This is a genomic window from Chitinophaga vietnamensis (genome assembly GCF_902167635.1).
Taxonomy (GTDB): domain Bacteria; phylum Bacteroidota; class Bacteroidia; order Chitinophagales; family Chitinophagaceae; genus Chitinophaga; species Chitinophaga vietnamensis.
Genome location: NZ_CABHMS010000003.1, coordinates 1 through 115,343, shown reverse-complemented (window position 1 = coordinate 115,343; position 115,343 = coordinate 1). Strand labels below are relative to the sequence as shown.

Below are 115,343 nucleotides of genomic sequence, written 5' to 3'. Positions count from 1 at the left end.
AACAATGGTCAGCTCTTTTTTATGGTTTCTCAGCAATCAGCTTCAACACATACTCCATCTGTGTATCACGTTGCTGCATAAAATCGGTGAAGGATGGCCATACCGTATAGTCCGGAATAATGCCCCTTCCTTGCGGCTGATCAGGCTTCAGCGGCGCATCCTGCGTTACGTTCACAATGGAGAACTTCGTTTTTATCCTTGAATGCGGCAGTTCATATACCAATGGCATATGCCCGTTGTGGCGATAGTACCCTCCTGTCGTTTCCACGCCCACAATAGTCACATTGCGTGCATAGGCCTTCACTAATGAAGCCAGGTGCGATGCCGCAGAAGCTACGTCTTCATCGATCAGCAGGTACAGCTTTCCTTTGAAGCCCGGGCGTTTGGGCTGATACACCGGGTTGTGTTTAATATCCTGTATGCTCCGGCCATCGTGGAATGCGGGAAAATAATCTTTCAAAGTCCGCTTCCCCTCTGCCTTGGCAGCAGAATCCATCTTTGTAGCAGTAGCAGTGCCCCAGAAATATGTTTCATAAGGAATATCATTACCAAAAATCGTATAGGCCATCACGTTCTCTTTGAAACTGGTATCTGTGAGGTACATCATTGGTTGCTCAAAATTGGGATCACTGCCACCGGGATTACCGCGGATATCCAGTACCAGGTGAGGAACATGGTTAGTATCCAGCAGTTTGAATACGCTGTCGATAAACGATACGTATACCGGGAAAGCAGGATCATTAGCATCATCGGCCATGGTAAATATCCGCAGGCTCAACAAGCCCGTGGAAGGGTTCACCATTTTGAAACTATATTTAGGCTGCACCTTGTAATCGATCAGACTGTCCACCGGTGCACTGTAACGCGCTAGCAGGTTCTTGTTCCGCTGGTCCAGCGACACCGCTGGCACGGTTACCGTTTGCACCTTCGTAGCCCCCGGCGCCGTGAAACGGATTGCAAAACTATCCTGCAAACCATACTCATAAAGGTAACGCAGGCCATAGCTCCGGTTTACACTGGCAGACCATTTCTGCGTCTGGTTATAACCGTCTGTGGTGTTGTATTTATAAAAAGATGACATCAGTTCCTTATCGGTTACTCCATTGATGCTCAGCACCCGTGATCCTGCCGGTATCTGGTCAGTTTTGCTGTTGAAGATCATCTGCCCTTCGATATACTTCATCGCAAAAGGAAAGAAAGCACGCTGGCGGTTGAGATACGCCACCAGCTCGGCCGATGGCTCCGTGTAGTTATGGCAGCTGCCCTCAAAATCTGTCAACTGCAAAATGATCTTAAAAAAGTCGATGGTCCCCATCGGCCGCCGTACCTGCCCGAAAGCCCATTTGTAAATACTATCGATCTCCTTTTTACTCCGGTAGGTATACAAACCGGAATTGGCCTGTTTACGAATATCAAGGAGTACTTGCAGGTCCTGCTTCATTTCGTTGGGCTGAAGCTGCCGGTTAAAAGTAACAAGACTGTCGCCAGCGGGTTTCATCATGGGTTGTGCCCAGCCCTGGTGTGCTAACAGTAACAAAAAAAATATTTTTCTCATGGCGCGAATCTACTAAAATACACCAAAGACACCCACCATAGAAAATGGTTGCATCTTTAAAATAACAAAGGAGGCACGTGACCAGCACATGCCTCCCCGGGGTTATTCTGCTAGCCTATGTTATGATAATCGTTTTTTATCAGTATTGCGGTAAGCATAATAGAAGATCACCGGCAACGCAAAGAGGTCGAAGATGATATCCGTTATCAAACCTGCGATCACCACGGTAGCCAGCGGCCGGGAGGTTTCGGAACCAATGCCGGTCGATAAAGCCGCTGGTATCAAACCAATGGCGCCCATCATTGCCGTCATGATAACAGGCCTGATCCTCGACTGCACACCGTTTCGTATCGCCTCCGGGAACGACATCCCCTTGATCTGCATATTACTCTTGAACTTCGTGATCAGTATCACCCCGTTCTGCACACTGATACCGAACAAGGCCACAAAACCAATACCGGCAGAGATACTGAAGTTCATATCGCGCATCAGCAACAGCAGGATACCGCCAATGGTAGCGAAAGGCACATTCAGCAATACCAGGCTGCAATCCTTGATATTACCGAAGAGAATGAACAGCAACACAAAGATGATGACCAGCGTAATCGGCACCACCACCTGCAATCGGGCCGTGGCGCGTTGCTGGTTCTCGAAATCGCCCGCCCATTTGTATTGATAGCCTGGCGGCAGTTTCACATGACTATTCACTTTCTCCTGCGCCTCCGCAATGGCGCCACCCATATCCCTGCCGCGCACAGAGAATTTCACAGCGGCATAACGTCTGTTCTTTTCGCGGAAGATGAGGATAGGACCTGTTTTCATCGTGATGCGCGAGATCTCTTTCAACTGCACCTGTGTGCCGCGCAAGGTAGGCACCATCAACTTGCCGATCTCCACTTCCGTTTTGCGGTATTCCGGCATGTAGCGCACCCGCAGGTCGAACTTACGGTTGCCTTCATATATCTGCGTAGCCGCTTTACCACCGATCGCCATCTCGATCACGGCCTGCGCATCGGCAGTGGCAACGCCGTAAGTAGCCATCTTGTTCTCGTCCAGCTCCACCCTGAGTTCCGGCTGACCGATATTCTGTATCACGCCAAGATCTTCGATACCTTTTACTGTCTTCAACTGGTTGTAAACCTGCGTAGCACGGTTGGCGATGGTATCGATATTCTCACCAAACACCTTCACTGCGATGGAACCTTTCACACCCGACGCCGCTTCCTCTACGTTATCCATGATAGGCTGCGAGAAGTTCAGCACTACGCCGGGATAGATCGCGAGGCGTTGCTGCATCCGTGCAATGATGTCTTCTTTCGTTTCTTTCCGCTTCCACTCATCTTTCGGATAAAGATCCACCGCAAACTCTATGTTATAAAAACCGGTAGCATCTGTACCATCATCCGGTCGCCCTGTTTGTGATACCACCTGTTTCACTTCATCGAACTCCCTGAGAATGCCGCGCATCCGGTTGGCTGCCTGTACCGACTCGTCCAGCGAAACGCTCATGGGCAGCGTAGCGCGCACCCAGAGAGCGCCTTCATTGAGTTGCGGCAGGAACTCCGTGCCCAGGAAACGGAAGGCGAAGAGGCCGCCCAACAATGCAAATCCCGAGATCAGCAAAGAGAGCCGCTTATGCCGCTGCGCCCAGTCGAACATCGACAAACGCCCCTTCACCACATACTCCACAAAAGGATTGTGTTTCTCTTTTACATTTTTGTTCAACAGAATGCTGGTCATCACCGGCACAAATGTGAGCGTGAGCAAAAGCGCGCCCAGCAAGGCAAAGCCCAGCGTATAAGCCAAAGGAGAGAATACTTTTCCTTCTACTTTCTGGAAAGAAAAGATGGGGATCAGGCCAGTGATGATGATCAGTTTGGCGAAGAAGATAGATTTACCGGAATCGGCAGCCGTTTTCTTGATGAGGCCCAGTTTCGATAATTTATTGAAACGCTCCATGCCCACGCGATGCGCCAGTTCGTCCAGGGCTACGAATATCCCTTCTACCATCACCACCGCTCCATCTATGATGATACCAAAATCTACCGCCCCCATCGATAGCAGGTTAGCGTTCATTCCTTTCAAACGCAGGCAGATAAAGGCAAACAAGAGCGACAAAGGAATGATGAGGCCCACGATCAGCGTGGTGCGCCAGTCGGCCATGAAGAGGAACACCACTACCGTTACCAGGATAATACCTTCGATCATGTTATGCAACACCGTGTGTGTGGCATAATCGATCAGGTTCTGACGATTGTAGTAAGTATCAAGCCGCACATCTTTCGGAAGGATGCTTTCATTCAGCTCTTTCACTTTCTCTACCACATTCTTCACTACTTCGCTGGGGTTCTCTCCTTTTCTTTGCAGGATGATACCTTCCACCACATTATCCGCGGTATCGCGGCCCACCTGCCCAAGCCGCGGCAGGTGCGATTCCGACACCTCTGCCACGTTCTTCACCAGGATAGGAATACCGTTCTGGTTATCGACGATCACATTTTCGATCTCCTGTATATTGTTCAGCAGACCGATACCACGTACCACATACGCCTGCGAATTTTTTTCGATGATATCCCCGCCCACATTGAGGTTCGTGCGCGACAATGCTGCATACACCTGCAAGGGCGTGATATTGAGGTCCGCGAGCTTCTTGGGGTTTACGCTTACTTCATAAGTTTTTGCCTCGCCGCCGAAGCTCACGATATCGGCTACGCCAGGCACGGAAAGCACCTGCCGTTCCACGACCCAGTCTTCCAATGTTTTCAGCTCGCGCACCGAATGTGTTTTACTGCGCAGCGTGAAGCGATAGATCTCGCCCGTAGGGCCGGTAGGCGGCTGTACCTGCGGGTTGATATTATCCGGCAAGCTTACGCTCTGCAATGCGTTCACCACCTGTTGCCGTGCGAAGAAATCCTGTACATCATCTTCAAAGATCAGCTTCACTACCGACAAGCCAAAGAGCGTGGTAGAACGTACATCTGTTTTCTTCTGCACGGTATTCATCGCCACCTCGATAGGGACGGTCACGAAGCGCTCTACTTCTTCCGCGCTCTTGCCCGGCCATTGGGTGATGATGGTGATCTCCGTATTGGTCACATCCGGGAATGCCTCTATGGGCGTGCTTTTGAAGCTGTAGATGCCAGCCGCCACGAGCACCGCCACACAGAAGAAAATGAAGACCTTATTTTTTAGCGACAGCGCTATCAGCCGTCCAACAATCTTTTTCATAAAGAGCCATTAATAGTTTCAGGTAATTCGCAGCCATTAACGACCGTTTATATTCAATGCCTGGTAGATATAGAGTTGATTATTGGTGATCACTTTTTCTCCGTCGGCCACGCCGCTGACGATCACGGTGCTGCCATCGATCGTCTGCCCGGTTCTCACTTCCCTGATCTGTATATTGCTCTTGTCTTTTATCACCAATACATAGTTCCTGCTGTTATCGAAGATGATGGCTTTAGATGGAACAGCGGGCAGTTTCACCCTGCTCACGGAGCTGGCCAGCATGATGTTGGTGTACATCTCCGGTTTAAGCAGGTATCCTGGATTATCCAGTTGCATTCTCACTTTCATCACTTTATTCACCGGGTCCAATGCGTTGAAGATCTTGTCTACCGTGCCTGGAAATGTTTTATCAGGATAAGTGAGCGTGGTGATGTTGGCCTTATCTCCCATCTTCACCTTTGCGATATCGGATTCGTAAGCATTAGCGATGATCCACACTTTTTTAAGGTCGGAGATGGTGAAGAGATTATTACCGTTGTCGGGCCTGATCTTCATATTATCTGTCACGAATTTTTCAACAATGAAGCCATCGCAGGGAGCTTTCACTTCAAACTGTGAAGTATTGCCGTTGGTGCCATTCACCTGTAATACTCTTTCCACGCGTTGCAGTTCTGATTGCGCTTTGGCATAGGCGTTCTGCGCAGCGAGGAGGTCTTTGGCGGATTCGATACCGCTTTTATACAGATCTTCTGTTGCGTCCAGGTTTTTCTTGGCGTCGCTCAGGGAGGTTCTGGCATTCACGAGATCGTTGCTGAAGCCCGCCAGCTCTGTACTTTGCATCACGGCGAGCACCTGTCCTTTGTGAACGATATCGCCTAGTTGCACTTTCACTGACTCCACGGTGCCACTGATGAGCGGGTACACGCGGATCACCTTATCGTCGTTAAAAGTGACCTTTCCATTCAGTTGCAAGAGGTTCTCTGTTTCCACTGATTGCGCCGTGTAGATGTTGAGCGTTTTGTAAAGGGAGTCTGACAGCGTAAATCCTGCGTTGCTGTTGTTATCCGCTTTTTCACCGGATCTGCAGCTGGCCATTCCTGCGAGCGTGCAAACAATAACGGCTGCCTGGTATAACGTTTTCATATGTTCCGTCTTTTGAAGTAGCTATTTGTTATAGAAATTAGTGCCGGTGAGAAAGTTGAGATTCTCCAGGGCATTGACCTTGTTAAATGATATATAATTCAGTTGAACGATGTTCTGTTTGTATGAATCATAGAAGTTGAGGAAGTCGATCAGCTGCACATTGCGTTTCACATAGTTCTCATAAACGGCTTTCGACAAGCGGGAGAAATCTTTCTGGAAAGAGGCGTCCATGCCGGTGTACAGCTTGTCTGAAGCGATGGCTTTCTGCATGGCCCGGAATATCTGTTCATCCAGCGTTTTCTCGGTATTCTCCAACAGTGTTTTACTATTTTCGATGGTAGCTTTTGCAGCACGGATATTCCCCTGGTTACGGTTGAAGATGGGGATATTGAATCCTACGCCCACTGAGTTGAAGTTATGGATATAGCTGCCGTTCTTGTCATAAGCCAGTCCCAGCGTGAGGTCCGGAACAGCCAGCGCTTTTTGATAGGCGTACTGTTGTTCGCTGAGCGTAAGGGTGGTGCGGGCGATCATCAGGTCGGTACGGTTCTGACGTGCAGAATCGAGCAGGGTGGCCAGCGGATATCCCATCGGGTTCTGGCGGATCACGGTTTCCGAATCCAGCGTGGGCACGATGTGCGCAGTAGGCGGCAGCAGCAGCATCACGCGCATCTCGCTCTGTTTATCTTCTATCTGGTTCACCAGATCATTCTTCTCGCTTTGCAGGCTGTAGAGTTGCGCGCGGATGCGTATCACTTCTGTTTCCGCGATATAACCTTTGCTCTTCTGTTGTAAGAAGGCGGTATCTACTCTCATCAATCCATTGATCTCTTCATCATATACTTTGAGCGATTGCTGTAAATAATAGATGTTGAAGAAATCGCTGCGGAGCACATATTTCAAAGTACGAAGGAGATCGAAGAGATTGTACTGAGCCAGCTCATAATTGGTTTTGGCGATCTTCACCTGTTTGTTGATCTTACGGGCCAGCAGTATCTGTTGTTGCAGCTGGATGGCCGTTTCGCCATTGGCGCTATCGGTCTCGAACCACTTTTTAGTGTTGGTGTTGTAGGCGCCCTGTGCGATGTTGAAGTTCGGGTTGGGCCACAGGCGTGCCTGTAAAATGAGTGCCTTGGCGGCATCTACATTATATTTCTGGGCGAGCAGCAGCAGGTTCTTTTGCAGGAACATGCTTTCTGCCTGGGAGAGCGTCAGTGTCAGGTCTTGTTGCTTTAAATCCTGTGCAGTGGCCCTTTTCACAGGTAATAGCATGATCATTATCAGGCAGCCCACTGACAAGAGGTTACCGCCCGACATCATTCTCTTAGATATCAGCATAAAAAATAAATAATGAAACGAAGTATCAATCGTCTTTCAAGATGTATCCCATTCCTACAACGGTATGGATAAAGTGCTGCGGAAATCCGCGATCTATCTTATCCCGCAGGTATTTTATATATACGCCCACCCGGTTGGTACGGTTATCGAAGTCTGCCCCCCAAACATTCCGTGCTATCTCTTCGCGGGAAAGCACTTTGTTTCTATTGGCCAGGAAACATTTCAATAAAGCCAGTTCGGTATTGGTCAGGAATATTTCAACGCCGGATCTTATCACGGAGCGGCTTTGCCGGTTGATTTCCAGGTGTGCGCTCTTGTCTGCATCTTCCGGTGGCTGCGTTTTACAGGCGATGCTCACCCGCATCAGCAGGTCGTCCAGGTGAAACGGTCTGACGAGGTAGTTATCCGGTTCGCTGATATGTTGCAACATGCTGAGATGTTCTTTTTGTCTGTCGGAAAGCACGAGCACAGGGCTTTCAATTTTCAGTCTGCGAATGCTCTTATACACTTCAAGCCCGCTGATGCCGGGCAGTTCGGCATTTAAAATGATCAGGTTGTATTTATTGGTTAAAGCCATCTTCTTGCCGTTGATGCCATCACGGGCAAAATCAACGCTGTAGCCTTGCGCCTCCAATTTTTTGATAATAGACTCGGCGAGATTGAGCTTTCCCTCCAGCAATAAAATATTCATATCAGTAATGAATTCGACACAAAACTAGAAGGATTGAATAATGCTTAATAAACATTAAAAGAATTATAACCGTTTTCTAACTGCTTATTAATTTCGTCATTATCCCGTTTTAATCTTTCTTTAAAAACAGGCCAAATACGGGTGAAATGAGCTATCTTCTACGTGTAATAATTCCATGAAATATGATCACGTTCCTCAAAGAAACCCTCTGGAAACAATTTGGCGCCAGCATAGATATGCTTGGCAACGCCATCGCCATGTACCCCGATGAACATTGGGATACCCGCAGGAGATTTTTTTATATCGCCTATCATACCCTTATATTCCTGGATTACTACCTTAGCTATCCTGCGCAAGCACTTTCCTCTCCCCTGTCTTTCACGCTCTGCGCTGAAAGCGCGATCCCGGCAGAAGCCGTCGACGATATTGTGCCGAACCGTATCTACACCAAAAAGGAGCTGCTCGCTTACCTGCAATCCAGCCGTGAGAAATGCCATCAGCTGATCATGAGCCTCAACCCCGAAATCCTTGCCGACAAATGGATAGAGATCGATGGCGACAAAACTTTCGCCATGCTGGAATTGCTGTTATATAATATGCGGCATGTGCAGCATCATGCAGGGCAGTTGAATATGATGCTGCGGCAGGCGATCGGCGCAGCGCCGGATTGGGTGCCGGCGGCGAAGGAGTAGTGAGGGGATGCTGCCTGTTTGCTTCCTGTTTGCTTCCTGTTTACTTCCTGTTTGCTTCCTGTTTGCTCCCTGTTTGCTCCCTGTATAGAGCATGGATAGCGTATTGATGGTATCCTTCCCCTTTTCGGTGGAGGCTTATTAAAAATTTCTTTATATTAGTATGAACCGGGATGCTGAAGGGAGGGATAATTACTGAGAATATGCCTTTCTGGCATGCGCAAAACCTTTTTTAGCTAGTTTTTCAGGAGGGGTTGAGATGAATCTGTAGCTTTATTTTGTAAATAAAATTATCATTTTTAACCCTCAATTCTGAACCATATGAAAGCCAGAAATCAATATTCCAAGTTAAAGCTATGAAACTCTATGTCCCCAAATTATTCTACCACCTAATTTTCTGGATTGTATTCGTTGCAATAAACTATTCGATCTTCTATATTCAAAACGAAGGAGAAAATGTATATCTGGCGGATACATTCGGAAAATATTCTGTCGCAGCAGCAATTTTCTATAGCACTGCCTACTTCATTCTCCCTAAATTCTATTCGCCCAAAAAATATATTGTATTTGCAACACTGCTAATACTGGTACTTATTTTATCCTTTGCAATTAAGGTAGTATTTTACACTCAGATATCTCCTCATTTTGGTCTTCCTCCGCTCTACTACGGATACCCGGCATTTTTTGCCATGAATTTTTGGTGGTGGCTTCACTACACATTTTATGCTTTTGGATTCTGGTATACGAAAGAAGCAGTTCGAATTGAAAACAGGCGAGTTAGTTTAGAAAACGAACAGCTAAAAACTGAATATGCTTACCTCAAAGCCAAAGTGGATCCGCACTTTCTGCATAATGTTCTCAACATATTCTATTCAAGGGCTTTATCGGTATCAGAAGATTTGGCGGATAACATAATAATACTTGCAGATGTAATGAGATATTCTGTTGCCGAACCTGATTCAGATGGCAAGGTGCTGGTAAGGAAAGAAATTGAACAAATAAACAATTTAATTGCTATCAACAAATTGAGATTCCGGCATGATATAGACGTAGACTTTCAATCAGCGCCTGATTGTCATGATAAAAGGATCATCCCATTCATCCTTATAACATTGGTGGAAAATGCTTTCAAACACGGTGAAATCAGGAGACACAGCCCACTCGTCATTAACTTGTCTCTTTCAGAAGGGAGCAAAGTGAGGATGCAGGTCTCCAACAAAAAAGCCCCCAAACCCAACTGGCGCTCACAAGGCATCGGTCTCGCCGATGTCCGGAAACGGTTATCCATCGAATACGGCAGCAATTACAACCTGTACGTACGTGATGAGGCCGACAATTTCAGCATCGATGTTTCAATCCCCTGTTAAGTTAAAACCAAAAACCATACAACATGATCAAGAGCCTAATTATTGATGATGAAATATCAGCTATTGAAGTACTGCAGCACCATGTGAAAAAAGTGGATTATATATCCCTGATAGCTGCCACGCAAAACTCTATCGAAGGGCTGGACATCATCCGGCGGGAGCAGATCGACCTGGTATTCCTCGATATCCAGATGCCGGACATTACCGGGCTGGAAATGGCCCGTCTTATCAATAACAAATGTAAGATCATATTCACGACTGCCCACATGGAATACGCCTTCGACGGTTACGAATTTGGCGTACTTGATTTCCTGCTGAAGCCCATTTCGCTGCCGAGGTTCCTGAAGGCGATGGAGCGGATACGGGATCTGTTAAATACGCCGCGGAGCGGAGAAGGAAAGTTCTTCCTGGTAAAGAGTGGCGCCAAAGGCCGGATGATAAAGGTTTTCCTGCATGAGATATTTTACCTGGAGAACGTCAAGAACTATGTGATAATCCATCATGGTACACAAAAGACACTGGTAGCCGGAAGCATTGCGGATTTCGAACCTAAATTGCCGCAGCCGGCCTTCCTGCGCATTCACCGGTCTTTTATCATCGCTACAGAAAAGATCATATCAATCGATGCAGAAACGGCAAATCTGGGTGAAGGGATGTCGCAGATACCGATCGGTTATCACTACAGAGAACACTTCCTTTCACAAATGAAACACAAGATGTTTTAGCACAAATTTACCGAGCAAAAGCCTGTTTGTACCGAGCATTTCCCTTTCTGGCTACTTTCTCCCGAAAACATTAATAACACCCGTAGCTTTGTTACATGATCAATTAATTAACCTGTATATCATGGAACTAGCAATGGTGACAATGTATCTCTTAAACCTGGTTGGAGTATTGATCTTCCTCGGCCTCCACGTCTGGAAGTATATAAATAATGATGACATTAATAACCCTTAACAATTATTGTCAAACCAACCATAAAACTCCAAGTGAAATAGACGAGGCACGGCAGCGCCGTGTAGAGAAACAATGGCGCTTGTTCAACATAACGTCGCTTGTATGTGTGGACGCTGCTTTGCAACAGTTTTACTCGTTACAAAAAAACAGCGGGCAGCTGTTGGCGTTGCCAAACGCCTCGTCTTCTATGTATCATTTTTTCTGTATGCCATGTTATCCCCTTATATTTGAAGATAATGGAAGATTATTTACAGGACCTTATCGATCGCATGAATGGTAGCCGCGACCTCCCCCTGGCGCCCGGGCATAGCAGCTCGGAGAGCGCCTCCTGGGCAGCATTCCGGGAAGCAGAGCAAATAAGCGATACTAACTTTATCCCGCTGCTGACACATTTCATCGGGTCAGAGAAAACAGCACAAAAGAGGGACCGGGCCTATTTCATACTCGGGCATATCGCCAGGAATACCGGCAATACTGATATCACTACCTTTCTGATCAGCCGCATAGTGAAGGAAGATAACAGATATGTCTGCGCCACCCTGCTGGATATGATCGCGCCACTGGAAAAGCCCGCCGGCACTGATCTCTCACCGCTGATCAATGCCACCCAAAGTAGCACCTGGCAAGTACGGCAGAGCGCCATCAAAGCATTGGGCAACTGTAACAGCGATGAAGCTACACAAGCGCTACTGGAAATTATCGAAAACAGTCACGACGAATACGACCTGATATACGCCAATGCCGCCATCGCCACCAGCGGTAACAAAGCGTGTATCCCCGCTCTGATGAAATTAGTAGACCATAAAAAGCAAGCAGTGTCCGGCACAGCGCTCCATGCCATCCTCGCCTTGTCAGACGACTCACTGCTGCCCTTCTTCACCAGTCAACTGGAACAAGGCAAAAATAAATTCACCGCACTAACCGGCGTTGTCAGATACGGCAATGAAAGCGCCATCGCTCCCATCATCAAACGGGTGAAACAATTGCTGGCAAAGCAACGCGCAGTAGAAGCCATCGACAGCAGCGGTAAAACGGAGATCATCATCGCACTGGAATTTCTGGTACGATACGCTCCTGAACACCCTCCCATCAAAAAACTGTACGAACTGTTGCGCCATCAGAAATATGACCTGCTATGGGATAACGAGAAAAAATGGCTGCATACCTACCGGCATCATTTCGAAACGATCAAACATTACAATACATGACAACACCGCTGGCACCGGAAATAGAACAAAGGGTAAGAGACAGCTTCGGGCGACAAAAACTAATGGCCATGTATGGCGCCACCATCACCGGCATAGGGAAAGGATATTTCGAAATCAGTATGCCACCCAGTGATATCACCTTGCGGCCATCCGGCATCTTCCACGGCAGCGCCATCGCCGGCGTCACCGATGTAGTGGCCGGATACAGCGCCACCACCATCCCCGCAGAAGATCCATACTTCGTTACGGTAGAATTTAAGATCAACTTCCTCAACCAGGCCAAAGGCGAGCTCCTCATCGGAAAAGGAAAAGTGATCAAAGCCGGCGCCACGCTCACTATCGTGCAGGCCGACATCTTCACCCGCAACGGTGAACAGGAAACGCATGCCGCCACCGCATTGGTGACAATGATGAGAATAAATAAAAGATAAACATGGAAATCACAAATATAGACAGCTTCCTCTCCTACTATCACAATATCAGGGAACGTACCAAACGGCTGCTTGCCGTTATACCCAAAGAGCAACTCGATTGGGCCTACATGCCGGGTAAATTCACCATCGCAGATCAGATACGGCATATCGCCGCCATCGAACGATATATGTTTGCAGAAACTATCGCCGGAAAGCCCAGCTGCTACCGCGGCTGCGGCAAAGACCTCGCCGATGGATACGATGCCGTCATGACCTGGTTCGATCTCAAACACGAAGAATCACTGGCCATTTTCCACGCGCTCTCCAACAACGACCTCCAACGTAAATGCCTCACACCCGGCAACGCACTCATTCCCACCTGGAAATGGCTGCGCGCTATGGTAGAACATGAAATACATCATCGCGCGCAAATCTATCTTTACCTTAACATGATCGGCGTTACCACACCACCCATCTTCGGTCTCACCTCCGAAGAAGTGGCCGCCTACAGCAAGCCGGAATAACCAGTTCCGGCTGCCGCCCTACCACAGCAGGTCTCTTGTACAAAAAATATATTTGCAACATTGTTGCAAATTGAATATATTTACTAATAACGCTTTTATGATCGCTAGAAAAGGGGTTTTAAATTAAAAATGACTGAGAATAACAAAGGCTGCATTCCTGCAGCCTTTTTCATACTATTTCCATTTATAATCGATACAACGAACCCGCTGCTTCAACATCTCAATAAATGCTGCATAGTCATCCCTATAGCCTATCAAATCTACATGAAGCAGCTTCAAATGCTCACCAGCCACCGACCATATTTTCAGAAACTTGTTACCGCGCCCGTCACTACTACTACTGAACTGCTTGATGTCTGTCCATTTGAAATAGAACTCCCTTTTACGGGAATGAAAAGGAAACCGCCTCGCCCAATACAAGCGCAAACCCTCGTCATCAGCCGTCCAGACAGTTTTTCCAACGGATAGTACGATGAATATATAATAGCACAACGCCGCCCAGACCAGGAAAATCCCGGTAAATAAAATAGCAGAATCCGGAAGATGTATATGAAAAACCATGATTAATAATATAATTTGCGGCACCACTAGTATCGCCAATGCAGAGTTCCACGTTGATATAAAAGGAATATGATAGGTTTGCATAAGGTATAAGGGATATACCAACTAATATATTCTCTTCCCCTGCAATGCTCCCGCACTACGTCATCATCTGTAATATCTCACCCAATTCAGGCGCAGCGCCCTTCTTCTTCACTCCTTCGATATAATTACCTGTATATTCGAATGCTGCTTCATCGTCGTCCACATCGCTGAAAATGTGTATCTCCCCTTGCTTGTATAAAAATTTCGTATAGTCGTGCACGCATCGGCGGCTACGGTATTTGCATGCTCTATTCCTTCGTTTTTTGGGCGATACAGTCGGGCTGTAAAATAATCCATTTGAAAAATATACAGTAAATTGAAAGATGGAAATCACTACGCATATTGGATTGATACGGGAAGAAAAACATCCCCACGACAACCGCGTGGCCTTTACCCCCAAACAATGCCTGTGGATCATGCATCATTTCCCGCAGGTGCGCATACACGTACAACCCTCGCCCCACCGGTGTTTCAAGGATGAAGAATATGTAAAAGCCGGTGTTACACTGGAAGAAGATCTCGGACATTGCAGCATCCTGCTGGGCATCAAGGAAGTGCCGGCGGATCAGCTGCTGCCGGGCAAAACCTATCTCTTTTTCAGTCATACGAAAAAGAAGCAGCCGCATAACCGCCATATGTTGCAGACTATCCTCGAAAAACAAATCACCCTCGTGGATTACGAATGCCTCGTGCATCCCGACGGGCAACGCATCCTCGGCTTTGGCTTCTTTGCCGGTGTAGTGGGCGCCCACAACGGATTACAGGCCTATGGCCGCAAAACAGGAGAGTTTTCTTTCAAGCCCGTTCATACCTGTCACGATTTCCAGGAACTCATCACGCATTACTTCGGCGTAAAACTGCCGCCGCTCAAGATCGTGATCACCGGCTCCGGCCGCGTGGCCGCAGGCGTGCTCGAAATCATGGGATTGCTCGGCATCAAATACATGCCCCCGGAAGAATATCTCATGAACCAATACGGCTACCCTGTTTACACACAGCTCAAAGCGGGTGAACTTTATCTCCGGAAAAACGATAAAACCTACAGCCGTACTGATTTTCACGCACATCCCGAAAATTACGAATGCCGCTTCCTGCCCTATGTGGCCGTCAGCGATATCCTCATGAACGGCATCTACTGGGATCATAATATCCCGCCGCTGTTCACGCCGAAAGACCTGCAAAAAGACAATTTCCGTATACAGGTGATCGCCGATATCACCGACGATACACACGGCTCTGTGCCCTGCAACCTGGGCGACAGCACCATCGAAGACCCGGTCTATGGGGTGATAAAATCAGATATGACGCGCACCGAACCCTATCTCCCCGGTACCGTAGATATGATGTGCGTCAGCAACCTCCCGAATGAGCTGCCCCGCGACGCTTCCCAGTATTTCGGCGATCAGTTGATGAAATATGTTTTCGAAGAATTATTAAAGGGAGATAGCGAGATGATCATCAACGCCACCATCGCCAGCAATGGCAAGCTCACAGAGAAATTCAGCTATCTGCAAGATTATGTAGATTCAGAGGTATAAATAATAAGGTTGTAAGAGATGTACGAACGGTAACGTATACACGTTATTTTCATCATAAACAGACAACTCCGAGCGATCCGTTTCCCCGCCTGTTTTTGAGAAGATGCCTACCGCCCGGAAATAGCCATGCTTTACGCTTTGCCGCAGCTCCAGCAAGCGGCGCAGGTGAAATCCTGCGGCCTCCGCCAGCTGGCGGAACTCCCCGAACTGCACATAGGGTAACAACACCGAGAAAACCCCTTCCGGCTTCAGATGCGCCGCTATCGCGGTGATCAGCTCCCGGTAGCTGAGGGTGGTCGCATGCATGGCCTGGTCTTTCTGTGTATCACCGCTCTTCAGGGCCGCTTCGTAGAACGGCGGGTTGGTAATAATAACATCATATTGCTCGCTGGCCGCCATGCTGCGTATATCCTGCTCGCGCAGCGTCAGCCGCGCCGCCCAGGGCGACGCAGCAAAATTCTCCCGTGCCTGCAAGGCGGCTCCGGCATCCAGCTCCACGGCCGTGATGGCCGCGGCTACCTGCTGCGCCAGCATCAGGCTCAACAGCCCCGTACCGGCGCCTATATCCAGTATAGCCCTTACCGTTAGATCGCCAGACGCCAGGTATTGCGCCGTGAAGGCACCCTGGATGCATGCGTCCGTGCACACCTTCATAGCGCAATGTTCCTGGTGAACGGTAAACTCCTTAAACCTGAAATAGGAATTAGCCATGACTTATTTTGATATTTGCACAGAGAGGTTAGGCATCCTGAGATTGCGATGCTCCGATACCGGGTTCGCTTCTCTCACCACCAGCGTATGTACCTTGGCGTTAGTGAGGGCAACAGGTACCGTTTGCGTGTACATCGTTTGCTCCACATCCTTGTTGATGGCCCATTGCAGCTGTTTGCCAAAACGGTTGTACAGTTTCACTACCAATTGGTTCTTACCTTGCTTCAGCGGCAGCAACAATACTTCCGATTGTGTAGCGCCTCTTTCCGGGTTATTATGCAACAACTGCTGTTCGCCATTTAAATATACGGCAGTACCATCTCCGCTGGTCAGGCCAATGAGGTAATCGCCTGCCTGCGCAGCCGTGATCTCCTGGTAGAGATAGGTAATGTTCTTGTTCTTGTCGAGCGTATATACCTGCCCGTTATGCCACTCCGGATGTGCGGTCCATCCGCTGGAAAGATCGATACGGGCGGCATCCAGCGGCTCATCGGCCAGGGCGGCACGATAAGGGCCTGCACTGTAAATGGCGCCCCATTGCAATGCGCCAGGCTGACGACTAAGCGCCTGTGCCGCGCCATCCAGCTTGATCTCCTTACTAACGCCATCCAGCGCAAACGTAATGCTGCGGCCTTTTTCAGCGGCGCTATATACCAATTGCAGTTTTGCGTCAGCAGGCGCAGTGAAGGCCCATTTCTCGCCTACATTACTGCGATAATAGCTTTCATAATCTACCCCGGAGAAACTATACAAACTGGTGGCATTGTCCCGGTTGAGCACCGTGGCTCGTTGCAGCAGGTGCAGCGGCGTGATGTCCAGCTCTTTTTTACATATCACTTCCAGCACAGGGATATGCTCATCTACCTGGAAACCGCCAGGGAGCTGTATTACAGCCGCACCGTCCCGGTAACTTACTTTGCAGGCCAGTTTCTTTTTATCTCCTAACAGATTGATCTGCGCTATCTGGCTGTTCAATCCCGGCAGCACGATGGTATTTTGCGCGGGCGCTTTCAGCAGATGCAGGTACAGTTTACCGGGCTTGGAAGTTACTTCTCCCCAGGCGAAGGTGGTATCAAATGGATTGGCATGGGCGCTGTAAATGGCGTCGCCATTGCGTTGCAGCCATTGGCCATTGAGCAGCAGCACTTCTTTTTCAAAATCTACTACGGAGCCATCGCCACGCGGACCGATATTAAGCAGATAGTTACCGCCGCGGCTCACCACTTTGATGAGGCCTTCCAGTTTTTCATGGGCTTTATCTTCGGCCTTGCCGTGTTTTTGCCAGGAGCGGTAGCCCCAGGTTTCATCGTATACGGAGGCTGGCGTTTGCCAGGGCGAAGCTATTTTGTAATCAGGGTATTGGTTATCCCCCATCACGCAGAAATCGCCGGCATCGTTACCGAGGCGGCCGCTCACCATACAACCGGGTTGCAGGCGATGCACCACATCGGCCAGCTCGCGGCTCTGTTGCGCCGTGAGGGAGCCCATATCAAACCATATCTCCGACACCGGGCCGTAGTTGGTCATCAGCTCGGCCACCTGCTTCTTGTTAAACTCATGATGCTCCGGCGTAATAGGATCGCTATTGGTACTGGATATCGGGTAGGCCTGCGGAAAGTGCCAGTCGATCAGCGAAAAATACATCCCGAACTTGAGGCCATGCCGCTGGCAGGCATCAGACAATTCCTTGAGCACATCTCTTTTAAACGGCGTGGCATCTACTACATTATAATCAGTATAAGCGGTATGGAACATGCAAAAGCCATCATGATGCTTGGAAGTCATCACCACAGACTTCATGCCTGCGGCCTTTGCCAGCAATACGATGGAATCTGCGTTCCAGTGAGCAGGATTGAATTGTGCTGCTACTTCTCCATACACATCACTGTAAATGCCGGCATGCGCCTGTATCTGCTCACTATAACCCACCGTCACCGGTTTGCCTTTCCATACGCCTCCCAGCGTGGAATAGATCGCGCCCCAATGTATGAACATGGAATATTTCTGGTTCTTCCAGGCGCTAAGGGAAGCCGTCTCTTGTGCGCTGGCGCCGGATATCAAGCCTGCGGCCAGTATAGCCATCAATATCTTCTTCATAAAATAAAAAATGCCATTACGTGAATGGCATAAAACTAAATCGTTTTATTTATTTATTTTATTATTTTGTTATTTATGATTGATCGATCATGCCGGGTAATTTCCATCCGCACAAATCTCAAACACTCAAATTCCAAAATCGAAAATCCGAAAATCCCCAAATCTAAAACGCTGCTCTTGCCGTAGGCACTGCATCCAGTCCTGCGAAATCGCCATGAAGGTATTTATAATACGCCGTGATCGCGATCATGGCGGCATTGTCTGTGCAATATTCAAATTTAGGGATGAAGGTGCGCCAGTGATATTTTGCGCCATATTCTTCCAGCATCTTACGCAGTCCGCTGTTGGCGCTCACGCCGCCAGCGATGGCAATATCCCGGATACCCGTTTCCTGCGCGGCTTTCAGCACTTTATTCAGCAGGATACTGATAATACGGTATTGTATAGAAGCGCAGATATCGGCGAGATTATTTTTGATGAAATCAGGATCTTGTTGCTGATGCTCCTGCAGAAAATACAGGATGGCTGTTTTCAGGCCACTGAAGCTGAAGTTCAGCTCGGGGATACGCGGCTCCGGGAATTTAAAACGATGCGGATCGCCTTCTTTCGCGTATTTGTCGATCAGAGGACCGCCAGGATAAGGCAATCCAAGCAATTTGGCGCTTTTGTCAAAAGCCTCGCCAGCGGCGTCGTCCAGCGTTTCGCCGATCACGCGCATCTGCAAGGGGCTTTCGCACAGCACGATCTGCGTATGGCCGCCGGAAACGGTCAAACAAAGAAAAGGAAAATCAGGTTTGGGATCGTCGATGAAGTTGGCCAGCACGTGCGCCTGCATGTGATGCACGCCTATCAGCGGGATATTCAGTGCCATCGCCATCGATTTGGCGAAGCAGCTGCCCACCAGCAGAGAACCGATCAGCCCCGGAGATTGCGTGAAGGCAATAGCACTCAGCTCCTCCTTCCGGATGCCCGCCTGCCTGAGGGCAATATCTACTACCGGTACAATGTTCTCCTGATGCGCGCGGGAAGCCAGTTCCGGCACTACGCCGCCATATTGCTCGTGCACCTTCTGCCCGGCGATCTGGTTTGATAATATCTTTCCATCTACCAATACTGCCGCACCTGTATCATCACACGACGACTCTATCGCTAATATTTTTACTGCCATAACCTGCGAAATTACGAATTAAAGTGGAGAAGCCCTTGAAGCGCTTTGAGCGCTTCAAGGGCTTCCTTCCTTAATATCTTTCTTTGCTTCTTTTAATTACTCCTGATCGCCACCACGGGGTCCAGCTTACTTGCGGAATACGCCGGGATGAAACCCGCCAATATCCCTACCACGGCGGATATGCTTAGTCCCATGACAATATTGTTCAAAGAAAGCAATATCTGAAAACCGGAGGAGCTGATCACGATCGTCACCAGGTATACCAGCAACAAACCCAAAGAGCCGCCGATAAGGCAAAGCAGTATCGCCTCTATCAGAAATTCCATGAGGATAATGCCGCGGCGCGCGCCGATGGCCTTTTTCAGCCCGATTATCGCTGTTCTTTCCTTTACGGTCACAAACATAATATTGGCAATGCCGAAGGCCCCGATGATCAGCGCAAATACCCCGATGAAGCCGCCACCCACGTTGATGGCGCCGAACATAGCGTTCAGGTTCTCATTGGCCGAGCTGATCTCGTTGAGCGCGAAATCGTCTTCCTCGCGGGGCTTCAGCCGGTGCGCCGCGCGCATCACGCCACGCAGCTCATCTTTCAGCTGCTCGAGCGATACGTTGGGCTTGGCTTTGATGAGCATATACGGATCGGCGAAACGGCGCTCGTCGATCAAAGTACGTGCATATTTATAAGGCAGGATGATGGCATTGTCGTAGCTGCTGGCGCCGATCATGCTCTCCCCTTTCTTTTTCAGCACGCCGATCACTTTGGTATCGCGGCCCGCTACCTTCACAATCTTGCCTATAGCGGCTTCCGGGCTGGCGAACAAGCCATCCCATACGGTAGCTCCCAGGATACATACATTCGTACCGGCATTGCTTTCTGTATTGGCAAAGAAACGGCCGTCCAGTATCTGCAAGGCCTGTATCTGGTCAAAATCATTGGTCACCGCCATCATCGTCACCCCTTCCATATAATCATCCCGGTATTCCACTTTTCTGCCGCCCGATTCAAAGTTGAATGAAGCATAGCTGGCGCTCTGCACCTTCTCCTGGATGATCTTCAGCTCCTTGTATTCCGGCTCGGGACGGTTCATATATTTCCACCACGCATATTCGCCATTGCCACCCCAGGGCCATTTTTGAAGATAGATCACGTCTTCGCCGAGGTCGGCCAAACTATTACGCACGTTACGTTCCAGGCTATTCGTAAGGGTAAACACCGCGATCACGCAGAAGATACCGATGGTGACGCCAAGCAGCGACAAAAAAGTACGCAGCTTGTTCACTCGCAGCTCTTGCAGCGCCATCTTCAGACTATTCCATAAAATTTTCAGGGTAGCTATCATATTCCAAATTTAGCGTATTTAAGCCCATCTCCTGCACCAATAAACACGAAATATAGCCGGATAAAAAATTTAGTTACCTTTGCTGCCATTTTTCGGACATTACAATTATGAAGTACGCTAACGAAATCAATAAAAGAAAATCCTTCGCCATCATCGCGCACCCGGATGCCGGTAAAACCACGCTCACGGAGAAATTCCTCCTGTTCGGCGGCGCCATCCAGACTGCCGGTGCGGTGAAATCCAATAAGATCAAGAAACATACGACTTCCGACTTCATGGAGATCGAGAGGCAGAGAGGTATCTCCGTAGCCACTTCGGTAATGACCTTCGAATACCGCGATACCCTCGTGAACCTCCTCGATACCCCCGGCCACAAAGACTTTGCTGAAGATACCTACCGCACCCTCACCGCGGTAGACAGCGTTGTACTGGTGATCGACTGTGTAAAAGGGGTGGAAACACAAACCGAAAAGCTCATGGAAGTATGCCGCATGCGCGACACTCCCGTGATCATCTTCGTCAATAAAATGGACCGCGACGGTAAAAACCCCTTCGACCTCCTCGATGAACTGGAAGAAAAACTCAGCATCCGCGTAAGGCCCCTCAGCTGGCCGATCAATATGGGTAAGGATTTCAAAGGCGTTTATAATCTCTACGATAAAAGCCTGGTTAACTTCCTCCCCAATAAAAAAGCAACCGACGAAGATGTAGTGCCGCTCGCAGATCTCAGCAGCAGCTATATTGATGAGCACTTCAACGCACAGGATGCCGCACAGCTGCGCAACGACGTAGAACTGATCGAAGGCGTATACGATACCTTCGATAATGAAGCCTACCTGAAAGGCCAGCTGGCGCCCGTTTTCTTCGGCTCCGCAGTGAACAACTTCGGCGTGAAAGACCTGCTCGATACTTTCGTAGATATTGCGCCAACTCCTCGCAACCGCGAAAGCAGCACCCGCGAGATCGATGTGCAGGAAGATAAATTCAGCGGCTTCATCTTCAAGATACACGCCAACCTCGATCCGCGCCACCGCGACCGTATCGCCTTCCTGCGCGTATGCTCCGGCAAATTTGAACGCAACAAGTTCTATCATCATGTTCGTTTAGACAAGGACGTTAGGTTCAGCAACCCTTACAGCTTCCTCGCCCGCGAAAAGAACGTGGTAGACGATGCCTTCCCCGGCGACGTAGTAGGCCTCTTCGATACCGGCAACTTCAAGATCGGCGATACCCTCACCGAAGGCGAGAACTTCTATTTCACCGGCATCCCCAGCTTCTCTCCCGAACTCTTCAAGGAGCTGGTGAACAAAGACCCGATGAAAACAAAACAACTGGAAAAAGGTATCCGCCAGCTCACTGATGAAGGCGTAGCGCAGCTCTTCACGCAGCATGGCGGTAACCGCAAGATCATCGGTTGCGTGGGCGACCTCCAGTTTGAAGTAATCCAGTACCGCCTCCTGCAAGAGTATGGCGCCGCCTGCGCGTTCAATACCTTGCCCTTCTACAAAGCCTGCTGGATCACCGGACCAAAAAATAAAGTGGAAGACTTCATCCGCTTCAAATCCGCCAACATCGTGGAAGATAAAGACGGCCACCTCGTATATCTCGCGCAATCAGAATGGTACCTCAATACCGAACGTACCAACAATCCGGATATACAATTCAACTTCACATCAGAGATACACAAACAATAAAAACATAGGCGCTTTAAACTCAAAAGCCCTTGAAGCGCTATGAGCGCTTCAAGGGCTTCTTCGCTTAAATCCGCTACCGCTGATCTTCGCGTTAAATAACCTTCGCTTAAATCCGCTACTGCTGCTGATCTTCGCGTTAAATAATCTTCGCTTAAATAACCTCCGCGTTAAATCAGGCTAATCCTTTTAATCCGTTAAATCCTGGTCTATTTTTTATCCGCCGTATAATGGAAGATATATTCTTCAATAGTACCATCGCGCTTGCCCTGTACGCGCGCATCGAGCTGACTGCCCGAAACAAAGCGGTACGTGATCTTCTGCGGGAAATCATTTTGCAGGTCTTCCGCCACAAAGCCAACGGGCTTGAGTACGCGCAGTTTTAATCGTATAGGTGCAAACGTTTCCCTGCCGGTATAAGCAGGAATAAAGTAGATGCCATCGTAATGACGCACCAGCTGTATTGATTGCTGCAAGGCGCTGTCGGCGCCCACTACGCGCCAGGTGCGACCATGCCAGGTGGAGTCGTTCACGCGTGTCCAGGTTTCAACTACGGTGCTGCGTTTGGTCTCCATCTTCCAGGTGCCCTCCAGCCGGTCGAGATAGTTGAAATCCGCTGTCCTGGCCTGCGCCGCAGCCTGGAGGCTACTGCACGCTATCAGCAGGAAAAATAAGATGCTACTGTTCCACCACTGCTTCTTCGCCATAGATCTGTTGTTTATATTTCAATGAAGGAGATGCCAGGAAGGGCCCCAGGCCCAGGTCCTGCCACTTGGCGTCGATCTTGCGGATGGTGTCGTCGTCTGCTACGATGATGTTGGGCCAGTCGCGCTCGAAATTGTCCAGCAGCCTGGTTTTGAGCGTACCGTCCATACCGATGCCGCCGATATACTTGCCGCTGGCGGCATCCGGCTTGTTGATCACAAAGCTGTCGCGTTTGGGATCGAGGTTATTGCAGAAGCGCCAGAGAGCAGACGCAAGGTCTGTTACATCCACCGTATGTTCTACGAAGAGGATCATCTTCACCCCTGCCAGCACGGGCAAGGTGTAGAGTTGTTCGGTAAGTTCTTTCACATGGAAGGGCCGGTTCTTCTCTACCGCCACCAGTATGCAGGAAATATCCATGGCGAGCAAACTGGCATTGATATCTTTGATCTCGGGAAACTGTTGCCGGATGGCGGCGGTATCCAATGTTTTCGGCGCGGGCGTTTGCAGGTAATGGTTATCAGTTTCTTCATCGTGCTTGCGGGTACCGTCGATGCACATTTTGCCGCCGAAGCCCATTTTGGAGCAGGAGTGGTCCAATACATCCATCGGCCCCTGGCTGAGATAGATATCTGTGGCGGGGTTCAGGTTGCGGAAAACATACTGCGCCAGCTTGCGGTAGTCGTTGATGTTTTCGCCTTCGTCGCTCACCACCAGTATTTTATTGAACATCATCTGTCCGGCGCCCCACATGGCGTTCATCACTTTCTGTGCCTGGCCGGGGTAATCTTTTTTGATCTGCGCGATCACGAGGTTGTGGAATACGCCTTCCACGGGCATTTCCATATCAATGATCTCCGGCACCAGCGTCATTTTGATGGGCGCCAGGAAAATGCGTTCGGTAGCCTTTCCTATCCAGGCATCCTCCTGCGGAGGGATGCCTACTATCGTTGACGGATATACGGCATCTTTACGGTGTGTGATGGCAGTAACATGAAATTTCGGGTACCAGTCGGCCAGGGAATAATAGCCGGTATGATCGCCGAAGGGTCCTTCCCAGATAAGGTCTTCCGAAGGATCAACATATCCCTCTATTACGAAGTCCGCATCTGCGGGCACTTCTATCTCGGGCTGGGTGATACATTTCACCAATTCTACTTTCTTCTTGCGGAGGAAGCCGGCGAGCATGTATTCATCTACGTTTTCAGGCAAGGGCGCGGTAGCGGAATAAGTATATACCGGATCGCCGCCGAGTATAACGGCAACGGGCATACGTTTATTCAGCTTCTTGTATTCCATGAAGTGTTTGGCGGATACTTTATGTTTATGCCAATGCATGCCGGTGAGGTCTTTTTCAAATACCTGCATGCGGTACATGCCTACGTTGCGGGTGCCGGCCAGCGGGTCTTTGGTGTGGATTACCGGCAGCGTGATGAAGGGGCCGCCATCTTTAGGCCAGCATTGCATGACCGGCAGTTTGCCGAGGTCGGGATGGCTCATCACTACTTCCTGGCAGGCGCCTCTTCCGCTGATCACTTTGGGCATCCAGGAGGCGAACTGTCCCAGTTTGGGCAGCATGGCCAGTTTGTCGAGGATGCTTTCTTTCGGCTTTGAGAGCAGCTTGAACAAGGCTTCAATGTCACGGGCTACATCGTCCAGTTCCTGTACGCCGAGTGCCATGCACATGCGGCGATAGCTGCCCATGGAGTTGATGAGCACGGGAAAGTCGTAGCCCGTATTCTCAAACAGCAGGGCCTTTCCGCCGCCGGGTGATTTGCTGATCCTGTCGGTGATCTCGGCGATCTCCAGTTTCGGATCTACGTAGGTTTTGATGCGCACCAGTTCTCCGGCCTGTTCCAGTGTATCTATAAAATGCCTCAGATTTTTATAAGCCATTGTTCGTTGAGTTGTTAACCAATCAACAAAAGTACAATAAATAATTTGGGGATTTTTTGATTGACGGATTTTCGAATTTGGACTACCAAGTCCGCTATTAAATTCAAAAATCCGTCAATCAAAAAATCCCCAAATTATTTATTGTGTCCTTCTTTATTAGTTCACGATGCTAACACCTGCATGGAAGGCTACTCTTGGCCTGGACGGGTAATATACCGGGCCAGGAACGGGAACCGGTACGGGCACTACAGGCGCGTAGTAGGGCCTTCTGTAATACACTACTCTTCTCGGGCGCTCGCAATCATCCCAGTCGCGATAACGTTCCCGTTCGCAGCGGCGTCTTTCCCATCTGTCGTCATCATCATAATCCCCGTGTTTATAATGGCCCCATCCGTTGCCACGGCCATGCCAGCCACGGTCATATCCTCTTTGCGCATAGGTGGTGAGTACGGCTCCACCCATCAGCAACATCATCAGCAGTACTTTTTTCATGTTGTGTGGTTTTTAGTTCAAGATTGGTTGGTTAAAAAATCAAATCGTGTTTATTTTATCAAGACAGTACAAACAGCTGATGTGCGGCTGCTGTGGTCATTTCTGCTCCCGGGAATGGTACCATGCTATTGTTGATGGCATATCGATGGTGCCTCCTGTAGTGTTGATGATGTCTTGGGTGATAAGGCCTGTAATGTCTTCCATGGTGATGCCAGGGACGTGGCGGCCTTGGAGGTCTTGGAGGAAACGGTGGATGAGGTGGTAACGGCGGATGTGGTAAATGCGCCGGATGTGGTGGCGCCGGCGGTAATGGCGGTGCTGGCGGTCTATGTTGTGCGTTCACTGCAAGGGTTCCAGCTATCAGAATAACAGCGGCCAAAGCTAGTATCTTCTTCATGGCACTATATTTTTCGTGAAACCTACAGGTTGTTGCACACCAACTTAATGTGCTGGTTTGTTGCTCCTTCACTCCTCTCCGCGATTCGTAAAATCCGCGCCAGTATTAAGCTGGTGGCTGCATCAATACCTGTTTAAACAGTCAATTTCAACAACTGTGCCAATAAAAATCCCCCCGCATGCGCGGAGGGATACAATTTATAAATGGACTTTATCGGGGGCTTGAATTTGGGCCCATTGGCCCAAACACTATGCCAATTCGTTAATTTCTATTTAGATATTTCAAATTAATTATTTGAAAAAAGCCGTATCGGTTATCTCAGCACCGGGCAGCGCAGGGATTTCTGTTTACCCCACCTGTTGCCGCCATCGCCGCCAAAGCGATAGGTGATCGTAAAGCCCGAGAAAGAGTACCAGTCCTTATGTTTGGAGGAACCGCGTATCGTTCCATCAGGCGGATAGGTGCCGGGCGGAATGTCTTTGCTGTTCACTTGGTCGCCACGATAGGCCATATCTACCGACTCCTGGCCGCGATAAGCCAGCAAGGTATTTTTATCTACGTAAGTGGTGCTCACATCATCGAGGTAATCGGTGAGCGTAGGCCGCAGGCCTATCTCGAAGCCGAGGGTCCAGCGGTCGTTGAGCTTGGCCTTTACACCGGCGCCGAAAGGAAAGGAAAAAGTAAAGAGATCATAAGGCTGCCGGCTGGGATACTGCGGGAGGCCTTGTCCTTCCGTACCCAGCGGGCGTAAACGCACCCAGTTGCCGGAGCGGTCTTTCCCCATCGGATCAAAGCCGAAACCGCCTACGCCGAGAAATACGTAGGGAGTATATCCTCTTTCATCCATGTCAAAAAAGTTCAGTTCTGCAATGAGGCTGCCTTCCAGTACATTGGTGCGGAAGCTGAGGTTGCGGGCTCTCAGCGATTTGTCGGTCGCGGTGCTGTCTGCGCCGGTCAATATGCCCCAGGTCAATGCGGCGCGTATAGTCAGATAACGGTTAACATCCTTTCTCACCAACAGTCCCAGCGCGGGACGGGTGTACCTGAGGTCTACTCTTTTTTCGGTAAGATCTCCGCTGTAGTTACTGATACCAAGGAAAGCGCCCACGTGCCAATCCTGGGCAAGGCTGATAAAAGGAACTGCCATGAATAACAACAGTATTCCGGTAGATTTTCTGATTTTCAAGGTTTCTGTTTTTTAAGAGGTTAGTCCTGTATTAAACGTTTATACTCCCGTTTTTATTTGGTAACGATGCCCGGTAACGCGCATCCATATACGTTTCCCGTATAAATTTTTATTATTAAAATGTAAAAATAAAATAATAAATGGATTCTGTATCAACAATTCATCAACAGCGGATATAGGCCCATCCTTCGTGCTGGCGTGTGACCAGGTGCGCAATGGCAGCAGGCACCACTTCCACAAAAGGAAACAGCTGCGACGCCTTGATGTCATGACTATCCATGGTATTGCGGCAGATCAGCCACCGGACGGCCTGCTGCTGCAAAGCAACAACCTTCTCCGCAAAAGGATGAGGGGCGTGATATAACAAGGGAAAAGCCAGGCCATGTACTACCACTTCCACGGCTATACGTTGTTGGCGGCTGTTGAAATCTGCAAGGAGGTTAAACAATTGTCCCAGCATGGCTTTATGTGCATCCGCTTCTGCAGATGTGATCTGAAAAACAACTTGCATGCTGTAAATATAGGGGAAACAACGGTATCAACAGGCAGGCAATAGGGATAAAATGGGCTGTTATGCCTGCTCCTGGCGGCGGCGCAGCTCTCCCTGCGCTTCCCGCAACTTATCTTCCAGCTTGCGGTACCGCTCATTCACATCGTGCAGGCGTTGTAGTAAGGTCATCTCTTTCATCTCCTGTTGCAACAGGCTCACATGCGCTATCTGCAACTGTTTGCGGAGCCGCATCAATACCTGCCAACCCAGGTAAAACAGGCTCGCGAAAGCCGCAATGATCATCAATCCAATCAAATAATAAATCGTATCTGACATAATTTTCCAATTGTGGTGTTTTCTGGCAAAAATGGTGTTGCGGCCACCGCAACACCACAAATAGGATTTGATAGGACTAAATCTCTTTAAATAAAATGGCTGATCACTCACATTAACAGGATCACATAACAATCAGGTAAATCCGTTGATTACATCTGGAAAGGTTGTTGACTAAAGTTATTCAATCGGCTTGAAACGAATTTGTCCATTTCAGCTTTTTTTCATTTTTCCTGAAAAAAAGCGCTCGCTCCCCCAGTCTTATATTTAAATTATAATTATATATCTATGATTATCAATATGAAAAAATGATTATTAAAAATTTATTGTTATGAAGATGAAAAAATCTATATTGTAAGTAGTAGAGATGTTCAGGGAAAGCCCCTTGGAAAGCAATTTATCGTACCTGATCCCCGTGAAATAACCAAAAAAGGAATTATGTTCAAGTCAGCCAGTCTAACTAAAGAGCAGCTGGAGAATCTTGCCTTGCAGGGTCTCAGCTTTGCTGACGACCACGTCGGCGACCAATTCAGCATCAAAGAAGTAGCAGAGCGGCTGGGTATCTCCTACTCTTACTTTTACCACAATTTTTCTGATTTCATGGGCGAGCCGTTCTGGCACTATGTGAAGCGGCACCGGCTGGAACTTGCAGCAGGCCTGCTACGGCACAGCGGTTACAATATCGGCGAGATCAGCGAAATGTGCGGATACGCCACCACCGCCGCTTTGAGCAAAGCTTTCAAACAGCATTTCGGCGAAAGCCCGCTCAGCTTCCGCCGCATACTGGAACTACCCAACGAAAAGCGCACCTTACAGATCACACAAACGATCACCGCCGGCGCCGGCGCTGACCTTATCAGCAGCTTCTTCAGCTATGAACGCTGCGAAAGGGTAACCGTAGGAGATAGCATATTGTATTATTCCCTCATCTCCCGCGGACAGAATCCTATCGGTGAAATGATCGCGAAGATGACGCATTTCTTTGGCATCTTTCAGAAGATGCGCACGCTCTTTGACCTGCCGCAAAGCCGCATCATTACCGGCACGCTGGACTCTGTACCGGTTACCGACTACGAAAAACTGTCGATGTATGCCGGCATCTGTATTCCCAATACGGCCGTCCATGCGCATGAGCAGCTGCGCAACAATTTCTCCTATCTCATGAGCAAACGTATGCCCGGAGGCAGCTACCTGAAACTGCCCGTGCCTATGGACTTTGCCACAGCCGGCATCCCCATGTACGATTTCATTTCGCGCAATTGTAAAGAAGGCATCTTCAAGATGAGCGGCAATCATTTCTTTATTTCGCTGGCACAACCGCGGTATTGCGAGATATTTATTCCCCTGCTAAGGAAACATTATTAACGCTCAAACACAGCACGGAAGCAGTTGGCGCTGGTATTCACTGTATCTTTTTGCGGTTTGCCGCGGCCATAAAATTCGTCGAGGAAATATTCGGCACCAGACCAAACGGTTTGCATCATGCCCTGGTAGCGGGGCTTCATTTCTGCGGTGGCAGAGCGGCGGTATTCATACATATCCTTCAGCTGAGACACAGCATTGGCGGGCATCCGCCAGGGGCAGGTGATCACACGGAGGCCTTTGATCGCAAAGTAGGCCGGCGTTTTATCCGGGCGTTCGTAGTGCCAGTCGCAGATCATAATATCTTTCGGCACCAGGTCAATAGCACGATGCGTATTGTTGAAGCTGGCCTCCCACATACCGAGTCCGGTAGTTTTGCCATCCAGCAGGCGATCTCCCCAGATCCAGAGCTCACGGCCTTTTTGCGCGAGGTGATTGCGGATCGTCCACACTTCGCCGGCATACAGTTCGGCCTTGTCGCGGCCGCCACAGCGCGGGCATTTATCTTCACCGATATAAAATACCTCATCCATCCCGGCATGGAAGGCATCCGTTTCAAATACATCACAGATCTCATCTACCAAATCAAACACCACTTTATGTACACCCGGATGCAAGGGGCAATAGCTTTTGCAATAGAGGCCATCGGCATTGGGCCATACATATTTCGCCGGCATCTTCACCCAGGGCGTTTCGTCAAAGTCGGGGTACACGCGCAGCAGGGCCGTTGTGAAACCGGCCCAGGACTGATGCCCCAGTAGATTGATCTGCGGGATCAAACGGATATGATGTTCCTTACATACTCTTACGATCTCCTTTACCTGCTGCTGCGATAAAGCGCCCGAATCCCGCAGCTCAGGGTGCGATTGATACTGGTAATTGAAATCGACGCGCAGCACCAGCGTATTGATATGACGGGGCGCCAGCTCCTCTTTGATGAACCGGATGAAAGGCGCCAGGTGCGAGGCTTGCGGCGCCGCAATGCAAAATCCTCTCACCGGCAGGGAATCCAGTGGTAATGCGGCTTTACCAGTAATGGAGATGAATAGCAGTATGAAACACAGCGGAAATATTTTTTTCATAATTGCGGGTTTTAAATCAGGAGACAAACAAAATAATAAATGTTGGCAACAACCACCATCATTTCTTTTTATAAATTTGATTAAAACATCATATCCATGAGTGAGATCAAACTTCCGTTCAATGCAAGGCTAACGTATACGCTGTTCTCGATTGTATTGATCGTGTATATCGCGCGCATTGGCAGCGAGATACTTATCCCGCTGATCTTCGCGTTCCTGATCGCGATCATGCTGTTGCCGGTAGCGCATTTGCTGGAACGCTGGCGCTTTCCCCGCGGACTTGCAGCATTCGTGTCCGTGCTGGTATTTATTATCCTGCTGCTATCCTTGCTATTGCTGCTGACGAAGCAAATGGAATCGTTTATCTCCGATTTTCCGCAGCTGCAAAAGAAACTGCTGCTAACAATCGACTCCTTACAGGCATGGATATACGAAAAGTTCCACATCAACAGCAGCATGCAGCTGAACTATGTGGAAAAGGCTGCCATGGGCACTTTGGGCACTGCCACCACCTTCATCAGCCAAACTTTCCTCTCCCTCTCCTCTCTCCTGATCTTCATTGTTTTTGTGTTGTTGTATTCTTTCTTCATCTTACTGTACCGCCGTTTGCTCATCAGCTTCCTGGTGCGGGTGTTCCAGGAAAAGCACCGGGAGAAGTTACTGGGCGTGATCTCAAGCACCCGTTACATTATCAAAAGCTATGTAGGCGGACTGATGATAGAAATGCTGGTAGTGGCCGTCCTCAACTGCAGCGTGTTCTGGATACTGGGTATCAAATACGCCACCCTGCTGGGTATCATGGCCGCGATCTTCAATATCATTCCTTATATCGGCATCTTCACGGCGCTGATATTAAGCATGCTGGTAACGCTCACAACGGGCACGCCCATTGCCGCTTTGCAGGTGGGCATTGCGTTGTTCCTCGTGCACCTGCTGGACAGCAACGTGCTGCTGCCGCGCATTGTAGGCTCCAAAGTAAAGATCAATGCACTGGTAACTATTATCGGCGTAGTACTGGGTAATATGTTATGGGGTATCCCGGGCATGTTCCTCGCCATCCCGATCATCGCCATCCTGAAGATCATGTTCGAGAATATAGACGTGATGCAGCCCTGGGCGATATTGTTGGGAGAAGAAGCTAAAACGAAGAAAGAGAAAAAAGTACCGGCGCCCAAAGAATAATTACGGATTACGAATTAATAATTACGGATTTGTGGGGAGATGAAATGATCTCCCCACAAATCCGTAATTATTAATTCGTAATCCGTAATTATTAATCAGGATGTTTTGTATCAAACTTCCGGTATGCCCATCCGAAGATCAGCGGGAAGATCAACAGGGAGAACACCATCGCGCAGAGGATACCGCCGATCACGACCCTGGCCAGCGGCCTGGAACTTTCGGAACCGATACCATGTGAGATAGCTGCCGGGAAAAGGCCGATCGCCGCCATCAGCGCGGTCATCATCACCGGGCGGATACGGGAGTTCACCCCTAAGCGGATCGCGGTATACAGGGAAGCATTCTGCCCCCGCATCTTTTCCAGGTTTTGTTTGAACACCGTGATCAGCAGCACCCCGTCCTGTATACAGATACCGAACAAGGCGATGAAGCCGATACCTGCGGAGATACTGAAGTTAGTGCCCGTAAGATGCAGCGCCAGCAAGCCGCCAATGATGGCAAATGGCACGTTGAGGAACACCAGCCCCGCATCCATCAGGTTACCAAACATCACGAAGAGCAGTAAAAATATGAGGAGCAAACTGATAGGCACTACCTGTTGCAAACGTTTGGTAGCGCGCTGCTCGTTCTCGAAATCGCCCTGCCATACCATCGTGTAGCCGTTTTTCAGCTTCACCACTTTATTTACTTTCTCCTGCGCTTCTGCAATGGTGCTACCCATATCCCTGCCGCGCACGGAAAACTTCACAGCGGAATAACGTTCGTTCGCATCGCGGAAGATCAGGCAGGGACCTGTTTTCATCACGATCTTCGCGATCTCTTTCACCGGTACTTTGGAGCCGCTTTGCGTAGGCACCATCAGGTTGCCGATATCATCAGCCGTTTTACGGTACTCTTCCGGGAAGCGCAAACGGATATCAAATTTGCGGATACCTTCATAGAGCGTGGTAGCTGCTTTACCACCAATGGCCATTTCAATAACAGCATTGGCATCGGCAGTGGCTACACCGTAAAGCGCCATCTTCTGCTGATCCAGGTCTATATTGAGTTCCGGCTGGCCCGTATTTTTGATCACGCCCAGATCTTCAATACCTCTTACCGTCCGCAGGATATCGTGCACACGGGCTACCTGGCTTTCCATATAATTGAGCGAGTCGCCAAATATTTTCACGCAAATCGAGCCCTTCACACCGGAAACAGCTTCCTCGATGTTATCCATGATCGGCTGTGAAAAGTTGAGCGAGGCGCCGGGTATCACAGATAGTTTAGCATTCATCTGCTCTATCAGCTCTTCCTTGGTGATATGCGGTTTCCAGGATTTCTCCGGGTACAGCATTACGTCAAACTCGTTATTATAGAAACCGGCAACGTCGGTACCATCGTCCGGGCGGCCGGTTTGAGATACGATATTCTTCACCTGCGGGAAGGACATGAGCGAGGCACGCACCAGCTTTGATGTTTCCACCGATTTGTCCAGCGATACGCTGTACGGCAACTGCACCCTCAGCCAGATAGAGCCTTCATTCAGCTCCGGCAGGAACTCCGTGCCCAGGAACTTGAAGGAATAGAGGCCGATACCAATGATGATGAAAGACGTAAATACCGCTGTTTTCTTGTGCTTGTAAGTGAACGCGAAAGCGCCCAACATCACGGCGGTGAGGAAATGCAGGATCGGGTTATGTTTTTCATGCACGTTCTTTCTCAGCAGGAGGTTGATCAGCACCGGCACCAGCGTGAGCGTGATGATCAAAGCGCCAAGCAATGCAAAGCCCAGTGTATAAGCCAGCGGCGAGAACATTTTACCTTCTACTTTCTGGAAGGCGAAGATGGGCATCAGACCAGTGATGATGATCACTTTGGCGAAGAAGATCGCTTTGGCCAGCTGGGCGCCGTTCTTGCGGATCAGTCCCATCTTGGCCATCTTGTTGAAACGCTCCATCCCTACATCCCGCGCCTGGTGGTCAAGGACGACGAATAGCCCTTCCACCATCACCACTGCGCCATCGATGATGATACCAAAATCCACCGCACCCAATGAGAGCAGGTTAGCGGACATTCCCATCAAACGCAGGCAGATAAAGGCAAACAGGAGCGACAAAGGAATCACGATAGATACGATCAGCGTGGTGCGCCAGTTGAACATGAATATCGATACCAGCAATGTTACCAGCAGAATACCTTCTATCAGGTTGTGCATCACCGTTTCGGTAGCATAATGTATCAGGTCTTCACGGTCATAGAACGGAATGATCTTCGTATCAGCCGGCAGTACGGTGCTGTTGAGCTTCTTGATCTTCTCCTTCACTGCCTGCACTACTTCGGAAGGGTTTTCTCCTTTACGCATGATGATGATGGCCTGCACCACATCATCTTCATCGGTGATGGTACGGCGGCCGTTCGCATCCACGATCGCGTCGGAGCGGCCTACATGGCCCAGCCTGGGCAGGTTGGAAATCTCCACCTGCGCCACATCTTTCACCAATACAGGAATGCCGTTTACATTCTGAATGATAATATTTTTGATCTCGTTGATATCATTCAACAAACCAATACCACGTACTACATAGGCCTGGTCATTTTTGATAACCACATCGCCACCGATATTGATATTGCTTTTGCCAACGGCATTATAAACATCCAGCGGCGTAATGCCCAGTGTGGTAAGCTTTCCGGGATCTACGCGGATCTCATAAGTTTTTACCATACCGCCGAAGCTCACCACATCCGCTACGCCGGGCACTGACCTGATCTGGCGGTCGATCACCCAATCCTGCGTGGTTTTCAGTTCTCTCACATCCCGGAAAGAACTCTTTAATGTATAACGGTAGATCTCCCCTGTAGGCCCCGTTGGTGGCTGCACAGAGGGATTTACCCCATCGGGGAGATTGGCATTGGCCAGCAGGTTATTGACTTGTATCCTGGCTTCATTATCTGTTATCTTATCTTCAAAGATCAGTTTGATGAACGACAGCCCGAAGATACTGGTAGAACGCAGGCTCGTTTTTTTCTGCACCGGGTTCATCGCAATCTCGATCGGGATCGTCACGAATTTCTCTACCTCTTCTGCACTTCGGCCCGGCCATTGGGTAATGATACTGATCTCTGTATTGGTGACATCGGGGAATGCTTCAATGGGCATATTCTTGAAACATATGATACCCGACACCAGCAAAATAAATGTGGCGAAGAAGATGAAATATCTATTCTTCAGCGAAAAGCCTATGATCTTTCTGAGAAACTTATTCATCTACGCTAGTTGTTTAATGCATCATAAATCAGGATCGCCTGGGAAGCGATCACTTTATCGCCGGCTTTCACGCCTGAAGAAATATATGTTTTGTCGCCAATAGCGCTCTGCACCTGAACAGGCGTGATCTTCACATCAGACTTGCTGTTGTACACCAGCACATAGTTCTGGCTGTGATCGAAGATGAGCGCCTTGGAAGGAATGCACAGTGCCTGTCCGCCATCTTTGTACACTACCTGCACGCTGGTGAACATTTCCGGCTTCAGTGCGTAATCATCGTTCGGTAAAACGATCCTTACCTTCATCACTTTATTCGTAGGGTCCAGCACATTCAGTATCTTGTCTACTTTACCATGGAACACTTTTCCGGGATAGGATAAAGTGGTCACATCTACATTATCGCCTAGGTGCACTTGTCCGATGTTGGATTCGTATACATTGGCCATTACCCATACATTTTTAAGATCGGAGATGGTGAAGAGGCTGGAAGAATTATCTGCCCTCACCATGGTATTGTTGGTCACCTGTTTTTCCACCACAAAGCCACTGATCGGTGTTTTCACGAGGTAAGCGCCTTGTGTGTTACCGCCGTTGATGTTGAGCACTTTATTGACGCGGCTCAATTCTGCGGTCGCTTTTTGGTAGTCGGCCTGTGCAGACAGCAGGTCTTTCTGCGACGCGATGCCGCTGTTGTACATATCCTGCGTAGCGTCCATATTTTTCTTGGCTACTTTCAGGCCTTCCTGTGCGTTCACGAGGTCGGAGCTGAAACCCGCCATCTCAGAGCTTTTCATCACGGCGAGGGTTTGGCCTTTCTCTACATAATCACCCAGCATCACTTTTATATCTTCGATCTTGCCACTCACCATCGGGAATATCTTGGAAACGTTGTCGTCGTTGAAAGTCACCTTACCGGTAAGCGTGAGTGCATTCACTAACTGACAGTTTTGTACGGTGTCAATTTCAAGGGTACGTAGCACGGAGTCGGGAATCACATATTTCTGCTTTTCATTGGCGGCTGATTGTGATGGAGCATCGCAGCTCTGGATAAAAAAAGCGCCGGCTAATAAAAAGATGAAACTGCTGGTGCAACTTATCTTCACGAAGTTTTGCATACAATCTGTAGATTTATTCTTAATTAAAAAAGTTGGTTCCCGTAACAAAGTTGAGTTCCTCAAGTGCGTTGATGCGGTTGTATTGAATCGAGTTTAATTGCAGGGTATTCTGCTTGTATGAGTCGTAGAAATCCAGGAAATCGAGCATGCTGATATTCCTTCGCTGGTAGTTGATCAATACTTCATGCGCCAGGCGTTGAAAATCTTTTGAGAACGAGAGATCGATGCCTTTATAGAGTTTATCGGCTGCTATGGCGCGTTGTACGCCGCGATACACCTGTTCTTCCACGGTGGCTTCGGTACTTTTCTGTGTAGCGGCGTTCAGCGCGATCATCGCTTTGGCAGATTTGATATTACCCTGGTTGCGGTTAAAAACCGGCAGGTCGATGCCTACGCCAAGCGAGTTGAAATTTTTCACATAGCTGCCTTGTTGGTCGTATGCGAGGCCCAGCGTGATATCCGGCACGGCCAGCGCTTTCTGATAATTATAGTTCAATTTGCTGATGTCGGTATTTGCTTTGGCGATCATCAGGTCGCTGCGCCTGTTGTAAGCAGAGTCCAGCAGCGTAGGCAGCGGGTATTGCGAAGGGTTGAGCGCCGCGATGGTGGCTTCATTCACGATGGGATCAATGTACACGGGCTTCACCTGCAATACGAGGCGCATTTCGCTCTGCTGGTCGTTGATCTGTTCCAGCAGGCCCTGGTATTCGCTGCGCAGGCTGTATAGCTGCGCTTTGATTCTCACTAATTCTTTCTCTGAAATATAGCCTTTGCCTTTTTGTTCGTCATACGCTTTTACTACTGTTTCCAGCGATGTGATCTCATCGTTGTAGGTTTTGGCAGATTGTTGCAGGAAATAGATATTATAAAAATCAGAGCGGAGGGTATATTTCAAGGTACGCAACAGGTCGTAGAACTGGTATTCAGAGAGCCTGGCGTTGGCCTGGGCCATCTTGATCTGTTTGTTCCTTTTGCCTGCCAGGTAGATCAGCTGTGATAATTGCGCGGAGGTTTCTCCTTTGTCGCCGAACGCAAAGAATGTTTTGGCTTCCTGGTTATAGATGCCGTGCGCCACGTTCAGGTTAGGGTTGGCATAAAGCCTGGCTTGTATGATCAGTGCCTTCTGTGCTTCTATATTATAGCGCTGGGCGAGCAGCAGGAGATTCTGCCGCAGGAATATATTTTCCGCGCTGTCGAGCGTAAGATGCAAGGTATCGTTCTGAATGCCGGGCACTGATTGAGCCGTGGCAGAAAGCCTGAAAACGGCCGCAAACAGTACAAGAAATAAGCTGGTAGCTAGTCTATTGATCATACAACTAAATTTTCGCTGCAAAGATGACAATAGGCTATTAGTGAAATATTAGAATGAAATTAAAATGAGATTAAAATTAGAGAAATATTAGCAGGAAATTAGAATTTATGTGTGGTCGGGAAGAAAATATTGAAAGTAGTGCCTTCGCCCAACACGCTGCTAACAGTAATGCCTGCATGATGCAGTTGTATGATCTTCTTGCTCATGGCCAGTCCTATGCCATAGCCACCGAATGAATGGGCATTGTTGCCACGGTATAAGGGCAGGAATATTTTTTCCAGGTCGGCCGGCGCAATGCCCACGCCCGTATCGCTTATAGACAAGGTGACACCATCGGGCGAGTAGTTCAGGCGGCAACTAACGGGGCGGTTATACGAAAATTTGAAGGCGTTGCGGACGATGTTATCCAGCGCGAGGTGCAGCATGGGTTTGTTCCCCGGGATGCCGAGGCGGGTCGCATCTTCGGGCATATTGAGCAGCTGCACATCCAATGTAAGGGGCGGTTGTTTCTGCTGCCAGTGTTCCTGTATCTCCCACAACAGTTCATCCAGGCGGATCTCGTCGGTATTGCCGGTAGTGAGGATGTCTACACGGGTGAGCTGTAACAGGCCGTCGGTAATGATCTTGAGCTTTTCCGATTCATCCAGCACGGTGCTGAGAGTGGTCATATATTCCTGGGAGGAGCGTTCTTTGTGGAGGGTCACTTCTATTTCGCCGATGATGGTGGTGAGCGGCGTGCGCAGTTCGTGCGAAGCGTTGGAAACAAAGGAGCGTTGCATTTCGAAGGCATGCTCCATGCGTTCGAGCAGCTCGTTGAAGTTGGTGGCCAGTTCGTCGATCTCGTCGTTGTTCTTGCCGCGGCGCACGCGCATATGCAGGTTGCTGAAGCGGATGCGCTTCACCTGCCTGTTGATACTCTTGATCGGCTGTAAAGCCCTGCGGGCGTACCATTGGCCTACCAGGTAGGTGACCAGCAACGCTACGCACAACACGATCACCAGTATCCAGAGCAGGTATTGCAATTGCTGTGCGCCGGCTGTATTGCGGGCGGTTACTATCACAACAAAATCGCCCTGGTTGTCCGGGTAAAAGATGCCGATACCATACTTATCCTGGAAACGGAAGCGGTACTCTTTATGCACGCGGATGGCGTCCAGCAGGGTTCCCGGCCAGTTGTATTTTACTTTTTCGATAAAGGCGGGCTTGTTGTCTTTATCATAAATATTGCTGGCTTCATCCGGGATGCTCTGGCGGTAGCTCTTTTCGAGTTCCAGGAATTTCTTTTTGGTCACCTCATCTTTTTCCAGGTATACCTGCGCCGTGGCCATGGCGCGCACCTGCAGCAGCTTGTAGAAGCTGTTGCGGATGTACTGGGCAGACAACGCATATATCAGCGCAAATACGGCGATGAGGATGATACCTGATATCAACGTGAACTGCAATGATAAACGGTGCCGGATCTTCATGGCTTACGATTTCACCTTCATCACATAGCCCATGCCCACTACCGTGTGGATCAGTTTTTCGCCGGAGAAGCCCTTTTCGATTTTGTTACGGAGATAGTTCACATACACGTCGATGGTGTTGGTGCCGGTGTCGAACTCCAGGCCCCATACGGCTTCCGAGATGAGTGCGCGCGACAATACCTTGCCGGTATTTTTCAAAAAGAGTTCCAGCAGCGCGTATTCTTTTGCGGTGAGGATGATCTCCTGCCCTTCACGGTTGGCAGTTTTGGTGTTCGTGTCCAGTTGCAGGTCGGCCAGGGAAAGGATCGCTTTCTCCTGCCTGAAATGATGTTTGCGGCGCGAGAGTGCATTCACGCGCGCTACCAGTTCAGAAAAATGGAAGGGTTTCGCCAGATAATCGTCAGCGCCTGAATTGAGGCCGTCAACAATATCATGGATGCCGTTCAGTGCAGTGAGCATCAGGATGGGGGTTTGCACATCCTGCGCCCGCAGGTTTTTACAGATGGTCAATCCATTGACCCCAGGTAGCATAACGTCGAGGATAATCAGCTCGTAATCCTCTTCCATGGCTGCTTTCTGGCCGGAAAGACCGTCTGTCACGATCTCTACCTGGTGATGATGCTCTTCCAGACCCCTTTTAATAAAAGCGCCTACTTTGGCTTCATCTTCAATAACCAGTATCTTCATAAGGAATAAATATAATAAGCTGTTTTACTCACCCGCAAAATTAAGTATTGTTTACAGAGATGATGATTAAAGGTAGATTAAAATCAAATACCTTGCTTCGTAGAGGCGTGCGGGTTGTATTTCTACCTAACAATTTCGCAAGAACAATTAGCTTTGCACATCTACTTAAAAGGGCTATCCATCATGTACTTACCCGTTATCAGCACTGATTTATTAACGTTGCGGCCTGTCGAAGACAGCGACGCAGCGGCCCTGTTCAGGCATTTTTCCGATCAGGCAGTGACACGGTTTATGGACATCGATGCCTTCACACATATCAGTGAAGCCACGCAGATCATTGCTTTCTTTCGCGAGAGCCTGGAGAAACAGGACGGCATGCGCTGGGCCATCACCTTCCGTGGAGAACGGGAGCTGATCGGCACTTGCGGGTTTCACAACTGGAAGAAAAATCATTTCAAAGCCGAAATCGGCTATGACCTGCAACCTTCATTGTGGGGCAAAGGTATTATGACAGAAGCCATTACCGCCTTGCTGTCGTACGGCTTCAACGAGATGCAACTTAACCGCGTGGAAGCATTTGTAGATCCTTTGAATGTGGCTTCAGCAAGGCTCCTGGGCAAACTGGGCTTCAGCCTGGAAGGCCTGCTGCGGGATGCTTTTTTTGAGAAAGGTAAATTTGTGGATGCGGAAATCTATAGCCTGTTGAAGCAGGAACATGCCAGGGAAGCGATCTGGCAATAAATTAAAATATCAAACGTAAAAATTATGCTGGCATTCAGGCTCGCAAGGATACAGGATCTTCCAAGGATCGTCGACATTTATAACACCACTATTGCCGGCCGCATGGTAACGGCCGATACCAGCCCCGTCAGCGTTGAAAGCCGGGAGGCCTGGTTCCATGCGCATGATCCGCAACGCAGGCCCCTGTGGATGATCGACGAGGAAGGCGTTAATATCGGCTGGATGAGCTTTCAGTCTTTTTACGGCCGTCCGGCCTATAATGGTACGGTGGAACTGAGCATCTATCTCGATGAAAATGTCCGTGGCAAAGGCTTTGGCAGGCAGGTGTTGCAATATGCGATCGACGTGGCGCCGCAATATCATGTCGATACTTTACTCGGTTTTATTTTCGCACACAACATTCCCAGCCTGAAACTGTTTACTGCTATGGGTTTCAGCGAATGGGCACATTTACCTGATATTGCTGTGCTGGATGGTGTGAAAAGGAGCCTGAAGATATTGGGATATCAAATCAAGCGTTAGGGATTAAAGCGGAGAAGCCCTTGAAGCGCTTTGAGCACTTCAAGGGCTTTCTACCTTAATATCTACTTAAAACAAAACAACACAACACTATGTGGTGGATCTATGCTTTGCTATCTGCGGGTTTTGCCGCGCTCACGGCCATCTTCGCCAAGATCGGCGTAACGGATATTCCTTCCAACCTGGCTACAGCCATCCGCACTGTGGTAATATTGGTGGTGGCCTGGGGCATTGTGCTGGCAAGGGGAGAATATAAAGGATGGACGGGCATTTCCCGGCATGGCCTCACTTTCCTGGTGCTCTCCGGCCTGGCAACGGGCTTGTCGTGGATATTTTATTTCAAGGCCATCCAGGTGGGCAAGGTATCGCAGGTGGCGCCGGTAGACAAGCTCAGTGTGGCGCTTACCATTATCCTGGCGGCGGTGTTCCTCCATGAAGCCATTACCTGGAAAACAGCCATAGGCGCGCTGCTGATCATCTCAGGCGCACTGGTACTGATCCTGAAATAAAATAAATAAATAAACAAATAGATAAATAACCAATCACGCCGTTACCGCAGCGGGAACGATCTTGTACACGCAACGGCGGGCGCCGTTGATGATGTGATCGAGGCGGGTTACCTGTACTTCGTTGCCTACGATGCTCACGAAGGTGTTCATTTCAGACGTGCAGATATTGTCGCAGGAGGCGGCAGCACAGCAGATGGGGCAATGGTTCTCAATAAAATAATAGATATCCCCTTCTTTTTTCCATTCGGCGAGATAGCCTTCCGTGGTGCGGATGGCGGCGAAGGCGGCGAGGCGCTCTTCCAGTCCGTTTACGCCGGCGAGGGCGCTATGGTATTTGTCCTGCTGGTTCTTTTCGCGGGCGCTGACTACATTGGCCAGTGCTTCCGGGCCCAGTACCGTTTTGATGGTCTGGATGAGCTGCAGGGTGAGTTCTGTATGTGTGTCGGGGAAGCGGGCGTTACCCATCTGGGTAAGGCTCCATATTTGTACGGGGCGGCCTACGCCTTTGGAGGCGCTTTCTGCCTGTATCAGGCCTTCTTCCTGTAATCGTACCAGGTGCAGGCGTGCGCCCTCGCTGGTAATACCCAACTCAAGCGCCAGATCAGCAGCGGACAGCGGGCCCCGGGTCTTGAGCAATGTCAACAACCTGTCTGCGGCATTCCTGGTTCGTGATGGATAATTTTCCAAGTTATTACTTGTTTTATTATCAAATGTACGTACTTTTGTAAGAGCGAAAAAAAAGATTTTTGAAGGTGCTGACATGCAGAGGAGGCGTCCATATTATTTAAGTAGAAAGGTTGTAGCTTTGCTCTCCCGGATAAACGGCAACGCCGTGAATGTCGCAACTAAAGCATTGAGCACGTGGGTATTATCTTACCCTTTGCTATTAACAAGGATGGATACAATATTTCTGCCGGGCAACCGGCTACAGTTATTTAAAAAGTACTGACCATGATAACCGTTTCAGAGAAAGCAAGCGAATATATCAAGGACTTGATGGTGAAAGAACACCATACACCAGGCACTTTTGTACGCGTAGGCGTGAAAGGCGGCGGATGCTCCGGCCTGGAGTATGTGTTGAAATTTGAATCAACAGAAGAAGAAGGCGATCAGATATTTGAAGATAAGGGTGTGAAGATAGTAGTACAGATGAAGAGTTTGCTGTACCTGTACGGTACGCAGCTGGACTATTCCGATGGCCTGAACGGCAAGGGGCTTTTCTTCAACAACCCGAATGCCACCCGGACCTGTAGCTGCGGCGAGAGTTTCGCAGTATAACTGCCTTCCACCACTCAAAAATTTCTACTAGCGATGATGAACAGTAACGAAATAATAGATGATATAGCCAATAAGGAGTATGAGTTTGGCTTTACCACCGATATTGAAATGGATATAGCGCCTCCCGGGCTGAATGAAGATATCATCCGTTTTATTTCGGCGAAGAAGAATGAACCGGAATGGCTGCTGGAATGGCGCCTGAAAGGTTACCAGGCCTTCAAGAAACAGCAGTTCCCTCAATGGCAGCATTTCGAGATGCCGGATATCGACTTCCAGGTACTCTCCTACTATGCCGCGCCTAAAAAGAAGAAACAGCTGAACAGTTTAGATGAAGTAGACCCTGAACTGCTGGCCACCTTCGAAAAGCTGGGCATCCCGCTGAACGAACAGAAAGCCCTCACAGGCGTAGCCGTAGACGCCGTATTCGACAGCGTTTCCGTAGCTACTACCTTCAAAGGCAAATTGAAAGAAATGGGCGTGATCTTCTGCTCCTTCGGTGAAGCAGTACAGGAACATCCCGAACTCGTTAAGAAATACCTGGGTAGCGTAGTACCCCACTCCGATAATATTTTCGCGGCGCTCAACGCTGCCGTGTTCTCCGACGGCTCTTTCGTGTACATTCCCAAAGGCGTTCGCTGCCCGATGGAACTGAGCACCTACTTCCGCATCAACGCGCAGAACACCGGCCAGTTTGAACGCACGCTCATCATCGCGGATGATAACAGTTATGTGAGCTACCTCGAAGGATGTACCGCTCCCATGCGCGATGAGAACCAGCTCCACGCAGCGGTGGTGGAAATCGTAGCACTGGATCATGCAGAAGTGAAATACTCCACCGTACAAAACTGGTACCCCGGCGATAAAGACGGTAAAGGCGGTATCTATAACTTCGTGACCAAGCGCGGTATCTGTAAAGGCAATGCCAGCAAGATCTCCTGGACGCAGGTAGAAACCGGATCTGCCATCACCTGGAAATACCCCAGCGTGATCTTACAAGGCGATTACGCTGAAGGAGAATTCTATTCTGTAGCAGTAGTGCGCAACAAACAGATCGCCGATACCGGTACCAAGATCCACCACATCGGTAAAGGCACCAAAAGCCGCATCATCTCCAAAGGTATCTCTGCCGGCCATGGCGACAACAGCTACCGCGGACTCGTATCCGTTGGCCCCCGCGCAGAGAATGCCCGTAACTTCACCCAGTGCGACTCCCTGCTGATCGGCAACCAATGCGGATCACACACGTTCCCGTATATCGAATCCCGGAACAAATCCGCCATGATCGAACACGAAGCCACCACTTCCAAGATCGGGGAAGACCAGATATTTTATCTGAACGCCCGCGGTATCGACACCGAAAAGGCAGTAGCCCTGATCGTGAACGGTTACGTAAAAGAAGTACTGAACCAGTTACCCATGGAGTTTGCCGTGGAAGCACAGAAATTATTATCTATCACACTTGAAGGAAGCGTAGGATAATTCATTTATCCAGTTTACTCATACAGAACGAAATAAATCAATCATGCTGACGATTAAAAATCTGCACGCAGAAGTAGAAGGGAAGAAAATTCTGAAAGGCATCAACCTCGAAATAAACAAAGGAGAAATGCATGCCATCATGGGGCCCAACGGTTCCGGTAAAAGCTCTCTGGCATCCGTGCTGGCGGGCCGCGACAACTATACCGTTACTGAAGGGGAAGTATGGTTCAATGGTAAAAACCTGCTGGATCTCTCTCCTGAAGACCGTGCTCGTGAAGGTGTATTCCTCGCTTTCCAATACCCGGTAGAAATACCTGGCGTATCCAATATCAACTTCCTGAAAACAGCCGTGAACGAGATCAGGGCCTACAAAGGCCAGCCCGCGCTGGAAGCCAGGGAGTTCCTGAAACTGACCAAAGAAAAACAACAACTCGTAGATTTCAACGCCAACCTGATGAACCGCTCACTCAATGAAGGTTTCAGCGGCGGCGAAAAGAAACGTAACGAAATATTCCAGCTGGCCATGCTCGACCCGCAGCTGGCGATCCTGGATGAAACGGATTCCGGCCTCGATATCGATGCGCTGCGCATCGTTTCCAACGGCGTCAACAAACTCCGTGATACCGAAAAATCTTTCGTGGTGATCACCCACTACCAACGCCTGCTTGAATACATCATCCCTGATTTCGTGCATGTACTGTACAATGGCCGTATCATCAAAACCGGCACCAAAGAGCTCGCACTGGAACTGGAAGAAAGAGGCTACGACTGGCTGAAAGAAGCCGAGCACCTGAAAGAGTCGGTGTAAGGTTTTTGTGGAATTACGAATTAAGCATTTAGAATTACGGCAATAATTATGACAAGCGATATCATGATACCTTTTTACCAGGCAATAACGGAAGACGTAAATGCCTTATCGGCGCAGGTTTCGGCACCCGCACAGGACTGCCTGCATGCCATCCGCCGCGAGGCACTGGAACGTTTTTCAGCATTGGGCCTCCCCACGCTGAAAACGGAAGCATGGCGTTATACCAACATTCAACGTTTCCTGAAAGAGTATCCATATGAACTGCTGAACGGCGCTACCACCGTAGATGCCGCCATCGTGGACAAGGCCGCCATTCCCGGGCTGGACTGCTACCGCGTAGTACTGGTGAACGGTCACCTCCAGGCAGACCTCTCTACCCTGCCTTCCGGCAAAGGTATCAATACCGGCGCACTGAGCGCCAACACAGAAGCCCCCGGCTTCCAAACATGGTTCAACAAACAGCAGCACCTGGCCGGCGAATCGCTCGCGACCCTCAACACCGCCCTGTTTGCAGATGGCCTCTATATTGAATTGCAGGCCAATGCCGTGATCGACAAACCGGTTCATATCGTACACGTATATACGACAGACCGCCACGCTTTTATCCAACCCCGCCACCTGTGGGTATTGCATAAAAATGCAGCGGCCACCATCATTGAAACTACGGTACATCCAGCCACAGAGGCCGTTGCTTTTGCCAACAGCGTTACCGAAACCGTGATCGAAGAGAATGCGGAACTGTGGCATTATAACCTGCAACAGGGAGCAGACAACTTCCGCCAGGTGAACACCACCGCTGCACAACAGCAATCCAACAGCCGCTACCACCATTTCAATATCACCCTGCCGCAAACGCCGCTCACCCGTAACAACCTGAGCGTAGCGCTGCAAGGCAGTTATACGGAAACCAATCTGAATGGCCTGTACATTGCCACCGGCAACCAGCATGTAGATAACCATACTTTCATGGATCACCTCATGCCGAACTGCAACAGCAACGAACTGTACAAAGGCGTGCTGCTGGACAATGCCAATGGCGTGTTCACCGGCCGTATCCATGTGCACCAGGAAGCACAGAAAACAAACGCTTTCCAGCAGAACAACAACCTGCTGCTCGGCGCCAAAGCAGATATCAACTCGCAGCCACAGCTCGAGATCTATGCAGATGATGTGAAATGCAGCCACGGCTTCACCGCCGGCCAGTTCAGCGAAGAATCCTTGTTCTACCTGCGTTCGCGCGGTATCGGCGAGGAAGCTGCCAAAGCGCTGATGGTAAACGCCTTCTCACATGATATCACAGACGAGATTAAAATACCTGCCCTCCAACATTATGTGCAGGAAACGATCGCGGAGATCATGAACAACTAATTTTTGACGATGGAACATATTGCTAACATAGTACCCGCTACCCTGGATGTGGCCAGGATCCGGAAAGATTTCCCGATCCTGCAACAACAGGTGCATGGCAAGCCACTGGTGTATTTCGACAACGGAGCCACCACGCAGAAGCCACAGGTAGTGATAGACGCAGAGGCCCGCTATTACGAAACTTACAACAGCAATGTGCACCGGGGCGTACATCACCTCAGCCAGGTAGCAACCGATGCATATGAGCAGGCCCGTCATATTGTGGCCGGCTTCATCCACGCAGCGCATTCCCATGAAGTGATCTTCACAAAAGGCACCACCGATGGCATCAACCTCGTGGCCAACGCCATGAGCCGCCGCTTCCTGAAAGCGGGCGACAGCGTGATCATCTCCGCCATGGAACATCACTCCAACATTGTACCCTGGCAGATCGCCTGCGAAGATAATGGCGCCACCCTCAAGGTGATTCCCATCAACGACCGTGGCGAACTGCTGATGGATGCCTACGAAGCCATGCTGGACGATACTGTGAAGATCGTAGCCGTTACTTATGTTTCCAATACCATGGGCACCATCAACCCGGTGGAAGACATCATCACGTTAGCGCATGCACGAAATATCCCCGTGCTGCTGGACGCCGCACAGGCCATCCAGCACATCCCGATAAACGTGCAAGAGCTGAAACCCGATTTCCTCGTCTTCTCCGGTCATAAAATATACGCTCCTACCGGCACCGGTGTACTGTACGGCACCACCGAGTGGCTGAATAAACTGCCTCCCTACCAGGGCGGCGGCGACATGATCAAAACCGTGACCTTCGAAAAAACGGAATACAATGTGTTGCCTTATAAATTTGAGGCCGGCACACCGAATATCGCAGGCGCCATCGGTTTGGGAGCCGCCATCCAATACCTGCAACAGACAGGCATTCCGGCCATCCAGCAATGGGAAGAGGAACTCAATGCCTATGCATTGGAACAACTGCGACAGATAGACGGTATCCGCTTTATCGGTGATGCAGCGGAAAGATGCGGCGCCATCTCTTTCCTGGTACACAACATCCATCCTTTTGATATGGGTGAACTGCTGGACCAGCAAGGGATCGCTGTGAGAACAGGACATCATTGCACCGAGCCGCTGATGGACCGGTTCAAGATACCAGGCACCGTAAGGGCCTCGCTTACATTTTACAATACGAAAGAAGAAGTAGACAAACTGGTAGCCGGCATCAAAAGGGCCGCTGCCATGCTGCTGTAAACAGGCGATAATGACGATCAGGGAAATACAGGAAGAGATCATATCAGATTTTGCCGTGATGGGCAACTGGGAAGATAAATACGAGTATATCATCCAGCTGGGAAAAGAATTGCCACTCATCTCCGAAGCATATAAAACAGACGACAACCTGATCAAAGGCTGTCAGTCGCGCGTGTGGCTGCACACCGAGCTGAAAGACGGCAAACTGTTCTTCAGCGGCGACAGCGACGCAGTGATCACTAAAGGACTGGTAAGCCTGATGATCCATGTGCTTTCCGGTCATACGCCACAAGACATCGCATCAGCAGACATTTATTTCATCGATGCCATCGGTTTGCGCAGTCATCTCTCTCCTACCCGTTCCAACGGGTTATTGAGCATGCTCAAACAAATGAAACTGTATGCCGTCGCCTACCAGGCTAAAATCAATCAGTCATGAGTGAAGCAACATTAAGAGAACAGATAGAAGCACAGCTCCGTACCGTATACGATCCGGAAATTCCGGTGAATATCCTCGAACTCGGGCTGGTATACGCCATCAAGATCAAAGAGAACAACCGCATCGGCATAGACATGACGCTGACTGCACCAGGATGCCCGGTAGCCGGAGATATCATCCGGGAGGTAGATGAAAAGGTGAGAAACATAGAAGGCGTATCCGATGTAGACGTACACCTCACTTTCGATCCACCCTGGAACAAAGATATGATGAGTGAGGAAGCTAAATTAGAACTAGGCTTTTTGTGATTTAGGGATTTTTTGATTTACGGATTTACGAATTTGTTTCAAATCCATAAATCCCAAAATCCGTAAATCCGTAAATTATTTAATATGGCCCTTCAGGCGTTTGGTGCGCCTGAAGGGTTTTTTCATTCCGCAAATACAGTGCGTGATCATGGAAGAATTTGCGGAGATGAGTATTTATTTATTTGAAACAAATTCGTAAATCCGAAAATTCAAAAATTCAAAAATCTTTATTTTGTGCTCTAAAACGTTAATCCATTGAATCTATCCGAAGAACAGGTGCTGGCGATGGCGCCGGATGATTCTTCCCGCAAATCGGGTAAGGATCTCGCGAATCCGGGCAAGTGGGTAAGCATGGGTATCAGCGAAAATGCCCTGTGGGGCGAATGCCAGGGCAGCGGCAGCAAACCTTATCAGACACAGATCGATACCAGCAACCTTGCATTCAAATGCAGTTGTCCCAGCCGTAAATTCCCTTGTAAACATGGTTTAGGCCTGTTACTGCTGCACGCCAGGCAGGCGGCGCTCTTTACCCTGCAGGAGCCTCCCGCCTGGGTAAGCGAGTGGCTGACGAAACGCGCCGACAATGAACAAAAGAAAACAGAGAAGGCCACACAAGCCGCCAAACCTATAGATGAAGCCGCTCAGGCCAAGCGTCAGCAGGCAAGGCAGCAGAAAGTAAGTGAAGGCGCCGCAGAGCTGTTGCTGTGGATCAAAGATATTATCCGTAACGGCCTGCTGGGCATCCCCGAAAAAGATGGCGCCTTCTGGGAAAACATGGCCCGCAGGATGGTGGATGCACAGGCTGCCGGTCTTGCCAACATGGTACGCGAGCTGGGCAATATCCCCTTCTACCGCGAAGGCTGGCAAAGCCTTTTCCTCGATCAGCTGCTGCGCATCTATCTCACCATACAAGGCTACCAACATATCGATCAGCTCCCGGAAGCGCTACAGCAGGACATCCGCAGCCTCATCGGCTTTACGCAGCAGCAGGACGAGCTGAGAGACCAGGCCGGTATCAGCGATACCTGGCAGGTACTGGGCAAACAGGTAACGGAAGAAGATCGTCTCATCACCGAACGGTATTGGCTATACGGCGTTCATACCCGCCGCGCCGCATTGATACTGCAATTTTATGTACGTAATCAGCCGGCTACCATGCTGCCGCTCACGCCTGGCAGCAGCATCCGGGGCGAACTGGTGTTCTTCCCCTCCGCCGTACCACTGCGCGCTATCATCAGACAATTACACAGCACTACCAACGAAACGGCCTTCCATGGCTATAGTAACTGGCAGGAAGTGACGGCGGCACAAACACAGATACAGGCTACCTTACCGATGTATAACGGTCAGGTATATACGATAAAAGACCTGAAGCCGGTACAGTACCAGGGGCAGTGGTGGCTGCAAGACAGTGAACAGCAGCTGATGCGCATCGCGGATGGTTTCCGCAGCATCTGGAAACTGCTGGCCCTCAGCGGCGGGCGCCCGCTGCCAATGGCCGTCACCGGGAAAGAAACGCAATACGAGCCGATAGGCGTATGGCATCAACAGGAATATAAGTTATTATAATGCAGTTCTGGCAATCCATCATCAATACCGCCCTGATGGGCACCGGCCGCAAACCCGCTGACACTACGGGTTTCAGCGGACCATTGCAGGATGCGGCAGACAAGATACTCGGCGATACCTCGCTCGACAAAGAAGAGCAGTTCCTGCGGCTTTCCTCCCTTGCCTGGAACTATCGCCAGGCAGGCGTTAGCGCCGCTGCCGTGAAAGGCGCCATCATCACCGTATGCGAAGCAGACGACAAACCTTATACCCCTCCCGCATTTGTAAACGCACTGAAACAAGTGCTCGACACACAAAACCAGACGCTGCTGGTGATGTGGCTGGAACGCTGTGTGGAAGCAGGTTACGTGCTGTTGCCCGAATACCTGCCTCTCTTATTGGAGAAAGGCGTAAAAAATAAATCGCTGCGCACCTTGCTGGCAGCGGCTTGTGGCAAACGTGGCGAATGGCTCGGGCAATATAACAACGACTGGAATTTTTCGGTGGTGGTAGCATCACCGGAAGATCAATGGGAGAACGGTACCACTACGCAACGTACGGAACTGCTCCGCAGCGTTCGCGAAACAGATCCCGCGAAGGCGCTCTCCTGGCTGCAAGCCACCTGGCCCAAAGAAAATGCCGCTGCCAAAACAGAGCTGCTCTCCGCACTCCATACCGGCCTCAATGCCGGCGATGCGCCCTGGCTGGAGTCACTGCTCAACGAAAAAAGCAAGCAGGTGAAAGAAGCCGCTACCTCGCTGCTGACGCACATTCCCGGCACCACGCTCCATGAAAAATATTGGGCCGTGCTGGCCGCCACTTTCCAGCTGAAGAAAAAATTCCTGGGCAGCACTACCATCACCGTAGAACTGCCGAAAGAAATAGATGAAACCATATTCGCTTCCGGCATCGAGAAACTAAGCAGCAGCAAAGAGATCAGCGATGAGCAGGTCATCATCCTGCAACTGATAGAACGGGTGCATCCCTCGAAATGGATGCAGCATTTCAACGTCGATGCAACAGGCGTGATCAATACTTTCCAACAGGAAACGTTTAAAATGTACCTGCCCGCGCTGGTGCGCGCCGTTACCAGGTTCAAGGACCGCGAGTGGGCCATCACGCTGATGAACACCAGCCACATCTTCTACATCGATACCTTGCCCTTGTTACCGGCCGATCAACAGGCTTTTTACAGCAACAAGTTCTTTGATGACCTGCCGGAAAAGATGATCAAATACATCCCGCAATTCAAGCAGGAATGGAGCCTGGAGCTTACGCAGAAAGTGATGAAGTTCTGCGCCGCGCATCCTTATCAATATAACCAGCAATATCTGGCGGAATGGATCCGGCTGATACCCGCCGCCATTGAGCCTGAGCTGGCGAAGATCGAAGCGCCCAATGATATGTATAAAAGCTACTGGCAGTCTACCTGCAACTCTTTATCGCGTTTGTTGCATGCGAAGCAGCTGGTGAATCAACTGCAACTTTCCAATCACTAAAAGTAAAAATCATCCGATATGTCAGACATCTTACGCCAACATGCTGAACAGCTCTTTGCACAGGAGCTGGAAGAACTGAAAAAGCAAGATAGCGGCGCACGCCCGCACAACTGGCTCTTAACCCCGCAGGCGGTAGTCACCTACCTGATTGGTGGCAAACTGAAAAATGGATTTGAAGTAACGCCCAAATATATCGGCAACAAGCGCCTGATGGAGATCGCGGTAGCCACGCTGGCCACCGACCGCGCACTGCTCCTGTACGGCCTGCCCGGTACCGCCAAAAGCTGGGTGAGCGAGCATCTTGCGGCAGCGATCAGCGGCGACTCTACGCTCATCGTGCAGGGTACTGCCGGCACCAGCGAAGAGAGCATCCGCTATGGCTGGAACTATGCCCGCCTGCTGGCGGAAGGCCCTTCTAAAAATGCGTTGGTGGAAACGCCGGTGATGCGCGCCATGAAAGATGGCAAGATCGCCCGCATCGAAGAGCTGACGCGCATTGGCGCCGATGTGCAGGATACCCTGATCACCATCCTCTCGGAAAAAACATTGCCGGTCCCTGAGCTCAACACAGAAGTGCAGGCTGCCAAAGGTTTCAACGTGATCGCTACGGCCAACAACCGCGACAAAGGCGTGAACGAATTATCCAGCGCGCTGAAACGCAGGTTCAACACCGTGATCCTGCCGGTACCGGATTCCATGGAAGAAGAGATCGATATTGTGAGAAGAAGAGTAGAGAGCTTCGAGAAGGTGATGGAGCTCCCGGCGGAAAAGCCCGCCCTGGAAGAGATCCGCAGGATCGTAACCATTTTCCGCGAGCTGCGCAGCGGCGTAACGCTGGATGGCAAAACAAAAATCAAATCACCCGGCGGCACGCTAAGCACCGCAGAAGCCATCTCCGTGGTGAACAACGGCCTGGCACTGGCCGCCTACTTCGGCGACGGACAACTGAAAGCCGCCGACCTCGCCGCCGGCATCATCGGCGCAGTAGTAAAGGATCCCGTGCAGGACAAACTCGTATGGCAGGAATATCTTGAAACAGTAGTGAAACCGCGTGAAGACTGGAAAGATGTGTACCGCGCTTGTAGAGATTTGTGAATTTATTGATTTACGAATGGGAGAATTTAGTTACGCACTGAGTTAGCATAAATTCTCACATTCCCAAATCCTCACATTCCCAAATTCTTACATTCTCACATTCTTACATTCCCAAATTTTTATGTCTGTACATATATTAGGCATCCGGCACCATGGCCCGGGCTCTGCGAGGAATGTGAAAGCATTCCTGGAGGAGCTGCAACCGGATATTGTGCTGGTAGAAGGGCCGCCGGAAGCGGATCCGCTGACGCAATGGGTAGGCCATGAAGGCCTGCAGCCTCCTGTGGCGATCCTGACTTACCAGCCGGATCAGCCGCAGCGCGCCTCCTTCTACCCTTTCGCCACTTTTTCCCCGGAGTGGCAAGCCATGCTGTATGCCCGCCAACATAATATCCACCTGCGTTTCATGGACCTGCCCCTGACGCATGTGTTCGGGATCGACAATGAACGTGCCGCCGCCCTGGAGCAGCTGGCTAACGATAACGCACCTACGGAAGAAGCGCCTAACGTGGACGTACCTACGGAGATGGAAGCAGAAGCAGTGCAGGTAGCAACGCAGCAAGAAGATACGCTTACACCGGTGAAGATCTACCACGACCCGATGTTGTACCTCGCCGAAGCTGCCGGTTATGCCGACGGCGAAAAATGGTGGGAACATATGTTCGAATACCGCCAGCAGCAGGAGCAGGTATTCGATGCCGTACACGACGCCATGGCGGCCCTCCGCCAAGAGCTGCCCTCCCGCGAGAGCCATATGGAGCAGCTCCGCGAAGCCTGGATGCGCAAGATGATCCGGCAGGCAGAGAAAGAAATGTTCCAGCGCATTGCCGTGATATGCGGCGCCTGGCATGCGCCGGCCCTCACCGCCATGCCCAAAGCCAAAGACGATAACGAACTGCTCAAAGGCCTGCCGAAAGCGAAAGTAGATTGCACCTGGATACCCTGGACGTATAGCCGTCTCAGTTATGAAAGCGGCTATGGCGCCGGCATCCCCTCACCGGGATGGTATGACCACAACTGGCACTATCCCGGCGATGATGGCACCCGCTGGATGGCCCTGGTAGCAAAGCTTTTCAGGGAACAGCAAAAAGATACGTCCGTAGCGCATGTGATGGAGGCCGTACGCCTCGCCAACGCGCTCGCCTCGCTGCGGCACTACTCCCGCCCCGGACTGGAGGAACTGAACGAGGCCACCCTCAGCATACTTTGCAATGGCGAGCCCCTGCTGATGCAGCTCATCCGCGATGAGCTGATCGTAAGTAACCGTATCGGAGAAGTGCCTGATACCGTGCCCAAACCGCCGCTGCAAGCTGATATCGAGAAGCTACAGAAAAAGCTGCGGATGCCGCAAACGGCCGACTATAAAGACCTTCAGCTGGACCTCCGTAAAGATACCGACCTGGAACGCAGTATCTTCCTGCATCGCCTGGCATTGCTGGGCGTTCACTGGGGCAAGAAACTCGCCGCCAGCGGGAAAGGTACTTTCAAGGAACAATGGCGCCTGCAATGGGACCCTTCATTTTCTGTAGATATCATCGAGAAAGGCAGCTGGGGCAACACCGTTGAAGAAGCAGCCGTCAAATATGTAAGCCATACTGCACAGGAAGCCACCTCGCTGCCGCAGGTATGCCGTATGCTGGAAGAGGCCATCCCGGCGGAATTGCCCGCAGCGGTGGATGCGCTCATTCACCGCATCAACAACCTCGCCGCCGCCTCGGGCGACGTACTACAGCTGATGGAGGTGATACCGCCCATGGTCAACATCACACGTTATGGCAACGTACGTAAAACCGATGCCGACCTGGTGATGGGCATACTCGAGAGCATGATCACCCGCATCTGTGTGAGCCTGCCCGCCGCCTGCACCGCCCTGGCCGATGATGCCGCACAAGCGCTGCTGGACCTCTTCTTTTCCATGAATGAGGCCATTCTCTTGCTGCAACATGAAAGCCTGAGCAGTAGCTGGCAGCAGACCTTGCAGGCCATCTCCCGCAATGAACAATCAGCGCCGGTGATCGCCGGATACGCCACCCGCCTGCTGCTGGACCATAAAGTGCTCGGCGGCGAAATGCTCGTCAACATTTTCAGTGTAGCCATGTCCGTAGTCAACCCGCCGGCCCGGGCCGCCGCATGGCTGGAAGGCTTCCTGAAAGGCAGCGGCACCCTGCTGCTCGTAGATGAAGAGCTGTGGCAGATCGTAGACAACTGGGTGCAGCAGCTCGACAATGACATTTTCGTACAGGTATTGCCGTTATTACGCCGTACCTTTTCTAACTTCGCCCCTGCGGAACGCCGCAAGCTGGGAGAAAAAGTGAAAGCGGGCGGCTGCCAGTTGGCAGCGGCTGCCACCGCCATCTCAGGAATCGATGAAAGCCGCGCCGCCAGCGGGATACCGGTGGTGATGCAGCTGTTGGGGTATTGATGATTGATGATGATTGTATAGCCCCTACGGGGCTGAATATTGGCGGGTCGCATTCCGTTCCCCGGGTTTCACCCGGGTATGCGATTAAAAAATAATAACATGGACAAGGAGCAACATTTACGCAAATGGCGGTTAATACTGGGGGGAGAAAAAAATGATGGCACCGCCATCATGCTCAACAAGGAAGACCTCCAGATAGATAAAACACTGGAAGCGCTGTACGACAGCACCCGCCAGGGCGGACTGGGGCCTTCATCGCCCAATGTAAGCCGCTGGCTCGGTGATATCCGTCAGTACTTTCCGTCATCCGTAGTACAGGTGATGCAGCAGGATGCATTGAAAAGGCTCAACCTCACACAGATGCTGTTTGAAAAAGAGATGCTGGAAAACGTAGAGGCAGATGTACACCTGGTAGCTACCTTGATGTCGCTCAGCCGCGTGATACCGGAAAAGACAAAAGATACCGCCAGGCAGGTAGTGAAAAAAGTAGTGGATGAACTGATCAAAAAACTGGCGCAGCCCACACAGCAGGCTATCACAGGGAGTTTGAACCGCAGCATCCGTAACCGGAGGCCGCGGCATAATGAGATCAACTGGCATCTCACCATCAAAAAAAACCTGCAACATTACCAGCCGGACTATAAAACGGTGATACCCGAAACATTGATCGGCTATGGCCGCAAGCGCTCCTCGCTGAAAGATGTAGTGCTTTGTATCGACCAGAGTGGGTCTATGGGCACTTCTGTTGTATATTCGGGTATCTTTGGCGCAGTGATGGCCTCTATCCCTGCCGTACAAACGAAAATGGTCGTATTCGACACCGCGGTAGCCGATCTTACCGAAGAGCTGCAAGACCCGGTGGAACTGCTTTTCGGCGTACAGCTGGGTGGCGGCACGGATATCAATGCCGCCCTGACCTATTGCCAGCAGATCATCAGTCGCCCGACAGACACCGTGCTGGTGCTGATCACCGACCTGTTTGAAGGCGGCGACGAAGCTGGCATGCGCAAACGCGCTACAGAACTGGCGATGGCCGGCGTACAAGTGGTGGTGCTCCTTGCACTCAACGATGAAGGCGCCCCTTCTTACGACCACCACAACGCACAGTTCCTGTCGGAGCTAGGCATACCAGTGTTTGCCTGCACGCCCGACAAATTCCCGGACATGATGGCCATGGCACTCAGCAAGCAGGATATCGCGCAGTGGGCCGCCAAAGAAGACATCGTGCTGAAAAAATAATGAATCTATTTTTATAAACCTTATGCCATACTCAGAGGAAGCGATACTACCTGTTGTTGAAGAACTGAAACAGCATTACTACTATGAAAACTCTCAGCAAGCCATTACAGCCACCGCAGACTATCTTACCGGGAAAATATTTCCTGCGCCTATATACGATGACAAATCAATAGCGGCTCACCTGGGCTCTTTTGTGAAGTTGCTGAAGATACCCGAACTGTGGGGCGACAACGACCGGCTGCTCCTGCAACTCATCGGCCAGCCGGCAGCATGGGAAAGTGTAAAAGAAACCTTCTATGCACATATCATCCGCATGCTCGACGCCCCGGCCACTTCCGCCTCCATCGTACTGCGCTTCAGCTATTTCACCAGCTATCTGCAACAACGCGGCCTCACACCGGAAGAAATCGGCTCTATATTGATCATGCATGCCACCGATGGATTCGGTAATTACGATCTTTCTCCATTAAAATTCTCCCCTACCCGTAAATTCCTGCAAGACCTGCTCCGCAATGCCGAACCTTATGCCATCAACGCCTACCTGGCCCGCTGGCAGCAGCTTCCATGGAATTCCTTGTTTTTTCGTTTGCTGATCAAAGCAGCGCCGGAACTGGAAAATAATTATCTCGAAAAAATAATTTTACAGGCAGAACAGGCGCGCTGCTTCCACTACGCTGTAGCCACCGCCCTGCTCAAATCCAATACAGGCAAGTATGAGCCATTCATCCGGCAAATGACGGAGCAAGGCGCTACAGCCGTACAACTCAGCGGATACCAGGTATTGCACGCCTTCACGCCCGACGCCTATCAGCCTTTACTGCTGGCCAGCGCACAACGCTACATCGATGAAAACACCAGCGCCATCGATACCTTCCAGGGATACCGGACCATCCTTCCGGAACCCGCTATGCCGCTGCCTTTGAGCGTGATCGCTATCAGCGCCTTGCTGACATATGATCAAAGCAAGGCAGTGCGGCATGTACAGGAATGCATCGGGGAAAAACGTTATCTGCATAAAGAAGTATTCCGTGAGCTGACAGATGCCCTGCACGAAAAAGCCCTGCCCATGCTGCTCTCCGCGCTGGCACAAGATTACGATGCCAAAGTGCTGCTGCCGCTGATAGACCGTTTCGATCCTTCTCTGTTCATCGAACAGCTCTGGCCTTATACCTTGCACAAGCTGAAATCTGTTCGTATGCTCGTAGCCGTTATACTCGCCAAAGACCCGCAGGCGCTTGCCAGGGCGGGCGAGCTGCTGCTGCACAAAAAAGCGGAACAACGCACCACCGCCGTACAGATACTCTGTTCTATCAATAGCAACGAAGCACATGAGCTGCTGCATACTACATTGCAACAGGAAGTGAACGACGATGCCCGCGACCTCATGATGGAAACGCTGGGCTACCCCGTTACCGACACGCCGGAAGCGCTGGTGGTCGCCGCCAAAAAGCGGGGCAAGCTCTCGCGCCCTATCGAGAAATGGCTGGATGATACCAGTCTGCCCCCACTCTATCACCACGACGGCAGCACCTTTACGCTGGAAATGGTGCGCTTCCTGATATACCGTATGTCGCGCGTGAAAGCGCTGCGCTCCGATCCCGAAGCCAAAGCCTTATTGCAGCTGGTAGACCGCTCCCGCAGTGGCGACTTTGCCGCACATCTCTTTAAAATATTCCTCGACAACGGCGGCGACGCCAAATTGAAATACCTGCTGGCACTGGCGGCGCTTACCGGCGATGAGGCCTTTGCCATACATCTGCACCTGTCTATCAACCAATGGATAGAAGACAAACGCCTGAAGCTCGCCGAACTGGGCGTAGGCGCGCTCGCCATCCATGGCAGCAATGAAGCCTTGCGCGCGGTAGACTGGTACGCTCGCCGCTACCGTACCCGCAAAGTAAACGTAGGCGCGGCAGCGTTAGTGGCGCTGCAACAGGCCGCCACCGAGCTGGGCATCAGCGCCCATGAGCTGGGCGACCGCATTGTGCCGGATTTCGGGTTCAAAGGATTATACAGGAATTTTGAAGTAAAGGGAGATATTTACCGGGCATCGGTAGACCGCAATTTCCGGCTCATCTTCTTCAACGACCGTGGCCGCCAGCTGAAAGCCATGCCGGCAGCCACTTCCGACGCCACGAAACGTTTCTTCAAATCTGTACAAAAAGAGATCGCTGAAGTAGTACGCACACAATCCGCCCGCCTGGAACATTTCCTTGTAATACAGCGCTCCTGGCGCACCGCACAGTGGGAACAGTTTTTTCTGCGCAACCCCGTAATGTTTGCCTTTGCCAACCGGCTCCTGTGGGCCCTCTACGACGAAGAAGGACAACTCATGAACAGTTTCCGCTGCCTCGCCAACGGACAACTGCTCAACCTGCAAGGCAATGCGATCGTATTACCTGAATACGCCACCGTGCGCCTGCTACATCCTTTATGCCTGGATGCCGAAACCCTGTTGCAATGGCAACAACAATGCAGCACGCTCGACCTCCTACCCGTATTCCCGCAGCTGGAGCGGCCTGTAGCCGTCATCTCTCCGGCAGATGCACTCGCCACCGCCATTTCCGACTTTGAAGATACTGTGATGGAGCAGCAACATCTCAGCATCCACCTGGAACAAAGAGGCTGGAAACTCAGCACCGAAGGCCATTACACCTATGCATGGCACAAACCCGATGATGAACAGCATCTCGATGCGGTGATAGAGATGAGCAGCATCTACCGCGAGGCCGGCATACATTATAAACTGGGCAAACTGTACTTTGCAGACCGTAACAAGCCCGGCCAGCGGCTACCTTTACACCAGGTGCCGCGGGTGTTCTATTCAGAAGCGGTTAACGACATCGCCGTGCTGCGTGGCAAAATGGAACTGGCGCAGGACTATTAATAACCGGATTTTATTTGTATTTTATCTCTCTTATACAAAACTGATAAAATCCACATATGTTAAAACTATCCACTGTCGTAGCAGGCGGATTACTGCTATGGGCATCCGCTACCACGCGGCTATATGCAGTGAACATCATTCCGCAGCCTGCTGAAGTAAAAGAGCTGCCAGGCGCCTTTAATTTGTCGGGCGGCACCGCCATCATCAAAGGCGCCAGCGCTGAAGAAGCTAATTTCCTGCAGGCGGCGTTCCGCAAGGACTTCGGCCTGGAGCTGCCCCTGAAAGCATCGGCCGCCAAAGATTATATCAAACTGGAACTACGCAAGGACCTCCTTGCGCAACTGGGAGAAGAAGGCTATACCTTGCAGGTAAAACCCGGCGTTATCACCATCGCGGCGCCTACCAGCACCGGCGTGTTTTACGGGATACAATCATTGCGCCAGCTCGTCGCCGCTAACGGCAACGCCTACACGATAGCAGCCATTGAAGTGAAAGACAAGCCCCGCTTCGCGTGGCGCGCCTTCATGCTGGACGAAGGCCGCTACTTCAAAGGCGGCGAAGTAGTAAAACGCCTGCTCGATGAAATGGCCTTGCTTAAAATGAACACCTTCCACTGGCATCTCACCGACGACCAGGGCTGGCGTATCGAGATACGCAAATATCCGCTGCTCACCAAAGTGGGCGGCCGTCGCGACTCTTCACAGATCGGTACCTGGAACAGCCGCACCTGGGACCACCAGGTACACCAGGGCTTCTACACACAGGAACAGATCAGAGAGATCGTTCAATATGCTGCCGCGCGGCATATCAAAGTGATCCCTGAAATAGAGATGCCCGGCCATTCCAGCGCCGCCATCGCGGCCTATCCCTGGCTGGGCACCACTCACCAGGAAATAGCCGTGCCCGGCTCTTTCGGCGTACATTATGATGTGTTCAATGTCACCGATCCCAAGGTGATCAGCTTCCTGCAGGATGTACTGCAGGAAGTGCTGACGCTCTTCCCCTCCAAAGTGATACACATCGGCGGCGATGAAGTGAAGTACGATCAATGGAAAGCGTCGCCCGATGTAAAGGCTTACATGGAGCAACATCACATCAGCTCTCCCGCTGATCTGCAGATAGCGTTTACCAACAACATCTCTCACTACCTCTCGGAACAAGGCCGCCGCATGATGGGCTGGAACGAGATCATGGGCGTGAAACTGCATGACTACAACGATGCCAACGATGTTCCCGCGAAGGAGAAACTGGCGCCCGGCACCATCGTCCACTTCTGGAAGGGCGACCTCAAACTCATCACCGACGCGGTTTCCAAAGGATACGATGTAGTGAATTCCTATCATGCCTTCACTTATCTCGACTACGATTACAAATCCATCTCTCTGGAAAAAGCCTACAGCTTTGATCCCATCCCCGATGGCCTCGAAAAAAAATATCATCAACAAATCCTTGGCAGCGGCTGCCAGATGTGGGGCGAATGGATCCCTAATGAAGAAACCATGAACCACCAGGTCTTTCCCCGCCTTGCCGCCTACGCCGAAGACGGCTGGACACCGCCCGCAAAGAAGAACTTCGCGCAGTTTAAAAATGCCTTGCAGTATTTTTACACACGCTGGGGCTCAGGATTAAAGGATTGAAAGGATTAGCAGGATTTTTTTTACAGGATTAAAAAGATTCTCTTGATTTAATGCGAAGATCATTTAAGCGAAGAAGCCCTTGAAGCGCTCAAAGCGCTTCAAGGGCTACTACCCTCGAATTGATCTTCGCATTAAATCAAGAGAATCTTTTTAATCCTGTAAAAAAATCCTGCTAATCCTTTCAATCCTTTAATCCTGAGCTAAGACGACCTCCGCGCAAGCCATACTCTATCGTCTCGTGTTTCTCCGCTTTAACGGCCGTGCTGCGGCCTTCGGGCGTTACGGGGAAGGTGCGGACGAGTTTATTGCCACGGATGTAAAAGGAATCTTTGCCGTTGTATTCGGGGCGTTCCATGGAATCGAGGGCGGTGGTGTTGATGCGGAAAATGTGGTTATCGATATAGGTGAAAGCGTAGATGCTGCCATAGCTGCCGGTGCCGGCAGAGAGCGTATAGCAATATATTTCAGGTATGCCATCGTTGTCGAGATCCGCTGCCATCAGGCGTTGCGGCGCCCCTTTGATATCGCGCTCAATGATGCTGTCGGCATGCGTAGTGTCTTTGGCGCTGCCAAATGAGACGATCATATTGCGCATACCGGCGTTGCCGCGGGAAGATACGCTGATGCGATAGCCGGCGATGGTCGTATCTTTCTTGAAAGGCGCTTCCTCGCGTGGTTTAGGTGTTGCCACCTGCGAGCTGTCTTTCTTGTTACTATCCGGCTTACTTTTACAAGCCATCAGGCCAAGCAGCAGACAGATGAGACAAAGGCGTGTGATCATTTCCTTTTAGGTTTTCTTTGATAGTTTTAGCCACAAAAGCGATGCCCTGTCATGAGGGACTGCTGCGGCGCTGCTGCTGTATCCAAACTTCCCCCAATTGGCGGCGCCATTCCACAATGCACAGGGATGCATGCCGCATAATCAATCGCTTTCAGTTCTGCACGATTATTGGCCCTTGTGCTTTGTACCATAAAACTTTATTGTATGAAAAACCTGTCAGCCACCCTGGGAGTTTTGATGATCATCATCGCATTCATGTTCTTCCAGGGCAAACCCATGCATGACGTGCAGGCTGCGCCATTGGACGATCAAACTTTGGTAGCGCCTGACACTTTCCCGCCACCAAGTGCCGGTGATACTTCTACACCCAAGCACATGAAGAAAAAAGAATGGAAGAAGAGAGATACAACTCGCAGACACGATACGTTGATTTAGAGATTTTCGGATTTTCGGATTTGTGAATTTAAGAATTTACGGATTTATGGATTTGTGGATTTGTGGCGATACTGAGGTTCACCACAAATTCGTAAATCTGTAAATCCGTAAATTCTTAAATCCATAAATCCGAAAATCATTTTTCAAGTGTGCCGAATTTCCCTGCTTTGTAGTCTGCGAAGGCTTGTTCTATTTCTTCTGCAGTGTTCATTACAAAATTATCTTTTGCCGCTACCGGCTCGTTGATCGGTTCGGCGCAAAGATAGAGCACACGGGTGTTTTCAAGCGCCTGGATATGAATGTCTGTAGCCGGATCATCTTTATCGAAGACGATGAGATGGTACCCTTCCGTTTCCACGCCATTCACTTGCACTTTTCCATCGATGATATAGAGCAAAGTCCAGTAATTACGTGTAGCCGTGAGCGTTACCTGGCTGCCGCTATCCAGTTTTCCCCAGATGGCGGTAATAGGCGTGAAATTCTTGAGCGGGCCTGTTTTGCCTTCGTAGTCACCACTGATCAGTGTGAGGCGCACACCGGGCTCCTGCGCCACTGACGGCATGTCTGCAGCCTTTACATATTGATAATAGGGATCTTCTCCTTTGTGTGCCGCCGGTACATTAAACCAGAGTTGCAGCAGTTCGTAGTCGCCGCCTTTCTCCAGAAATTCAGCGCTGGGACCTTCGCTGTGCAAGATGCCTTTACCGGCAAACATCCATTGTACATCGCCGGCGCTAACGGTCATGGCATTACCGGCACTATCACGGTGATAGCCTTGGCCCTGCAACATAAAGGTCACCGGCGCAAAGCCGCGGTGCGGGTGCGGATGCAGCCTTTCTTCCGGCGCGCCGGGCGCATAATATTTGGGTACCATATGATGCACCACAATGAAAGGGCTGGCGAAACGGAAGGCCATAGTAGGCAATGACTGCCTTACGGTCTCTGTTTCGGTGATCTTCTTTTCACGGCCTTCCAATACATGCAAAATCTTCTTCTCCATATAAAACTGGTTTCATTCGCGACAAGATACTCAGCGGGTCAGCTTCAGACGGGCTTTTTCTACCGAGCTACGGAACATTTTCAGGATCAGCACATCGTAATCATCAAGTTTTACGATCTCGCCTTCTCTGGGTATGTTACCGTGAATGTAGTTGATCAAACCGGAAAGCGTTTCGTAATGTTCGCTCTCCGGCAATGGTACAGGAAGTAGTTCGTTGATATCTGCCAACTGCTCGTGGGCATTAACGATAAAGGTACGTTCATCCTGCTGCTCCACAATGGGCGCTTCGTGATCATGTTCGTCCTGAATATCGCCTACCAGCTCTTCGAGAATATCTTCCATGGTAACGATACCTTCGGTGTCGCCAAATTCGTTGGTAACAACGGCCATCTGCAGGCGCTGCCCCTGGAAGGTGCGGAGCAGGTCTTTGATCTTCATACTATCCGGTACATAAAATACCGGTTTCAGAATTTCGCGGATATCCTTGAGTTTATTTTCGTGGACTCCTTTCACGAGGTCTTTGGTGTAGATCACTCCTTTGAGTTCATCGAGCGAATTGTTATACACCGGGTAGCGGGAATAGCCATCTGTGATCACCTGGTTTACCAGTTGATCGAATGGCAGGGAGATATCGAGTGCAGAGATATCCTTGCGGTGGGTGAGTATTTCTTTCACGCGGCTGTCGTCGAACTCGAATACGTTCTGAATGAGTTCCCGTTCTGTTTCCGCGATGGCGCCACCTTCCTGGCTTTCGGAGATGATGAGCTTCAGTTCTTCTTCCGAGTGAATTTCCGATTCGCCTGCCGGCGTGATGCCTACGAAACGCAGGATACTGTTGGCCAGGCCGTTAAGCATCCATATAAAAGGACGGAATATGACGAAGATCACGCGCAGCGGCGCTGCCACGATGAGCGTGGTGGGCAGCGGTTTGCGGATGGCCACGGATTTGGGGGCCAGCTCGCCAAATACGATGTGGAGCACGGTGATCACGAAAAAGGCCACCGGCAGGGCGATGGCATGTGCCGTGGCAGCATTGATGGGCAGGTTGAGCGCGCCCATCACGTTGAGCATGAGAGTAGACACCACTGCCTCTCCCACCCAACCAAGACCGAGCGAGGCCAGCGTGATGCCCAGCTGTGTGGCAGCGAGGTAACCATCGAGGTTACCCAGTACGTGTTTGGCCGCTTTGGTGGCCCTTTTGGAAGCAGCGCCTCCCTTGCTGTTTATTTGAGAAGAGCGGACTTTAACGATGGCAAATTCCGCCGCTACAAAAAATCCATTTAATAATACGAGAATAATAGTTCCAAGAACTTGCAAAAACATGAATAAGACAAATTGGTTCGCAAGCTCAAATATAGGTAAATCAATTTTGATGCGTTGTTATTTCTCTGTTGCCCACCCCGTCTCTTTTTCTTATTTTTTTATTCAATAGTCTACTATTTTCATAGAGTTTATGTATTTTGTGGAGAAATTAGGCTGGCAACGATCAACATGGAGAAAGTTATTACACCCGTAGCTGCACCAGCAGCGGTAACTACAGCATCTACAGGATATGGCGGCAAAGCGCCTGCCAACGGCAGCGTAGCTGCAGCCAACACCAGGAAGTGGCTATATTGGACAGCAGGCATTGTGGCACTGACGGCCATCTTCTCGGCATTATGGTGGTGGGTGCCTTCGTTCAGTACTTATGTAGAAATCATTCCTCCTACTTTCTACTATTTCCTGGTAGCGGGATTTATATTCGCCATGATAGATGGCGCCATTGGTATGTCGTATGGCATCACCTCTACTACCTTTTCCCTGTCGATGGGCGTCCCTCCTGCCTCTGCCAGCGCCGCCGTGCACATCTCCGAGATCCTCAGCAACGGCATCGCCGGGTGGATGCACTTCCGCATGGGTAACATCAACAAACGTCTCTTCAAGATACTGATCATCCCCGGCATCGCCGGCGCTGTGATCGGTGCATACCTTCTTTCCTCACTGGAACATTATGCGCAATACACGAAACCGGTGGTATCGCTGTATACGCTGATCCTGGGTACCATCATCCTGATGCGCGCCATCAACGTAAGGCGTAAGCACAGGCAACCTAAAAAGATCAAACGTATCGGGCTACTGGGCTTCGGCGGCGGTTTCATCGATGCCATTGGCGGTGGTGGATGGGGCTCTATCGTGCTGTCGGCGCTGATTGCGGGCGGGCGCCATCCGCGTTTCTCCCTTGGCACCGTAAAGCTCTGCCGCTTCTTCATCGCGATGCTCAGTTCCCTCACCTTCGTAACGGTGCTCGCTCACGTACACTGGGACGCCGTTGCCGGCCTGGTGATCGGCAGCGCCATCGCCTCACCGATCGCGGCAAGGGTATCCAACCGCATCTCGGCCAAAACCATTATGGTTGCCGTAGCGGTGATCGTCATACTCGTGAGCCTGAAAAGCATTTACGGTTTCGTCGTGAAAGTGCTCTAGTCTTGTCTTTATTCGCTGGTAATTGTCTTATTCGCCCGCAGGGTGATGGGCTTGTTGTATTCATACTGTACGAGCGCCTGCACTACCAGCGCCACTCTTTCATCGAAAGGTTTTTCAGGGAGATATTTATCTTCTGCATACAGGTATATTTCAGCAGTACGATCTTCAAAGAGATATACGCCGCTGCCTACTTTCTTCGTAATATAACCGTTAATCTTAACGGTGGTGCTGTCATTACTCAACTGCCGTGCATGCCTGAGCACATCCCCTACCGTATAACTGCGCACCTGGCGCGGACTATAGACCGCCGCCACAAAGAGTAACAAACAAACCAGCAAACTTTTCATAAGAATGGATTGATTCCATTCGTGATAAACAAATTGATAGCGCGATTGTTCGCGCGAAGGTTGTCTGGTTCAGGATTATAATGATTTAAAGGATTACCAGGATTTTTTTACAAGGATTAATAAAGATTAGATAAGATTTTCGAGTTGATCTTCGCGAATCTTGATTTTAATCTCTATTAATCCTTATAAAAAAATCCTGGTAATCCTTTAAATCACTATAATCCTGAGCCAGACAACCTTCGCGCTAATCAACCATCATCTTTTGCTCCTTCCTCACGTCTACTACACCGGCATCAATGAACACACAACCTTTTTTGTAGGCGGGGTCGTATTTCCAGCTGGTAAGGGCTTTGCCGTTGAGGGTAATGCGGGCAGGCGCTTTGGTCATGAACACTTCCAGTTTCAGGCTGCGTTTTTCGAGCTGGCCTTTGTAATGGCCGCTGGTGGCGCCTACGAGGATCGTAGTAGTATTGTTTATTGCGCGTGAGATAATGTTCGTATAGGCGAAGGCGTTACTGGTGCGGTAGGCCAGCGTAGCGCCATCATCTTCATAGAGCTTGAAATGGCCGTTGGCGCCGGGATAGATCTCGAGGGTGAGGGTATCCTTGGGCTTTTCACCATCATACAGCATGGCAGGATATTTCGGGATGATGGCGCCGTTTTTCACGAACAAAGGGAGCTTGTCCAGCGGCGCGGCGAAATTGTTAAGCCATTGCTTACCCTGATAGATGGCGCCATTATCATAATCACGCCAGGTACCTGCTGGCAGGTAGATGCTGTCGCGCTTTTCTTCATCTTTGTAAACCGGCGCCACCAGCAGGTATTCGCCGCTGAGGAACTGGTATTGCGTGGCTTTGCCCCAGGTAACCGGGTCATTGGGATATTCCAGCACGAGGGCACGGCATACAGGCGTACCGGTTTCATACGCCTCACGGCAGTAAGAGTACATGTATGGCGTGAGACGCATTTTCAACATCATATATTTTCTGTTGATGCTTGTATACGGCTCTCCCTGCGCCCATGGCTGTTTGTTGGCCTTGGCCCAGCCACTGATAGCCATATACACCGGCGTGAAACATTTCCATTGCATATCGCGCACATAGGTTTTGGCGCTGCCTTTGAAGATGCCATCCACATCGCCGGTGGCATAGTTGAAACCCGAAAGGCCGCTGCCGATCACCGTGGGGATGTGAAAACGGATGTATTCCCAGTTGCCGCTCTGATCGCCGCTCCAGATGGTGGAGTAACGTTGCGTGCCCGCCCATCCGGCTACGCACCAGATGAAGCCGCGGGCATCGGCATTTTGCTCGATACCGTTGAAGGCGGCGCGACAACCATCCAGTCCCCATTTGTAGCCGGGGCCTACCCAGGCTACGTCGAGTTTCATGCAGCGGGTGCCGAGACGGCCCACTTCATCTTTGATCTTTTCGACGCCGTTCTCTGTCCAGAGGCCGGTGTGGAAGCCAAGAGCATGCAGCCGTTGCACTACGGTGTCGAGGCCCTGATAGCCGCAGCCATAGCCATCGTTGGGCAGTATCCAGCCGCCAGGCAGGTTTTGATCGCGGTATACCTGTGCTACCTTTTTAATCACATCGCCGGTAACGCCTTTCTTGTTGTAGCAATCGGCATCGCCAAATTCGAGGCCCCAGCGCGGCGCCATAAAAGGACGGCCGGTTACGTGCGTATATTCTTCCAGCACAGCTTTGATAGAAGGCCCGTAGAAGTAGTAGGCATCGTATTCGTGGCCTTCGTGTTGCAGCAGCACCGTGTCTTTGAAGGCATAGGTACCTTTGTTGAAAGTATTGCGGAAGATGCCGTAACCTGCGGTGCTCACGAAGAAAGGCGCCGGATTGGAAGTAGTGTTAGCGCCCCAGTTGCCGAAATCATTGCGGATATTCACGATGCTGTCGCGATGCGAGAAATTACCGTTCTGCATACCACCGCCATAGAAATAATCATTGGCCCCGCGTTGCAGCGCGGCGGTGGCATGTTCGCCAAGACTGATCGGTTCCGTCTCTTCCATGATCTTCTTCCCTTGTTTATCGTACATGGCTATACGAAAAGGGGATTTCTGAATACGGAGTGTTATTTTGGATGTATTGAGATCATAATAAGACGGATGCTCTTTAAGCTCGTAAGGCACGGCTGCGTCGCCATTCCACACAACAATACCATTTTGCATGGCATCTTCAAACTTGCCGTCGCTGCTCACTTGTATGCGATAAATGTCGGGTTGCAGTAATTGCAGTTTTACGAAAGCATTGCCGAGTGTGAACAGCAGGTTGCTGGGCTGTTTGCTCACCTTGATGATCTGGGTGAGCGGTACTTTTTTTAACAGGAGATGGGTAGACAATTGATTATTGGCAGTATGCTCATCTCCCTGGAGGATGGCTTTCACTTCCAGCGGCCAGATACCTTTGCTCCCGAGGTTGGCGGTTTCGAGGAGCACATCGCGGATGGCGTAAGGCGGCAAGGGCTGGGTGTTGAAGGGCACCGTTACTGTTTTAACGGCGCCGCCGTTGCCCAGCGTGTATTGCAGCTGTACCGGTTCATTCACGGCCTGTGTGCCGAGGTTGGTAACGCGGATGGTCACCGGCTCTTGTGCGGAGAATTTATCTTTCCCGTTGAGCGGTGTTACCACGTTGGTGAGCGCGATATCCAGCGGATATACTTTTTCGTAGCTGGCCAGGAAGATCTTCCCATTGAGCGTGCCTTTGTGGTCTTTAACAACGTTGCCGCTGCCTTCATCGAATTTATAGTAATGCAGCAGGTGGCCGTGGGCCGGGTCCTCGCTGGTCACCTCTTTGAAAGCAAGGCGGGCAATGGTTTCGGGCGACAGTTCCATATCCCACATGCGCATCTCATCCAGCGTGGCGTTGAGGGTACCGAAGCCGTCGGCATCAAGGCCGATCTGCGACAGCGGCAGCGGAATACTTTTATCGATGCGTTGAATGAATTTGCCATCCACGAACAACGAAGTATGCGCGCTATCGGCCACCAGTGCGATGTGCGTGAGTTTGCCCACCGGCAGTTCATAGTCGAACAGCACATCGAACTTACCTTTCTTCGTCAATCCTATCTTGTTGGTATTATTGTACTGTTCCAGGCGGATACCGCTTTCATAGTCGCCGCTGGTGAGCAGCGAGGAATAGGTGCTTACCTTGTTACGGCTCACGAGGCACTCTACGGTGTAGGGTGGCTGGAGGTCTTTACCGTTCAGTTCCACGAAATTACTGGCGCCATTGAAGCGAAGCCTGTACTGGGCTTCAGCGTGAAAGGCAGTGGCGGTGAGCAGGCCAGCCATCAGGGCTGTTGCCAACACACCTCTTGCGATCATTTTTCTCATTGTTCACTTTTAACGTGGCGCTAAAATTACTGATCAGAATCGAGAATTACGCTATAATTGTAAGAGGAAAAAATTTCCGTATGGGATTCATCAAAACGTATAGCAGCATGTTCTGGCTGCTGGGAGGTATTGTTGCCGGTAGCATTGCCGGTTTGGCGCTTGGTGCTAAAGTGGCTGTACTCAAGCCTTTCGGCGATCTGTTCATCAACCTGCTGCTCACGGCGGTGATCCCGCTGGTATTTTTCTGCATCGCTTCGGCCATCGCACAGATCGACAAAGGCAGCAAGCTGGGAAAGGTGCTGGGCATAATGTCGATCGTATTTCTCTCTACCATCCTGATCTCTGCTTTCTTCACCATCGTCACCATATGGATATTTCCGATACACCAACCAGTACAGTTATCGAAACCTGAAGAGATAGCACAGGCAGGCACCTGGGGCGATCAGCTGGTACGCTTGCTGACGGTCAGCGAGTTTTATGAATTGCTATCGCGCAAGAATATGTTGCCTTTCATCATCTTTTCGGTGATCACGGGCTTTGCGGCGCACCTGGCGGGAGAGAAAGGCGCCAGTTTCCGGAGCTTCCTGTTATCCGGCAACGAGGTGATGATACAATTGCTGGGCCTCATCATGAAAGCCGGGCCCATTGGGCTGGGCGCCTACTTTGCCTACCAGGTAGGCACCGTAGGGCCGCAGCTGTTCGGGACCTATGCCCATTCGCTGGGCATCTATTACGGCTTTGGGATTGTTTATTTTCTGGTTGGTTTCAGTTTTTACGCATTTGTTGCCGGTGGTTTCCCCGGCGTGAAGATCTTCTGGAAGCACAACATCATTCCTACGCTTACCGCGGTGGGCACGGGCAGCAGCATCGCCACCATCCCCGCCAATTTACAGGCGGTACAACGTATGGGCGTGCCCGTTGAAGTGGGCAGCGTAGTGGTGCCGCTGGGCGCTACCCTGCATAAAGATGGTTCCAGCATCTCCTCTATCATCAAAATGGCGGTGGTGTTTGCGATGTTCGGCAAGCATTTCGACAATCCCGTTACGATCCTGTCGGCCTTGGGCATGACGGTGATCGTAAGTATTGTGGAAGGCGGCGTGCCCAATGGCGGCTATATTGGCGAGATGCTGGTGATGAGCGTTTATGGCTTTCCGCCGGAAGCCTTGCCGCCACTGATGATCATCGGCACCCTGGTAGATCCGCTGGCCACCATCCTCAATGCCACCGGCGATAATGTTGCCGCTATGCTCACTGCACGTTTTCTGCATAAACAGGTTCCGGCAACTTCTTAAAGGCTTGCTCCAGATCGGCGAGCAGGTCGTCTACTTCTTCCAGTCCTACCGACAAACGGATCAGGCTATCACTCACGCCCGCTTCTCTCCTCTTCTCTGCTGGAATGGATTTGTGGGTCATCGCTGCGGGATGACAAAGCAGGCTTTTGATGCCGCCCAGGCTTTCTGCCAGTTTAAAATATTTTGTGCTGGTCACAAAAGCTGTGGCTGCCGCTTCGTTATCATCTTTTAAAGTAAAGGAGATGATACCGCCAAATCCTTTGCTCTGGCGCTTTGCCAGCTCATGCCCCGGGTGGGAAGGTAATCCGGGATAATACACTTTTGCTACAGCAGGATGCTGTTCAAGGTATTCGGCCAGTACTTGTGCATTGAAGCCATGTTGTTTCACGCGCAGGTGTAATGTTTCAATACCGCGTATCAACAGGAAACTGTCGAAGGGCGACAATACCGCACCACAGGCATTTTGATAGAATTTAATTTCCTGTCCCAGCTGTTCCGTTTTACTGATCACGACCCCTGCAATCAGATCGCTATGGCCGCCGAGATATTTGGTAGCGCTGTGTATTACGAGGTCGGCGCCGAGGCTCAGCGGCTTTTGCAGCACCGGCGATGCGAAAGTATTATCTACGCAGAACAGGATATTATGCGCCCGCGCAATGCGGCCGATCGCTTCGATATCGGATATCTTCAAAGTGGGATTGGTAGGCGTTTCCAGCCATATCAGCCGGGTGGCCGGCGTGATGGCGTTGAATACCGCTTGTGTATCGGAAGTATCTACATACGTTACGCGGATACCGAATTTTTCATATACTTTATTAAAGAGACGGAAAGCGCCGCCATAGATATCATCTACTGCTACAATTTCGTCGCCGGATTTCAGGAGTTTCAATACCGCGTCGATGGCGGCGAGGCCGCTGGAAAAGGCAGATGCCGCGGCGCCTCCTTCCAGTTGGGCTACTATTTTTTCCAATGCTTCGCGGGTAGGATTGTTGCTGCGGGCATAGTCGTAGCCTTTGTTTACGCCTGGCGCTTCCTGTACAAAAGTAGAAGTTTGATAGATGGGCACTGCAATAGCGCCGGTTTGCGGATCTACGGGAATGGAGTGGATCAGTTCAGTAATGGTACTCATCTTGCGTTGATTTTTAGTTTGATGAAAAATTGATTAAACAGTGTTCTTCAGCAAAGAAGCAAATCAAGAAGATGGGGGAAGATGGGAGAGTTTTGGGATTTACGGATTTTTTGATTTACGATTTACGGATTTAAAATCTGAAAATCCATAAATCAAAAAATCCGCAAATATTTTCTGACTTATCTTCCCTCAGCAGTGGCTGAGGATGGATGCAGCACCTTTCACCGCTTGCGCGGTAATGGTTGCTAAGGTATCATCGGGCCATGTCCCTCCTCCTTTCTTGATAAGCTATTGTAAGAACTGGTGCAAAGATATAACAGAAATCCAATCCACCAAATTATTTTCCTACAAAATTAGTAGAGTAATAGAGATTTATTGCTTTGCCGCTGCCAGCGTGGCTTTCACGCCTTCTTCGTAGGAAGTTGGTTTGAAATTGAAGTGTTTTTCAAACTTTGTAGAGTTGAAGATATATGGATAGTTGTTCTGATAAAGCATCTCGCCGAGTTCTTTGATGGTGCCATCAAAAAGGCCGGAGAGGCCGATCATGAATTTACCCAGTTTCATGTATTTGGGTTTTACGCCCATTTGTGTGGCGATGATATGCATATAACCTTTGCCATCCGGCGCAGGGTTGCTGGTAGGCAGGTGCCATACCTGGTTCCAGGTGCTGTCGTCCTGTGAGAGCAGGTACAGGCCTTTGCCGGCATCGGGCGTATAGGTGTAGCTGTGGGTCATATCATCACGACCGAGCCACATGGCTGTGCTTTTCTTTTTGAATTTGTCGATGATCAGGAGGTTGAGGAAACCTGTTTTGTCGGCGTTGGGGCCGTAGAAATCCGCTGCCCTGGCGATGGTGGCGGTGATGTTACCGGCTTTTACTTCGTCCATCAGTTGTGTGGCGATGCGGGCGCGGATCTCTCCTTTCTTCGATGAGGGGCGATAGGGCGTAGTTTCCAGCATGGGGCCGTCTACTAACCCATACGAATACACGTTGTCGAAGAAGATGAGTTTGGCGCCGGCGGCTTTACACGCATTGATGACGTTGGTCATGATAGCTGGCCAGGCGGTAGCCCATAGTTTGCGGTCGTATTTCAGGCCGGCGCAGAGGAATACGATGGAAGACCCTTTAACGGCCTGCATGGTTTGTTCTGCGTTGGTGATATCGGCCGGGAAAAGCTCATCGATGCCTGCAAATGCTTTAGGAGAGCGGCTAACGAGCCTTACACGTTTGCCATTTTTTACCAGCTCGGTGGCCAGTTCATTGGCGATCACGCCTCCTGCGCCCAGGATCGTGTACAAGGGTTGCATAGATTGGTCTGACATAGAAGATTAGTATGAACAGTTGGTGAAAGTTATCGCAAGATAACGATAATCTTCATTGCTTAGTCAGGTGCAATAATTTTAACAGTACGCCGTTGGTCCAGCCGAAACCATCTTGCAGCGGGTATTCGCCGCCACCGGCATCGAGGTGCATATCCCTGATATTATATTTTTCCATGAGCTTACCGGTTTTATTGAAGACGGCCGTATTAAGATCGATCCAGCGCTGCGCGATGGTATCGGCAAGCGATACCTGGCCATAGTTGCGGAGGCCGAGGATGGTCATGGCTTCCAGCGGCGCCCATCCGTTAGGATCGTCCCACTGCTGATGATTGCTTACCAGGGTAGTATGTACGCCTCCCGGCGCCAACATGCGTTGACGGATATACGCCGTTACCCTCGCGGCTTTGTCGTCATCGCTCATCTCAAAGAAAAGCGGGAAACAACCAGCGATCGTAACAGCCCTTGTCTGACGCTGCTGCCGCCAGTTATAATCATGGTACCATCCTGCTTTGTTATTCCAGCAATAGCGCACCACGGCGGCTTTGCGGCGGCTGGCCCGCTGCCGGAACACGGTAGCAGAATCCTGCATGCCGGCCTGATCATAGGCACGCGAGAGATTCATCTCCAGCTGGTATAACAATCCATTCAGATCTACCGGAATGATATCAGTGGTTTTGATGGTCGATAATTGCATGGGATCACTGAACCAGCGGCTGCTGAAATCCCAGCCGGATTCCGCTGCCGCCCGGATGTTGCGGTAAAACTGTGCCGCCGGCTGCTTCGATGTTTTGGCTGCAGCCACATCTTCCCGGTAAGATTCTTCACGTGGCAGATCGCTGTTATCCCAGTAGCGGTTGAGCACTTCGCCATGCGGCAGCTTTACCACGCGCAGCACCGCCTGGCGCTTCCCCAGCTGCGATGCGCCTTTCATCCAGAAGGCATATTCTTCCAGCATAGCAGTTTTGTAATGCAGCAGGAGGCTGTCGCCCAGCAGCCTCACCATCATCGAAAAGAAAGGCGGCTGTGAGCGCGTGAGAAAATAAGTACGGTTGCCATTAGGAATGAAACCATAGGTATGTATCAGCCAGGCGAAATTGTTGATCATGCTGCGTATCAGGTCCGTATGGCCACTCTCCTTCAGCCCCAGCATCGTGAAGTAAGAATCCCAATAGTACACTTCGCGGAAACGCCCGCCAGGCACAATATAGGGCTCCGGCAAAGGAATCAGCGACGGACTGGCAGAAGGCTCCGGATCACGGCGCAGCACTGTCCATAAAGTATCAATATGACTACGAACACCAGCCGCAATATTACTATGATAATCCACCGCATGTGATGCCGGCAGCTCGAAATGTGCGTCGGCAAAGGCTTTCAGGTTAAAGCCCGGTTTATCTTTTTCCATCTTCCAATCCTGCATGATCCGCTCCGGGCTTTCCTTCGGGATCATATCCGGAAATGTTTTCCCGTCAGGATAGATATGCGCCATCTGCACCGCTTCAAACAGCCCAGGGTAAAGAGTTCTGGGGGTTTTCACCTGTGCATGAATACTAACGGTAACGCCTATAGCGAGGATTAGTAGTATGTGTTTCATCAGTGGAATTTTCTTGTTTAAATATACATCAACAATATGTGTATCGCCCCATGAGGTTAGATGTTATGTGGATCGCATTGGGGCGCCCGGGTTTCATCCGGAATGCCCGGAATGCCCGGGATACCCGTATACCCGTATACCCGTATACCCGTATACCCGTATACCCGGGCTGACGCCCGGGCCTACCGAGCTATCGCCCCTACGGGGCTAATATTATGCGGAATGCCCACAATACCCGCAATACCCGGGTTTCACCCGGGCCTACCGGGCTATCGCCCCTACGGGGCTGATGTTATGCGGAATGCCCACAATGCCCGCAATACCCGGGGTTCACCCGGGCCTACCGGGCTATCGCCCCTACGGGGCTGATGTTATGCGGAATGCCCGCAATACCCGCATACCCGGGGTTCACCCGGGCCTACCGGGCTATCGCCCCTACGGGGCTGATTGAAGGGTAGATCGCCCCGGAGGGGCGTAATATTGGTAGCCGGTAGAAACCCGCTAATATTCGCTCCGTAGGAGCGATAGCCCGGTAGAAAACGTATATCCGCTTACGTCAGCCCCGTAGGGGCGATAGCTCGGTAGGCCCGGGCGTCAGCCCGGGTATGCGCGTATTCCGGGTATACGGGTATTGCGGATATTCCGATATTCCCGACATTCTGGATATTCCCGATATTTCGATATTCCGATATTTTCAATATTCCCGATATTCCCAATATTCCGGTGTACCAATACCCCCCATTGCATCACGGGTCCAGCGGATCGCGCGCATCCGCAAACAAGGAGCGGATATCCGGCACAAACGAGAGCACGTTATCTTCCTCCTTTGCTATCTCCTTCATGGGGAGGTAATCCAGTTCGGCGGTGCAGCGTTTGTCGAATATGGGCGATGCCACGTAAGTCAGGTGCATGGCGTCGGATACGCAGAGCATGCGTTTGTCCATTGGCAGGCCGCTGCGGAAAGCGATACGGACGGCATTGCGGATATTGGTGGTGGTGTGGCGTGCGTAGGGTTCTACGATCACGGCGTCGGCGGGTACGTGGAGCACGTTCACGAGGTATTTCTTCATCTCCACGCCCTCAGAAAACGGGGTGCCGAAAGGATGCACATGGCCGCCCGATACGATAATGAACGGCGCCTCGCCCTTGCGGTACCGGGCTACGCCGTAGGCGCAGCGCTGTTTGCCGGCATCGCTGATATTATCGCCATTGCCGGGGCCGGCGCCCAATATGAGGATGGCGCTGTATCGCTGCTGTGTCCAGTCAATACTTTTAATTTTCGTATAGGCATCCTTGTTAGTGACAGATAAAGGTTCATAGCGGGCGGCTTCATCATGACGGTTAAGGAGCAGGAGCGCGATGGCCGCATCCAGCGAGGGCTGGAAGAAGAGCGACGCGCGCTTGTTGCGCCTATAGGCTTTTTTTAACAGCTCCTGCACAGATTGCGCATAGGCCGGCGATCTGACATAAAAAGCGGCCGAATCGATATTAGGATAGCGGAAACCTTTGTTGGTGGTATATGCCTTGAGGATATAGTTTACGCCATGGGCCGCATCCTGCCAGGCCCGGGTAAGCAGCAGTGTATCGCTATCGCCTTCATACAGCTGGAACAGGCCACTGCTGCGCATCGCCTGCATGAGCGGCGCCAGCTGTTGTTGTTGCTCCAGGACGGCCGGGAGACTTTTGCCTACTTCAGCGATCGCTTCATCTGAAAACATCAGTGGCGCTACTGCGGCATCTGCCGTGCTACTAACGTTGACGGACAAACGCTGGCGGTATTCATCTGCCAGCTTCCGCAAAGCAGGCGCTTTGGCCACTGCCGCCGCCACGCCGGGCATCTGCTCCAATAAGGTGAACAGATAAAAGTTCCTGTCCTGCACCACGCTGGCGCTGTGAAGAAAATTGTAATGAGGGTCAGGATAAGATAGTTGCGCTTGCACTGACAGCCCCATCATCAATAAAATGATGAGCAGGCATTTTTTCAGAAAGTACATAGTGATGATTTACGTCCTGGAAAAATAAGCCGTTTTTATCAGAACCTCTGCAAGCGTTTTTTCCTTCGTCGATTAAAAATATATTACCGAAATTAAAAATACATTAATAGTATTCATACATATCTTACTTATTCACAAAACACTGCACATAAATCCATCTAACCTTCTGTAAATCATACTCTTCCAATTAAAATTGCTTATTTTTACGCAGCCACTGAAAAGGGTAACCATGTAGCCAATATTCCAATTTTAGATCACGATGTACAATAATCTTGAGAGAAAAACTTTTTTGCGCTTTGCTATTTTGGTTTTAATGGTGGTAACGCTGGTTTCTTTTTTCCTGATTATTTTTTTGAGGAAAAGGGCTTCCGAGCAATTAGGCACGTCAGTAAAAGATTTTGTTACTGTAAAAACAGATGCCAGCCATATCGACGATGCGATTCAGTTACTTTACCAGGCGGATAATAATTTCCGTTTTTACACGCTTACGTACGACAGGCACTACCTGAACCAATATATCGACGAGTTGAGACGTGTGCGTGCACACCTCGATACGGCTTTGCAATCCGCCTCCACAGAGCAGGCCACCGAGCGCATGCTGGCGGACAAAGCCCAGAAAATGGAACTGTTCCTCAACAGCAAACGCTACGTGGATTCCCTTTTGTCGCTCACGCAATCGATGCGCGATGATCATATACCCCTCCCCTTGCAGCAATTGCAACAAACGGTGGTAAAGCCGCCACAGAAGGCCGATACGATCGTCACCATCGCTACCATCACCACTAAAAAAAGTAAGAAGAAACTCTTCGGGCGCATTCGTGACGCGCTGGCAAATAAGCCCGCCAGCAAGCAAACCAGCCGCCAGGTACAAGTGGTGAAACACAGCCCCGACACGGTGAGCAAGGCTTTCAGCCAATCTCAATTACAACATATCCGCGATACTTATAACCAGTTTCTGAAAGAAGCAGGCAGCAGTCATGCTAACCTGAACCGCAAGGAATATGAATTGGTGATGTCGAACGAGCGCTTGTTCAGTCACCTCAAAACGCAGCTCTCCTCTATGCGGCAGCAGCTGGAAGCCGCTACCGACCGGCGCCGGCGGCAACTGAGCGGCGATATCGGCCGTTCTTTGATAGCGATCGATCAGCATAGTATCTGGGAGATTCCCCTGATATTACTGCTGGCGGGCATCATCATCTACGCTATCATGCGCCTGTACCGCTATGAGCTGGACTTGCTGCGCGCCAAGCAACAGGCAGAAAGGCAGGCCAGGCAGAAAGAAGAATTTGCCGCCACGCTGAGCCATGAGCTGCGCACGCCGGTACATTCCCTGCTGGGCTATTCACGGCAGTTAGAACAGCATCCGGAATCGGAAGAAACGTTATCGGCTATACGCCATTCTGCCGAAACATTGCTATCTGTCGTTAATAACGTACTGGACTATACGAAGATAGACGCCAACAAGCTCGTATTAAAACAGGAGAAATTCTCTCCCCGCACCGCCATAGAAGAGGTTTGCAGCGTATTGATGGTACAGGCAGAGATGAAGTCGCTGGATATGACCGTCAATATTTACTTCCCCACATCTTTGCAGGTATCCGGCGATGCTTTCCGCCTGAAACAGGTATTGACAAACCTCGTGGCCAACGCGATCAAATACACCGATAAAGGCGGCATCACTGTTACGGCAGGCACGCGGGCAACCGACGACCAACACACCCTGCTGCATGTAACCGTTACCGATACCGGCATCGGCATTCATAACAAAGACCTGCCCAAGCTCTTCGACGCCTTCACGCAAGCGGAAGAACAAGGGCATGAAACGCCCAAAGGCAGCGGGCTAGGACTGCATATCGCTAAAAAGATCATCGACCTGCACGACGGCAAGATACAAGTGAAAAGCGTGCACGGCCAGGGCTCATCTTTCTACTTCGAGATCAGGTATCCTGCCGTGATACAACAGCCTGCCACCAAGATCGTTGTACCCGTAAACATGCCCGCAGCCAGCAACATCAAAACCATTCCTGCCGGCATGCGCCTGCTGGTAGTGGAAGATAATGCCCTGAACCAGCAACTCCTGTCGCTCATGCTCAACCGGCTACAGGTGCAGTTCCGTATAGCCGCCAGCGGAGAAGAAGCCTGGGAGATCTACCAGCAGGAAGACTTTGACATGATCCTCTCGGATATAGAGCTGCCAGGCATTGATGGTATTACGCTGGTTACCCGCATCCGACAGATGAGCGACCGCAAAAAAGCCGGTATCGTGATCATCGCCACCACCGGTAATGCATTCGATGAAGAGATCGCGCTATATCTCCGCTCCGGCTTCAATGATTGTGTGATCAAACCTTACCGCGAAGAGGACATACTGGAGAAGATCAGCGCCCATGGCCTGCTCGTTTAATTACGTTATATTGCCGGTCAAAATATTTCAACCTTGACACTGGCAGATCATATCATACAATTCAACCGTGGCCTGCATTTCGAAGGCAAACTGCCCACAGGCATCCGTGTGATGAACCCCTTCCGTGAACGCGATGAGATCATGGATATCATGACGCGCTTCTACAAAAAATATTATCATGACCCGCATACCCGGCAGATCATATTGGGCATCAATCCGGGCAGGCTCGGTTCCGGCGCTACCGGCGTGCCTTTCACCGATACCAAACGCATGGAAGAACAATGCGGCATCACCATCAAAGGATTTAAAACGCATGAACCTTCTTCCGTTTTTATCTACGACATGATCAATGCCTATGGCGGGCCGCTGAAGTTCTATCAGCATTTCTATATCTCTTCTGTTTGTCCGCTCGGATTTACGGCCATACAGGCCGGCGGCAAAGAGATCAACTACAATTATTACGACAGTGCCGCACTCACCAAAGCGACGCTGCCTTTCATTATCCACAGCATGCGCCAGCAACTGGAATGGCCCATCGACCGCGATGTTTGCTACATCATGGGCAATGGCAAGAATTATAATTTTTTCCGTGAGCTGAACAAAAAAGAAGGCTTCTTCAAAGCTGTGGTACCCTTGGAGCATCCGCGTTTTGTGATGCAGTACCGTTCCAGAACGAAAGCTGAATATATTGATAAATATCTGGCCGCATTTGCGGCTCATGCCAGGAAATAGTAGTATTCATTCCAGATCATTTCAAATTCTTCCCTTGAAATATGTTCAGGGATTACCTGGTCATCGCTGTTGATTTCTTCCATCATGGGCATAACATGATCACTGAGGCAGGTGCCTCCAAAATTGAACTGGCTGTTGGCGATGCCGAAGCTGCCGTCGGGATAGATCTCTATTTTGCGGCTTTCGAAGCGTTGCGCATCGATTTCGCTGTAAAGTAGCACAGGCTCATCGTCGAACTGATGAAGCCAGGATACTTTGAAATATTCCATATGATCAGATCTTTTCCAGTTTACATTCCCAGATACCTTCGTTCCTGGGCGCTGCTGGCGCGGGTTTGTCGTTCACCACACCAGTGATCTTGTAGGTGCTGCCTTCCTGCATGATGCGTTCGCCGATCTGCGGCAGGCCTTCGTCTTTGAACTGTACAAGGGCCATGATGCCATAGGATTTATAGCTGTTGAATTTCAAAATATCGGCGGATCTGATGATAACAGGGATGGCGGTTTTCTTCCTGAAGCTGGTTCTGTACATGAGAATGGTCAGGAAAAGAAATACGGCACAGGCGGATAATAAAAACAGGTACACAGTTTTTCTTGTTTAGATATTGTTTAGTATATAGGATAGCATGTGATGATGACCATTACATCTCCTGGTTGATATTGGCAAAGGTGATTACAATATATATAATCCCTTATATATCTCCAAGAAAAATTTTTGTACCGGTCAAAAGAATTTCAGGGGGTCGTCATACAAGAATTTGTACTCCAGTATTTTCTTCAGTTTCACATTGGTAACGATCTTGTAGCTCTCTTCATCGCCCAGGGGTTTGCGGCGGGGCTTTGGCAGTCCCCTGGCTTCTGCGGCGGCCTGCAAATAGTAATAGCGGAGCGGATGACCGCTGGCGCAGGCATTGAAGATCTCCCCCCAAACATCTTTCTCTATCACGCGCTCGATGATGCCGATGCAATCATCGCGGTGGATAACGTTCACGGGTACATACTGCGGGAGCTTGTTACGGCTTTTTTCAACCGGTATCCGGTCGTAGCCACTGAGGCCACCAAAACGCAGCACGGTAGTTTTAATGCCGCGCATTCCGCACAGCAGCTTTTCCGCTGCCAGCAAAGCCTCGCCATTAGCGGATTCCGGCGGATCGGCACATTCCTCTGTAACGCGGTCGTTGATGTTGGGATATACAGATGTAGAACTGACGAAGATAACTTTTTTGATACGGGCGCTGCGGATCTGCGTACATAGCAGGCGGGTTTCTGCTATGTAGGCCTCAGCGCCACGCTGGATACGCGGCGGTACATTAACGATCAATATATCTGCCTGCCAGAATGCAGCAGGCGCCTCCAACTGCTCTTCATTCATTACTACCTGCATGGCTTTGATGCCCAGGTGTGCCAGTTCTTTTACCCCTTCTTCTGTGGTCCGTGAACCGGTGATATCATATCCTTTCGCCTGCAAGTGCAAGGCCAGCGGTTTTCCCAGCCAGCCGCACCCGAGGATGCTGATGCTAATCCCTTTTTTCTCCATGACAATAATTTACTATACTCCATAAAGCAGATACATCATGCGTCTCACACAGAGACCATGAAGGATCATTAGTAAAAACCGGAATGCTATATGGAAATCAATGGCAGCCGCTATCACATGCCATCACAACGAAGATAAAAAATATTTACTGATTTCATCAAATCGAAATTTGAATATCATACTGATCACGATCATGCAAATGATCATCAGTAAAGTAACCCCGTGATTGATGCACACCGCCTTGCGAAAGTCTTTATGGTGGAGGGTTCTATCGTTTTCACCAATATACGGCTTCACCACCAGCACACCATGATACGTGTTAGGTCCGCCGAAACGGGTATTCAGGATACCTGCCATTGCCGCTTCCGGATACCCGGCATTAGGGCTGGCATGCGCGCGGCCATAACGCCGTATAAAGCGCCAGGCACGGGCATTACCGCTCACGATCACCATCAGTATCGCGGTGAGCCTTGCCGGAATAAAATTGGCCACATCATCGAGACGAGCAGCCGCCCGCCCGAAATAGCAGTATGGATCGCGCTTGTAGCCGATCATAGAATCGAGCGTATTGATCATTTTATACAGCATCATGGCTGGCAGTCCGCCCGCCGCATAAAAGCACAAGGGCGCTATCACGCCATCACTGAGGTTTTCCGACATCGACTCCATTACCGCGATGCGTACCTGTTGCGCCGACAGCTGCGAAGTATCGCGCCCTACGATCCAGGAAAGGCGCTGGCGGCCCGCTTCAAGACCCTGCGTATGCAGCGTATCAAATACTTCCCGCCCTTCCTGCAACAGGCTTTTGTTGGCCAGCGCAAAGAATACGAACAGGCTGGTGAAGGCATACCAGGCCAGAGGCCAGCGTTCCAGGCATCTCCCTATCCACCAGAAAATAAAAAAAGTACCTGCGCATAATAACAGTGTGAGCAAAGCGCCCTTGAATAAACGCCCTCCTCCCCTGTTGAGCCAGCGTGTGCCCGTGCTGATAAGACGGCCAAACAACTTTACAGGATGTGGCCACCCGCGCGGATCTCCGAGCAAGAGATCTGCTGCGTAACCCAAAAGTAAGGGTAAGATAAATGCTAAATATGCGTCCATTTGCGCAGGGCAGTGATGAGCAATTGATTATCGTTTGCATTACGGCAAGCTACCCTGCAATGCCCTTGCTCCAAACCATAAAAATTGGAAGCATCGCGGATCAACAGGCCGTAATGCTCTACCAGCCAGGCTTTCAGCTCGGCGGCAGTGCCGGTAAGCGTTTCAAACAAAAAAAAGTGCGTGCGACTGGGATATACTTTCAACTCCGGAAACTGTTTAAGCGCATTACGCAGGTGAAAAGTATCGGCCAGCAAGCTTTCCAGCGGGATATCAAATCCATGCGGATGTGTGAGGATGTATTCGCCCGCTTCCTGTGCGAGACTGTTCACCGACCAGGGCATGCGAAAGGCGCTCACCCGCTCCAGCAGGTGTTTCTGGCCGGCGAGATAACCGAGGCGAAGACCGGGGATGCAGCAGGTTTTAGTCATGGAACGCAGCACCAGTACGTTGGGCATGCGGTGCAGATGCGGCAGCATGCTGGCGGCATCCAGCGTAAATGGCATATAGGCTTCATCGATCACGAAAATGGTGTGACGGTTGGTTTGTATGAGTTGTTGCAGGTCTTTATCTTCCATCACATCACCTGTAGAATTGTTAGGATTGCAAACAAAAACAAGATCAGTACTGAAAGTAAGCGCCGGGCTTAGTTTTTCCCACAGGAGGTATTGCAGTTGATGCCGGTGGATGCGGCAGGCGTCGGCATATTCCGCGAAGGTGGGCGCCACAATGGTGGTGGTAGCGCCGCTGAAAGCCTGCGCAATGAGATAGATGGCTTCGGTGCCGCCATTGGTAACCATCACGGTACCAGGCGACAGTCGCAGCTGTTCTTCCAGCATCGATTGCAGTTTGCTGGCGCCCGCATCCGGATAATGGCTGATGCCGCCAAGCTTCGCCTGCAGATGCGCCTGCAAGCCGGGCGGCAGTCCGCCATGCCATACATTAGAGCTAAAATCCGCCACTATGGGGCGTTTGAAGAGATAGCCATCATCGCCATGACCTCGTATCATAATACACTCAATTTTCCAGTTCCTTATAAACAGCGGAGATATCCAGATGTTCACGGATATGCGCCGCGAGTTTGTCGTATTGTTGTTCCTTGAAATTGCGGTAATCAAAATCCCTGGCGCTGGCGCCGCAGTGCGCCAGCAGATCGTTCACCACGGCGGCATTGTCGAGGATGCCATGCAGGTAAGTGCCCCAGCAGCGTTCGTTCAGCAGGAAACCCTCGGGCTGGCCGTCATCGAGGATATTCAAGGGCGATGGCTGCGCACTAACGGTATCGCCCATATGAATTTCATAGCCTTCACAAACTGTAGCGCTATCGCGGTAGCGGAAGCGGCGCTGCCGCGTTACTTTTTCCGTTGCCAGCACCGTACTTACCGGCAGGATGCCGAGCCCGGGCAAACTGCCGGCAGGGCCTTCCACGCCATGCGGATCAGCGATGTGCATTCCCATCATCTGGTAGCCGCCGCAAATACCGATCACCATCCTGTTTCGTTTATGCGCCTCCGTTATAGCGGCAGCCACACCGTTATTCCGGATCGACACCAGATCGGCCAGGGTGTTTTTGCTGCCGGGCAGGATCACGATATCGGCGGCTAAAATATCCGCCGGGCTATCCGTAAAAAAGATATTTACACGCGGGTCTTTTTCCAGCGCATTAAAATCTGTAAAATTAGAGAGATGACGAAGCAGCACTACCGCCACATTCACCTTATGCGACACCGGTTTGCGCTGTTTCATTTCCAGCGCTACGGCATCTTCTTCCTCAATATGAATATCACGGAAATAAGGCAGCACACCTGTTACCGGCACGCCAGTGAGAGCTTCCAGCTGCCAGCGACCCTCATTGAAGAGGCGGATATCGCCGCGGAACTTGTTGATGATAATCCCTTTGATGAGCGCTTTCTCTTCTGGTGGCAACAAGGCGAGCGTACCATATACGCTGCCGAAGACGCCTCCCCGGTCGATGTCCGCAATGAGGTATACGGCAGCCTGCGCATGCAGCGCCATGCGCATATTGGTAATATCGCGCGGGCGCAGGTTTATTTCCGAGATACTGCCTGCGCCTTCCATCACTACAGGATTGCAGCGTGCCGCGAGCCGGTCGAAGGCCATAGTCACCTCATTAAAAAGTTGCTGACGATCGTTGGCCATAAAATATTCCCAGGCCGACTGATTCCCTGCCGGCCGGCCATGCAGCACTAGCTGTGCAGTAGTGTCATTAGTGGGTTTCAGCAGTACCGGGTTCATATCCGTATGACAGGGTATTCCTGCCGCTTCGGCCTGTACGGCTTGCGCACGGCCAATCTCGAAGCCATCCGGCGTGGCATAACTATTCAGCGACATATTCTGCGCCTTGAAAGGCGCCGGATGAAAACCATCCTGCCTGAAAATGCGGCAAAAGCCCGCCGTAATCACACTCTTGCCTACATCTGAGGCCGTACCTGCGAACATAATGGGCCGGAGTTGTTTGCGCATGGTTTGTTTTCCGCGAAGGTAGTCTTTGCTCAGGATTATATGATTAAAAGGATTTGCAGAATTTTTTTACAGGATTAATAAAGATTAAAAAAAGATTGATGAGAAGATTAACGAGGTTCCAGCCCTTGAAGCGCTTTGAGCGCTTCAAGGGCTACCATCGCTAATATCTTCCCGTCAATCTTTTTTTAATCTTTATTAATCCTGTAAAAAAATCCTGCAAATCCTTTTAATCATATAATCATGAGCCCCCTGCTACTTGAACAAGTCATCCCCCAATCCCGTGTTAGCTTCGGCCTTCGTGAGTTTCAGGCCGGTATCGTAGCCGCCGACATTGGTGCGTTGGGTGTAGGGAAATAGCACGCCACCAATCGCACGGTAGTCGGAGAAGTCGGTGGTAGTGTTATTACTGTTATTGCCTTCCTGGCCGGCGAGGGTAACGGAACGCAGGCGCAGACCGGTTTTGGTATCATAGTAGTTTTTCATGAGGAGACCGTCGGACGTGCCGATAGACACTACGTAAGCGTCAGTGCCATTGATATCTTCCGTGGTGGGCGCCAGTTCCAGCTTGGTGCTGGACGGAGCTTTCAGGAAACGCCATTCCGGGAAGGGCAATATGCGTTCTCTGAACATGGCCTTGTCTGTAGCTGGCAGCTGTTGCTGTTTGCCATTATTCATCATGGTAATATCGTTACCATTCACCACCATGCGCATCACGGTTTGGTTGATGATCGGTACAAATACTTCCTGGGTCAGTTTGTCGGGCGCTTTGTAGCGCTGTTTGATCTCTATCTGTGTGCCCTGTGCATCGCCTTCGTAGGAAATTGAATAGTCTTTCAGGCTGTTGAGCTTCTCTTCACCGCCAATGGCTTTGATATAATTTTTCAGTATATCCGTTGCCGTTACACCAGCAGGAACCGGTTTTCCGCTCTCGCTTTTCCAGGTGTTGTTGGCGGGGTTTATATCGGGAAAATCGCCGTTGGGATCGATCACTACGCTGATTAACCTGGAGGTAGAATGATACGGGAATGACCAGGTGCTGCCGCGTTGCCATATTTCAACCGGCAGGCGCAGGGTATCTGTTTTACCATTCTCTTCTTTGATGGCGACCACTACTGGCATGGGCAGCTGTTCCAGGTTCTGGATGGTGATCATGGCGCCGTTGGCAGGATTATCTTTTACATATTTCACACCTTTCACGGCCTGGTCGAGCTTCCAGCTGTAGAGGAACCAGCCGCGCCAGAACCAGCTGAGGTCTTCGCCGGCGGCATTTTCTATCGTGCGGAAGAAGTCTTGCGGCGTTGGATGTTTGAAAGCCCAGCGTTTCACATATTCACGGAAGGCGTAATCAAATCTTTCCGGACCGAGGATCTGGTCACGCAGGAGATTGAGTCCCATGGCCGGTTTGAAGTAAGCGGCCACGCCATTGTATCCGAGATTGACCACATCCGGCGTGTTCATGATCGCTTCGGCATAACTGCCAAACATCATGGGCGCCATGCGCTGATTATGTTGCGGTTGTGCAAATTCGCCTTTGTTGAATACTTTACTGTCAATGCCGTTGATGAAGGTGTTGAAGCCCTCATCCATCCAGGCGAACTTACGTTCGTTGGAGCCTACGATCATCGGGAACCAGTTATGGCCGAACTCGTGATTGGTAACGCCCCAGAGGCCGCCCTGGGTGGAGCGCCAGGAGCAGAATACGATACCGGGATATTCCATCCCGCCTACCAAACCGGCAACGTTGGTAGCTACCGGATAGGTATAGCCGAACCATTCTTTGGAATACAGTTCTATACATCCTTTTACAAATTCTGTGGATCGTCCCCATGCTTTAGGGCCGGCACTTTCAGCGGGGTATACAGATTGTGCGAGCGTTTTTTTGCCATTGGGCAGATTGATCCTTGCGGCATCCCAGATGAATGCTTTGGAGGCGGCCCAGGCCACGTCGCGCGAATTTTTGCAGACGAAGTGCCAGGTGCGGTTGCCGCCGGCTTTGTCGCTGAAATCAGTGGTATCGCGGATCATCACCGTCTGGTCGCTGTTGCGGGCTTTGGCAAGGCGGGCCGCTTCTGTGGCGGTGAGCGCCTGTGCTTCGTTGGCGAGTTCGCCGGAGCCCACTACCAGCATGTTGGCCGGTGCAGTGATGGTGTAATCGAAGTTACCATATTCGAGATAGAACTCCGATGCGCCGAGATAAGGAATGTTGTTCCATCCCAGCACATCATCGTATACCGCCATGCGGGGATACCACTGCGCAATTTCGTAAATCCATCCATTGCGTGTTTTCATGCGGCTGGTACGGTCGGTACCGTATTCGGGGATCGTGTAAGCGTATTCAATTTTCAGTTGCAGGGAGCCGCCGGCTTTGAGTGCGTCGCTGAGGCGTACCTGCATACGGGTATCGTTGACGAGATAATCGGCAGCGGATGATTTGCCATTGTTCACTATGCTCACCGACTTGAGTTCAAAGCCCTGCGTAAAGGCACGGTTGGCGAAGCGGTCGCCGGTAGAGGCCACAGTGGCCGTACCGCGGGAATCTTCCCGGAACACGTTCTGGTCGAGCTGCAGCCAGAGGAAGGGCAACTGTTGCGGGCTGTTGTTCTTGTAGCTGATGATAACGGTACCGCTGATACGATGTTGTGCCGTATCCAGCGAAACGTTGATGTGGTAATCGGCCGCATTTTGCCAATACTTCGGGCCAGGGGCGCCATCAGCCGCCCGGTATTCATTACCATTGGTGGTGTAGAACAAGGGCGCAAAGGCCTCATGTTGGTCATACTTCGACACAGGCTGCGACTGCGACTGTGCCTGCCCTTGTTGCAGGAAAGCGGCCAGCAGCAAGGATGCCAGCGGATAGATCTTGTTGAATTTCATGTGGGATGAGATATAAATTCAGATTTGGTAGTACCTAAATATACAAAGCATCCCGAGATTTTATCCTACCAGATTTTTAAATTCCTTTTTAAAATGGCGCAGGCGGAAGGCAAAAACGATGCTGAACAAACCGGTGATAAAAAAGGACGCTGCCACCAAACCCAGGATGGTAGCCACTCCCAGGGCGGGGTTATCGAGGATCACTACAGCGGCCATGATGAGTGCAATGCCGCCTAAGAGCAGCCAACCCCAGTTGGGAATTTTTTCCATGCTCAGTTGTATAGAGAAGACGATCAGGCTGATACCTTTGAACATGAACCAGAAACCGAGGAAGAGCGGGATCACGGCCATACTCACGGCGGGATAGATCATCATGATGAAGCCGATCACCACATCGATGATGCCGGATGCCAGCGACCATCCCCATCCATACATCGCTTTGCGGTTACCGGCGGCAAAAAATATTTCGAAGAGGCCTGTCACAAAAAGGGTAACGCTGAAGAATATACTCAGCAATACATAACTGCTGAAAGGATTGCGGAATACGATGATGCCGGCCAGGAGGAAGATGATACCGTTGAGCAAATAGAGCCACCAATATTTTACATTACTGCGAATGGTAGAGATGAGTTGTGACATAATTAAATTTTTAATGTTAAAATGGTTGACTGTCCGTACTTCCTAACATCTCATAGAGAGAAAAAGTTCAGTTCAAACCAATGAAAAGCCCTTACCTTTGCAAGGAATGATTTTAATCATAGCTTAAACAAAAAGTGGAAACTATCTTTGTGAAATGAATAAGGCGATAAAGCAACAGCGAGGCACACCCAACTGGTGGCATCAAGTGGATTTCCTGGGCATACATCTGGTGCCCTTACTGGCATTTTTCACAGGCACGACAGCATTCGACTGGATCCTGTGTGGGGCGCTCTATGTAGTGCGCATGTTTTTCGTAACTGCCGGCTATCACCGGTATTTCTCGCATCGTGCTTTTAAAACGTCGCGCTTCTTTCAGTTCATCCTGGCGGGCGGCGCCCAGAGCAGCTTACAGAAAGGCGCACTGTGGTGGTCTGCCAATCACCGCATCCACCACAAACACAGCGATACGCCTGAAGATCCGCATTCTGCTAACGTGTACGGCTTCTGGTACGCGCATATCGGCTGGATCATGGGCCCTGAATACAAGCCTACCCGCTACGATCTGATCAAAGACCACAAGCATCCCGAATTGTTCTGGCTCAATAAATACCACATGGTACCTGCGCTGGTACTGATGGTAGCTTGTTATTTCGTAGGTAACAAAGTAAATGGCGCCGGTTGGTTCGACTGGACTGCCGGGCTTTCTACCGTATTCATCGGCTTCTTCCTCAGCACCATCTTCCTGTATCATGGTACCTTCACCATCAACTCCCTGATGCACAAGATCGGCAAGCAGCGTTATGAAACCGGCGATCAATCACGTAACAGCATCTGGCTCGCCCTCATCACACTCGGTGAAGGCTGGCACAACAACCATCACTACTATCAGAGCGCTGCACGCCAGGGCTTCTACTGGTGGGAAGTTGATATCACCTATTATGTGATCAAAGCACTGGGCTTCCTCGGTATTGTATGGGAGATCAGACCTGTTCCTGCGAAAGTGAAAGACAGTAACAAGATCAAGAACAGGATCGAGAATATGAATGGGAAAGATATGCGCGCGTCCGCATAAAGAATTACGAAATACGAATTAAGAATGACGGCCCGCCGTGCAGATTGCATGGCGGGCCGTCATTCTTAATTCGTATTTCGTAATTCTTTTTACTATTTTGTCCGCCTGAAAAAACACAACATTATGCAATACACACCGGCCACCAACAGATATGACAGTATGTTATACAACCGTTGCGGCAGGAGCGGCATACAGCTGCCCGCCGTTTCTTTAGGTCTATGGCACAACTTCGGTTCCATCGATAATTTCGAGAATGGCCGCAACATTGTACGTCGCGCCTTCGACAAAGGCATCACCCACTTCGATCTGGCCAACAACTATGGCCCGGTGCCAGGCAGCGCTGAAGAGAACTTCGGCCGCATCCTGAAAAAAGATTTTACCGGTCACCTGCGCGATGAGCTGATCATCTCCTCCAAAGCCGGTTACCTCATGTGGCCTGGTCCCTATGGCGACAAAGGCTCCCGTAAATACCTGATCTCAAGTCTGGACCAGAGCCTGCAACGCATGGGACTGGACTATGTAGATATCTTTTATTCTCACCGTCCTGACCCGGAAACGCCTATCGAAGAAACCATGGGTGCGCTGCACAGCATCGTGCAGCAAGGAAAGGCGCTCTACGTGGGCCTCTCCAACTACAACGCCGAACAAACAAAAGTAGCGATAGAGGTATTGAAGTCGCTCGGCACGCCCTGCCTGATCCATCAGCCTAAATACAGCATGTTTGAAAGATGGGTAGAAGGCGGTCTGCTGGATGTGCTTGAGGCCAATGGCGTAGGTTGCATTCCCTTCTCTCCGCTCGCACAGGGCCTGCTCACCGACCGTTACCTCAACGGCATCCCGGAAGATTCCCGCGCGGCCAAGCCCAGCGGCTTCCTGCAGGAAAACGAGATCACGCCTGCCAAAATCGAAAAGGTAAAAAAACTCAACGCCATCGCACAGCGCCGTGGCCAATCCCTCGCACAGATGGCCCTCGCCTGGATACTCAAAGACAAACGCATCACCACCGTCCTCATTGGCGCCAGCTCCGTAGCACAGCTGGACAACAACCTCGCCGCCCTGCAGAACGTGCAGTTCGCAAAAGAAGAACTGCGGGAGATAGAGGAGATATTAGCGTAGTTTGTCTTTGCTCAGGATTATACTGATTGAAAGGATTACCAGGATTTTTTCATACAGGATTAAAAAGGATTCGCGAAGATCATGTCGATTTGATCTTCGCGAATCCTTTTTAATCTTTATTAATCCTGATAAAAAAATCCTGGTAATCCTTTCAATCATATAATCCTGAGCCAAGACTACCTTCGCTTGGCGCGCTCGTACTGCACGGGCCATTGGATGTCGGTTTGCAGTTCGTGGGCGGCACGGAGGGGGAAGTAGGGGTCGCGGAGGAGTTCGCGGGCCATCAGTACCAGGTCGGCGCGGTGGGAGGTGATGATGGAGTTGGCTTCTGCTGCGGTGGTGATGAGGCCTACGGCGCCGGTGAGGATGCCGGTTTCCTGGCGGATCTTTTCGGCGAAAGGGGTTTGGTAAAGGGGGCCTACCGGTATCTTTTGATGTGCAGCGAGGCCGCCGGAGGAGCAGTCCAGCAGATCGACGCCTTTGTTTTTCACGATGCCCGCTAATTGGATGGACTCTTCCAATGTCCAGCCGCCATCAGCCCAGTCGGTAGCGGAGATGCGCATCAGCAGCGGCTTTCCGGCAGGCCATACCGTACGAATGGCTGCCGCTATGGCTACCGCCAGGCGTATCCTGTTCTCAAAAGAGCCGCCATATTCATCAGTACGGTGGTTGCTGAGCGGCGAGAGGAAATTATGTATCAGGTAACCATGTGCGGCATGTATCTCGATGACGTCGAAGCCGGCTTTATCGGCGCGTATGGCCGCCGCCCTGAAATCATCTATCACTTTACGTATACCCGTTTCTGTTAGGGCTGCGGGCATAGGGTATACCTCATTGAAAGGGATGGCGCTGGGAGCTACGACCTGCCATCCGCCGGCAGACACCGGCACTTCGCGATGCCCTTCCCAGGGGCGGTAGGTGCTGGCCTTACGGCCTGCATGCGCCAGCTGGATACCCGGCGCCGCGCCCTGCGCCTTGATAAAGGCCGTAATACGCTGTAACATCGGCAGGTGCTCGTCTTTCCAGATGCCAAGATCTTGCGGCGAAATACGCCCCTCCGGCGATACCGCAGCCGCTTCCGTCAATACCAGTCCCGCCCCTCCTACTGCACGACTGCCCAGATGCACCAGGTGCCAGTCGTTCGCAAAGCCGTCTTCCGAAGAATACTCGCACATCGGCGATACCGCAATGCGGTTCCGGAGCGTGATATCCCGCAGCCGCAAAGGGGAAAATAAATGCGCCATAAGTATGTTTGTTTTAGGTGTATTTAAAATTAAGCGTTTGTTTAAAATTATGAAACGACAAACCAACCGCAATGGTCATTAACGTTCATGTACGTACGAAACCTCAGTGAAAGGCCATCTCAAAAGAAGAGATGGCTTTTTTTCTTCCATCTTCTCCTGTTTATAACAATTTTTTTTCTGAATATCTTTAGTATGCAGAAATCCAGCCAGCTTACAAAACATAATCTATACCTGATGCTATTTATGTCATGTGAACGATGGTAAGACCATATTCCCACACTGCTGTCGGGCGTCGTGCAACGCCTGCTGTCAGGGCTTTACAGCTTATTAATCGTTACAAATAGCAATTGTCATCACACTTAAAAACACAGAAAATGCAAACACTCACCTACCGGGACATCTATTGTCCTTTCCCGGATGCAATCAGTCCTTACGCAGACAATCTCGAGACGCAAATCAGAAAATGGCTCCAGCAGGAATATGGATACCTGCCGGAAAAGATCAGGCGCAAATATGAGCATACCGGCGTTGGGTATGTAGGCGCGCGGCTATTCCCCAATACCAGCTACGACGGCCTGCTTTCCATATGCCGCTTTTCACTGTGGGCCTTCATTAACGACGATGCATACGAAAGATGTACTGCTGACCAGTTGGAGATGATCAGATTACAGGTGATATCCGCCTTGCAAGGCAGGCCTGTTGCCTCAGATACAGGCATCGCCAATAATCTGCAATTACCCGTTTTACGCAAAGAGCTGTTGAAACTCGCCTCACCATCCTGGCTAAGGCGCTTCACACACAGCATCGACAGCTATTTCAAAGGGATGTTGCTGGAGATACCCTATCGCAATATGCAGCAATACCCCCGGTTGGAGAAGTATAAACTGATCCGCGAAATAGCGGCCTGTGTGTATCCGCTGGTGGACCTGATAGAACTGGAAACCGGCACCGTGCTACCAGACGATATCGCCCTGCACCCCATCATCCGGCGGCTGGCGCAGCTGACATGCCGCATCATGGCATGGGCCAATGACTTCTATTCTGCTCCACTGGAAGACGGGCATGATGTGCTCAACCTGGTACTCATCATCCGGCACGAAAACAATTGCACACTGGATGAAGCATACAGTAAAGCCATCACGATCCATAACCAGGATATACAGGAGTTCATTGTATTGCGTACGGCACTACCGGATTTTAAAGAATGGAATACAACGGTCAACAAATTCATCGAGAACCTGACACTGATGATCACCGGGCATCTTCAGTGGCTTGAATTAAATACTGCCAGGTATAAAAAAGGTGGGCATCCAGGGGCTGATTTCAACAACTAGATCACAGAGGCTGCGCTTGTGGGCAGGTGCAGCCTCTTAAAAATATTTATCGAGCACGGAGTGCAGCTGCCTGAACTCTACAGGTTTGGTGATATAATCGTTGGCGCCCGCTAACATCACTTCATCGATGGATTCTTTGAAAGCATCGCCGGAAACGGCCACCACTGGTATATTCTGTAGCACGGCAGATTCCCGTATCGCTTTGAGCGTGTCCAGGCCGCTCAGTACCGGCATATGCGTATCGAGGAAGATAATATCCGGTTTTTCCTTTAATGCTTTCTCCAGGCCCTCAGCGCCATCATTCGCCAGTGAGATGCTGCAATGCAGCTCTTTCAGAAACTTGCTAAGCACCAGCTGGCTCATAGGATTGTCTTCAATCACCAGTATATGCACATCCCTGTAATCCCTTGCGGCCGGGACAAGATGTGGCAGTGGCGTTACTTTCTGCTTGTTACCCACTTCCAGCGGGAGCAGGAGCGAAAATACAGAACCATTTCTCCCGCTCTCCTCCAGCGACAATTCTCCCTGTAATAATTCCGCAAAACGCTTGGCAATGGATAATCCCAGCCCGGTGCTTTCAAAGAAATCCACCTTCTTGAAAACAAACGGATCAAATATTTTGTGCCTCATTTCAGCGCTGATACCGGTTCCCTGGTCTTTTATTTTGAGGCGCCAGGTATTCGCCTCCCGCAATACGCGGACGCTGATCGTACTTTTTTGCGGAGTGAACTTGATGGCGTTAGACAAAAGGTTATTGACGATCTGGTTGAGCTTTACGGCGTCAGTCACAATAATGGCGGGCATATCGGGCGCTACCTCCAGCGTGATGGCTACAGCTTTACGTTTGGCGTTATAGGTATGTGTATTGATAATATCCTGTAGCCATTCCGCGAGGTTGATATGCTCCTTGCTGATTTCGTCATACTTCCCTTTCTGTATCTTGGCCAGGTCGAGAATATTATTGATGATCCCCCTTACACTGTAGCTGGCGGCATACAAATGCTCCGCCAAGGGCATAATGGCTTGCACTTCTACCTGGCCCTTTTCTTTTGCTTTCTCCAGTTGCATCATCAGCAGCTGGCTGATGCCAAAAATGGCATCCAATGGGGAACGTATCTCATGCGAAGTTTCTTGCAGGAAGAGCGTTTTATATACATTGGCTGTTTCCAGGTCTTTCGTTTTATCCGTTTGCTTGGCGTAATGCACGATCACCACCAGGTTCAGAAAAAAGATAACGCCTACCGCTAACCAGCGGATCAAATACTGGTTCTCGATGGAAAAATCCAGCGGGGTAAATACCTGATGGTAAAAATTGTACTCAAATATATACACGCACACGATGGCGATCGTGATGGTGAATACCCTGATCTTCAGATCTCTGAAAATAAGGAGAGATGCACTTACCAGACATAACATGAGCAATTCTAATGCGGAAGCGGCAATTCCGCCGAAGATCAGTCCGAAATATAATGCAGACAGATTTTGTATAATCAACATGACCAGGCTGGCTTCCCTGTGCAGTCTCCGGCTGTTCAGATAGATCACGAACATGAAGCTGATGCCTTCAATAAGAGCCGGATATAAAATAAGTATTTGTCTGGTGATGACGGCCAGTAAGGGACCGAGCGTCAATGCGAAAAAACCGGTAAAGAAACTCAGGGTATTAACTAGAACGATCCTCTTTTTATCTTCGTCATTCACCTGGGCTGCACCTGTTTCGCGTATACTTTTAAATACAGCGTTTACATTCATTACTGATTGAATTTACAATCATCGGTTATTTATTCAAGAGGGAGGACTGCCAATAGCTTATTTTCCATAGATGTAACTGTAACAGTGTAAAGGTTGGTGTATTCTTCCCGTATGCAATATACTCAATATTTATTGTAATCTTTGCGAATGCATCAGTCATTGTGTTCTTACCGGGAAGCATTATCCCGTGATGGTTTTACGGTTATTCCGGGGGTTTATGATACGGACGCCTGTGAGCAGATCATCTCCTTGATCAGCCGTGAAGAGGGCCAGGGGCCTGAGTTCCGTCGCTCTGCTGATCTCTTTGCGATACGCCAGCTGCTGAAGGTGATACCCGGCATTGGCCCACACTTGTTCACACCAGCGTTGCGGTCGGTGATCCGGGAATTGTTCGGGGAGGATTATTTTATTGTGAAGGCAATCTATTTCGATAAGCCAGGACAATCAAACTGGCTGGTGGCCTGGCATCAGGACCTCAGCATTTCCGTGGACCGGCAATTGCCGGTAGATGGCTTCGGCCCCTGGACGGCCAAACAGGGACAGTACGCTGTGCAGCCGCCCCTGGCGCTGCTTCAGCAAAACTATACCATCCGCATACATCTCGACGATACCGACGAGCACAATGGCGCACTGAAAGTGATCAGCGGCTCTCATGCCTGGGGTATCAGCAGGCCCGAAGCGCTGGACCTGCATGCCACACCGGCTACCAGTTGCCCGGTAGCTGCCGGCAGTATCATGATCATGCGGCCACTGCTGATGCATGCCTCTTCACGCAGCACCAATGGCCGCAACCGCCGCGTAGTGCATATCGAATTCAGCAACCAGCAACTGCCCGGAGGCCTCTCCTGGTCTGAACACTATCCTATCCCTTCGATTTAAGATCGATGGTTTTGTTGGTGATGATGGGCCTTGCCCAAATGCCAATGCTACAGATATATCCCATCGTAAGATAGAGGAAACACAGGCCGGTACGCAATCCCCAGTGATCGCCGAGCCAGCCGGTAACCAGCGGCAGGATGGCCCCGCCGATGATGCCCGTCACCAGTATGCCCGAAAACGAGCCATGGTGCGATGATACAGAGTTAAGGGCCAGGGAGAAGATCACCGGATACATGACCGAGGCAAAGAAACCCGTTAGCGGAAAGGCCACCAGCGCGGTTTTGCCGCTACCGAACAAGGCCGCAGTTAAGCTCAGGATCGCCAGTATGGTAAACCCTGTGAGCACTTTGCGGCTGTCCAGTATCTTCAGTAATAACAATCCCACTATACCGCCCGCTGTCATCAATCCCCAGAAATAGGCCACCGTATTAGCTCCTGTGGTTTGCGGATCATAATGATGGTACTCCCAGAGAAACTGGGATATCCAGTTGGCAATGCCTTGCTCTGTGCCTACATAGCAAAAGATACCGAAGAAATACAGGACCACCACCGGCTGCCGCAGCAGGTCCATATGCGTTTTGAGCGGGCCCGCCGTTTCTTCCGCGGTCAGTTCCACTTTCGGAAAGCGCGATAAGGCGATGATCAGGACCATCGCCAGGCAGATCAACACAAACAGCCAATACAACGATATCCACGACAAAGACGGCGGCACCAGACCCGCCAGCAACGGCGCACGGCCCTCATGGATGCTGCGCACCAGCCAGGAGTATACGAGCGGACTCACAAAAGAAGCCAGCCCGAAAATGAGTTGCGCCAGCACAGCATTAAAAGCGTAGTGCTCCTCTCCTCCCGCGGTGCGTAACAGCGGATTGATCACCACCTGCAACATCGCCATGCCACAACCGATCAGGAACAGCGAGATCACCGCCGTGAGGTAGTTCGGGAAAAGCGACAAAGCCAGGGAGCCGATAAACGCCACCACAAAGGCCGCGATCATGATCTTCTTCTCTTTATAACGTTCTATCAACATGCCCGCCGGTACCGACATTACGCCATAGGCAATAAAGAAAGCAAAGGGCAAGAGGGCCACCAGCGTGAGGCTCAGCCGGAACCCTTTGATGATATCCGGTATCAGCGGCCCCGTAACATTAGTGAGGAAAGAGATCACAAAAAATGTGAGCATGATCAGCCCAACGGTATAATAACTTCTTTTCATGAGGATCATTTTGGCATATTCACCGGTACGATGTTCCAGCCACTCAGGGATATCAGTGGCTTGTCGCCGGCAATGTCTTTCGTATATACGTATCCGTTAATCGTGATGCTTTCTCCCGGCAGCAGGGTGATATCATTATCCTCCCAGAATACCGGTACCACGGCTGCCTTGCTGCGCTGGCGGCGGATATCCGCATGTACCATAAAGGCCAGCTCCCGGCTGTTGTTATGCAGGGTGAGGGTAGCCAGGGTGGTATCGCCATGCTGGCGCAGCTGTTCTTTCATTGCCAATGACACGGCCGGCAGGTGTTGCAGCGCGGTAAGATCGGCGAATTGTGTTTGCGGCGTTACATACCAATTGGTTTTGGCGGTATCGAGCAGATCGGCGCGGACAGAGAGCACATAAAAGTTACGGCTGATTTCGTGCTGACCGGCTTGCAAACGGAGATCGAGGTACCAGGTACCGGCGGATGGCGTGGCGGCAGCCAGCGGCATCCGGAAGGCACCCTGGGCGGCCACCGCAGGCACTGGCAAACTTTGATCCGACAACACTTTCAACGCGGTATCGAGCACGCGCACCCGCGCGGTGAGCGCCCCGCTGACGGCGGCGGTATTGTTGATCACCTCCACACCTTTTGTTCCGTAGTTATAGGCGATGTGCAGCGGCTCCCCTGCCTTGCGGGCACCATAGAAGGCGCCCGTGGGCAGCAGGTAGTAATCGTACAGCTGCCACCATAGCTTGGGCCAGGAGGCATTGTACATCCATTGGATGATACCGGTGGCATAGGGTCTCGCGGATGCAAAAGCTTCCAGCATGGCGCGCATGCCTTCATAGTTAAGATATTGAGCTTTGCGCAGGTAATCGTTCAGGCTAACGGCAACGCCTAATCGCTGATCCATGGCATTGTTATAATAGTTGAGATTATGAAATTCGCCACGGGCGGCGTGGTACATCCAGGGGCGGCTCAGCGGCCATAAAGAATCTGCCGGTATCATCTTGCGCAGGCTCTCCAGCAGCGGCACCTGCGGACCGGGACCTGTTTCTGTATTGAAGCCGAAGGCACCGCCATTGCGCTCGTCGATGTACCAGTAATCCGGCGGCACATAGTCGTAAGGGCCGCGCATTTTCACGGCCACCGGGCCGGTGAGGGCGCTGGTATTATCATGCGCGGAGGCCAGCGCGGGGCGCGTAGGGTCATATTTTTTGAGGACATCAAGATAACGCTGTTCCAGCGCGGGCCTTGGCAGTTTGTCGCTGCCATATACCCAGAGGAATACCGAAGGATGATTACGCAACCAGATCACCTGGTCTTGCAGGGAGGCAACGGCCACATTCATCTGCTCCTCACTTTTCAGGCCGCCGTAGTCGTCGGCTTCGGAGCCGAAGTAATTGGTCCATTCCCAGGCGGCGCTCCATCCAGCCATTACGAGCAGACCTTTTTCATCACAGAGATCATAGAGATGCTGGTTGCCGCCCCAGAAGCCTTCCATGCGGATGGTGTTGAGGTTCATGTGCACGGCATATTCGATGCCGGCGCGTTCATAGGCTGGTGTGGGATCGAGCAGCATGCGGTCGGTCCAGCCACCACCGCGGATCAGCAGCTTTTTACCATTGAGCGTATAGCCGCGGTGCCCCTGTGCATTGATGTAATCGCCAACGGTACGGATACCGAAACGTATTTTTCGTTGGTCCGATACCGTTAGTCCTTCTTTAAAATGCAGGGTAAGCTGGTACAGTTCCGGTTTGCCGAGGTCGCGGGTCCACCAGAGGCGGGGATGATCGATTGTTATGCTATCAAAGACAACTGTTTCAGTGGTATGGGGAGATAAAGTTATTTTTTTAGAGAGATGGATGCCGGCGCCGATCTCCCCTTCCAATACGCCACTCCTGGGTTGATCACTGTGATTGGTAAGCTGCGCACTAACGGTAAGGGCTGCACGCTTCAGGGTGGCGGTATCCACGCTGGTTTGCACAAAGGGCTGCGAGATGGCTAGCGGGCCGCTCAGCAGCAGGTGTACATCGCGCCAGATGCCCATATTGCGGTCGGGCGGTGCGGGGTTCCAGTCCACGAAACCGAGTGTAGGTTCGCCGGGGCCGGGGGCGGTCACTTTCACGAGCAGGATATTCCTGCCGGGATGCACGGCTTTGCTTACATTGAGCAGGAAGCGCCGGAAGCCGCCGCGCAATGAATCGCTTTGTATGATGAGCTGCCCGTTCACCCACACATCTGCGCGGTAGTTGATGCCATTGAAACGCAGGCTGGCTACCTGTCCGGCCGGAAGGGCGGGCAGGTCAAATTCCGTGCGGTACCACCAGGGCGCCTTGAATGGCTCTTTCGGGATGCGTTCCATATTGTTGTCGAAGAACACATCCTTGTATACGCTGTCTGCCACGAGGGCGCCCATCACGGTGCCGGGTACGGCCGCGGGATACCAGCCTTTGGCGGGGAAGGCAGGGCCGGATAATACGGATACCGGTTCACTCACGTCAACGGATGTACGTATTTTCCAGTTGCGGTCGAGGGTCCTGTCTTCCACCAGCCAATGCTGTTGCGCCTTTGCAGGCAGGGCGAGGGCGGTCAGGAGAGTGAGATATAAATAGTTTTTTGTCATGATTGCTGCTTTGGCCATTAAAGCGAAAGAAGCCCTTGAAGCGCTTTGAGCGCTTCAAGGGCTAGTAGCCCTGGTTCTGTTTCAATACCGATACGCCATTCTTCACGCTCAGGTCTATCTGGCGTTGCGGAATGGGGAAATATTCATTTTTGTTGGCGGTAAAGCTGGCGCCTTTCAGATCGGAAGTGATGGTAGTTTCGTATGCGAAGAAGCTGTTGAGTGTGGTGGCGGCGAGTTTCCAGCGTACGAGGTCGAAGAAGCGGTGCCCTTCCATCGCCAGTTCCAGCTTGCGTTCAAAGTAGATGGCTTTGAGTGCATAGTCTTTGCCCTTGGCAGCGAAAGTACCTGCCGGATAGGTAGACACTTTATAATTGGCGGCCGGCGTATTCGTATAGCCTTGCAGCGGATTGGCGGGATCGGTATAGATATACACCCATCCGGCAGGATTCATGGCGCGGGCCCGCACGCGGTCTACATATTGTTGTGCAACGGTGAGGTCGCCGGTTTGTGCATGGCATTCGGCGGCCATCAGCAGCACATCGGCGAAGCGGATCATCACATAGTTGATCGCATTGCCGGGCGCCCATCCGCTGGGATCGTAGTATTTATTTTGGGTGGCCTGCATATACACATTTTTCTTGGGGGAATAAGGTCCTGCGGAGCCCTGGCTGCGGATCCAGGTGGCGCCGGGATGGTTGCCCCAATCGAGGTAGGGAATGCCACGGCGGCCTACGGTCCAGTCGAGGCGCGGATCGAGGTTACCATTATCCGGCGTAAAGGGATCGGTGCTGGCGAGGCCCATATCATTCTTCACCGCATATTGGTTGTAGTTGTCGAGATAAGGCAGGCCATTGGCATCGGTACGGTAAGAGTTCACGAGGTCCTGCGTAGGCTGATAAAAGCCGCAGCAGCTGAAAGGCCCGCCATAAGGGTAGTTGAGCATATCGCCCTGGTTGGCATTGGCCGTGCCGCCGGAACCGTCGTTGGCGCTGTATTGTACAGAGAACACCGATTCTTCGTTGTTCTTGGTAGCGGCATCGTAGTTGTCATGGAAATTGGCTACCAGGTTGAAAGGCACGCCCTTGGTGTTTACGCCGCTGTTGATCACTGCATCGAAGAGCGGCATGGCGTCGGTATATTTGTACTGGTAGAGATAAGTTTTAGCGAGATAGGCCGCAGCAGCCCATTTGTTGGCACGACCTACTTCATTCTGTTTTTCGTTCAGGTTTTCGTAGGCGAATTTAAAATCCGCTTCTATCATCGGCCAGATGTTCTTGTCGTTCGGAATCTTGTACTGGTCTGCATTCAGGTGGGCGAAGTCGGTATTGGTCTCATCCATCCATGGCACATTGTTAAACATCTTCTTCAGGTCTGAATAAAAATGACCCCGCAAAAAGCGGGCTTCTCCCGCCACTTCTTTCTTCTCCCCATCGCTCATATCTTTTACATTGGGCAGCAGGTGCAATACGAAATTGCAGCGGCGGATACCTTCATAGTTCACGCGCCATTTATCATTGAAGAAGCCATTGCTGGGGATGCCGGCAAACATGGCGATAGACAGGGCCGTGGCGGCATCATCGGGAGAACTGCCTTTGTGTGCATCGCCGCCGCATACGCTGCCATAGATCCAGTTATCAGGAGATACCACGTAGCCGCTGCCGCCGGAGAGATTGACCATATCGGCGTTAACGAAATCCTGGCCGTCGATAGCCCCGTAAATGCCTACCAGCAAGGTGTTCACGCCTTTCTTGCTGGTGAGCTGCGCTTCGTCAAGCGCGGATTGTGGCCGACGTTCGAGGAAACTTTTACTACAGCTGGAAAAAGTGATAGCGGCCACTACTGCTGCGCTGAATAATATATGAAGAGATTTCATGATCGTTCGTTTTTAAGTGATACCATTATTAAAAACCCAGATGCACACCTACGAGGAACTGGCGTTGGTTGGGATATCCGCCTTCATCCACACCGAAGTCGGTTACGCCGGAGCCATTGATCTCGGGATCAAGGCCGGAGTATTTTGTGATGGTGAAGAGGTTGGCCGCCTGCACGTATACACGTAGTTTTTCGATATGCAAACGTTTCAATGCGCTGGCAGGCAGCGTATATCCCAGCTGCATATTTTTACAACGGAGATAGGCGCCATTTTCCACCATATAAGAATTGGGCACGCCGCTGGTGCTGGCATAGCCATTCACTTCCTGGATGGGCGCTTTGGCATCGTGATGGTCGGGACGCCAGGAATCATACAAAGCAGTTTTGCTTTTTGCGCCTTCGAAGGAGGCATAGAAATCGCGCCACCAGCGCACGTTGTTCCATATCTGGTTGCCATGTGTGCCAAAGAGGAACATGCTGAAATCAAAAGCCTTGTAGGTGATGCCGATGTTGATGCCATAGGTGAAATCGGGGTTAGGGTTACCGAGGAAGGTACGGTCGTTGGCGTCTATCTTGCCATCGCCGTTTATATCTGCATAACGGAATCTTCCCAGGCCCTCGTCTGTCTGGTAGGTAGCGTTAGGATCGTTCATCGCTTTTTGCGCCTGTGCATCGGCTGCCGCTATCTCTGCTGCGCTGTTCCAGAAGCCGATCACTTTATAACCGAAGAAAGAGGAAACCGGGTGCCCTACGGCGTTGCGGATGATATTGCTGCCACCGAAACGGCGGGCGTCTGAATCGAAATAATCTACGCCATCGGCGATCTTGAGTATCTTGTTACGGTAGGTGGTGAAGGTACCGGAAACACTCAGCTTGAGATCTTTGGTCAAATCGGAATGCCAGCCTGCGGAGAAGTCGAAGCCATCGTTCTGCATGCTCGCAATATTGACATACGGCGGGATGGCAGTGCCTGCAAGGCCCGGCAGTTCCGGGTTGTAGAGCAGGTCGCGTATATTTTTGCGGTAATAATCGGCAGTGAAATCGAAATGCCCGTGGAAGAAAGTAGCATCGATACCGATATTGGCATTGCCATCGCTTTCCCATTTCGCATCGGGATTGCCGATCTGCAGCCCTGCAAAGCCGGGCGTAAGACCGTTGGACACGCCACTGAGATCATAGTAAGAAGAGCTGCGTTTACCGCCATACAAAGAATAACCATTGTTAACGCCGAGATTGAGCTGGTTGCCCATGATGCCCCAGCCACCGCGGAGTTTCAGGTCGGAGATCCAGCTGATCTTCTTCATAAATTCTTCCTGTGAAATGCGCCATCCTGCCGATACTGCGGGGAACCAGCCAAAGTGGTTGCCGCTGAGGAAACGGGAGGAGCCATCGCGGCGGATGGTGGCGCTTAACAGGTATTTATCCGCATAGGAATAGTCCAGCCGGCCGATCAGCGAAGTAAGGCCATCGTTGGAACGCAGGCTGTAATTGGTTTGCGTGCCGGTGCCGGTGCTCAGATCCGGAAAATCAGGATCGAAGGTGAAATAATCTTTCGTGGTGCCGCCTACCTCGCGGCTATGATGATCGTAGGATTCATAGCCTGCCAGCACTTTCACATCATGTACCCGGTTGATGAGCTGATGGTAGGTAAGCGTGTTGGTCCAGGTCCAGTCGTAGTTGTTAGTAGCGCTCTCCGTATAGGAGTTGACGTTAGCGTTCTCTTTATTTTCGTATTGCGGATAGGTAAAAGAATGATTCCAGCCGGAAGATATCTGTCCGCCGAAGCTGGTTCGGAAAGTAAGATGTTTCAGGAAATCTACTTCGCCAAAAACGTTACCGAACAAACGGGTGTTGAGCCCTTTGTTGTTGCGGGTGCGGTATTGCATGGCTACGGGGTTGAAGGCATCGCCGAGGTCGTCGGGTTTGGAGCCGGCGAAATTGCCTTTGATATCATACACGGGGATGATGGTTTGTTCACGCATGGCGTGGCCGATCACCGCATCCGATGAAAGCTCGGTTACAGAAGGGTTTTCAGTCATGGAGAAGGCCAGGTTCTCTCCTACCCGGATATTATCGCGGATATTATATTGTGTGTTGGAGCGGACAGTATATCTCTTGAGATAAGTATTCATCAGGGTACCCTGCTGATTAAAATAACTGAGGGAGAAGAGATAATTACCTTTCTCGCCGCCGCCGGATACCGCTACGTTGTGGCTGGTGATGGACGCCGGGCGGAACACTTCGTGGTACCAGTCGGTACCGGCCTTGTTGGCTCGCACGATCTGGTAGAAATTATTATAGTCGTTGAGATCAGTATAATCCGGGTTCACATAATACTTGGCGGGGTCCACTGCGGGATCGCCTTCTTTGGCGCCCATTGGCAGGATATAGTCTGGCAGCACGGGTTTCGGGCCGTTACCATAGAGCGCGTCGCTGGGGTCCATGCCGGAATTTTTATAGGCCAGCCAGCGGAGATTGGCTCGTTCCTGCGGATCGAGGGTATTCCATACGTTGCCATGTTTGGGATATTGGCGGCCATAGTAGCCATCGTATTTTACAGATATCTTGCCCTGGCCGCGGCGGGTGCTGATGATGATCACGCCGTTGGAGGCGCGTGCGCCGTAGATAGAGGCGGCGCCGGCATCTTTCAGTACCTGTGCATTGGCCACATCGTTGGGGTTGAGATCGGAAATATCGGTGGTGGGCACGCCGTCTACCACAAACAAGGGCGCGTTATTACCAAAGGTGTTAACGCCGCGGATGCGCACCTGTGGCGTTTCTCCGGGCTGCCCCGAGCCTATCACGGTAACGCCGGATACTTGTCCTTGCAATTGTTCCGTTACCTGTGCGCTGGGCTGCTTCACGAGGTTTTCAATATTCACAACCGCAACGGAGCCGGTGAGGTCTTTCTTTTTCTGGGTGGTATAGCCGGTTACTACGATCTCGTTGAGGGCGCTGGCGCCTTCTTTCATGGTGACGTTGATCACCGGTCTATCGTTAACGGCTATACGCTGTGTTTCAAACCCGATGAAAGATACTTCGATCTGTTCTTCGGGGCGACCGGGGGCATTGAGCGTATAGGCGCCATCGGGGCCGGTAACGGTGCCGATGCTGGTGCCGGGGATCTTCACCGTTACGCCGGGGAGGGGATTGCCTTTATCATCTTTCACCACTCCTTTAAGCAGGTGTTGCTGCATGGGCGATGGATGCGCCGCAGCGGCGGGCGATGGCGATTTCTCCGTCACCATATAAAAATGCTCCCTGATCTTTTCAAAGTGCAGGTTGAAGGGCGCGAGCACTTTCAGCAGCGCTTCTTCCGGCGATTGAAACGATGCTACCGATACCTGGATCTTTTTACTTTTGACCAGGTTACTTTTGTAAGCGATCGATACGCTGAAGCGTTCTTCGATCAGGTGCAATACTGTTTTCAGGGACGTTTCATCTGGCTGCATATCCGCGAGATGCTTATCCGCAGGGCCTTTGTCGGCATTAGCAGCGAGGTCTTGCGCGGCGGCGTTATAACACAGGAAGTACAGGGCTAATGATGGCATTAGCAGCACACGTAAACCTTTTTTCATGTGAACAGGTTTTAACGATGAAGAATAACGATCAGCAACAAGTGCTGTATTTTGGTTGTTTATTTTCTTTGTATCCAGATATCATCCTGCTGTTGACGATAGTGAATGGGAAACACTTTTCCGAGTTGCGCCATCATGGTATCAGCGTTGTAGATGATCGGCATGGAGCCAGACACCTTATAACGCAGGAGGGCGGAGTCTTGTACAATGAATTTTTTACCGAACACCTGCTGCATGAATCCGGCGGCATCCGCCAGGGTAAAGTCTTCCATGATCAGCTTGCCCGTATGCCAGGAGGTGTAGCGGATGGCATCTACAGAACTTTTCGTATAGTCGCCATCCTGTTTGTTATAGCATACCATCTCTCCGGGTACGAGCGACAGCTCCGCTTCTTTCTTGCCGGCTGTTGCCTCGATATGCAGGCGGATGCTTCCCTGTTGCAATACTACTTTGATATCTTTACCCCTGCTGTTGACGTTGAATTGTGTGCCCAGCACTTCCACGCTAAGGTGATCGAAAGTATGGACGATGAATTTTTGTTGAGATGATTTATGTTTTACGTGGAAGAAGGCTTCGCCGTCGAGCCATACTTCGCGGGTTTTACCATCCGTATAGAGCAGCCTGGAATCCGCGTTGAGCGTCACTTCCGAGCTATCGGGCAGCATCCAGGTGCGGGTTTCGCCGAGGCTGGTATGCGTGCTGAAGAGCGCCGGTTCCTGCGCGGGATGCGTATACCACCACCCTGCGGAGATGGCGGCGCCGATGATCACGGCGGCGGCATACTTCCACCACTGGCGCCAGTGGCCGTGTTGCGAGGGCCTGGCCGCTACTGATTCGTGGCCATCCCGGATGGCTTCCCACAGTTGTTCCTTTTCCTCTGGCGGCAGCTGGTAATCACGGAAGCGGATCGATGCTACGAGGCGTCGGGCTTCCTGTACCGTACTTTCTTTTTCAGGATACTGCCGCAGCCAGTTTTCCCAGAACACATGATGCGCTTCCGGATGGAGCACCCATTCCTGGAAATCCTCATCCAGCGCTAGTTCGCTGGCATTGTACAGATGATAGTTCCTGGCTGCCAAGTGTATGCTTTTTAACAGAGAGCAGGAGATGTGAAAAATCTCATCACTTTTTTAAAAATTATTTTCCGAGGAGGAAGAAGAGGATGGGCAGGCTGATCGTTTTCCGGAGGATGGCGATGGCTTTGGAGATGGTATTATAGACAGAATCTACTTGCATGGCCATCACGTTGGCCACTTCCTGGTAGCTGAGGTTCTGGTAAAAGCGGAGGTAGACGGCTTCGCGCTGTCTTCTGGACAGCGCTTTGAGGGCTTGTTGGAGCAGTCGTTGTTGTTCCGCAATGGTCTCTTCCTGTATAAGTTGATTTTCTTTGGGCTGTGAGAGATCAAATTCGAAGGCGTCCCAGTTGTGGTGATGGTGGTAGCGGCGATCGTGCTGCAATGAGCGCAGGAGCCGTCTTCTGAGGCTGCTGATCAGGTAATAGCGGATGTTCTGGATATTGGCGGAGAGGTGTTCGCGGCTGGCCCAGAGATCCTGGAAGAGGTCCTGGAGGCAGTCTTTCACCCGGTTATTATCCTGGCAAAAGTGCATGCCATAATGAAAGAGGTCATCTACATGCGCTTCATAGATGGCTGCGAGCGCCTGGCGGTCGCCTTGCTGGAAACGCGCCCATAGGGCGGCCTGGGCGGCCACGACCTGCATATTTGTACGAGCGGCGTTCGCTTCTTTCATGCTGTTATGTTGGTTGATAAAATCCCGGGGATTAAAGCTGGTTATTTATTTTCAGAACTGCAAATTTTTTTGCCGTTGATTGATTTGAAATTTTTTTAAAAGAAAATGTGTTCAAAATTTTTAAAAATCAAATATTTACCTACTTTTGCATCCCCGTCAAACGGGAACACACCGGAAAATTTTCGGGACGTAGCGCAGCCCGGTAGCGCACTTGCATGGGGTGCAAGGGGTCGCTAGTTCGAATCTAGTCGTCCCGACAGAAAAAGCCCGCAATCTTCAATGATTGCGGGCTTTTCGTTGATATGATCTAAACTGTGGGTTTCACCATAACTGGTGAAGCAGAAATCAGATTAAATCATGACGCTTTTGTCATTTTGTGCGCTTACACCAGAGCAGTAATAAAACCGACGATATAAATATCGCTTCACAATCTCATTAGTTCTCGCTTTCTTCTACATATTCTAAAATATCCGCTGGCTGACAGTTAAGTGCTTTACAAATAGCTTCCAAGGTGCTAAATCTTATGGCTTTTGCTTTTCCGGTTTTTAAGATAGAAAGATTAGAAAGTGTCAGCTCAACTTTTTCTGACAGCTCATTAAGCGACATTTTTCGCTTGGCCATCATTACATCTAAGTTTACAATGATTGGCATAGCTTAAACAGTTAGATCGTTTTCGTTTTGAATATCTACTCCTTTTTTAAAAATCGTAGCAATAATATAAATTACAGCTCCCATCAAAATAAACGCTTCGCTGTCTGCCCAAAATTGGTTTAGGTTGTCGGTAACGAAACCCTGACGCGCTAAATTTTCGCCCAATTGCCTGGCAATGTAACTTAAGAGGCCTATTGAAAGGGTGAAATAACTAATTTGGGAAATTTGCCTGGCAACAAAAACGTTAAACGGTTTTGACAGATCTATTTTGTGCATTAGCCTGATGACTATGTAGAATAAACAAGCTTTCAAAATTGAAATGATTAGAATAAAACTGTAGATACCAAAAAAAGCTAATCTACTGTTCTTATACATTTCAGTTAAGTCCAGCTTCTGATAAAGGTTTTGGATAAATTCAGGCTTATACAAACTAAAAAAGAAATTTACTATTAAGCCTCCTGCTTCAATAGACAAGCCTACGAAAATGAGCCAAGCCACGATATACAGGCCCCAAAATACGAAGTTGTTTGTTTTAGACATGATTATTGAATTTTTGGAACGACAGTCAAAAATAATAAAAATTTATCGATAAACAATATATTTTTTTCAATAATCAAAAAAAAATACTTATTCCCTGCTCTGGCAAATTATTGCTATGAGAGATGGCTTACATCGCATTTCACAAGACGGCAATCTTGATACTATACATCTACCATAATTTTGTTTTGCAGGTAATATTTGGCGTTTTGAAAACAATACTTGTAGATTTGCAAAAAAACCATGGAAACCCTAGCAAGTAAAATCGGATCAGAAGAAGAAAAACATTTGATCCAACAGACACTCAACAATTATCTTCAGGGACGCCCGGTAAAAGACATCGAAAGACTCCGGGCCGCCTTTCACCCCGACGCAAATATCAGGGCCATCGTAGATGGAAAGCTGGTTCAATGGACAGTGCCGCAATACCTCGATCTGGTTGCCCAGGCAGCATTACAGGATTGCGAGCCTGAACTGCTTTCCTATTCCTGGGATGGAGATACCGGATCAGCTTACGTACAATTGACTTTTGCCACCTTCCGATTTATCGACCGGTTTAACCTGGTGAAGTTAGATGGTAAATGGCAGATTGTGGATAAGGTCTCTTATCGTCAGGAACTGCAATAAACCAACACGAATACTAAAAAGCCTCGCATTACTGCGAGGCTTTTTCATTCATCAAAAAGTTGTTGACGGCGTTATTCAGTTGGGCCGTGAACATATCTTCCGGCTTCTTATCCTGCCATTCGTTGGCATGTATGTGATACGCTTCCTCATTGAATGGTTCACCGTTGATATCAAACACAGGCCCCAGCATACTGATTATTTCCGCTTCCGGAACATCTTTCAGTGCAGTGAGGGAAAGGGCTTTTATCAATTCCGACAAATCCGCCGCAGTTCCTCCCCATGGCAGCCTGCCGGAATTTTCAGGTGCGGGAGTTTCCAGTGTTGATATGTGGCGGGCCAACTGTTTAGCCAAATGGCAATCCCTTACAAACAGGGCCAATTGCTTTACCCAGCCCTCCCCTGCTCTTTCTATCTCAAGTACATAGAACGGATGATTAATAAGCACGCTGTTAGTAAATACCCATTCTTTTTCATTTATTCTCTTCAGTTCTTCTTTTAAAGACTGCACCCCGCCTGTTGTGAAGTCGGTAGATGAATGGACAAGATCATCCAGTGCGGCGTCAAAGTCAAGCCACGCTGATACTGGCGGCACGTACCAGAGATCAGGGAGATCGTCACTTTTCATATATCTTCTTACTTCCTGCACACGCCCGTAGAGGGTATTTGATTCCGCCGTCAGCCACTCTGATAATTCTTTTGACCTTATATTTTTTTGATCACGCGCGTAACGTTCGTATAGATCCCGGGCGGTTTGAAAATACCTGTTAATCCGCCATTCATTATCTGTTGCAAATTCCAATTTGTATGATAATTCCTTGTACCAGTTAATATAGCTATCTATGTCTAAATGCTGAAGTCCCATTAAATAAAGGCGATTAAAATTTGTTTAGTTCTTTCTTATCGCCGGTAATTTACATTATTATCTCTCAGCACTGTCCCTTATTATTAAAAATCTATGCAAAAAAATATTGCGCAGGATCAGAAAAATACATTAGTTTGCAGTCCTTACAATTTATACCTCAATAACCAATTTATTCTTCATCCTCAAAAACCATTTTTCTATGGAAGCTCAAATTCAAGCCCAAACCCAAGTCCAGTCCGTGTCCGTTTCCCTGCCAGCAGCCATCAAGTACGCCAAACTCGTCGATCTGGCAGACATTATTTACAAACAGGCCGTGGCCAATAATGATACGGCCACACAGCAAAACCCATCCCTGCAGGCGTATAAGGATATCTGTAACAATTCGGCCTTCCAGTTGCTGATAGACAAAGACTTTCTGACCAACTACAATGTGTTGTACAATGTACAGGCGATAGAGAATAAAATCCCTGTCTATTTTGGTTTTATAGCGCAGCATAAGAGCTCTTCAGATTATGTGATCGCGATCCGCGGTACAGAAAGCCAGGCTGAATGGGGTTCAGACTTCTTTATCGTTCCAACAACCTTTAATGAGTTCAACAACAACGCGCAAGTGCCAAGCGGGTTCTACAATCTTTATGAAACATGCCAGATCGTATCACCTGCTGGTTCTGGTAATCCTGTCTTGTTGAAAACTGTTGCGGCTAATCCGGCAGCATATATGAAAGACGCGGCAAAGGTGAGCACTGTGGTGGCAGGTCATAGCCTGGGGGCCACGCTGGCTACCTATTATGCTGCGGCAGTTTCTGTTGGTCAGGGCAAAGGGATATCCCTTAGTGTGTATACTTATGCATCGCCGATGACAGGGGACATCAATTTTAGCCAGTTGTTCAACAAGAACATCCCGAAAAGCTACCGGATATTTAATATCCCGGATAATGTTCCCAACCTTCCGCAATGGTTTGAAAACAAAACTAACATCTATACCCAGGTAGCCACCGGCTCTGTAGTGGATTCAACAAACGACAAAAATGTGACCACCGGCGCCGGCTGCGCACACCAGCTACCAGTTTACCAATATTTACTGGAGAAACTTGGCGGCAATGTGAACCCGGATATTCTGAGCGCCGGATTTTGCAAGTGTAAAAATCAATAAAACTTATAACAAAGGGAGAAGCCTTACAACATTGAGTTGTAAGGCTTTTTTCTGTCTACCCCATTCAATGCGCACAGGCCGATATATTTTAAAGGAAAAACGCTTTACAAGATGTAACTTCATATCCTCCTAAACCCCTATTTCATGACCTCTTCACAAAAAACAAACTACGGCATCGATGCGCCCAATGTGATCAGAAATCTTTTTATTATCGGTGCGATCCTTTTTATCATACCATTTTTCTTTCCTTATATCTATGTTAGCTGGATGATCTTTCCCGGCATCATCTTTATACTGGAAGCGATACTGATGCTTGCTTATTCATTATATGGCAAATTTGCGCATCGCGATCGCATGCTGAACAAGATCAGCTGGAAAGGCAATGAACAAGTGCTGGATGTAGGCACCGGCAAAGGTTTGCTGATGATCGGCGCCGCTAAAAGACTGCGCACCGGCAAATCCATCGGCATAGATATCTGGAATGCGGAAGACCTCACCGGCAACCATCAGCAGAATGCATGGAAGAATGCCACCATCGAAGGTGTTGCAGAAAAGATAGATATCAGGAATGAGAACGTGATGAAGATGAACTTTGCCGATAACACTTTCGATGTGATCCTCTCGAATCTTTGTTTGCATAATATCTACAACAAAGAAGGCAGACGCACCGCCTGCGAAGAGATCAGCCGTGTACTGAAGCCAGGCGGCACCGGCATCATCTCCGATTTCAGGCATGGCAAAGAATATAAAGACAACTTTGAAGCTTTGGGCCTGCAAACAACGGCTTACAGGCCCAATTACTTCAGCACCTTTCCGCCATTGCGGATATTGGTGATCAAAAAATTGTGATCAACTGATCAAAGGGTAAGCACTCTTGTAAAAGCCTGTGCCCCCGGGAAAGTGGTAAACTTATTCAGTAACACGCCATATCTTCCGGCAGCCAGTGAAGAATAAGAAAGCTGTGCCCCTGGCGCGATCATCTGCGCCGGATAAAGTATAGTGTTAGACGGATAAGATGTCAGCCCGGAATAAATGGGAAAGCTAAAGTTATTCTTGATGGTGATCGTTCCTGAAGGCGAGCTGGTTTGAGTAAGGGTAACATTGTTGCTGGCGCTGGGTCCTACATCATAACCTTTCATCACATCATGATGCAGGGAAGATGTGCTGACCGATCCGTCTGAACAGGTGAGCGTCAATTGAACATCCCATGTTTTCAAAGCGTCTATACCAGAAGCAAAGGTAATGATACTGCTGGTGGGCGCCGCGATGGTATAATTTGTAAACGGAGCGGTAGAATTATATTCTTTATATCCCACTACCGCAGAAGACCAGCCAGTACTGTTGATCTGTATACCAAGGGAATTAGCCGGCCTGTCTGTTGGTCCGCCCTCATATACACCGAAACTTTCCGCATCGCAGGTTCCTAAAATGGCGACATCTTTAGCTACGTTCTTTTTATCAGTGGAAGGGTCTTTTAATTTCAGGTTTTCAGCATCGTTTCTAATACAGGCGGTCAGGAAAAAAACAGGTATGATCCCAAGGATCAGGATAGCAAATAACTTTTTCATGTGAAGGGTTTAAGTACGATAATAGGTATGTATCATTGATGAAAATAAGTAGTTGCACTGCATTTATTTGTCCATCGATATTTTCGGGCTTGCGGAAAATGCGCGAAGCCCATCCATGCTTTCGAAATAGCCAACGTTTCTTGCTACAAAAGGTTTGAACCGCGAATCAATATGAAATAAAATATTTATATTTATTGCTACACAACATTTCTGTTGCACCTAACAAGTTTTACATGAGAATAATGGCGTTTGTCCCGAGAATAACCCTATTCAGCTTTTTTGTCTGACTTTTTCAAACAGCTTGGATAATTTTAATTTAAGCTGACCAAAGTATTAAGCCTGACATAGAACCAAGCTATGAAATAAACGCCTGGCCGGCATTTATCAACAACCACTTTTCTAATAACGAACAGAGATGACCGGAAAAAAAATATCAAAGGGGACAACAGTTGTGTTACATACAACATTCTGGACAGCATTCGTCACCATTAACACGCTTATCCTCTATGTCCAGAATAAGGGCGTAGGCGTTAGCCTGCTCGACGCATTCGTGAAATACTCCACTGCCATCATGATTTTCTATGCAGGTGCATTATTGCTACTACCCAATTATCTTGCAAAGAAAAAATATTTTTTATTTGCCATCTTCACCATCCTGGTGTTGGTTGCCACCTTCAGCATCAAGTATATGCTATTCAAAACAGTATACCCCAGATTCGGGTACCCTCCCCTGCCTTATGATATCCCTTCTTTTTTTGCGATGCACTTATGGTGGTGGTTTCATTATACTTTATTTGCTTTGGGGTTCTGGTACGCAACAGAAGCCGCCGCCATCGAAAGAAAGCGGGCGAACATCGAAAACGAAAGGCTCAAAATGGAATACGCCTACCTGAAGGCCAGAATAGATCCGCACTTTTTGCACAACGCGCTCAATGTATTCTATTCGCAAGCCTTGAGAGTATCGCAGGAGTTGGCGGAAAATATCATTACCCTGGCTGACTTCATGAGATATTCAGCAACAGGTTCGGATGCTGACGGGAAAACACACGTTGGCGAAGAAGTTGAACAGATCAACAAATTAATTGCCCTCAATAAATTAAGATTTAACGATAATATCGACGTTCAGTTCAATACAGATCCTGCCTGTTACAGAAAGAAAGTGATCCCTTTCCTCCTCATTACATTGGTGGAAAATGCATTCAAGCATGGCGATATAAAACCTCAAAGTCCATTAAAAATAGACCTCTTTCTAAATACAGAAAACCATTTACAGATGCTGATTTCCAACAGAAAAGCGACGCGGCCCAACTGGCAGTCGTCGGGGATAGGGCTATCAGATATAAGGAAACGTCTTGCCATTGAATACGGGAATGAATATAATCTCGATGTACAAAGCGAAGAAGATTTCTTCAGTGTAAGCCTCTCCATCCCATGTTAAACCTTAAACTATTTTGAACGATGATCCGCTGTCTTATTATCGATGATGAAAAAAGCGCCATAGATGTGCTGGCGCATCATATCAGCAAAACGGAAAACCTGCAGCTGGCCGGCAGTACGCTTAGCGCATTGGAAGGTTTATCGCTCATTCAGCAAGGGGAATTCGACCTCGTATTCCTGGACATACAAATGCCGGAAATGACTGGCCTGGAAATAGCCAGGATCGTCCATGACAAGTGCAAGATCATATTCACTACCGCCTACACCGAGTATGCCATTAAAGGATTTGAATTCGGCGTGGTAGATTTCCTGGCGAAACCTATCCCGCTTTCAAGATTTTTAATGGCTGTAGAAAAAGTGATGACGCCCTTCAACCGGGAAAAACCCAAGGAAGAAGAATATATGTTTGTCCAGGCTGGCGCCAAAGGCCGGATATTTAAAGTTAATTTTTCAGATATCTATTATATCGAAGCCATGAAAAACTGCGTGGCAATTTTTCATCGCGATGAAAAATTAATTGTGAGAGGCACCTTCAAGGATATCGAATCGAAACTCCCGCCAGGCTTATTACTCAGGGCACACAGAAGTTTTTTTGTAGCCGCTTCGAAGATCATAACGATTGAACAATCCGCCGTACATTTTGGCGGCAATATCAGGCCCGTACCGATCGGAGAACATTATAAAACCGCTTTCTATGCCGCCATCAGCAAAAAAGTGATGTAATATTTCCATATCTTGCACTCTTTGCATCAGCCTTGTAAAAGGCTGAATTAACGAGACTAAAAATGAGCGCACAGCTAAGGCAACATATTGAAAAAATCACCCCGCTCACAGACAGCGAGTTTGAATATATCTTATCACATTTTACTGCGAAAAAATATAAAAAGCATCAGTTCCTCGTTCAGGAAGGCGAGCTTGTATCTAACGAATTTTTTGTTACCAAAGGGCTCCTGAAAGCATCCTACACCAATCCTGACGATGGCAAAGAGCATATCCTGCAATTCGCCTGGGAGGATTGGTGGATCACGGACTACCAGGCATATTTCAATGAAACAAAGGCCAGTCTGAGCATCGACTGCATCGAAGAGGTAGAAGTGCTCTGCCTGTCATTGTATAACAGAGAAAAAATATGTGCAGACCTGCACAAAGTCGAGCATTTTTTCAGGAGAAAATTGACCACCGGCTATGTATCGCTACAGCGGCGGATCTTGTCATTATTGAACAGTTCAGCGGAAGAACGTTACCATCAACTGCTGGCTACCTACCCGCAGCTTTTCCAAAGAGTACCGAAGACATTGATCGCGTCCTATTTAGGTGTTTCGAGAGAAACACTGAGTCGCCTTTCCAGGTAGTGTGACATACCTCACACCAAATTTGTGACCTGGTTCCTGTGCCACTATCCCATTTGTAAAGATTTTTACATCGTCAAATCAATGCATTCAAATGTATGAAAAAGGCAATGTTATCTATTGCAATTGGCTTGTTCGCTATGGCTGCCACTATCTGGCATCCGGCGGCGGCACAAACGAAAAAACATGTAAACAAAATGGAAAGGAAAATTTTATTTGTGGTGACCAGCCATGATCAAAAAGGCAAAACCGGGGAGCCCACCGGTTACTATCTTGCAGAAGTATCACATCCCTGGGAGGTGCTTCATCAAGCGGGATATGAAATTGATTTCGTCAGCCCTAAAGGCGGCAAAGCGCCTGTGGATGGATTCAATCTTGAAGATCCTGTCAACAAAAAATTCTGGGATGATCCCATCTATCGTGAAAAAACAGCGCATACCATGAAACCCGGTGAAGTAGATCCTTCAAAGTATGCCGCCATTTTCTACGCCGGCGGACACGGCGCCATGTGGGACCTTGCAGATGATACTACGCTCGCTGATATCGCAGGAAAGATATATGAAGCAGGCGGCATCGTCAGCGCTGTTTGCCATGGCCCCGCAGGCCTTGTGAACATCCGGCTGAGCGATGGCAAATACCTGGTAGCTGGTAAGAAGATCAATGCATTCACTAATGAAGAAGAAACGGCGGTAAAGCTAAACGACGTTGTTCCTTTTCTCCTCGAAGATAAATTAATCGCACGGGGAGCCATCTTTGAAAAGTCTGGCCTCTGGCAGAAGCACGTGGTGACAGACCAGAGAGTGATCACAGGACAGAACCCCGCATCAGCGCAGGGCGTTGGAGAAGCGATCCTGACAGCGCTTCAACAAAAGGACAAATAACCGAAGCAAGAATGTATAAAGGGGCAGGCCCCGCGATATCGCGAGGCCTGCCCCCTTATACATTCTCCTAAGATACTAAAAATACACATCCCCAA

General features: G+C 50.2%; 97 protein-coding genes, 1 tRNA gene and 1 riboswitch. Of the genes, 45 read left to right on the top strand and 53 right to left on the bottom strand.

Translation table 11 applies throughout. The features are described 5' to 3' along the window. Positions 1-19 precede the first annotated feature (19 nt). From FPG75_RS08615 to FPG75_RS08595, 5 genes are all read right to left on the bottom strand, one after another. Entirely contained in the window at positions 20-1,537 is a 1,518-nt protein-coding gene (locus FPG75_RS08615; protein WP_161596731.1) for a S41 family peptidase, read from the bottom strand. Positions 1,538-1,675: 138 nt separating this feature from the next. Then, complete coding sequence (locus FPG75_RS08610; protein ID WP_143306380.1) at positions 1,676-4,783, bottom strand: efflux RND transporter permease subunit; 3,108 nt, start codon at positions 4,781-4,783, stop codon at positions 1,676-1,678. Positions 4,784-4,819: 36 nt separating this feature from the next. Next, the gene (locus FPG75_RS08605; RefSeq protein WP_143306379.1) at positions 4,820-5,926 is read right to left on the bottom strand and encodes an efflux RND transporter periplasmic adaptor subunit; all 1,107 of its coding nucleotides are present in this window, start codon (positions 5,924-5,926) and stop codon (positions 4,820-4,822) included. Between the two features lie 21 nt (positions 5,927-5,947). Beyond that, on the bottom strand, positions 5,948-7,264 hold the full coding sequence (locus FPG75_RS08600) for a TolC family protein (RefSeq protein WP_143306378.1): 1,317 nt from the start codon (positions 7,262-7,264) through the stop codon (positions 5,948-5,950). Positions 7,265-7,289: 25 nt separating this feature from the next. Continuing rightward, the gene (locus FPG75_RS08595; RefSeq protein WP_143306377.1) at positions 7,290-7,955 is read right to left on the bottom strand and encodes a winged helix-turn-helix domain-containing protein; all 666 of its coding nucleotides are present in this window, start codon (positions 7,953-7,955) and stop codon (positions 7,290-7,292) included. Positions 7,956-8,137: 182 nt separating this feature from the next. On the opposite strand from FPG75_RS08595, the gene FPG75_RS08590 reads away from it, so the two are divergent. From FPG75_RS08590 to FPG75_RS08565, 6 genes are all read left to right on the top strand, one after another. After that, positions 8,138-8,647 carry a DinB family protein gene (locus FPG75_RS08590; RefSeq protein WP_143306376.1) on the top strand — a complete coding sequence of 170 codons (510 nt, stop codon included), beginning with the start codon at positions 8,138-8,140 and terminating at the stop codon, positions 8,645-8,647. 353 nt (positions 8,648-9,000) lie between these two features. Beyond that, positions 9,001-10,011 (top strand): sensor histidine kinase, encoded by a 1,011-nt coding sequence (locus FPG75_RS08585; protein ID WP_143306375.1) that lies wholly within the window; start codon positions 9,001-9,003, stop codon positions 10,009-10,011. Between the two features lie 23 nt (positions 10,012-10,034). After that, positions 10,035-10,736, top strand: a complete 702-nt coding sequence (locus FPG75_RS08580) for a LytR/AlgR family response regulator transcription factor (protein WP_143306374.1) — start codon at positions 10,035-10,037, stop codon at positions 10,734-10,736. Positions 10,737-11,204: 468 nt separating this feature from the next. Beyond that, a complete protein-coding gene (locus FPG75_RS08575) occupies positions 11,205-12,176 on the top strand; it encodes a HEAT repeat domain-containing protein (RefSeq protein WP_143306373.1) in 972 nt (323 codons plus the stop codon). After that, a complete protein-coding gene (locus tag FPG75_RS08570; protein ID WP_161596730.1) occupies positions 12,173-12,607 on the top strand; it encodes a PaaI family thioesterase in 435 nt (144 codons plus the stop codon). Before FPG75_RS08575 ends, FPG75_RS08570 begins: the two co-directional genes overlap by 4 nt. Before the next feature lie 2 nt (positions 12,608-12,609). Then, positions 12,610-13,113 (top strand): DinB family protein, encoded by a 504-nt coding sequence (locus FPG75_RS08565; protein WP_143306371.1) that lies wholly within the window; start codon positions 12,610-12,612, stop codon positions 13,111-13,113. 174 nt (positions 13,114-13,287) lie between these two features. Here the strand turns inward: FPG75_RS08565 and FPG75_RS08560 are convergent, their stop codons facing one another. Continuing rightward, positions 13,288-13,758, bottom strand: a complete 471-nt coding sequence (locus FPG75_RS08560) for a hypothetical protein (protein ID WP_143306370.1) — start codon at positions 13,756-13,758, stop codon at positions 13,288-13,290. Between the two features lie 55 nt (positions 13,759-13,813). After that, positions 13,814-13,978 carry a hypothetical protein gene (locus FPG75_RS25990; RefSeq protein ID WP_161596729.1) on the bottom strand — a complete coding sequence of 55 codons (165 nt, stop codon included), beginning with the start codon at positions 13,976-13,978 and terminating at the stop codon, positions 13,814-13,816. Positions 13,979-14,081: 103 nt separating this feature from the next. Here FPG75_RS25990 and FPG75_RS08555 point away from each other — a divergent pair, with 103 nt between their 5' ends. Next, positions 14,082-15,296: an NAD(P)-dependent oxidoreductase gene (locus tag FPG75_RS08555; protein ID WP_143306369.1), complete on the top strand. Its 1,215-nt coding sequence runs from the start codon at positions 14,082-14,084 to the stop codon at positions 15,294-15,296. Here the strand turns inward: FPG75_RS08555 and FPG75_RS08550 are convergent. The 4 genes from FPG75_RS08550 to FPG75_RS08535 all read right to left on the bottom strand — a co-directional run bounded on the left by FPG75_RS08550 (position 15,285) and on the right by FPG75_RS08535 (position 20,615). Further along, positions 15,285-16,007 (bottom strand): tRNA1(Val) (adenine(37)-N6)-methyltransferase, encoded by a 723-nt coding sequence (locus FPG75_RS08550; protein WP_143306368.1) that lies wholly within the window; start codon positions 16,005-16,007, stop codon positions 15,285-15,287. The genes FPG75_RS08555 and FPG75_RS08550 overlap by 12 nt on opposite strands. Before the next feature lie 3 nt (positions 16,008-16,010). Next, positions 16,011-18,104 (bottom strand): alpha-L-fucosidase, encoded by a 2,094-nt coding sequence (locus tag FPG75_RS08545; RefSeq protein ID WP_143306367.1) that lies wholly within the window; start codon positions 18,102-18,104, stop codon positions 16,011-16,013. A 163-nt stretch (positions 18,105-18,267) separates the two neighbouring features. After that, entirely contained in the window at positions 18,268-19,272 is a 1,005-nt protein-coding gene (gene tsaD / locus FPG75_RS08540; RefSeq protein ID WP_143306366.1) for a tRNA (adenosine(37)-N6)-threonylcarbamoyltransferase complex transferase subunit TsaD, read from the bottom strand. A gap of 92 nt (positions 19,273-19,364) precedes the next feature. Next, a complete protein-coding gene (locus FPG75_RS08535) occupies positions 19,365-20,615 on the bottom strand; it encodes an ABC transporter permease (protein ID WP_143306365.1) in 1,251 nt (416 codons plus the stop codon). Positions 20,616-20,722: 107 nt separating this feature from the next. Here FPG75_RS08535 and FPG75_RS08530 point away from each other — a divergent pair, with 107 nt between their 5' ends. After that, entirely contained in the window at positions 20,723-22,309 is a 1,587-nt protein-coding gene (locus FPG75_RS08530) for a peptide chain release factor 3 (RefSeq protein ID WP_143306364.1), read from the top strand. A gap of 206 nt (positions 22,310-22,515) precedes the next feature. Here FPG75_RS08530 and FPG75_RS08525 read toward each other — a convergent pair whose 3' ends face one another. The 3 genes from FPG75_RS08525 to FPG75_RS08515 form a co-directional block, all read right to left on the bottom strand. Next, positions 22,516-23,013, bottom strand: coding sequence for a DUF6265 family protein (locus FPG75_RS08525; protein ID WP_143306363.1), 498 nt, complete (start codon positions 23,011-23,013; stop codon positions 22,516-22,518). Beyond that, positions 22,985-24,907, bottom strand: coding sequence for a menaquinone biosynthesis decarboxylase (locus FPG75_RS08520; protein WP_143306362.1), 1,923 nt, complete (start codon positions 24,905-24,907; stop codon positions 22,985-22,987). The genes FPG75_RS08525 and FPG75_RS08520 overlap by 29 nt, the downstream gene beginning before the upstream one ends. 156 nt (positions 24,908-25,063) lie before the next feature. After that, positions 25,064-25,399, bottom strand: coding sequence for a hypothetical protein (locus tag FPG75_RS08515; RefSeq protein WP_143306361.1), 336 nt, complete (start codon positions 25,397-25,399; stop codon positions 25,064-25,066). A gap of 228 nt (positions 25,400-25,627) precedes the next feature. Between FPG75_RS08515 and FPG75_RS25985 the strand changes: the two genes are divergently transcribed. Then, positions 25,628-25,768, top strand: a complete 141-nt coding sequence (locus tag FPG75_RS25985) for a hypothetical protein (protein ID WP_161596728.1) — start codon at positions 25,628-25,630, stop codon at positions 25,766-25,768. A 341-nt stretch (positions 25,769-26,109) separates the two neighbouring features. Here the strand turns inward: FPG75_RS25985 and porG are convergent, their stop codons facing one another. The 3 genes from porG to FPG75_RS08495 form a co-directional block, all read right to left on the bottom strand. Further along, complete coding sequence (porG, locus tag FPG75_RS08505; protein ID WP_143306359.1) at positions 26,110-26,982, bottom strand: type IX secretion system protein PorG; 873 nt, start codon at positions 26,980-26,982, stop codon at positions 26,110-26,112. A 163-nt stretch (positions 26,983-27,145) separates the two neighbouring features. Beyond that, positions 27,146-27,493 carry a DsrE family protein gene (locus FPG75_RS08500; protein WP_143306358.1) on the bottom strand — a complete coding sequence of 116 codons (348 nt, stop codon included), beginning with the start codon at positions 27,491-27,493 and terminating at the stop codon, positions 27,146-27,148. A gap of 60 nt (positions 27,494-27,553) precedes the next feature. Next, on the bottom strand, positions 27,554-27,808 hold the full coding sequence (locus tag FPG75_RS08495; RefSeq protein WP_143306357.1) for a hypothetical protein: 255 nt from the start codon (positions 27,806-27,808) through the stop codon (positions 27,554-27,556). A gap of 435 nt (positions 27,809-28,243) precedes the next feature. Between FPG75_RS08495 and FPG75_RS08490 the strand changes: the two genes are divergently transcribed. Beyond that, positions 28,244-29,170: a helix-turn-helix transcriptional regulator gene (locus FPG75_RS08490; protein ID WP_143306356.1), complete on the top strand. Its 927-nt coding sequence runs from the start codon at positions 28,244-28,246 to the stop codon at positions 29,168-29,170. Here FPG75_RS08490 and FPG75_RS08485 read toward each other — a convergent pair. Continuing rightward, positions 29,167-30,249 carry a family 20 glycosylhydrolase gene (locus tag FPG75_RS08485; RefSeq protein ID WP_143306355.1) on the bottom strand — a complete coding sequence of 361 codons (1,083 nt, stop codon included), beginning with the start codon at positions 30,247-30,249 and terminating at the stop codon, positions 29,167-29,169. The two genes, FPG75_RS08490 and FPG75_RS08485, sit on opposite strands and share 4 nt — an antisense overlap. Before the next feature lie 96 nt (positions 30,250-30,345). On the opposite strand from FPG75_RS08485, the gene FPG75_RS08480 reads away from it, so the two are divergent. Beyond that, complete coding sequence (locus FPG75_RS08480) at positions 30,346-31,431, top strand: AI-2E family transporter (RefSeq protein ID WP_143306354.1); 1,086 nt, start codon at positions 30,346-30,348, stop codon at positions 31,429-31,431. Between the two features lie 91 nt (positions 31,432-31,522). Here FPG75_RS08480 and FPG75_RS08475 read toward each other — a convergent pair whose 3' ends face one another. The 5 genes from FPG75_RS08475 to FPG75_RS08455 all read right to left on the bottom strand — a co-directional run bounded on the left by FPG75_RS08475 (position 31,523) and on the right by FPG75_RS08455 (position 39,258). Further along, positions 31,523-34,678, bottom strand: a complete 3,156-nt coding sequence (locus FPG75_RS08475) for an efflux RND transporter permease subunit (RefSeq protein ID WP_143306353.1) — start codon at positions 34,676-34,678, stop codon at positions 31,523-31,525. A gap of 5 nt (positions 34,679-34,683) precedes the next feature. After that, positions 34,684-35,793: an efflux RND transporter periplasmic adaptor subunit gene (locus tag FPG75_RS08470; RefSeq protein ID WP_143306352.1), complete on the bottom strand. Its 1,110-nt coding sequence runs from the start codon at positions 35,791-35,793 to the stop codon at positions 34,684-34,686. A gap of 19 nt (positions 35,794-35,812) precedes the next feature. Continuing rightward, complete coding sequence (locus tag FPG75_RS08465) at positions 35,813-37,105, bottom strand: TolC family protein (protein WP_143306351.1); 1,293 nt, start codon at positions 37,103-37,105, stop codon at positions 35,813-35,815. 98 nt (positions 37,106-37,203) lie between these two features. Beyond that, positions 37,204-38,571 carry a HAMP domain-containing sensor histidine kinase gene (locus FPG75_RS08460; protein ID WP_143306350.1) on the bottom strand — a complete coding sequence of 456 codons (1,368 nt, stop codon included), beginning with the start codon at positions 38,569-38,571 and terminating at the stop codon, positions 37,204-37,206. Between the two features lie 3 nt (positions 38,572-38,574). Next, entirely contained in the window at positions 38,575-39,258 is a 684-nt protein-coding gene (locus FPG75_RS08455; protein WP_143306349.1) for a response regulator, read from the bottom strand. 183 nt (positions 39,259-39,441) lie between these two features. Between FPG75_RS08455 and FPG75_RS08450 the strand changes: the two genes are divergently transcribed. The 3 genes from FPG75_RS08450 to FPG75_RS08440 all read left to right on the top strand — a co-directional run bounded on the left by FPG75_RS08450 (position 39,442) and on the right by FPG75_RS08440 (position 41,027). Continuing rightward, positions 39,442-39,999, top strand: a complete 558-nt coding sequence (locus tag FPG75_RS08450) for a GNAT family N-acetyltransferase (RefSeq protein WP_143306348.1) — start codon at positions 39,442-39,444, stop codon at positions 39,997-39,999. Between the two features lie 24 nt (positions 40,000-40,023). Continuing rightward, entirely contained in the window at positions 40,024-40,521 is a 498-nt protein-coding gene (locus FPG75_RS08445; RefSeq protein ID WP_236652748.1) for a GNAT family N-acetyltransferase, read from the top strand. A gap of 89 nt (positions 40,522-40,610) precedes the next feature. Continuing rightward, positions 40,611-41,027 carry an EamA family transporter gene (locus tag FPG75_RS08440; protein ID WP_143306347.1) on the top strand — a complete coding sequence of 139 codons (417 nt, stop codon included), beginning with the start codon at positions 40,611-40,613 and terminating at the stop codon, positions 41,025-41,027. Between the two features lie 33 nt (positions 41,028-41,060). Here the strand turns inward: FPG75_RS08440 and FPG75_RS08435 are convergent, their stop codons facing one another. Further along, positions 41,061-41,714 carry a helix-turn-helix transcriptional regulator gene (locus tag FPG75_RS08435; protein WP_143306346.1) on the bottom strand — a complete coding sequence of 218 codons (654 nt, stop codon included), beginning with the start codon at positions 41,712-41,714 and terminating at the stop codon, positions 41,061-41,063. Positions 41,715-41,978: 264 nt separating this feature from the next. Between FPG75_RS08435 and FPG75_RS08430 the strand changes: the two genes are divergently transcribed. From FPG75_RS08430 to FPG75_RS08365, 14 genes are all read left to right on the top strand, one after another. Then, positions 41,979-42,305 (top strand): HesB/IscA family protein, encoded by a 327-nt coding sequence (locus FPG75_RS08430; protein ID WP_143306345.1) that lies wholly within the window; start codon positions 41,979-41,981, stop codon positions 42,303-42,305. Positions 42,306-42,338: 33 nt separating this feature from the next. Then, a complete protein-coding gene (sufB, locus tag FPG75_RS08425; RefSeq protein WP_143306344.1) occupies positions 42,339-43,784 on the top strand; it encodes a Fe-S cluster assembly protein SufB in 1,446 nt (481 codons plus the stop codon). Between the two features lie 43 nt (positions 43,785-43,827). Next, positions 43,828-44,592, top strand: a complete 765-nt coding sequence (gene sufC, locus FPG75_RS08420) for a Fe-S cluster assembly ATPase SufC (protein WP_143306343.1) — start codon at positions 43,828-43,830, stop codon at positions 44,590-44,592. Positions 44,593-44,640: 48 nt separating this feature from the next. After that, complete coding sequence (sufD, locus tag FPG75_RS08415; RefSeq protein ID WP_143306342.1) at positions 44,641-45,960, top strand: Fe-S cluster assembly protein SufD; 1,320 nt, start codon at positions 44,641-44,643, stop codon at positions 45,958-45,960. Between the two features lie 9 nt (positions 45,961-45,969). Then, positions 45,970-47,217 carry an aminotransferase class V-fold PLP-dependent enzyme gene (locus FPG75_RS08410; protein ID WP_143306341.1) on the top strand — a complete coding sequence of 416 codons (1,248 nt, stop codon included), beginning with the start codon at positions 45,970-45,972 and terminating at the stop codon, positions 47,215-47,217. Positions 47,218-47,227: 10 nt separating this feature from the next. Continuing rightward, positions 47,228-47,656, top strand: coding sequence for a SufE family protein (locus FPG75_RS08405; RefSeq protein ID WP_143306340.1), 429 nt, complete (start codon positions 47,228-47,230; stop codon positions 47,654-47,656). After that, the gene (locus FPG75_RS08400) at positions 47,653-47,964 is read left to right on the top strand and encodes an iron-sulfur cluster assembly protein (protein WP_143306339.1); all 312 of its coding nucleotides are present in this window, start codon (positions 47,653-47,655) and stop codon (positions 47,962-47,964) included. The genes FPG75_RS08405 and FPG75_RS08400 overlap by 4 nt, the downstream gene beginning before the upstream one ends. A gap of 255 nt (positions 47,965-48,219) precedes the next feature. Next, positions 48,220-49,533, top strand: a complete 1,314-nt coding sequence (locus FPG75_RS08395; protein WP_143306338.1) for an SWIM zinc finger family protein — start codon at positions 48,220-48,222, stop codon at positions 49,531-49,533. After that, complete coding sequence (locus FPG75_RS08390; RefSeq protein ID WP_143306337.1) at positions 49,533-51,011, top strand: DUF5691 domain-containing protein; 1,479 nt, start codon at positions 49,533-49,535, stop codon at positions 51,009-51,011. Before FPG75_RS08395 ends, FPG75_RS08390 begins: the two co-directional genes overlap by 1 nt. Positions 51,012-51,029: 18 nt before the next feature. Continuing rightward, positions 51,030-52,106 carry an ATP-binding protein gene (locus FPG75_RS08385; protein WP_143306336.1) on the top strand — a complete coding sequence of 359 codons (1,077 nt, stop codon included), beginning with the start codon at positions 51,030-51,032 and terminating at the stop codon, positions 52,104-52,106. Positions 52,107-52,227: 121 nt separating this feature from the next. Further along, positions 52,228-54,528: a DUF5682 family protein gene (locus FPG75_RS08380; protein ID WP_143306335.1), complete on the top strand. Its 2,301-nt coding sequence runs from the start codon at positions 52,228-52,230 to the stop codon at positions 54,526-54,528. 99 nt (positions 54,529-54,627) lie between these two features. After that, entirely contained in the window at positions 54,628-55,767 is a 1,140-nt protein-coding gene (locus FPG75_RS08375) for a VWA domain-containing protein (protein ID WP_143306334.1), read from the top strand. Positions 55,768-55,789: 22 nt separating this feature from the next. Continuing rightward, positions 55,790-58,654 carry a DUF4132 domain-containing protein gene (locus tag FPG75_RS08370; protein WP_143306333.1) on the top strand — a complete coding sequence of 955 codons (2,865 nt, stop codon included), beginning with the start codon at positions 55,790-55,792 and terminating at the stop codon, positions 58,652-58,654. 56 nt (positions 58,655-58,710) lie between these two features. Further along, on the top strand, positions 58,711-60,291 hold the full coding sequence (locus tag FPG75_RS08365) for a beta-N-acetylhexosaminidase (protein ID WP_143306332.1): 1,581 nt from the start codon (positions 58,711-58,713) through the stop codon (positions 60,289-60,291). A 181-nt stretch (positions 60,292-60,472) separates the two neighbouring features. Here FPG75_RS08365 and FPG75_RS08360 read toward each other — a convergent pair whose 3' ends face one another. After that, entirely contained in the window at positions 60,473-61,072 is a 600-nt protein-coding gene (locus FPG75_RS08360) for a hypothetical protein (protein ID WP_143306331.1), read from the bottom strand. Positions 61,073-61,276: 204 nt separating this feature from the next. Between FPG75_RS08360 and FPG75_RS08355 the strand changes: the two genes are divergently transcribed. Beyond that, positions 61,277-61,507, top strand: a complete 231-nt coding sequence (locus FPG75_RS08355) for a hypothetical protein (RefSeq protein ID WP_143306330.1) — start codon at positions 61,277-61,279, stop codon at positions 61,505-61,507. A 136-nt stretch (positions 61,508-61,643) separates the two neighbouring features. Here FPG75_RS08355 and FPG75_RS08350 read toward each other — a convergent pair whose 3' ends face one another. Both FPG75_RS08350 and FPG75_RS08345 read right to left on the bottom strand, forming a co-directional pair. Beyond that, positions 61,644-62,507, bottom strand: a complete 864-nt coding sequence (locus tag FPG75_RS08350) for a pirin family protein (RefSeq protein ID WP_143306329.1) — start codon at positions 62,505-62,507, stop codon at positions 61,644-61,646. A 30-nt stretch (positions 62,508-62,537) separates the two neighbouring features. Continuing rightward, positions 62,538-63,830: a hemolysin family protein gene (locus FPG75_RS08345; RefSeq protein ID WP_143306328.1), complete on the bottom strand. Its 1,293-nt coding sequence runs from the start codon at positions 63,828-63,830 to the stop codon at positions 62,538-62,540. Between the two features lie 168 nt (positions 63,831-63,998). Here FPG75_RS08345 and FPG75_RS08340 point away from each other — a divergent pair, with 168 nt between their 5' ends. Continuing rightward, on the top strand, positions 63,999-64,970 hold the full coding sequence (locus FPG75_RS08340; protein ID WP_143306327.1) for a sulfite exporter TauE/SafE family protein: 972 nt from the start codon (positions 63,999-64,001) through the stop codon (positions 64,968-64,970). Positions 64,971-64,978: 8 nt separating this feature from the next. Here the strand turns inward: FPG75_RS08340 and FPG75_RS08335 are convergent, their stop codons facing one another. Continuing rightward, positions 64,979-65,317 carry a NirD/YgiW/YdeI family stress tolerance protein gene (locus FPG75_RS08335; protein WP_143306326.1) on the bottom strand — a complete coding sequence of 113 codons (339 nt, stop codon included), beginning with the start codon at positions 65,315-65,317 and terminating at the stop codon, positions 64,979-64,981. Positions 65,318-65,561: 244 nt separating this feature from the next. Continuing rightward, positions 65,562-68,663 carry a TIM-barrel domain-containing protein gene (locus tag FPG75_RS08330; RefSeq protein WP_143306325.1) on the bottom strand — a complete coding sequence of 1,034 codons (3,102 nt, stop codon included), beginning with the start codon at positions 68,661-68,663 and terminating at the stop codon, positions 65,562-65,564. 80 nt (positions 68,664-68,743) lie between these two features. On the opposite strand from FPG75_RS08330, the gene FPG75_RS08325 reads away from it, so the two are divergent. Further along, positions 68,744-69,955, top strand: a complete 1,212-nt coding sequence (locus FPG75_RS08325; protein WP_143306324.1) for a dicarboxylate/amino acid:cation symporter — start codon at positions 68,744-68,746, stop codon at positions 69,953-69,955. Here FPG75_RS08325 and FPG75_RS08320 read toward each other — a convergent pair. From FPG75_RS08320 to FPG75_RS08305, 4 genes are all read right to left on the bottom strand, one after another. Further along, entirely contained in the window at positions 69,912-71,084 is a 1,173-nt protein-coding gene (locus FPG75_RS08320; protein ID WP_143306323.1) for a trans-sulfuration enzyme family protein, read from the bottom strand. The two genes, FPG75_RS08325 and FPG75_RS08320, sit on opposite strands and share 44 nt — an antisense overlap. A gap of 176 nt (positions 71,085-71,260) precedes the next feature. Further along, positions 71,261-71,374, bottom strand: a riboswitch (SAM riboswitch). 82 nt (positions 71,375-71,456) lie between these two features. Next, positions 71,457-72,407 (bottom strand): NAD-dependent epimerase/dehydratase family protein, encoded by a 951-nt coding sequence (locus tag FPG75_RS08315; RefSeq protein WP_143306322.1) that lies wholly within the window; start codon positions 72,405-72,407, stop codon positions 71,457-71,459. Between the two features lie 52 nt (positions 72,408-72,459). Next, the gene (treF, locus tag FPG75_RS08310; protein WP_201747913.1) at positions 72,460-73,998 is read right to left on the bottom strand and encodes an alpha,alpha-trehalase TreF; all 1,539 of its coding nucleotides are present in this window, start codon (positions 73,996-73,998) and stop codon (positions 72,460-72,462) included. Positions 73,999-74,744: 746 nt separating this feature from the next. Then, a complete protein-coding gene (locus FPG75_RS08305) occupies positions 74,745-75,992 on the bottom strand; it encodes a YdcF family protein (protein WP_143306320.1) in 1,248 nt (415 codons plus the stop codon). A gap of 352 nt (positions 75,993-76,344) precedes the next feature. On the opposite strand from FPG75_RS08305, the gene FPG75_RS08300 reads away from it, so the two are divergent. Together FPG75_RS08300 and FPG75_RS08295 are read left to right on the top strand one after the other, a co-directional pair. Further along, a complete protein-coding gene (locus FPG75_RS08300; protein WP_161596727.1) occupies positions 76,345-78,396 on the top strand; it encodes a hybrid sensor histidine kinase/response regulator in 2,052 nt (683 codons plus the stop codon). Between the two features lie 33 nt (positions 78,397-78,429). After that, positions 78,430-79,128, top strand: a complete 699-nt coding sequence (locus FPG75_RS08295) for a uracil-DNA glycosylase family protein (protein WP_143306318.1) — start codon at positions 78,430-78,432, stop codon at positions 79,126-79,128. On the opposite strand, the gene FPG75_RS08290 is transcribed toward FPG75_RS08295, so the two are convergent. The 8 genes from FPG75_RS08290 to FPG75_RS08255 all read right to left on the bottom strand — a co-directional run bounded on the left by FPG75_RS08290 (position 79,113) and on the right by FPG75_RS08255 (position 87,759). After that, positions 79,113-79,397, bottom strand: a complete 285-nt coding sequence (locus tag FPG75_RS08290) for a DUF6881 domain-containing protein (RefSeq protein WP_143306317.1) — start codon at positions 79,395-79,397, stop codon at positions 79,113-79,115. The genes FPG75_RS08295 and FPG75_RS08290 overlap by 16 nt on opposite strands. A gap of 4 nt (positions 79,398-79,401) precedes the next feature. Further along, complete coding sequence (locus FPG75_RS08285; protein WP_143306316.1) at positions 79,402-79,713, bottom strand: hypothetical protein; 312 nt, start codon at positions 79,711-79,713, stop codon at positions 79,402-79,404. Between the two features lie 138 nt (positions 79,714-79,851). After that, positions 79,852-80,664, bottom strand: coding sequence for an SDR family oxidoreductase (locus FPG75_RS08280; RefSeq protein ID WP_143306315.1), 813 nt, complete (start codon positions 80,662-80,664; stop codon positions 79,852-79,854). Positions 80,665-80,787: 123 nt separating this feature from the next. After that, positions 80,788-81,729, bottom strand: a complete 942-nt coding sequence (gene cbiB, locus FPG75_RS08275) for an adenosylcobinamide-phosphate synthase CbiB (protein WP_236652747.1) — start codon at positions 81,727-81,729, stop codon at positions 80,788-80,790. A 20-nt stretch (positions 81,730-81,749) separates the two neighbouring features. Next, complete coding sequence (locus FPG75_RS08270) at positions 81,750-82,772, bottom strand: pyridoxal phosphate-dependent aminotransferase (RefSeq protein ID WP_143306313.1); 1,023 nt, start codon at positions 82,770-82,772, stop codon at positions 81,750-81,752. Between the two features lie 7 nt (positions 82,773-82,779). Then, on the bottom strand, positions 82,780-84,246 hold the full coding sequence (locus tag FPG75_RS08265; protein ID WP_143306312.1) for a cobyric acid synthase: 1,467 nt from the start codon (positions 84,244-84,246) through the stop codon (positions 82,780-82,782). 252 nt (positions 84,247-84,498) lie between these two features. After that, positions 84,499-87,120, bottom strand: coding sequence for a M1 family metallopeptidase (locus FPG75_RS08260; RefSeq protein ID WP_161596726.1), 2,622 nt, complete (start codon positions 87,118-87,120; stop codon positions 84,499-84,501). 60 nt (positions 87,121-87,180) lie between these two features. Continuing rightward, positions 87,181-87,759: an HdeD family acid-resistance protein gene (locus tag FPG75_RS08255; protein ID WP_143306311.1), complete on the bottom strand. Its 579-nt coding sequence runs from the start codon at positions 87,757-87,759 to the stop codon at positions 87,181-87,183. Between the two features lie 154 nt (positions 87,760-87,913). On the opposite strand from FPG75_RS08255, the gene FPG75_RS08250 reads away from it, so the two are divergent. Continuing rightward, on the top strand, positions 87,914-88,831 hold the full coding sequence (locus tag FPG75_RS08250; protein WP_143306310.1) for an acyl-CoA desaturase: 918 nt from the start codon (positions 87,914-87,916) through the stop codon (positions 88,829-88,831). Between the two features lie 123 nt (positions 88,832-88,954). Continuing rightward, positions 88,955-89,947 (top strand): L-glyceraldehyde 3-phosphate reductase, encoded by a 993-nt coding sequence (gene mgrA, locus FPG75_RS08245; protein ID WP_143306309.1) that lies wholly within the window; start codon positions 88,955-88,957, stop codon positions 89,945-89,947. 176 nt (positions 89,948-90,123) lie between these two features. Here the strand turns inward: mgrA and namA are convergent, their stop codons facing one another. After that, entirely contained in the window at positions 90,124-91,191 is a 1,068-nt protein-coding gene (gene namA, locus FPG75_RS08240) for an NADPH dehydrogenase NamA (RefSeq protein ID WP_143306308.1), read from the bottom strand. A gap of 374 nt (positions 91,192-91,565) precedes the next feature. On the opposite strand from namA, the gene FPG75_RS08235 reads away from it, so the two are divergent. Further along, entirely contained in the window at positions 91,566-92,525 is a 960-nt protein-coding gene (locus tag FPG75_RS08235) for a terpene synthase family protein (RefSeq protein ID WP_143306307.1), read from the top strand. Between the two features lie 36 nt (positions 92,526-92,561). On the opposite strand, the gene FPG75_RS08230 is transcribed toward FPG75_RS08235, so the two are convergent. Further along, positions 92,562-94,277: an ATP-binding response regulator gene (locus FPG75_RS08230; protein ID WP_143306306.1), complete on the bottom strand. Its 1,716-nt coding sequence runs from the start codon at positions 94,275-94,277 to the stop codon at positions 92,562-92,564. Positions 94,278-94,424: 147 nt separating this feature from the next. Here FPG75_RS08230 and FPG75_RS08225 point away from each other — a divergent pair, with 147 nt between their 5' ends. Continuing rightward, positions 94,425-95,156 carry a phytanoyl-CoA dioxygenase family protein gene (locus FPG75_RS08225; RefSeq protein ID WP_143306305.1) on the top strand — a complete coding sequence of 244 codons (732 nt, stop codon included), beginning with the start codon at positions 94,425-94,427 and terminating at the stop codon, positions 95,154-95,156. On the opposite strand, the gene FPG75_RS08220 is transcribed toward FPG75_RS08225, so the two are convergent. The 6 genes from FPG75_RS08220 to FPG75_RS08195 all read right to left on the bottom strand — a co-directional run bounded on the left by FPG75_RS08220 (position 95,140) and on the right by FPG75_RS08195 (position 106,183). After that, positions 95,140-96,372: a sugar MFS transporter gene (locus FPG75_RS08220; RefSeq protein WP_143306304.1), complete on the bottom strand. Its 1,233-nt coding sequence runs from the start codon at positions 96,370-96,372 to the stop codon at positions 95,140-95,142. The genes FPG75_RS08225 and FPG75_RS08220 overlap by 17 nt on opposite strands. Before the next feature lie 5 nt (positions 96,373-96,377). Beyond that, positions 96,378-98,984, bottom strand: a complete 2,607-nt coding sequence (locus FPG75_RS08215) for a glycoside hydrolase family 2 protein (RefSeq protein ID WP_161596725.1) — start codon at positions 98,982-98,984, stop codon at positions 96,378-96,380. 61 nt (positions 98,985-99,045) lie between these two features. After that, a complete protein-coding gene (locus FPG75_RS08210; RefSeq protein ID WP_143306302.1) occupies positions 99,046-100,857 on the bottom strand; it encodes a RagB/SusD family nutrient uptake outer membrane protein in 1,812 nt (603 codons plus the stop codon). Between the two features lie 28 nt (positions 100,858-100,885). Beyond that, positions 100,886-104,434: a SusC/RagA family TonB-linked outer membrane protein gene (locus FPG75_RS08205; protein WP_143306301.1), complete on the bottom strand. Its 3,549-nt coding sequence runs from the start codon at positions 104,432-104,434 to the stop codon at positions 100,886-100,888. Positions 104,435-104,493: 59 nt separating this feature from the next. After that, complete coding sequence (locus FPG75_RS08200) at positions 104,494-105,513, bottom strand: FecR family protein (RefSeq protein ID WP_143306300.1); 1,020 nt, start codon at positions 105,511-105,513, stop codon at positions 104,494-104,496. Between the two features lie 58 nt (positions 105,514-105,571). Continuing rightward, complete coding sequence (locus FPG75_RS08195) at positions 105,572-106,183, bottom strand: RNA polymerase sigma factor (protein WP_143306299.1); 612 nt, start codon at positions 106,181-106,183, stop codon at positions 105,572-105,574. Positions 106,184-106,366: 183 nt separating this feature from the next. On the opposite strand from FPG75_RS08195, the gene FPG75_RS08190 reads away from it, so the two are divergent. Then, a tRNA-Pro gene (locus FPG75_RS08190) sits at positions 106,367-106,440 on the top strand. A gap of 178 nt (positions 106,441-106,618) precedes the next feature. Here FPG75_RS08190 and FPG75_RS08185 read toward each other — a convergent pair. Beyond that, positions 106,619-106,834 carry a helix-turn-helix domain-containing protein gene (locus FPG75_RS08185; RefSeq protein ID WP_143306298.1) on the bottom strand — a complete coding sequence of 72 codons (216 nt, stop codon included), beginning with the start codon at positions 106,832-106,834 and terminating at the stop codon, positions 106,619-106,621. A gap of 3 nt (positions 106,835-106,837) precedes the next feature. Beyond that, positions 106,838-107,374 carry a DUF2975 domain-containing protein gene (locus FPG75_RS08180; protein WP_143306297.1) on the bottom strand — a complete coding sequence of 179 codons (537 nt, stop codon included), beginning with the start codon at positions 107,372-107,374 and terminating at the stop codon, positions 106,838-106,840. 240 nt (positions 107,375-107,614) lie between these two features. Here FPG75_RS08180 and FPG75_RS08175 point away from each other — a divergent pair, with 240 nt between their 5' ends. Beyond that, the gene (locus FPG75_RS08175; protein WP_143306296.1) at positions 107,615-107,998 is read left to right on the top strand and encodes a nuclear transport factor 2 family protein; all 384 of its coding nucleotides are present in this window, start codon (positions 107,615-107,617) and stop codon (positions 107,996-107,998) included. A 28-nt stretch (positions 107,999-108,026) separates the two neighbouring features. Here the strand turns inward: FPG75_RS08175 and FPG75_RS08170 are convergent, their stop codons facing one another. Then, entirely contained in the window at positions 108,027-108,860 is an 834-nt protein-coding gene (locus tag FPG75_RS08170) for a hypothetical protein (RefSeq protein ID WP_143306295.1), read from the bottom strand. A 199-nt stretch (positions 108,861-109,059) separates the two neighbouring features. On the opposite strand from FPG75_RS08170, the gene FPG75_RS08165 reads away from it, so the two are divergent. Both FPG75_RS08165 and FPG75_RS08160 read left to right on the top strand, forming a co-directional pair. Then, positions 109,060-110,013: a lipase family protein gene (locus FPG75_RS08165; RefSeq protein WP_143306294.1), complete on the top strand. Its 954-nt coding sequence runs from the start codon at positions 109,060-109,062 to the stop codon at positions 110,011-110,013. A gap of 144 nt (positions 110,014-110,157) precedes the next feature. Next, complete coding sequence (locus FPG75_RS08160; protein WP_201747912.1) at positions 110,158-110,862, top strand: class I SAM-dependent methyltransferase; 705 nt, start codon at positions 110,158-110,160, stop codon at positions 110,860-110,862. Between the two features lie 8 nt (positions 110,863-110,870). On the opposite strand, the gene FPG75_RS08155 is transcribed toward FPG75_RS08160, so the two are convergent. After that, entirely contained in the window at positions 110,871-111,581 is a 711-nt protein-coding gene (locus FPG75_RS08155; protein WP_143306293.1) for a hypothetical protein, read from the bottom strand. 451 nt (positions 111,582-112,032) lie between these two features. On the opposite strand from FPG75_RS08155, the gene FPG75_RS08150 reads away from it, so the two are divergent. The 4 genes from FPG75_RS08150 (at position 112,033) to FPG75_RS08135 (ending at position 115,248) form a co-directional block, all read left to right on the top strand. Next, on the top strand, positions 112,033-113,019 hold the full coding sequence (locus FPG75_RS08150) for a sensor histidine kinase (protein WP_161597036.1): 987 nt from the start codon (positions 112,033-112,035) through the stop codon (positions 113,017-113,019). A gap of 20 nt (positions 113,020-113,039) precedes the next feature. Then, positions 113,040-113,741, top strand: a complete 702-nt coding sequence (locus FPG75_RS08145; RefSeq protein ID WP_143306291.1) for a LytR/AlgR family response regulator transcription factor — start codon at positions 113,040-113,042, stop codon at positions 113,739-113,741. A 62-nt stretch (positions 113,742-113,803) separates the two neighbouring features. Continuing rightward, on the top strand, positions 113,804-114,370 hold the full coding sequence (locus FPG75_RS08140) for a Crp/Fnr family transcriptional regulator (RefSeq protein ID WP_143306290.1): 567 nt from the start codon (positions 113,804-113,806) through the stop codon (positions 114,368-114,370). Positions 114,371-114,465: 95 nt separating this feature from the next. Continuing rightward, a complete protein-coding gene (locus FPG75_RS08135; protein ID WP_143306289.1) occupies positions 114,466-115,248 on the top strand; it encodes a type 1 glutamine amidotransferase domain-containing protein in 783 nt (260 codons plus the stop codon). Positions 115,249-115,343: the final 95 nt, after the last annotated feature.

Excerpts from the sequence above, each read along its gene's own strand:
- FPG75_RS08610 (WP_143306380.1), bottom strand. The coding sequence starts at position 4,783 with ATGAAAAAGATTGTTGGACGGCTGATAGCGCTGTCGCTAAAAAATAAG.
- FPG75_RS08605 (WP_143306379.1), bottom strand. The coding sequence starts at position 5,926 with ATGAAAACGTTATACCAGGCAGCCGTTATTGTTTGCACGCTCGCAGGA.
- FPG75_RS08600 (WP_143306378.1), bottom strand. The coding sequence starts at position 7,264 with ATGCTGATATCTAAGAGAATGATGTCGGGCGGTAACCTCTTGTCAGTG.
- FPG75_RS08595 (WP_143306377.1), bottom strand. The coding sequence starts at position 7,955 with ATGAATATTTTATTGCTGGAGGGAAAGCTCAATCTCGCCGAGTCTATT.
- FPG75_RS08590 (WP_143306376.1), top strand. The coding sequence starts at position 8,138 with ATGATCACGTTCCTCAAAGAAACCCTCTGGAAACAATTTGGCGCCAGC.
- FPG75_RS08585 (WP_143306375.1), top strand. The coding sequence starts at position 9,001 with ATGAAACTCTATGTCCCCAAATTATTCTACCACCTAATTTTCTGGATT.
- FPG75_RS08580 (WP_143306374.1), top strand. The coding sequence starts at position 10,035 with ATGATCAAGAGCCTAATTATTGATGATGAAATATCAGCTATTGAAGTA.
- FPG75_RS08575 (WP_143306373.1), top strand. The coding sequence starts at position 11,205 with ATGGAAGATTATTTACAGGACCTTATCGATCGCATGAATGGTAGCCGC.
- FPG75_RS08570 (WP_161596730.1), top strand. The coding sequence starts at position 12,173 with ATGACAACACCGCTGGCACCGGAAATAGAACAAAGGGTAAGAGACAGC.
- FPG75_RS08565 (WP_143306371.1), top strand. The coding sequence starts at position 12,610 with ATGGAAATCACAAATATAGACAGCTTCCTCTCCTACTATCACAATATC.
- FPG75_RS08560 (WP_143306370.1), bottom strand. The coding sequence starts at position 13,758 with ATGCAAACCTATCATATTCCTTTTATATCAACGTGGAACTCTGCATTG.
- FPG75_RS08555 (WP_143306369.1), top strand. The coding sequence starts at position 14,082 with ATGGAAATCACTACGCATATTGGATTGATACGGGAAGAAAAACATCCC.
- FPG75_RS08550 (WP_143306368.1), bottom strand. The coding sequence starts at position 16,007 with ATGGCTAATTCCTATTTCAGGTTTAAGGAGTTTACCGTTCACCAGGAA.
- FPG75_RS08545 (WP_143306367.1), bottom strand. The coding sequence starts at position 18,104 with ATGAAGAAGATATTGATGGCTATACTGGCCGCAGGCTTGATATCCGGC.
- tsaD (WP_143306366.1), bottom strand. The coding sequence starts at position 19,272 with ATGGCAGTAAAAATATTAGCGATAGAGTCGTCGTGTGATGATACAGGT.
- FPG75_RS08535 (WP_143306365.1), bottom strand. The coding sequence starts at position 20,615 with ATGATAGCTACCCTGAAAATTTTATGGAATAGTCTGAAGATGGCGCTG.
- FPG75_RS08530 (WP_143306364.1), top strand. The coding sequence starts at position 20,723 with ATGAAGTACGCTAACGAAATCAATAAAAGAAAATCCTTCGCCATCATC.
- FPG75_RS08525 (WP_143306363.1), bottom strand. The coding sequence starts at position 23,013 with ATGGCGAAGAAGCAGTGGTGGAACAGTAGCATCTTATTTTTCCTGCTG.
- FPG75_RS08520 (WP_143306362.1), bottom strand. The coding sequence starts at position 24,907 with ATGGCTTATAAAAATCTGAGGCATTTTATAGATACACTGGAACAGGCC.
- FPG75_RS08515 (WP_143306361.1), bottom strand. The coding sequence starts at position 25,399 with ATGAAAAAAGTACTGCTGATGATGTTGCTGATGGGTGGAGCCGTACTC.
- FPG75_RS08500 (WP_143306358.1), bottom strand. The coding sequence starts at position 27,493 with ATGCAAGTTGTTTTTCAGATCACATCTGCAGAAGCGGATGCACATAAA.
- FPG75_RS08495 (WP_143306357.1), bottom strand. The coding sequence starts at position 27,808 with ATGTCAGATACGATTTATTATTTGATTGGATTGATGATCATTGCGGCT.
- FPG75_RS08490 (WP_143306356.1), top strand. The coding sequence starts at position 28,244 with ATGTTCAAGTCAGCCAGTCTAACTAAAGAGCAGCTGGAGAATCTTGCC.
- FPG75_RS08485 (WP_143306355.1), bottom strand. The coding sequence starts at position 30,249 with ATGAAAAAAATATTTCCGCTGTGTTTCATACTGCTATTCATCTCCATT.
- FPG75_RS08480 (WP_143306354.1), top strand. The coding sequence starts at position 30,346 with ATGAGTGAGATCAAACTTCCGTTCAATGCAAGGCTAACGTATACGCTG.
- FPG75_RS08475 (WP_143306353.1), bottom strand. The coding sequence starts at position 34,678 with ATGAATAAGTTTCTCAGAAAGATCATAGGCTTTTCGCTGAAGAATAGA.
- FPG75_RS08470 (WP_143306352.1), bottom strand. The coding sequence starts at position 35,793 with ATGCAAAACTTCGTGAAGATAAGTTGCACCAGCAGTTTCATCTTTTTA.
- FPG75_RS08465 (WP_143306351.1), bottom strand. The coding sequence starts at position 37,105 with ATGATCAATAGACTAGCTACCAGCTTATTTCTTGTACTGTTTGCGGCC.
- FPG75_RS08460 (WP_143306350.1), bottom strand. The coding sequence starts at position 38,571 with ATGAAGATCCGGCACCGTTTATCATTGCAGTTCACGTTGATATCAGGT.
- FPG75_RS08455 (WP_143306349.1), bottom strand. The coding sequence starts at position 39,258 with ATGAAGATACTGGTTATTGAAGATGAAGCCAAAGTAGGCGCTTTTATT.
- FPG75_RS08450 (WP_143306348.1), top strand. The coding sequence starts at position 39,442 with ATGTACTTACCCGTTATCAGCACTGATTTATTAACGTTGCGGCCTGTC.
- FPG75_RS08445 (WP_236652748.1), top strand. The coding sequence starts at position 40,024 with ATGCTGGCATTCAGGCTCGCAAGGATACAGGATCTTCCAAGGATCGTC.
- FPG75_RS08440 (WP_143306347.1), top strand. The coding sequence starts at position 40,611 with ATGTGGTGGATCTATGCTTTGCTATCTGCGGGTTTTGCCGCGCTCACG.
- FPG75_RS08430 (WP_143306345.1), top strand. The coding sequence starts at position 41,979 with ATGATAACCGTTTCAGAGAAAGCAAGCGAATATATCAAGGACTTGATG.
- sufB (WP_143306344.1), top strand. The coding sequence starts at position 42,339 with ATGATGAACAGTAACGAAATAATAGATGATATAGCCAATAAGGAGTAT.
- sufC (WP_143306343.1), top strand. The coding sequence starts at position 43,828 with ATGCTGACGATTAAAAATCTGCACGCAGAAGTAGAAGGGAAGAAAATT.
- sufD (WP_143306342.1), top strand. The coding sequence starts at position 44,641 with ATGACAAGCGATATCATGATACCTTTTTACCAGGCAATAACGGAAGAC.
- FPG75_RS08410 (WP_143306341.1), top strand. The coding sequence starts at position 45,970 with ATGGAACATATTGCTAACATAGTACCCGCTACCCTGGATGTGGCCAGG.
- FPG75_RS08405 (WP_143306340.1), top strand. The coding sequence starts at position 47,228 with ATGACGATCAGGGAAATACAGGAAGAGATCATATCAGATTTTGCCGTG.
- FPG75_RS08400 (WP_143306339.1), top strand. The coding sequence starts at position 47,653 with ATGAGTGAAGCAACATTAAGAGAACAGATAGAAGCACAGCTCCGTACC.
- FPG75_RS08390 (WP_143306337.1), top strand. The coding sequence starts at position 49,533 with ATGCAGTTCTGGCAATCCATCATCAATACCGCCCTGATGGGCACCGGC.
- FPG75_RS08385 (WP_143306336.1), top strand. The coding sequence starts at position 51,030 with ATGTCAGACATCTTACGCCAACATGCTGAACAGCTCTTTGCACAGGAG.
- FPG75_RS08380 (WP_143306335.1), top strand. The coding sequence starts at position 52,228 with ATGTCTGTACATATATTAGGCATCCGGCACCATGGCCCGGGCTCTGCG.
- FPG75_RS08375 (WP_143306334.1), top strand. The coding sequence starts at position 54,628 with ATGGACAAGGAGCAACATTTACGCAAATGGCGGTTAATACTGGGGGGA.
- FPG75_RS08370 (WP_143306333.1), top strand. The coding sequence starts at position 55,790 with ATGCCATACTCAGAGGAAGCGATACTACCTGTTGTTGAAGAACTGAAA.
- FPG75_RS08365 (WP_143306332.1), top strand. The coding sequence starts at position 58,711 with ATGTTAAAACTATCCACTGTCGTAGCAGGCGGATTACTGCTATGGGCA.
- FPG75_RS08360 (WP_143306331.1), bottom strand. The coding sequence starts at position 61,072 with ATGATCACACGCCTTTGTCTCATCTGTCTGCTGCTTGGCCTGATGGCT.
- FPG75_RS08355 (WP_143306330.1), top strand. The coding sequence starts at position 61,277 with ATGAAAAACCTGTCAGCCACCCTGGGAGTTTTGATGATCATCATCGCA.
- FPG75_RS08350 (WP_143306329.1), bottom strand. The coding sequence starts at position 62,507 with ATGGAGAAGAAGATTTTGCATGTATTGGAAGGCCGTGAAAAGAAGATC.
- FPG75_RS08345 (WP_143306328.1), bottom strand. The coding sequence starts at position 63,830 with ATGTTTTTGCAAGTTCTTGGAACTATTATTCTCGTATTATTAAATGGA.
- FPG75_RS08340 (WP_143306327.1), top strand. The coding sequence starts at position 63,999 with ATGGAGAAAGTTATTACACCCGTAGCTGCACCAGCAGCGGTAACTACA.
- FPG75_RS08335 (WP_143306326.1), bottom strand. The coding sequence starts at position 65,317 with ATGAAAAGTTTGCTGGTTTGTTTGTTACTCTTTGTGGCGGCGGTCTAT.
- FPG75_RS08330 (WP_143306325.1), bottom strand. The coding sequence starts at position 68,663 with ATGAGAAAAATGATCGCAAGAGGTGTGTTGGCAACAGCCCTGATGGCT.
- FPG75_RS08325 (WP_143306324.1), top strand. The coding sequence starts at position 68,744 with ATGGGATTCATCAAAACGTATAGCAGCATGTTCTGGCTGCTGGGAGGT.
- FPG75_RS08320 (WP_143306323.1), bottom strand. The coding sequence starts at position 71,084 with ATGAGTACCATTACTGAACTGATCCACTCCATTCCCGTAGATCCGCAA.
- FPG75_RS08315 (WP_143306322.1), bottom strand. The coding sequence starts at position 72,407 with ATGTCAGACCAATCTATGCAACCCTTGTACACGATCCTGGGCGCAGGA.
- treF (WP_201747913.1), bottom strand. The coding sequence starts at position 73,998 with ATGAAACACATACTACTAATCCTCGCTATAGGCGTTACCGTTAGTATT.
- FPG75_RS08305 (WP_143306320.1), bottom strand. The coding sequence starts at position 75,992 with ATGTACTTTCTGAAAAAATGCCTGCTCATCATTTTATTGATGATGGGG.
- FPG75_RS08290 (WP_143306317.1), bottom strand. The coding sequence starts at position 79,397 with ATGGAATATTTCAAAGTATCCTGGCTTCATCAGTTCGACGATGAGCCT.
- FPG75_RS08280 (WP_143306315.1), bottom strand. The coding sequence starts at position 80,664 with ATGGAGAAAAAAGGGATTAGCATCAGCATCCTCGGGTGCGGCTGGCTG.
- FPG75_RS08270 (WP_143306313.1), bottom strand. The coding sequence starts at position 82,772 with ATGATACGAGGTCATGGCGATGATGGCTATCTCTTCAAACGCCCCATA.
- FPG75_RS08265 (WP_143306312.1), bottom strand. The coding sequence starts at position 84,246 with ATGCGCAAACAACTCCGGCCCATTATGTTCGCAGGTACGGCCTCAGAT.
- FPG75_RS08260 (WP_161596726.1), bottom strand. The coding sequence starts at position 87,120 with ATGAAATTCAACAAGATCTATCCGCTGGCATCCTTGCTGCTGGCCGCT.
- FPG75_RS08255 (WP_143306311.1), bottom strand. The coding sequence starts at position 87,759 with ATGTCACAACTCATCTCTACCATTCGCAGTAATGTAAAATATTGGTGG.
- FPG75_RS08250 (WP_143306310.1), top strand. The coding sequence starts at position 87,914 with ATGAATAAGGCGATAAAGCAACAGCGAGGCACACCCAACTGGTGGCAT.
- mgrA (WP_143306309.1), top strand. The coding sequence starts at position 88,955 with ATGCAATACACACCGGCCACCAACAGATATGACAGTATGTTATACAAC.
- namA (WP_143306308.1), bottom strand. The coding sequence starts at position 91,191 with ATGGCGCATTTATTTTCCCCTTTGCGGCTGCGGGATATCACGCTCCGG.
- FPG75_RS08235 (WP_143306307.1), top strand. The coding sequence starts at position 91,566 with ATGCAAACACTCACCTACCGGGACATCTATTGTCCTTTCCCGGATGCA.
- FPG75_RS08230 (WP_143306306.1), bottom strand. The coding sequence starts at position 94,277 with ATGAATGTAAACGCTGTATTTAAAAGTATACGCGAAACAGGTGCAGCC.
- FPG75_RS08225 (WP_143306305.1), top strand. The coding sequence starts at position 94,425 with ATGCATCAGTCATTGTGTTCTTACCGGGAAGCATTATCCCGTGATGGT.
- FPG75_RS08220 (WP_143306304.1), bottom strand. The coding sequence starts at position 96,372 with ATGAAAAGAAGTTATTATACCGTTGGGCTGATCATGCTCACATTTTTT.
- FPG75_RS08215 (WP_161596725.1), bottom strand. The coding sequence starts at position 98,984 with ATGACAAAAAACTATTTATATCTCACTCTCCTGACCGCCCTCGCCCTG.
- FPG75_RS08210 (WP_143306302.1), bottom strand. The coding sequence starts at position 100,857 with ATGAAATCTCTTCATATATTATTCAGCGCAGCAGTAGTGGCCGCTATC.
- FPG75_RS08205 (WP_143306301.1), bottom strand. The coding sequence starts at position 104,434 with ATGAAAAAAGGTTTACGTGTGCTGCTAATGCCATCATTAGCCCTGTAC.
- FPG75_RS08195 (WP_143306299.1), bottom strand. The coding sequence starts at position 106,183 with ATGAAAGAAGCGAACGCCGCTCGTACAAATATGCAGGTCGTGGCCGCC.
- FPG75_RS08185 (WP_143306298.1), bottom strand. The coding sequence starts at position 106,834 with ATGCCAATCATTGTAAACTTAGATGTAATGATGGCCAAGCGAAAAATG.
- FPG75_RS08180 (WP_143306297.1), bottom strand. The coding sequence starts at position 107,374 with ATGTCTAAAACAAACAACTTCGTATTTTGGGGCCTGTATATCGTGGCT.
- FPG75_RS08175 (WP_143306296.1), top strand. The coding sequence starts at position 107,615 with ATGGAAACCCTAGCAAGTAAAATCGGATCAGAAGAAGAAAAACATTTG.
- FPG75_RS08170 (WP_143306295.1), bottom strand. The coding sequence starts at position 108,860 with ATGGGACTTCAGCATTTAGACATAGATAGCTATATTAACTGGTACAAG.
- FPG75_RS08165 (WP_143306294.1), top strand. The coding sequence starts at position 109,060 with ATGGAAGCTCAAATTCAAGCCCAAACCCAAGTCCAGTCCGTGTCCGTT.
- FPG75_RS08160 (WP_201747912.1), top strand. The coding sequence starts at position 110,158 with ATGACCTCTTCACAAAAAACAAACTACGGCATCGATGCGCCCAATGTG.
- FPG75_RS08155 (WP_143306293.1), bottom strand. The coding sequence starts at position 111,581 with ATGAAAAAGTTATTTGCTATCCTGATCCTTGGGATCATACCTGTTTTT.
- FPG75_RS08145 (WP_143306291.1), top strand. The coding sequence starts at position 113,040 with ATGATCCGCTGTCTTATTATCGATGATGAAAAAAGCGCCATAGATGTG.
- FPG75_RS08140 (WP_143306290.1), top strand. The coding sequence starts at position 113,804 with ATGAGCGCACAGCTAAGGCAACATATTGAAAAAATCACCCCGCTCACA.
- FPG75_RS08135 (WP_143306289.1), top strand. The coding sequence starts at position 114,466 with ATGAAAAAGGCAATGTTATCTATTGCAATTGGCTTGTTCGCTATGGCT.